At 44.6% G+C, this 111,632-nt stretch carries 119 protein-coding genes and 4 tRNA genes (2 of these 123 running past the window's edge); 85 read left to right on the top strand and 38 right to left on the bottom strand.

Features of this window, described 5'->3' with window-relative positions:
• Window positions 1-1,000, bottom strand: the 5' portion of a protein-coding gene (gene moaA, locus ICE88_RS01680; RefSeq protein ID WP_216248738.1) for a GTP 3',8-cyclase MoaA. It extends 116 nt beyond the left edge of the window; 1,000 of the gene's 1,116 nt are visible here — the first part of the coding sequence; it begins with the start codon at window positions 998-1,000; its stop codon lies off the left edge, out of view.
• 22 nt (window positions 1,001-1,022) lie between these two features.
• Window positions 1,023-3,614 (bottom strand): Rne/Rng family ribonuclease, encoded by a 2,592-nt coding sequence (locus ICE88_RS01675; RefSeq protein WP_216248736.1) that lies wholly within the window; start codon window positions 3,612-3,614, stop codon window positions 1,023-1,025.
• A gap of 314 nt (window positions 3,615-3,928) precedes the next feature.
• Between ICE88_RS01675 and ICE88_RS01670 the strand changes: the two genes are divergently transcribed.
• From ICE88_RS01670 to ICE88_RS01655, 4 genes are all read left to right on the top strand, one after another.
• Window positions 3,929-4,864: an RluA family pseudouridine synthase gene (locus tag ICE88_RS01670; protein WP_216248734.1), complete on the top strand. Its 936-nt coding sequence runs from the start codon at window positions 3,929-3,931 to the stop codon at window positions 4,862-4,864.
• The gene (locus tag ICE88_RS01665) at window positions 4,861-5,736 is read left to right on the top strand and encodes a fumarylacetoacetate hydrolase family protein (RefSeq protein ID WP_216248732.1); all 876 of its coding nucleotides are present in this window, start codon (window positions 4,861-4,863) and stop codon (window positions 5,734-5,736) included. The genes ICE88_RS01670 and ICE88_RS01665 overlap by 4 nt, the downstream gene beginning before the upstream one ends.
• A gap of 8 nt (window positions 5,737-5,744) precedes the next feature.
• Window positions 5,745-6,401 carry an HAD-IA family hydrolase gene (locus ICE88_RS01660; protein ID WP_216248729.1) on the top strand — a complete coding sequence of 219 codons (657 nt, stop codon included), beginning with the start codon at window positions 5,745-5,747 and terminating at the stop codon, window positions 6,399-6,401.
• 76 nt (window positions 6,402-6,477) lie between these two features.
• Window positions 6,478-7,416 carry a S49 family peptidase gene (locus tag ICE88_RS01655; RefSeq protein WP_216248727.1) on the top strand — a complete coding sequence of 313 codons (939 nt, stop codon included), beginning with the start codon at window positions 6,478-6,480 and terminating at the stop codon, window positions 7,414-7,416.
• A 24-nt stretch (window positions 7,417-7,440) separates the two neighbouring features.
• On the opposite strand, the gene ICE88_RS01650 is transcribed toward ICE88_RS01655, so the two are convergent.
• Window positions 7,441-8,205 (bottom strand): SAM-dependent methyltransferase, encoded by a 765-nt coding sequence (locus tag ICE88_RS01650; protein ID WP_216248725.1) that lies wholly within the window; start codon window positions 8,203-8,205, stop codon window positions 7,441-7,443.
• A gap of 3 nt (window positions 8,206-8,208) precedes the next feature.
• Window positions 8,209-8,841, bottom strand: a complete 633-nt coding sequence (locus tag ICE88_RS01645; RefSeq protein ID WP_216248723.1) for a Maf family nucleotide pyrophosphatase — start codon at window positions 8,839-8,841, stop codon at window positions 8,209-8,211.
• 13 nt (window positions 8,842-8,854) lie between these two features.
• Between ICE88_RS01645 and ICE88_RS01640 the strand changes: the two genes are divergently transcribed.
• The 18 genes from ICE88_RS01640 (at window position 8,855) to ICE88_RS01555 (ending at window position 25,311) form a co-directional block, all read left to right on the top strand.
• Entirely contained in the window at window positions 8,855-9,451 is a 597-nt protein-coding gene (locus ICE88_RS01640; protein WP_216248721.1) for a YceD family protein, read from the top strand.
• A gap of 42 nt (window positions 9,452-9,493) precedes the next feature.
• Window positions 9,494-9,673: a 50S ribosomal protein L32 gene (rpmF, locus tag ICE88_RS01635; RefSeq protein WP_089515462.1), complete on the top strand. Its 180-nt coding sequence runs from the start codon at window positions 9,494-9,496 to the stop codon at window positions 9,671-9,673.
• A 66-nt stretch (window positions 9,674-9,739) separates the two neighbouring features.
• Window positions 9,740-10,777, top strand: a complete 1,038-nt coding sequence (gene plsX / locus ICE88_RS01630) for a phosphate acyltransferase PlsX (protein ID WP_216248719.1) — start codon at window positions 9,740-9,742, stop codon at window positions 10,775-10,777.
• A gap of 8 nt (window positions 10,778-10,785) precedes the next feature.
• Window positions 10,786-11,784, top strand: a complete 999-nt coding sequence (locus ICE88_RS01625; protein ID WP_216248717.1) for a beta-ketoacyl-ACP synthase III — start codon at window positions 10,786-10,788, stop codon at window positions 11,782-11,784.
• Window positions 11,785-11,844: 60 nt separating this feature from the next.
• On the top strand, window positions 11,845-12,783 hold the full coding sequence (gene fabD / locus ICE88_RS01620; protein ID WP_216248715.1) for an ACP S-malonyltransferase: 939 nt from the start codon (window positions 11,845-11,847) through the stop codon (window positions 12,781-12,783).
• A 71-nt stretch (window positions 12,784-12,854) separates the two neighbouring features.
• Window positions 12,855-13,595: a 3-oxoacyl-ACP reductase FabG gene (gene fabG, locus ICE88_RS01615; protein WP_370624412.1), complete on the top strand. Its 741-nt coding sequence runs from the start codon at window positions 12,855-12,857 to the stop codon at window positions 13,593-13,595.
• Window positions 13,596-13,658: 63 nt separating this feature from the next.
• Entirely contained in the window at window positions 13,659-13,895 is a 237-nt protein-coding gene (gene acpP / locus ICE88_RS01610) for an acyl carrier protein (protein WP_216248713.1), read from the top strand.
• A 15-nt stretch (window positions 13,896-13,910) separates the two neighbouring features.
• The gene (gene fabF, locus ICE88_RS01605) at window positions 13,911-15,146 is read left to right on the top strand and encodes a beta-ketoacyl-ACP synthase II (protein ID WP_370624446.1); all 1,236 of its coding nucleotides are present in this window, start codon (window positions 13,911-13,913) and stop codon (window positions 15,144-15,146) included.
• A gap of 194 nt (window positions 15,147-15,340) precedes the next feature.
• Window positions 15,341-16,852, top strand: a complete 1,512-nt coding sequence (locus ICE88_RS01600; RefSeq protein ID WP_216248710.1) for a DegQ family serine endoprotease — start codon at window positions 15,341-15,343, stop codon at window positions 16,850-16,852.
• A gap of 157 nt (window positions 16,853-17,009) precedes the next feature.
• Complete coding sequence (gene lepA, locus ICE88_RS01595) at window positions 17,010-18,818, top strand: translation elongation factor 4 (protein WP_216248708.1); 1,809 nt, start codon at window positions 17,010-17,012, stop codon at window positions 18,816-18,818.
• Window positions 18,818-19,624: a signal peptidase I gene (lepB, locus tag ICE88_RS01590; protein WP_216248706.1), complete on the top strand. Its 807-nt coding sequence runs from the start codon at window positions 18,818-18,820 to the stop codon at window positions 19,622-19,624. The genes lepA and lepB overlap by 1 nt, the downstream gene beginning before the upstream one ends.
• Before the next feature lie 20 nt (window positions 19,625-19,644).
• Window positions 19,645-20,448, top strand: coding sequence for a ribonuclease III (rnc, locus tag ICE88_RS01585; RefSeq protein WP_216248704.1), 804 nt, complete (start codon window positions 19,645-19,647; stop codon window positions 20,446-20,448).
• Window positions 20,449-20,470: 22 nt separating this feature from the next.
• Window positions 20,471-21,376 (top strand): GTPase Era, encoded by a 906-nt coding sequence (gene era / locus ICE88_RS01580; RefSeq protein WP_216248700.1) that lies wholly within the window; start codon window positions 20,471-20,473, stop codon window positions 21,374-21,376.
• 6 nt (window positions 21,377-21,382) lie between these two features.
• A complete protein-coding gene (gene recO, locus ICE88_RS01575) occupies window positions 21,383-22,108 on the top strand; it encodes a DNA repair protein RecO (protein ID WP_216251706.1) in 726 nt (241 codons plus the stop codon).
• A 37-nt stretch (window positions 22,109-22,145) separates the two neighbouring features.
• The gene (gene pdxJ / locus ICE88_RS01570; protein ID WP_216248699.1) at window positions 22,146-22,910 is read left to right on the top strand and encodes a pyridoxine 5'-phosphate synthase; all 765 of its coding nucleotides are present in this window, start codon (window positions 22,146-22,148) and stop codon (window positions 22,908-22,910) included.
• Between the two features lie 28 nt (window positions 22,911-22,938).
• Window positions 22,939-23,379 (top strand): holo-ACP synthase, encoded by a 441-nt coding sequence (gene acpS, locus ICE88_RS01565; protein ID WP_216248696.1) that lies wholly within the window; start codon window positions 22,939-22,941, stop codon window positions 23,377-23,379.
• A gap of 71 nt (window positions 23,380-23,450) precedes the next feature.
• The gene (gene nagZ, locus ICE88_RS01560) at window positions 23,451-24,533 is read left to right on the top strand and encodes a beta-N-acetylhexosaminidase (RefSeq protein WP_216248693.1); all 1,083 of its coding nucleotides are present in this window, start codon (window positions 23,451-23,453) and stop codon (window positions 24,531-24,533) included.
• Between the two features lie 37 nt (window positions 24,534-24,570).
• The gene (locus tag ICE88_RS01555) at window positions 24,571-25,311 is read left to right on the top strand and encodes a transporter (protein ID WP_216248691.1); all 741 of its coding nucleotides are present in this window, start codon (window positions 24,571-24,573) and stop codon (window positions 25,309-25,311) included.
• Window positions 25,312-25,346: 35 nt separating this feature from the next.
• On the opposite strand, the gene ICE88_RS01550 is transcribed toward ICE88_RS01555, so the two are convergent.
• Window positions 25,347-25,532 (bottom strand): hypothetical protein, encoded by a 186-nt coding sequence (locus ICE88_RS01550; protein WP_216248689.1) that lies wholly within the window; start codon window positions 25,530-25,532, stop codon window positions 25,347-25,349.
• Window positions 25,533-25,668: 136 nt separating this feature from the next.
• On the opposite strand from ICE88_RS01550, the gene ICE88_RS01545 reads away from it, so the two are divergent.
• Window positions 25,669-26,280, top strand: coding sequence for a YeeE/YedE thiosulfate transporter family protein (locus tag ICE88_RS01545; protein WP_370624445.1), 612 nt, complete (start codon window positions 25,669-25,671; stop codon window positions 26,278-26,280).
• Window position 26,281: 1 nt separating this feature from the next.
• On the top strand, window positions 26,282-26,812 hold the full coding sequence (locus ICE88_RS01540; RefSeq protein WP_216248687.1) for a YeeE/YedE thiosulfate transporter family protein: 531 nt from the start codon (window positions 26,282-26,284) through the stop codon (window positions 26,810-26,812).
• A gap of 291 nt (window positions 26,813-27,103) precedes the next feature.
• Here the strand turns inward: ICE88_RS01540 and efp are convergent, their stop codons facing one another.
• Window positions 27,104-27,664: an elongation factor P gene (efp, locus tag ICE88_RS01535; protein ID WP_089515479.1), complete on the bottom strand. Its 561-nt coding sequence runs from the start codon at window positions 27,662-27,664 to the stop codon at window positions 27,104-27,106.
• Window positions 27,661-28,812: an elongation factor P maturation arginine rhamnosyltransferase EarP gene (gene earP, locus ICE88_RS01530; RefSeq protein ID WP_216248685.1), complete on the bottom strand. Its 1,152-nt coding sequence runs from the start codon at window positions 28,810-28,812 to the stop codon at window positions 27,661-27,663. Before earP ends, efp begins: the two co-directional genes overlap by 4 nt.
• On the opposite strand from earP, the gene uvrC reads away from it, so the two are divergent.
• The 5 genes from uvrC to ICE88_RS01505 all read left to right on the top strand — a co-directional run bounded on the left by uvrC (window position 28,811) and on the right by ICE88_RS01505 (window position 32,145).
• Window positions 28,811-30,685: an excinuclease ABC subunit UvrC gene (gene uvrC / locus ICE88_RS01525; RefSeq protein ID WP_216248683.1), complete on the top strand. Its 1,875-nt coding sequence runs from the start codon at window positions 28,811-28,813 to the stop codon at window positions 30,683-30,685. The two genes, earP and uvrC, sit on opposite strands and share 2 nt — an antisense overlap.
• Window positions 30,686-30,751: 66 nt before the next feature.
• On the top strand, window positions 30,752-31,330 hold the full coding sequence (pgsA, locus tag ICE88_RS01520) for a CDP-diacylglycerol--glycerol-3-phosphate 3-phosphatidyltransferase (protein ID WP_216248681.1): 579 nt from the start codon (window positions 30,752-30,754) through the stop codon (window positions 31,328-31,330).
• 130 nt (window positions 31,331-31,460) lie between these two features.
• Window positions 31,461-31,536: transfer RNA gene (locus ICE88_RS01515), tRNA-Gly, on the top strand.
• A 53-nt stretch (window positions 31,537-31,589) separates the two neighbouring features.
• Window positions 31,590-31,663: transfer RNA gene (locus tag ICE88_RS01510), tRNA-Cys, on the top strand.
• Between the two features lie 98 nt (window positions 31,664-31,761).
• A complete protein-coding gene (locus ICE88_RS01505; protein ID WP_216248679.1) occupies window positions 31,762-32,145 on the top strand; it encodes a hypothetical protein in 384 nt (127 codons plus the stop codon).
• A gap of 7 nt (window positions 32,146-32,152) precedes the next feature.
• On the opposite strand, the gene ICE88_RS01500 is transcribed toward ICE88_RS01505, so the two are convergent.
• Both ICE88_RS01500 and ICE88_RS01495 read right to left on the bottom strand, forming a co-directional pair.
• On the bottom strand, window positions 32,153-32,803 hold the full coding sequence (locus ICE88_RS01500; protein WP_216248677.1) for a DsbA family oxidoreductase: 651 nt from the start codon (window positions 32,801-32,803) through the stop codon (window positions 32,153-32,155).
• Between the two features lie 45 nt (window positions 32,804-32,848).
• Window positions 32,849-33,874 carry a dienelactone hydrolase family protein gene (locus ICE88_RS01495; protein WP_216248675.1) on the bottom strand — a complete coding sequence of 342 codons (1,026 nt, stop codon included), beginning with the start codon at window positions 33,872-33,874 and terminating at the stop codon, window positions 32,849-32,851.
• 132 nt (window positions 33,875-34,006) lie between these two features.
• Between ICE88_RS01495 and ICE88_RS01490 the strand changes: the two genes are divergently transcribed.
• The 5 genes from ICE88_RS01490 (at window position 34,007) to ICE88_RS01470 (ending at window position 37,124) form a co-directional block, all read left to right on the top strand.
• Complete coding sequence (locus tag ICE88_RS01490; RefSeq protein ID WP_216248673.1) at window positions 34,007-34,405, top strand: DUF1924 domain-containing protein; 399 nt, start codon at window positions 34,007-34,009, stop codon at window positions 34,403-34,405.
• A gap of 12 nt (window positions 34,406-34,417) precedes the next feature.
• Window positions 34,418-34,882 (top strand): diheme cytochrome c, encoded by a 465-nt coding sequence (locus tag ICE88_RS01485; protein ID WP_216248671.1) that lies wholly within the window; start codon window positions 34,418-34,420, stop codon window positions 34,880-34,882.
• Window positions 34,879-35,487, top strand: coding sequence for a cytochrome b/b6 domain-containing protein (locus ICE88_RS01480; RefSeq protein ID WP_216248668.1), 609 nt, complete (start codon window positions 34,879-34,881; stop codon window positions 35,485-35,487). The genes ICE88_RS01485 and ICE88_RS01480 overlap by 4 nt, the downstream gene beginning before the upstream one ends.
• Before the next feature lie 90 nt (window positions 35,488-35,577).
• A complete protein-coding gene (locus tag ICE88_RS01475) occupies window positions 35,578-36,762 on the top strand; it encodes a GNAT family N-acetyltransferase (RefSeq protein ID WP_216248667.1) in 1,185 nt (394 codons plus the stop codon).
• Between the two features lie 20 nt (window positions 36,763-36,782).
• A complete protein-coding gene (locus ICE88_RS01470; protein WP_216248666.1) occupies window positions 36,783-37,124 on the top strand; it encodes a hypothetical protein in 342 nt (113 codons plus the stop codon).
• On the opposite strand, the gene ICE88_RS01465 is transcribed toward ICE88_RS01470, so the two are convergent.
• On the bottom strand, window positions 37,099-37,458 hold the full coding sequence (locus tag ICE88_RS01465) for an HNH endonuclease signature motif containing protein (RefSeq protein ID WP_216248665.1): 360 nt from the start codon (window positions 37,456-37,458) through the stop codon (window positions 37,099-37,101). The genes ICE88_RS01470 and ICE88_RS01465 overlap by 26 nt on opposite strands.
• Before the next feature lie 84 nt (window positions 37,459-37,542).
• On the opposite strand from ICE88_RS01465, the gene ICE88_RS01460 reads away from it, so the two are divergent.
• The 3 genes from ICE88_RS01460 to ICE88_RS01450 all read left to right on the top strand — a co-directional run bounded on the left by ICE88_RS01460 (window position 37,543) and on the right by ICE88_RS01450 (window position 39,948).
• Window positions 37,543-38,028: a LexA family transcriptional regulator gene (locus ICE88_RS01460; RefSeq protein ID WP_089515496.1), complete on the top strand. Its 486-nt coding sequence runs from the start codon at window positions 37,543-37,545 to the stop codon at window positions 38,026-38,028.
• A gap of 2 nt (window positions 38,029-38,030) precedes the next feature.
• Window positions 38,031-39,341, top strand: coding sequence for a translesion error-prone DNA polymerase V subunit UmuC (gene umuC, locus ICE88_RS01455; RefSeq protein WP_216248664.1), 1,311 nt, complete (start codon window positions 38,031-38,033; stop codon window positions 39,339-39,341).
• Between the two features lie 70 nt (window positions 39,342-39,411).
• A complete protein-coding gene (locus tag ICE88_RS01450; protein ID WP_216248663.1) occupies window positions 39,412-39,948 on the top strand; it encodes a hypothetical protein in 537 nt (178 codons plus the stop codon).
• Between the two features lie 50 nt (window positions 39,949-39,998).
• On the opposite strand, the gene ICE88_RS01445 is transcribed toward ICE88_RS01450, so the two are convergent.
• From ICE88_RS01445 to ICE88_RS01435, 3 genes are all read right to left on the bottom strand, one after another.
• Entirely contained in the window at window positions 39,999-40,379 is a 381-nt protein-coding gene (locus ICE88_RS01445; protein ID WP_216248662.1) for a hypothetical protein, read from the bottom strand.
• The gene (locus ICE88_RS01440) at window positions 40,376-41,644 is read right to left on the bottom strand and encodes an MFS transporter (protein WP_216248661.1); all 1,269 of its coding nucleotides are present in this window, start codon (window positions 41,642-41,644) and stop codon (window positions 40,376-40,378) included. Before ICE88_RS01440 ends, ICE88_RS01445 begins: the two co-directional genes overlap by 4 nt.
• A 74-nt stretch (window positions 41,645-41,718) precedes the next feature.
• A complete protein-coding gene (locus ICE88_RS01435) occupies window positions 41,719-42,354 on the bottom strand; it encodes an LON peptidase substrate-binding domain-containing protein (RefSeq protein ID WP_216248660.1) in 636 nt (211 codons plus the stop codon).
• Between the two features lie 63 nt (window positions 42,355-42,417).
• Between ICE88_RS01435 and ICE88_RS01430 the strand changes: the two genes are divergently transcribed.
• The 3 genes from ICE88_RS01430 (at window position 42,418) to ICE88_RS01420 (ending at window position 43,138) form a co-directional block, all read left to right on the top strand.
• A complete protein-coding gene (locus ICE88_RS01430) occupies window positions 42,418-42,627 on the top strand; it encodes a DUF3820 family protein (RefSeq protein ID WP_216248659.1) in 210 nt (69 codons plus the stop codon).
• A 115-nt stretch (window positions 42,628-42,742) separates the two neighbouring features.
• Window positions 42,743-42,910: a hypothetical protein gene (locus ICE88_RS01425; protein ID WP_216248658.1), complete on the top strand. Its 168-nt coding sequence runs from the start codon at window positions 42,743-42,745 to the stop codon at window positions 42,908-42,910.
• 9 nt (window positions 42,911-42,919) lie between these two features.
• Window positions 42,920-43,138, top strand: a complete 219-nt coding sequence (locus ICE88_RS01420; RefSeq protein WP_216248657.1) for a hypothetical protein — start codon at window positions 42,920-42,922, stop codon at window positions 43,136-43,138.
• Between the two features lie 17 nt (window positions 43,139-43,155).
• Here the strand turns inward: ICE88_RS01420 and ICE88_RS01415 are convergent, their stop codons facing one another.
• From ICE88_RS01415 to ICE88_RS01405, 3 genes are all read right to left on the bottom strand, one after another.
• Complete coding sequence (locus tag ICE88_RS01415) at window positions 43,156-43,587, bottom strand: hypothetical protein (RefSeq protein WP_216248654.1); 432 nt, start codon at window positions 43,585-43,587, stop codon at window positions 43,156-43,158.
• A 106-nt stretch (window positions 43,588-43,693) separates the two neighbouring features.
• The gene (locus tag ICE88_RS01410) at window positions 43,694-44,176 is read right to left on the bottom strand and encodes a low molecular weight protein-tyrosine-phosphatase (RefSeq protein ID WP_216248651.1); all 483 of its coding nucleotides are present in this window, start codon (window positions 44,174-44,176) and stop codon (window positions 43,694-43,696) included.
• On the bottom strand, window positions 44,177-44,785 hold the full coding sequence (locus ICE88_RS01405; protein WP_216248649.1) for an MOSC domain-containing protein: 609 nt from the start codon (window positions 44,783-44,785) through the stop codon (window positions 44,177-44,179).
• A 38-nt stretch (window positions 44,786-44,823) separates the two neighbouring features.
• Between ICE88_RS01405 and ICE88_RS01400 the strand changes: the two genes are divergently transcribed.
• Both ICE88_RS01400 and ICE88_RS01395 read left to right on the top strand, forming a co-directional pair.
• The gene (locus tag ICE88_RS01400; RefSeq protein WP_216248647.1) at window positions 44,824-45,591 is read left to right on the top strand and encodes a hydroxypyruvate isomerase family protein; all 768 of its coding nucleotides are present in this window, start codon (window positions 44,824-44,826) and stop codon (window positions 45,589-45,591) included.
• Between the two features lie 95 nt (window positions 45,592-45,686).
• The gene (locus tag ICE88_RS01395) at window positions 45,687-46,457 is read left to right on the top strand and encodes a 2OG-Fe dioxygenase family protein (protein WP_370624444.1); all 771 of its coding nucleotides are present in this window, start codon (window positions 45,687-45,689) and stop codon (window positions 46,455-46,457) included.
• Between the two features lie 17 nt (window positions 46,458-46,474).
• On the opposite strand, the gene ICE88_RS01390 is transcribed toward ICE88_RS01395, so the two are convergent.
• Complete coding sequence (locus ICE88_RS01390) at window positions 46,475-47,080, bottom strand: histidine phosphatase family protein (RefSeq protein ID WP_216248643.1); 606 nt, start codon at window positions 47,078-47,080, stop codon at window positions 46,475-46,477.
• A gap of 5 nt (window positions 47,081-47,085) precedes the next feature.
• Window positions 47,086-49,554, bottom strand: coding sequence for a penicillin acylase family protein (locus ICE88_RS01385; protein ID WP_370624443.1), 2,469 nt, complete (start codon window positions 49,552-49,554; stop codon window positions 47,086-47,088).
• Window positions 49,555-49,789: 235 nt separating this feature from the next.
• On the opposite strand from ICE88_RS01385, the gene ICE88_RS01380 reads away from it, so the two are divergent.
• The 4 genes from ICE88_RS01380 (at window position 49,790) to ICE88_RS01365 (ending at window position 53,792) form a co-directional block, all read left to right on the top strand.
• Complete coding sequence (locus ICE88_RS01380) at window positions 49,790-50,923, top strand: TRAP transporter substrate-binding protein (protein WP_216248640.1); 1,134 nt, start codon at window positions 49,790-49,792, stop codon at window positions 50,921-50,923.
• Between the two features lie 103 nt (window positions 50,924-51,026).
• The gene (locus tag ICE88_RS01375) at window positions 51,027-51,614 is read left to right on the top strand and encodes a TRAP transporter small permease subunit (RefSeq protein WP_216248638.1); all 588 of its coding nucleotides are present in this window, start codon (window positions 51,027-51,029) and stop codon (window positions 51,612-51,614) included.
• A gap of 2 nt (window positions 51,615-51,616) precedes the next feature.
• On the top strand, window positions 51,617-53,539 hold the full coding sequence (locus ICE88_RS01370) for a TRAP transporter large permease subunit (RefSeq protein ID WP_216248635.1): 1,923 nt from the start codon (window positions 51,617-51,619) through the stop codon (window positions 53,537-53,539).
• Window positions 53,540-53,704: 165 nt separating this feature from the next.
• Window positions 53,705-53,792: transfer RNA gene (locus tag ICE88_RS01365), tRNA-Leu, on the top strand.
• A gap of 114 nt (window positions 53,793-53,906) precedes the next feature.
• Here ICE88_RS01365 and ICE88_RS01360 read toward each other — a convergent pair.
• The gene (locus tag ICE88_RS01360) at window positions 53,907-54,092 is read right to left on the bottom strand and encodes a hypothetical protein (protein ID WP_216248634.1); all 186 of its coding nucleotides are present in this window, start codon (window positions 54,090-54,092) and stop codon (window positions 53,907-53,909) included.
• A 41-nt stretch (window positions 54,093-54,133) separates the two neighbouring features.
• The gene (locus ICE88_RS01355) at window positions 54,134-54,487 is read right to left on the bottom strand and encodes a hypothetical protein (protein WP_216248632.1); all 354 of its coding nucleotides are present in this window, start codon (window positions 54,485-54,487) and stop codon (window positions 54,134-54,136) included.
• Window positions 54,488-54,957: 470 nt separating this feature from the next.
• On the opposite strand from ICE88_RS01355, the gene ICE88_RS01350 reads away from it, so the two are divergent.
• From ICE88_RS01350 to ICE88_RS01335, 4 genes are all read left to right on the top strand, one after another.
• Window positions 54,958-56,625: an MFS transporter gene (locus tag ICE88_RS01350; protein WP_216248630.1), complete on the top strand. Its 1,668-nt coding sequence runs from the start codon at window positions 54,958-54,960 to the stop codon at window positions 56,623-56,625.
• A 198-nt stretch (window positions 56,626-56,823) separates the two neighbouring features.
• The gene (locus tag ICE88_RS01345; protein ID WP_216248627.1) at window positions 56,824-57,432 is read left to right on the top strand and encodes a phospholipase D family protein; all 609 of its coding nucleotides are present in this window, start codon (window positions 56,824-56,826) and stop codon (window positions 57,430-57,432) included.
• A gap of 12 nt (window positions 57,433-57,444) precedes the next feature.
• Complete coding sequence (locus ICE88_RS01340; RefSeq protein WP_216248625.1) at window positions 57,445-57,582, top strand: DUF2256 domain-containing protein; 138 nt, start codon at window positions 57,445-57,447, stop codon at window positions 57,580-57,582.
• 22 nt (window positions 57,583-57,604) lie between these two features.
• A complete protein-coding gene (locus tag ICE88_RS01335) occupies window positions 57,605-57,865 on the top strand; it encodes a TIGR03643 family protein (protein ID WP_089515519.1) in 261 nt (86 codons plus the stop codon).
• Window positions 57,866-57,893: 28 nt separating this feature from the next.
• Here ICE88_RS01335 and ICE88_RS01330 read toward each other — a convergent pair whose 3' ends face one another.
• From ICE88_RS01330 to ICE88_RS01310, 5 genes are read right to left on the bottom strand one after another with little or no spacing between them, the layout of a single operon-like run.
• Entirely contained in the window at window positions 57,894-58,310 is a 417-nt protein-coding gene (locus tag ICE88_RS01330; RefSeq protein ID WP_216248624.1) for a biopolymer transporter ExbD, read from the bottom strand.
• 2 nt (window positions 58,311-58,312) lie between these two features.
• Window positions 58,313-59,026, bottom strand: a complete 714-nt coding sequence (locus ICE88_RS01325) for a MotA/TolQ/ExbB proton channel family protein (protein WP_216248623.1) — start codon at window positions 59,024-59,026, stop codon at window positions 58,313-58,315.
• Window positions 59,027-59,030: 4 nt separating this feature from the next.
• Window positions 59,031-59,645 (bottom strand): energy transducer TonB, encoded by a 615-nt coding sequence (locus ICE88_RS01320; RefSeq protein ID WP_216248620.1) that lies wholly within the window; start codon window positions 59,643-59,645, stop codon window positions 59,031-59,033.
• 17 nt (window positions 59,646-59,662) lie between these two features.
• Window positions 59,663-60,475 carry a glutamate racemase gene (murI, locus tag ICE88_RS01315; protein WP_216248618.1) on the bottom strand — a complete coding sequence of 271 codons (813 nt, stop codon included), beginning with the start codon at window positions 60,473-60,475 and terminating at the stop codon, window positions 59,663-59,665.
• A 26-nt stretch (window positions 60,476-60,501) separates the two neighbouring features.
• Window positions 60,502-62,022, bottom strand: coding sequence for a fumarate hydratase (locus ICE88_RS01310; protein ID WP_216248616.1), 1,521 nt, complete (start codon window positions 62,020-62,022; stop codon window positions 60,502-60,504).
• A 234-nt stretch (window positions 62,023-62,256) separates the two neighbouring features.
• Here ICE88_RS01310 and acs point away from each other — a divergent pair, with 234 nt between their 5' ends.
• Window positions 62,257-64,239, top strand: coding sequence for an acetate--CoA ligase (gene acs / locus ICE88_RS01305; RefSeq protein WP_216248614.1), 1,983 nt, complete (start codon window positions 62,257-62,259; stop codon window positions 64,237-64,239).
• Window positions 64,240-64,329: 90 nt separating this feature from the next.
• Window positions 64,330-66,387 carry a sodium:solute symporter family protein gene (locus ICE88_RS01300; protein ID WP_216248611.1) on the top strand — a complete coding sequence of 686 codons (2,058 nt, stop codon included), beginning with the start codon at window positions 64,330-64,332 and terminating at the stop codon, window positions 66,385-66,387.
• Between the two features lie 66 nt (window positions 66,388-66,453).
• On the opposite strand, the gene ICE88_RS01295 is transcribed toward ICE88_RS01300, so the two are convergent.
• Entirely contained in the window at window positions 66,454-67,002 is a 549-nt protein-coding gene (locus ICE88_RS01295) for a DUF1415 domain-containing protein (RefSeq protein ID WP_216248609.1), read from the bottom strand.
• Between the two features lie 41 nt (window positions 67,003-67,043).
• On the opposite strand from ICE88_RS01295, the gene ICE88_RS01290 reads away from it, so the two are divergent.
• Window positions 67,044-68,675: an NAD(P)/FAD-dependent oxidoreductase gene (locus ICE88_RS01290; RefSeq protein WP_216248608.1), complete on the top strand. Its 1,632-nt coding sequence runs from the start codon at window positions 67,044-67,046 to the stop codon at window positions 68,673-68,675.
• 45 nt (window positions 68,676-68,720) lie between these two features.
• Here the strand turns inward: ICE88_RS01290 and ICE88_RS01285 are convergent, their stop codons facing one another.
• Window positions 68,721-70,064: a DUF3422 family protein gene (locus ICE88_RS01285; protein WP_216248607.1), complete on the bottom strand. Its 1,344-nt coding sequence runs from the start codon at window positions 70,062-70,064 to the stop codon at window positions 68,721-68,723.
• 169 nt (window positions 70,065-70,233) lie between these two features.
• Window positions 70,234-70,542, bottom strand: coding sequence for a c-type cytochrome (locus ICE88_RS01280; protein ID WP_216248606.1), 309 nt, complete (start codon window positions 70,540-70,542; stop codon window positions 70,234-70,236).
• Between the two features lie 296 nt (window positions 70,543-70,838).
• On the opposite strand from ICE88_RS01280, the gene ICE88_RS01275 reads away from it, so the two are divergent.
• Complete coding sequence (locus tag ICE88_RS01275) at window positions 70,839-71,231, top strand: DUF423 domain-containing protein (protein ID WP_255535154.1); 393 nt, start codon at window positions 70,839-70,841, stop codon at window positions 71,229-71,231.
• Window positions 71,232-71,352: 121 nt separating this feature from the next.
• Window positions 71,353-71,928 (top strand): Rrf2 family transcriptional regulator, encoded by a 576-nt coding sequence (locus tag ICE88_RS01270; protein WP_216248605.1) that lies wholly within the window; start codon window positions 71,353-71,355, stop codon window positions 71,926-71,928.
• A gap of 6 nt (window positions 71,929-71,934) precedes the next feature.
• Here ICE88_RS01270 and ICE88_RS01265 read toward each other — a convergent pair whose 3' ends face one another.
• The 5 genes from ICE88_RS01265 to ICE88_RS01245 all read right to left on the bottom strand — a co-directional run bounded on the left by ICE88_RS01265 (window position 71,935) and on the right by ICE88_RS01245 (window position 78,786).
• Window positions 71,935-72,738, bottom strand: a complete 804-nt coding sequence (locus ICE88_RS01265) for an enoyl-CoA hydratase (protein WP_216248599.1) — start codon at window positions 72,736-72,738, stop codon at window positions 71,935-71,937.
• 3 nt (window positions 72,739-72,741) lie between these two features.
• Window positions 72,742-73,974: a CaiB/BaiF CoA-transferase family protein gene (locus ICE88_RS01260; RefSeq protein ID WP_216248597.1), complete on the bottom strand. Its 1,233-nt coding sequence runs from the start codon at window positions 73,972-73,974 to the stop codon at window positions 72,742-72,744.
• Complete coding sequence (locus ICE88_RS01255; protein ID WP_216248595.1) at window positions 73,974-74,960, bottom strand: tripartite tricarboxylate transporter substrate binding protein; 987 nt, start codon at window positions 74,958-74,960, stop codon at window positions 73,974-73,976. Before ICE88_RS01255 ends, ICE88_RS01260 begins: the two co-directional genes overlap by 1 nt.
• Before the next feature lie 137 nt (window positions 74,961-75,097).
• Window positions 75,098-78,103: an FAD-binding and (Fe-S)-binding domain-containing protein gene (locus ICE88_RS01250; protein ID WP_216248593.1), complete on the bottom strand. Its 3,006-nt coding sequence runs from the start codon at window positions 78,101-78,103 to the stop codon at window positions 75,098-75,100.
• Window positions 78,100-78,786: a GntR family transcriptional regulator gene (locus ICE88_RS01245; protein WP_215291448.1), complete on the bottom strand. Its 687-nt coding sequence runs from the start codon at window positions 78,784-78,786 to the stop codon at window positions 78,100-78,102. Before ICE88_RS01245 ends, ICE88_RS01250 begins: the two co-directional genes overlap by 4 nt.
• 200 nt (window positions 78,787-78,986) lie before the next feature.
• Here ICE88_RS01245 and ICE88_RS01240 point away from each other — a divergent pair, with 200 nt between their 5' ends.
• The 11 genes from ICE88_RS01240 to cobA all read left to right on the top strand — a co-directional run bounded on the left by ICE88_RS01240 (window position 78,987) and on the right by cobA (window position 89,444).
• The gene (locus ICE88_RS01240) at window positions 78,987-80,171 is read left to right on the top strand and encodes an alanine--glyoxylate aminotransferase family protein (RefSeq protein WP_216248591.1); all 1,185 of its coding nucleotides are present in this window, start codon (window positions 78,987-78,989) and stop codon (window positions 80,169-80,171) included.
• A 21-nt stretch (window positions 80,172-80,192) separates the two neighbouring features.
• The gene (locus ICE88_RS01235) at window positions 80,193-80,606 is read left to right on the top strand and encodes a heme-binding protein (protein ID WP_216248589.1); all 414 of its coding nucleotides are present in this window, start codon (window positions 80,193-80,195) and stop codon (window positions 80,604-80,606) included.
• 117 nt (window positions 80,607-80,723) lie between these two features.
• The gene (locus tag ICE88_RS01230) at window positions 80,724-81,500 is read left to right on the top strand and encodes a ferredoxin--NADP reductase (protein ID WP_215291451.1); all 777 of its coding nucleotides are present in this window, start codon (window positions 80,724-80,726) and stop codon (window positions 81,498-81,500) included.
• A gap of 178 nt (window positions 81,501-81,678) precedes the next feature.
• Window positions 81,679-82,647, top strand: a complete 969-nt coding sequence (locus tag ICE88_RS01225) for a sulfite exporter TauE/SafE family protein (protein WP_216248587.1) — start codon at window positions 81,679-81,681, stop codon at window positions 82,645-82,647.
• 8 nt (window positions 82,648-82,655) lie between these two features.
• The gene (locus ICE88_RS01220; protein ID WP_216248585.1) at window positions 82,656-83,432 is read left to right on the top strand and encodes a ferredoxin--NADP reductase; all 777 of its coding nucleotides are present in this window, start codon (window positions 82,656-82,658) and stop codon (window positions 83,430-83,432) included.
• Between the two features lie 18 nt (window positions 83,433-83,450).
• Entirely contained in the window at window positions 83,451-85,163 is a 1,713-nt protein-coding gene (locus ICE88_RS01215; protein WP_216248583.1) for a nitrite/sulfite reductase, read from the top strand.
• Window positions 85,156-85,695, top strand: a complete 540-nt coding sequence (locus tag ICE88_RS01210) for a DUF934 domain-containing protein (RefSeq protein WP_216248581.1) — start codon at window positions 85,156-85,158, stop codon at window positions 85,693-85,695. Before ICE88_RS01215 ends, ICE88_RS01210 begins: the two co-directional genes overlap by 8 nt.
• Window positions 85,685-86,413, top strand: a complete 729-nt coding sequence (locus ICE88_RS01205) for a phosphoadenylyl-sulfate reductase (protein WP_216248579.1) — start codon at window positions 85,685-85,687, stop codon at window positions 86,411-86,413. Before ICE88_RS01210 ends, ICE88_RS01205 begins: the two co-directional genes overlap by 11 nt.
• A 5-nt stretch (window positions 86,414-86,418) precedes the next feature.
• On the top strand, window positions 86,419-87,348 hold the full coding sequence (cysD, locus tag ICE88_RS01200; RefSeq protein WP_216248576.1) for a sulfate adenylyltransferase subunit CysD: 930 nt from the start codon (window positions 86,419-86,421) through the stop codon (window positions 87,346-87,348).
• On the top strand, window positions 87,348-88,685 hold the full coding sequence (locus ICE88_RS01195) for a sulfate adenylyltransferase subunit 1 (RefSeq protein ID WP_216248574.1): 1,338 nt from the start codon (window positions 87,348-87,350) through the stop codon (window positions 88,683-88,685). The genes cysD and ICE88_RS01195 overlap by 1 nt, the downstream gene beginning before the upstream one ends.
• 12 nt (window positions 88,686-88,697) lie before the next feature.
• On the top strand, window positions 88,698-89,444 hold the full coding sequence (gene cobA / locus ICE88_RS01190) for a uroporphyrinogen-III C-methyltransferase (RefSeq protein WP_216251698.1): 747 nt from the start codon (window positions 88,698-88,700) through the stop codon (window positions 89,442-89,444).
• On the opposite strand, the gene ICE88_RS01185 is transcribed toward cobA, so the two are convergent.
• Window positions 89,370-89,735, bottom strand: a complete 366-nt coding sequence (locus tag ICE88_RS01185) for a sirohydrochlorin chelatase (protein ID WP_216248572.1) — start codon at window positions 89,733-89,735, stop codon at window positions 89,370-89,372. The genes cobA and ICE88_RS01185 overlap by 75 nt on opposite strands.
• A gap of 27 nt (window positions 89,736-89,762) precedes the next feature.
• Between ICE88_RS01185 and ICE88_RS01180 the strand changes: the two genes are divergently transcribed.
• Window positions 89,763-90,107: a hypothetical protein gene (locus ICE88_RS01180; RefSeq protein WP_216248570.1), complete on the top strand. Its 345-nt coding sequence runs from the start codon at window positions 89,763-89,765 to the stop codon at window positions 90,105-90,107.
• A gap of 118 nt (window positions 90,108-90,225) precedes the next feature.
• Here the strand turns inward: ICE88_RS01180 and ICE88_RS01175 are convergent.
• Window positions 90,226-90,316, bottom strand: a tRNA-Ser gene (locus ICE88_RS01175).
• A gap of 44 nt (window positions 90,317-90,360) precedes the next feature.
• A complete protein-coding gene (fabI, locus tag ICE88_RS01170; protein WP_216248568.1) occupies window positions 90,361-91,149 on the bottom strand; it encodes an enoyl-ACP reductase FabI in 789 nt (262 codons plus the stop codon).
• Between the two features lie 58 nt (window positions 91,150-91,207).
• Between fabI and ICE88_RS01165 the strand changes: the two genes are divergently transcribed.
• The 5 genes from ICE88_RS01165 to ICE88_RS01145 are packed head-to-tail and all read left to right on the top strand — an operon-like array spanning window position 91,208 to window position 97,505.
• Window positions 91,208-93,091: an extracellular solute-binding protein gene (locus ICE88_RS01165; RefSeq protein ID WP_216248566.1), complete on the top strand. Its 1,884-nt coding sequence runs from the start codon at window positions 91,208-91,210 to the stop codon at window positions 93,089-93,091.
• Window positions 93,088-94,170 carry a microcin C ABC transporter permease YejB gene (locus ICE88_RS01160; RefSeq protein ID WP_089516478.1) on the top strand — a complete coding sequence of 361 codons (1,083 nt, stop codon included), beginning with the start codon at window positions 93,088-93,090 and terminating at the stop codon, window positions 94,168-94,170. The genes ICE88_RS01165 and ICE88_RS01160 overlap by 4 nt, the downstream gene beginning before the upstream one ends.
• Entirely contained in the window at window positions 94,167-95,222 is a 1,056-nt protein-coding gene (locus ICE88_RS01155; RefSeq protein WP_216248564.1) for an ABC transporter permease, read from the top strand. Before ICE88_RS01160 ends, ICE88_RS01155 begins: the two co-directional genes overlap by 4 nt.
• Complete coding sequence (locus tag ICE88_RS01150) at window positions 95,219-96,844, top strand: ABC transporter ATP-binding protein (protein ID WP_216248559.1); 1,626 nt, start codon at window positions 95,219-95,221, stop codon at window positions 96,842-96,844. The genes ICE88_RS01155 and ICE88_RS01150 overlap by 4 nt, the downstream gene beginning before the upstream one ends.
• Window positions 96,845-96,890: 46 nt before the next feature.
• Entirely contained in the window at window positions 96,891-97,505 is a 615-nt protein-coding gene (locus ICE88_RS01145; protein WP_216248557.1) for a C40 family peptidase, read from the top strand.
• A gap of 25 nt (window positions 97,506-97,530) precedes the next feature.
• Here ICE88_RS01145 and ICE88_RS01140 read toward each other — a convergent pair whose 3' ends face one another.
• Complete coding sequence (locus ICE88_RS01140) at window positions 97,531-98,367, bottom strand: patatin-like phospholipase family protein (RefSeq protein ID WP_370624442.1); 837 nt, start codon at window positions 98,365-98,367, stop codon at window positions 97,531-97,533.
• 96 nt (window positions 98,368-98,463) lie between these two features.
• Here ICE88_RS01140 and ICE88_RS01135 point away from each other — a divergent pair, with 96 nt between their 5' ends.
• The 10 genes from ICE88_RS01135 (at window position 98,464) to ICE88_RS01090 (ending at window position 107,564) form a co-directional block, all read left to right on the top strand.
• A complete protein-coding gene (locus tag ICE88_RS01135) occupies window positions 98,464-99,525 on the top strand; it encodes an extracellular solute-binding protein (RefSeq protein ID WP_216248553.1) in 1,062 nt (353 codons plus the stop codon).
• A gap of 27 nt (window positions 99,526-99,552) precedes the next feature.
• Window positions 99,553-102,024 (top strand): heavy metal translocating P-type ATPase, encoded by a 2,472-nt coding sequence (locus ICE88_RS01130; RefSeq protein WP_216248551.1) that lies wholly within the window; start codon window positions 99,553-99,555, stop codon window positions 102,022-102,024.
• Between the two features lie 34 nt (window positions 102,025-102,058).
• Window positions 102,059-102,259 carry a cbb3-type cytochrome oxidase assembly protein CcoS gene (ccoS, locus tag ICE88_RS01125; RefSeq protein ID WP_216248548.1) on the top strand — a complete coding sequence of 67 codons (201 nt, stop codon included), beginning with the start codon at window positions 102,059-102,061 and terminating at the stop codon, window positions 102,257-102,259.
• A 102-nt stretch (window positions 102,260-102,361) separates the two neighbouring features.
• Complete coding sequence (gene ccoN, locus ICE88_RS01120; protein WP_216248547.1) at window positions 102,362-103,807, top strand: cytochrome-c oxidase, cbb3-type subunit I; 1,446 nt, start codon at window positions 102,362-102,364, stop codon at window positions 103,805-103,807.
• 17 nt (window positions 103,808-103,824) lie between these two features.
• Window positions 103,825-104,481, top strand: a complete 657-nt coding sequence (gene ccoO / locus ICE88_RS01115) for a cytochrome-c oxidase, cbb3-type subunit II (protein WP_216248545.1) — start codon at window positions 103,825-103,827, stop codon at window positions 104,479-104,481.
• A 19-nt stretch (window positions 104,482-104,500) separates the two neighbouring features.
• Window positions 104,501-104,680: a CcoQ/FixQ family Cbb3-type cytochrome c oxidase assembly chaperone gene (locus ICE88_RS01110; RefSeq protein WP_216248543.1), complete on the top strand. Its 180-nt coding sequence runs from the start codon at window positions 104,501-104,503 to the stop codon at window positions 104,678-104,680.
• Entirely contained in the window at window positions 104,677-105,600 is a 924-nt protein-coding gene (gene ccoP, locus ICE88_RS01105; RefSeq protein WP_216248542.1) for a cytochrome-c oxidase, cbb3-type subunit III, read from the top strand. Before ICE88_RS01110 ends, ccoP begins: the two co-directional genes overlap by 4 nt.
• Window positions 105,600-107,060 (top strand): cytochrome c oxidase accessory protein CcoG, encoded by a 1,461-nt coding sequence (ccoG, locus tag ICE88_RS01100; RefSeq protein WP_216248540.1) that lies wholly within the window; start codon window positions 105,600-105,602, stop codon window positions 107,058-107,060. The genes ccoP and ccoG overlap by 1 nt, the downstream gene beginning before the upstream one ends.
• A gap of 58 nt (window positions 107,061-107,118) precedes the next feature.
• Window positions 107,119-107,307: a hypothetical protein gene (locus ICE88_RS01095; protein ID WP_216248538.1), complete on the top strand. Its 189-nt coding sequence runs from the start codon at window positions 107,119-107,121 to the stop codon at window positions 107,305-107,307.
• Window positions 107,304-107,564 (top strand): hypothetical protein, encoded by a 261-nt coding sequence (locus ICE88_RS01090; RefSeq protein WP_216248536.1) that lies wholly within the window; start codon window positions 107,304-107,306, stop codon window positions 107,562-107,564. The genes ICE88_RS01095 and ICE88_RS01090 overlap by 4 nt, the downstream gene beginning before the upstream one ends.
• Window positions 107,565-107,654: 90 nt before the next feature.
• Here ICE88_RS01090 and fnr read toward each other — a convergent pair whose 3' ends face one another.
• Complete coding sequence (fnr, locus tag ICE88_RS01085) at window positions 107,655-108,404, bottom strand: fumarate/nitrate reduction transcriptional regulator Fnr (RefSeq protein WP_370624441.1); 750 nt, start codon at window positions 108,402-108,404, stop codon at window positions 107,655-107,657.
• A 93-nt stretch (window positions 108,405-108,497) separates the two neighbouring features.
• Between fnr and ICE88_RS01080 the strand changes: the two genes are divergently transcribed.
• From ICE88_RS01080 to ICE88_RS01070, 3 genes are all read left to right on the top strand, one after another.
• Window positions 108,498-109,247 (top strand): sulfite exporter TauE/SafE family protein, encoded by a 750-nt coding sequence (locus ICE88_RS01080; protein WP_216248531.1) that lies wholly within the window; start codon window positions 108,498-108,500, stop codon window positions 109,245-109,247.
• 111 nt (window positions 109,248-109,358) lie between these two features.
• The gene (gene scpB, locus ICE88_RS01075) at window positions 109,359-110,015 is read left to right on the top strand and encodes an SMC-Scp complex subunit ScpB (protein WP_216248529.1); all 657 of its coding nucleotides are present in this window, start codon (window positions 109,359-109,361) and stop codon (window positions 110,013-110,015) included.
• Window positions 110,008-111,632 carry the 5' portion of a pseudouridine synthase gene (locus tag ICE88_RS01070; protein ID WP_255535151.1) on the top strand. It continues 265 nt past the right edge of the window, so the window shows 1,625 of its 1,890 coding nt (coding positions 1-1,625); it begins with the start codon at window positions 110,008-110,010; its stop codon lies beyond the right edge, outside the window. The genes scpB and ICE88_RS01070 overlap by 8 nt, the downstream gene beginning before the upstream one ends.

The following is a 111,632-nucleotide window of genomic DNA, read 5'->3' as shown; positions in this document are numbered from 1 at the left end:
TCTCTAAATCTGATTTGCCGGCACGCAGCAAAGCTTTTAAATCGTGGCCTTCTGTGGCAAACAAACACAAATACATTTTTCCTTCAGTCGACAAACGAGCTCTTGAGCAATCTTTGCAAAAGGCCTGCGTCACACTGGAAATCACGCCAACTTCACCAGATCCATCAACATAGCGCCAGCGTTCAGCAACTTCACCCGGGTAATTAGGATCAATATTGGTCAATGGGAACGTTTCATGAATCTTGGCAATCACAGCAGCAGAAGGTAGAACTTCTGTCATATTCCAACCATTTGATGCACCCACGTCCATGAACTCAATGAAACGCAGAATCACATCACTGCCTTTGAAGTACTTGGCCATTGGAATGATCTCGTGATCATTTGTTCCCTTCTTAACAACCATGTTGACTTTGATATTTTTAAAGCCAACTTCACGGGCTGCTTCAATGCCATCTAAAACATCGCCAACCGGAAAGCCAACATCATTCATCTGCTGAAAGGTCGCATCGTCCAAACCATCCAAGCTGATGGTCATTCTGGTCAAGCCAGCATCTTTCAAAGCCTGAGCTTTTTTACGCAGTAAGCTGCCGTTGGTGGTCAGTGTTAAATCCAATGGTTGGCCACTCAAAGTTTTCAAAGAGGCCAACATCTCAATCAGTTTTTCAATGTGTTTGCGAAGCAGGGGTTCGCCACCAGTTAAGCGGATTTTTTCTACGCCGTGCTCGATGTAGATTTTTGCCAAACGAACGATCTCTTCAAAACTTAAAAGATCCCCATGAGATAAATAGGGGTAATCTTTATCGAAGACCTCTTTGGGCATGCAATAAGTACACCGAAAGTTACAGCGATCGGTGACTGAAATTCTTAAATCATGAAGACGTCGACCGCGCGTGTCGGCGAGCAGGCCATTCGGCGTCAACAGTTGTTCCGGGATGACCGGAACATGACTGTCGATTTTTCTTTGGCGCTCATCAATGAGGGGTATGACTCTTTCTGACATAACCCTCATTGTAGAACTAAGTTCATTTTTCGATGGTTTGTTCTTTTCCGCCAGTTTCTACTAGAACCATAGGGCCAGTTGAAACTTCAACAGGTGGCTTTGGCTCACGTGGCGGGTGAGAAATCACTGGCTCAGCAGCAATTTGCACACGAACTTCTTCTAATTTCTGGTGATCTGTGTTCACCCATACCATTCCAGCAGACTCAATCACTGAAGTAAGTTCAGACGTTTTTAATGGCTGAAACTCAACTTTTGGCATTGGCGCAGGCGCTGGAGTTGGAGTGGCTACTGGAGCTTCAACAGAAACAGCTGCTGGGGCAACATATGTCGGTGCAACAACTTCTGGTGCTGCAGTTGGGGTCGGAGTACTTGCAACGTTAACTGAAGACTCAACATTCGCTGAATCATTCACAACAGATGCAGCTACTGCTACAACCGCTGGTGCTGAAATTGCCGCTGGTGCTGAAACATCTGAGCCATCAAGATTGGTGTCTTGAGTGTTTTCCGGACGGTCTGCACGATCACGACCACGGTTGCGACCGCGACGATTACGACCACGACGGCGCTCATCTGCTTCACCAGCCTCACCATTTGGCGGAACATCAGCATGAGTCAACAAATCTTTTGCTTGATCTGCTTTCGCCTCTTGATTGGCTTCAGGTTTATTTTGACGCTGTTGATTGCGACCATTGCGTTGGTTTGGTTGACGCGCTTCTTTGTTGTCAGCCTTCTCTTCACCATCGCGTGGAGTTTGATTGCGCTCGCCCGCTTCATTCTTGTTGCGGTTGTTGCGATTACGGTTATTGCGGTTGCGGTTATTGCGATCACCATTTCTATCACTGGCTTCACCACGACCGCGACCGTTGTTTGGACGCTTCTCAGCAGACTTAACTTCTTCTTTGGCGCCGAAAAGTTTCTTAATGAAACTGATCAAACCACCAGATGATTGCTTTTCACCCGCCGCTTTGCGCTCTGTGCGTGGAACGCTGGCAGGAGCAGGTTGGCTTGGTCTCACACCTTTAACAGCTGCTTCTTGACGTGGCTTGGCTTCTTCAGCTTTGCGATTCAAGATGGTGTCAGACTCAAGTTCTTTGCTGGCTTCATCGGCCATGGCGTAACTTGCTTTTGGATCATCTAAACGAGGATCATCATGGCGCAAACGCTCAAGCTTGTAATGAGGTGTTTCTAAGTGCTTGTTTGGCAATAGCAAGACGTTCACTTTGAAACGACTTTCGATCTTGATCACTTCAGCACGTTTCTCATTGAGCAAGAATGCTGCAACATCCACAGGTACCTGACAGTGAATCGCAGCAGTGTTTTCTTTCATCGCTTCTTCTTGAATGATGCGAAGAACTTGCAATGCTGAAGATTCAGTGTCACGGATATGGCCTGTGCCATTACAGCGAGGGCAAGTAACGTTGCTGCTTTCTGATAGTGCAGGGCGCAAGCGCTGACGCGATAGTTCTAAAAGACCAAAGCGTGAGATTTTGCCCATTTGAACGCGAGCGCGGTCGTGACGCAAAGCGTCTTTCAAGCGTTGCTCAACATCCTTTTGATTCTTTGAAGACTCCATGTCGATGAAGTCGATCACAATCAAGCCACCCAAGTCGCGCAAGCGCATTTGGCGAGCCAATTCGTCCGCAGCTTCTAAGTTGGTTCTAGCAGCTGTTTCTTCAATGTCTGAACCACGGGTTGAGCGAGCAGAGTTCACGTCCACAGAAACCAAAGCTTCGGTGTGGTCGATCACGATCGCGCCACCAGATGGCAGGGTCACTGTACGAGAGTAAGCGGTTTCAATTTGGTGCTCAATTTGAAAGCGTGAGAACAAAGGCACATCGTCTTGGTAACGTTTGACGCGTGACATGTTGTCAGGCATCACCACAGACATGAAAGAGCTGGCTTGTTCGTAAATTTCATCGGTATCGATGAGGATTTCACCGATATCTGGCTGGAAGTAGTCTCTGATGGCTCGGATCACCAAGCTAGACTCTAAGTAAATCAATAGAGGAGCTTGATTGCCGTTGGCAGCTTCATCGATCGCTGTCCAAAGCTGCATCAAGTAGCTCAAGTCCCACTGCAATTCTTCGGCACTTCTGCCAATTCCAGCAGTTCTGGCAATGATGCTCATGCCATCTGGAACCGTTAATTGGCTCATGGCTTCGCGCAACTCGTTGCGATCTTCGCCTTCAATACGACGAGATACGCCACCGCCTCTAGGATTATTCGGCATTAGAACCAAATAACGACCTGCCAAAGAGATGAAGCTGGTTAAAGCAGCGCCTTTATTGCCGCGCTCTTCTTTTTCCACCTGAACGATGATCTCTTGTCCTTCGCGCAAAGCATCTTTGATGCCTGCTGAGCGAACGTCAATACCGTCCTTGAAATAAGCTCTTGAAACCTCTTTGAACGGTAAAAAGCCATGACGCTCTTCACCGTAGTTCACAAAGCAAGCTTCTAGTGAGGGTTCAATGCGTGTGATCACGCCTTTGTAGATATTGCCTTTACGTTGTTCACGTCCAGCTGTTTCAATATCAATGTCGATCAGTTTTTGACCATCAACAATGGCTACGCGCAGCTCTTCTTGCTGGGTAGCGTTAAATAACATTCGTTTCATTTAAATCTCCGTCCTGCAGCCAGGCAGCCATCGCGGTGAGCGAAACGGAATTGAAGGGATTGCGCAAGGCAATCTCTGTGATGTCAAACTTCACTACACTCGCTGACTTATTATTCTTTGCGGGTCAGCGTGCGCTTAAATTCTTTTATCTGTTTCGCAGTTCGCGGCACTATGCCAGCCAACTTTGCGTCTCATTACATCAGGGGAGAGGCGAACCCTGGAAATATTTTTGGCTATTTCAAACCCAGCTTGGGGCGCTACCATGCAAACAATAAATTTGATGTTGCGCAGCAAGATAGGTCATTATATGTCATATGAACAGTAATTCGGTAACCCAACACATTGTTTTATTTGAGGAAGCTGGCCAAAGGCTAGATAATTTCCTGTTTCGCATGGCAAAAGGGGTGCCAAAGACCCATATTTACCGAATTATTCGCTCTGGCGAGGTCAGAGTGAACAAAAAAAGGGCCGATGCCAGCCAAAAAATCCAAGAAGGGGATGTTTTACGCCTGCCGCCATTGCGCGTTTCCGAGGTAAAAGCCCCCACGAATGACTTCATTTCGAAGAAGATAAATGCAGAAATAACAATTTTGCATGAAGATGACAGCATTTTAGTGGTAGATAAGCCCTCTGGGATCGCTGTGCATGGTGGTTCGGGGGTCTCTTTGGGCTTGATTGAGGCCATGAGGGCCCAAAGACCAGACGCTAAATTCCTGGAATTGGTCCACAGACTCGATCGAGATACCTCGGGCATTTTGATGTTGGCCAAGAAACGCAGTGCTTTGGTCCACCTTCACGAACAAATACGTGAGGGCAAGATGGAAAAGCGCTACTTATTAATAGTGCATGGTCAATTACCCGTCAGTGGTAAATCAATTCCACTCAAATACCCATTGCTCAAATACTTACTGCCCAATGGGGAGCGTCGGGTCAGAGTTGCCACGGATGGTGGTCAGCCAAGCCACACCAATATCCGGGTCAAGGCCAATTATCGTGATGGCTTATGCAGTTTGGTCGAGGCTCAGCTTAAAACGGGCCGTACCCATCAAATCCGGGTGCATTTACAAACCTACGGCCATCCTATTTTGGGTGACGACAAGTACGGTGACCAAGAATTAGATAAAGTGTTGAAACCGAAAAGACTTTTACTGCACGCAAGACATTTATCATTCATTCATCCTAAAACAGAAGAAAAGATGACTTTCGAGGCTGATATCCCCGAAGCATTTGAAAAAATGGAGACAACATGAAACTAGCCGCTTACCAATATCAATCAGAACAATACGTGGGTGTTATTTCTCAAGATTTGCAAACAGTCACGCCTTACCAGTTGAGTAAAGAAGAAGCTGCGCGTGGTGCATTGGCCATCATTGAATTGATGGCTGAAGAAAAATCTTTGCCTGCTTTGGGTTCTGCTGTTGCGCTAAAGGATGTTTGTTTATTGGCCCCAATCCCTAAGCCAAAGAGAAATATTTTTTGTGTGGGCAAAAACTATTTAGATCACGTCAAAGAAATCAAAGACAGTAAATTAGGTGAGGCGCAGGGCGCCATGGCTAACTTGCCGAAGCACCCAGTGGTGTTCAGTAAGGTGCCTGAGTCTGTGATCGGCCCACGTGTTGGTATTGATAGTCATCCTCACGCAACCCAAGAGATGGATTACGAAGCTGAGTTGGCGGTAGTGATTGCTAAAAAAGGCAAAACCATCAGTCAAGCTGATGCGATGAAATATATCTGGGGATACACCATCATCAATGACATCAGTGCTCGCGACGTTCAAGCCAAGCATGTGCAATTTCATTTGGGTAAGAGTTTTGATACTTTCTGTCCGATGGGTCCATGGTTGGTTTCTGCGGACGAACTCGATTCTTCCAAAGCATCCATCAAGTGTTGGGTGAATGGTGAGTTAAGACAGGATGCTACGACTGAATTATTGATTTTCAATATCCCAACCATCATCGAGGCAATTTCAAAAGGCATGACCTTGTATCCGGGTGATGTGATTGCCACAGGCACACCTAGTGGCGTGGGTATGGGTTTTAAGCCTCCTCGATTCTTAAAGAAAGGCGATACCGTCAAGATTGAAATTGATGGCATTGGCACTTTAGAAAACCCAGTGATTTAAGGGTATCGATGTCACTTCGTTATGAATTAATTGTGTGGGATTGGGATGGAACCTTGATGGATTCAACTCCCACGATTGTTAGATGTATTCAAGATGCATGCCGCGATTTAGCTTTGCCCGTGCCTGAAGATTCTGTTGCTAGTCATGTGATTGGTTTAGGTATTCAAGAGTCATTGCGCAAAGCATGCCCCACTGTTTCAGTGGACGACCACTACAAATTAATTGATCGCTTCAGATTTCATTACTTGAGTAAAGATCATGAATTAAGTTTGTTTGAGGGCGCCAAGGATTTGCTGTATCAACTAAAAGACAGAGGACATCTTTTGGCAGTGGCGACCGGTAAAAGTCGCAAGGGCTTGGATCGTTCTTTGGGCTTTCATCAGCTCGAAGATATTTTTGTGGATAGTCGCACACCGGACGAATCAAAATCGAAGCCTCATCCTGGCATGCTCTTAGATTTATCTGATGCGTTGTTGGTGCCGATGGAAAAAATCTTGATGATTGGCGACACAACGCATGACTTGGGTATGGCCAATGCTGCAGGAGCTGATGCCGTGGGCGTGACTTATGGCGCGCACCCAGAGCACGTATTGAAAACTGAAAATCCTTTGGCTTGTGTCAAGAATGTTCAAGAGTTATCTGATTGGTTAGCGGCTAACGCATAAAAAGATTAAGCTCTTGTTTCAAGCGTTAAATTTATTGCATTACTTAAATTGGTTAGATTAATTAAGAAAGTTATTCATGTCTGATGAAAAAGTCTGGGAAAAACAGGCCTTAGAACACTTGTTGTTAGAAAACCTTAAAGAGCAGCGTCGCGGTCGTCGCTGGAGAACTGCCGTGCGCATGATGACATTGCTGGTGTTCGTAGGTATTGCTATCAATTTATTTGACATTGATATCGGTGGTAAATCAAATTTAGGTAAGCACACTGCTTTGGTTGATTTGCAAGGTGAAATTGCGCCTGATACCAAAGCCAGTGCAGATGCAATTAACGCCTCGCTGCAAGCGGCATTTGAAAATTCTGAAAGTGTGGGCGTGATTTTGCGCATCAACAGCCCTGGTGGTTCACCAGTTCAGTCCGGCATCATTCACGATGAAATGTTGCGCTTGCGTGCCAAGTACCCTGAAAAATCATTGCATGTGGTGGTCGAAGAGATTTGCGCATCAGGTGGTTACTACGTCGCATCTGCTGCGGAAAATATTTATGTTGATAAAGCCAGTTTGGTTGGTTCTATTGGTGTGATCATGAGCGGCTTTGGTGTCACTGGTTTGATGGAGAAGCTCGGTATTGAGCGTCGCGCCATCACTGCTGGAAAAAATAAGGCTCTCTTAGATCCATTCAGTAAGCAAGACCCAAAGCAAAAAGAATTTGTTCAAGGAATGATCAGTGAAGTGCATGAGCAATTCATCAAGGTGGTGCGCGATGGGCGTGGAAGTCGGTTGAAAGAAACTCCAGACATGTTCACTGGTTTGGTGTGGAATGGCGCTAAAAGTGTTGAGTTAGGCTTGAGTGATGGCTTGGGCAGTGTTGATGGAGTTGCGCGCGATGTGTTCAAAGCATCGACGATTGTTGACTACACCATGAAAGATAATTTAGCTGAGCGAGTGGCCAAACGTTTTGGTGCTGCGATGGGCGAGGGCGCTACCAGGGTATTGATGTACGGCGGTCAGTTACGCTGATCTAAAGCTGAGCCAAGATCAAGGCTAAGCTAAGATCAAAAACACAGCTGGTCGTTGATGAAGAGCTTGGAGTAATCCAGGCTCTTTTTTTATCTGCGCTTGCCATGCACTCACAGTTTTAGAAATCACCAAAGCGTTGGGCAAACTCAAATCTGCTGCCACACACATTTGGGTATTGCCTTGCAATGACTGCAGCATTGCTTCAATCATGGCTGCGTTGCGATAAGGAGTTTCAATCCACAATTGAGTTTGATGTTTTCTCTTCGACTCTTGCTCTAATTGTTTGAGTGCAGCTGTTCTTTCTGGTTCTTTCACGGCAATGTAGCCGTGAAAAGCAAAGCTTTGACCATTCATGCCCGATGACATCAATGCCAATAACAAAGAGTTAGGGCCAATCAATGCTCGCACTGGAATGCCCATTTGATGAGCAGTGTTCACAACATCTGATCCTGGGTCCGCAATTGCTGGAAGGCCCGCTTCAGACATCAAGCCCATGTCGTGGCCATCGAGTAATGGCTGAAGCATTGCTTTTAAATTTGTAGAGCCATGGGATGAATCTTTTCCGGGGCCACGCCATTCGGTCATCTGCATTTCTTGGATGGGGCAGATCAATGGTGATTGTGAACCAACAGCCTTTAATAAAGCTCTGGCAGTTTTTGCGTTTTCAACAATCCAATAGCGCAGCTGAGAAGCTCGCTCAATCGTGTCGCGAGGCAAGACATGGTTGAGTTGAGATTCGCGATCATCATCTCCCAGAGTATTCGGAATTAAATAAAGAGTACCTGGCATTTTTTATTGATTCAGAGGAATAGAAAAGCCTGCGTCACGCAAGAGAGTGCAAACCGTTATCAAGGGTAAACCTATCAAGGCGGTTGGATCATCGCTGCGAACATGTTCTAGAAGACAAATACCCAAACCCTCAGATTTAGCACTACCCGCGCAATCGTAGGGGGTCTCTGCCAAAAGGTAAGCTTCCAAAACAGCATCGTCGAGTTCTCTGAATTTAACTTCGGTGATGGCGTTCACTGTTTTTGCTGATCCGGCATGGGCCACGCAAACAGCTGTATGAAATTTCACAGTTTGACCGCGTAATTTTTGCAATTGCGCCATTGCATTTGCATGGTCACCTGGCTTGCCCATGGACACACCATTTAAATCAACCACTTGATCTGAGCCAATCACGTAGGCGGATGGATTAGAAAGTGACACTGCCAAAGCTTTGGCTTGAGCCAAACGAATAGCCATCAATTCTGGAGTTTCATTGGGTAAGGGTGCCTCATCCACTTCTGGAGAGATGGTTTCAAATGACAAGCCTAAGCGACCCAACAATTCTTTTCTGTACTTAGAAGTAGATGCCAAGATCAATCTTTTGCTTTGGCTAGCAGAATTCTTGGATAAATTACTTGGGTTCGGGGCGGCACTCATTTATGCTTTCGGTATGAATTCAAAAAATACGACACCCCACATTTTGCCGAATAATGCCAAGGACCTTCAATCCATCGATATGCGGTCTGGGCAGGCTTACATCGGCCAGGGAGTGCTCGAACTATCTCACTTTCCAAGATTGTTACAGGAAATGACGGTTGAGGCTAATTTTCAGCCTTCAGGGCTTCATTGGGAGATGAGCACCTGGTTTGAGGAGCGTTTAGGAACAATTCCTATGCAATACATGCACTTACGTCTAGCGCTTGATTTGCCGCTGACCTGCCAAGCTTGTTTGCAGCCTTACATCGAATCTTTGGACTCAGACCGTGATTACATCCTTTTTGAGACCGAAGAAGAGGCTGAAGCTTGGGATTTTGATGAGGAAAATCAAGACGCTGAGGATGCTTTGGTGTCCTCGGAGACCTTTAATCTATTGGAAACCATAGAAGAAGAGCTGCTTTTGAACCTGCCTTTGATTGCCAAACACCCTTTGGGCGAGTGCAAGCCAGAAGACCTGCAAAAAGTGAGCAAAACCCTTAAATCGGGGTCAGAAGAGATCATCATCAAGAAGCCCAATCCGTTTGCAATCCTAGAAAAGCTCAAGAAATAATGACTTTATGCTAGAATCTCGGATTCGTTTAGGAGTAAAAACATGGCTGTTCAACAGAATAAAAAATCACCGTCAAAGCGTGGCATGCACCGTGCTCACGACTTCTTGTCTGCACCTTCATTGGCAGTTGAGCCAACGACTGGTGAAGCTCACTTACGTCACCACATTAGCCCAAATGGCTACTACCGTGGTCGTAAAGTTGTTAAGACTAAGAACGACTAATTTCCTCACTGGAAAAGATCAAGCGGCACTTCCAGTGGCCGCTTTTTTCTTAAATAACAATTTTTCATGAGCGTCACGCTAGCAGTTGATGCGATGGGTGGAGACCACGGTCTAGTGGTCACAATACCCGCCAGCACAGGCCTTCTGGCAGAGTTGCCAGATTTACATATAAGACTCGTCGGTAACGCTGATTTAATCAATCAAGCGTTAGTTCAAGTTCCCTCTGAAATAAAGAGCCGGATCACGGTCGTCCATGCTTCTGAAGTTGTCACGATGGATGACTCCATTGAAGTGGCTTTGCGCAAGAAAAAAGACTCATCGATGCGCGTGACTGCTGAGCAAGTCAAAGAAGGCCTCGCGCAAGCCGCTATTTCAGCTGGCAATACGGGCGCCTTGATGGCGATTTCTCGTTATGTTTTAAAAACCTTGGATGGTATTGATCGCCCTGCGATTGCCGCAGTGATGCCTAACCAGTTGGGCCGAGGCACGATTGTTTTAGATTTGGGCGCCAACGCTGACTGTGAAGCGATTCACTTATTGCAATTTGCACAGATGGCTGATGTGATGGCCAGAGCCGTGGATGGCATTGCCAATCCCACGATTGGTCTATTGAACATTGGCGAAGAAGTGATCAAAGGTAATCAAGTGGTTAAAGAGGCTGGTGAGTTATTGCGCCAAAGCAGTTTGAACTTCTATGGCAACGTAGAGGGCAATGACATCTTCAAAGGCACCACCAATATTGTGGTGTGTGATGGTTTTGTTGGAAACGTTGCGCTGAAGACCAGTGAAGGTTTGGCTTACATGATTTCTGGGTTGATCAAAGAAGAATTCAGTCGAAATTGGATCAGTCGTTTGATGGCTTTGGCAGCGATGCCAGTTTTGCTTCGTTTTAAAAAGCGTGTGGATCACCGCAATTACAATGGTGCTGTGCTCTTAGGTTTACGAGGTTTGGTTTTGAAAAGTCATGGCTCTGCCGATAAAAAAGCATTCACAACTGCTTTGCGCAGAGCGTATGAAGGTGCTAAAAATAATATGGTCGGAAAAGTGGCTGATGCATTCATGGTGACGCATGCAACCAACTCTGGCGATGAGACAGTGGCATAAGGATTCAAATGACTCAACTGACGCAGCGATACGCAAAGATACTGGGCACAGGCAGCTATTTGCCGGCCAACAAAGTGACCAATGCTCAAATCACTGAAAGACTTGCCAAAGATGGCATTGAAACCAGTGATGAATGGATTTTCTCTAGAAGCGGTATCAGTGCACGTCATTTCGCTGCTGCTGATCAACTCACGAGCGACCTTGCTCTAGAAGCATCTAAAAAAGCGATTGAAGCAGCTGGCATCACTGCCAATGACATCGATTTAATTATTTTGGCGACTTCAACACCGGATAACCTTGGTGGATTTCCAAGCACTGCGTGTGTGCTTCAAGATAAATTAGGCATCACCAATCAATGCGCAGCATTTGATGTTCAAGCTGTTTGTTCAGGCTTTGCATACTCTTTGGCAGTGGCTGATAGTTTTATTCGCAGCGGTATGCATAAAAAAGTATTGATCGTTGGTGCAGAAACATTCTCAAGAATTTTAGATTTCAAAGATCGCGGTACATGCGTGCTCTTCGGCGATGGAGCTGGAGCAGTGGTGGTGGGTGCGAGTGATGAGCCAGGTATTTTGGCTGCAGCTATGCATGCGGACGGAAGTCATCGTGACATCTTGTGCGTGCCAGGAAGAACTGAGCACGGTGCCTTAGAAGGCTCTGCCTTTTTGAAGATGGATGGTCAAGCAGTGTTTAAATTGGCCGTAAAAGTTTTAGAGCAAGTGGCTCAAGAAGTTCTAACTGCTGCAAAACTAACACCTGCAGATATTGATTGGTTGATTCCTCACCAAGCCAATATCCGCATCATGGAAGGCACCGCCAAAAAATTAGGCATAGCCTTGGATCATGTGGTCGTGACTGTTCAAGATCACGGCAACACATCTGCGGCATCGATTCCATTGGCACTTGATACAGCGATTCGTGCGGGCCAAATCAAGCGTGGACAACATCTGTTGATGGAAGGCGTGGGTGGTGGTTTCACCTGGGCTGCTGCAGTCGTTAAATACTGATCGTGATCATCTCAATTAATTAAATAAGCTCAATCACTTAAAAAAATCACAGGAATTTTCATGAAATTTGCATTTGTATTTCCCGGTCAAGGTTCTCAAGCAGTAGGCATGCTAAATGCTTGGGGCGACAACGCTGAAATCAAAAGAACTTTGGCTGAGGCTTCAGAAGCTTTGGGCGAAGACATTGCAAAATTAATTGCAGAAGGTCCTGCTGAAGCACTTTCATTGACGACCAATACACAGCCAGTGATGTTGACTGCGGGCGTTGCTTGTTATCGCGCTTGGATTGCAGCAGGTGGTCCTGCTGCATCAGTGATGGCTGGTCATAGCTTGGGTGAGTATGGTGCTTTGGTTGCTTCAGGTGTGATTGAATTCAAAGACGCTGTACCGATGGTGAGATTCCGTGCGCAAGCGATGCAAGATGCTGTGCCAGTTGGAACAGGCGGCATGGCCGCTATTTTGGGTTTGGATGATGATGCCGTTCGCAAAGCATGTGCTGATGCGCAATCAGCCACTGGTGAGGTGGTTGAAGCTGTTAACTACAACGCTCCAGCGCAGGTTGTGATCGCTGGTTCAAAAGCAGGTGTAGAAAAAGCTTGTGAGCTTGCCAAAGAAGCTGGCGCAAAACGTGCTTTACCTTTGCCAGTGTCTGCACCGTTTCATTCATCATTACTTAAGCCGGCATCTCAAAAATTAGAGACTTATTTAGCTGATAAAACATTCAAGACGCCAAGCATTGATGTGATCAATAACGTGGATGTGAGCGTCTTACAAGAGCCGGCAGCCATTAAAAATGCTTTGGTTAGACAAGCGGCAGCGCCAGTTCGTTGGGTTGAGACTGTTCAGGCGATTGCAGCTCTTGGTATCACTCATGTGGTTGAGTGTGGTCCTGGAAAAGTATTAACAGGCATGACCAAGCGCATCAATGGCGATTTAAATGGTTTGGCTGTTTATGACCCTGCCACGATGGCTGAAGTCATGGCCGTCATCAAAGCGTAAAGATTCAAGATTAAAAATTAACTATCAGAGTATTTATCTGATTAAGCAGTGAACTTAGTTTGGGAGAAATTGTGAGCACATTAACTGGACAAATTGCCTTGGTCACCGGCGCATCTCGCGGTATTGGTCGTGCTATTGCCATGGAATTGGCAAAGCAGGGCGCTGTGGTGATTGGCACTGCAACAAGTGAATCGGGCGCTAAAGACATTGATGCGGCATTAAAGCCAACTGGCGGTGCTGGAGCAGTTTTGAATGTGAATGATGCCGCTGCCTGTGAAGCACTCATTGATAGCATTGTTAAAGAACGTGGCGCTTTGAATATTTTGGTGAATAACGCTGGTATTACCCAAGATAACTTGGCGATGCGCATGAAAGACGAAGAATGGTCATCAGTCATTGATACCAATTTAAGCGCTGTTTTCCGCTTGGCCAGAGGTGTTTTACGCCCAATGATGAAGGCCAAAGGCGGTCGAATCATCAACATCACCTCTGTGGTGGGTAGCAGCGGTAATCCAGGTCAAGCCAATTATGCTGCTGCAAAAGCAGGTGTGGCTGGCATGAGCCGTGCTTTGGCCCGAGAAATCGGTAGCCGAAACATCACAGTTAACTGCGTGGCGCCAGGTTTTATTGACACAGATATGACCAAGGCCCTCTCAGAAGACCAACAAAATTCACTAAAAGCGAATATTCCCCTCCAACGTCTTGGAACACCCGAAGATATTGCCCATGCGGTAGCATTTTTGGCGTCTCCAGGGGCCGGATACATCACGGGAACGACACTTCATGTGAATGGCGGACTTTATTTGAGCTAATTTGGTCAAATAAGCTGATAAAATCTTTTTTCAATATTTTTACAACAACCCTTGGGGGATTAAATGGATAACATCGAACAACGCGTTAAGAAAATCGTAGCCGAGCAATTAGGCAAAGACGAAGCAGAAATCAAGAATGAATCTTCTTTCGTTAATGACTTGGGCGCAGATTCTCTCGACACAGTTGAATTGGTAATGGCATTGGAAGATGAGTTCGGCATCGAAATTCCTGATGAAGAAGCTGAAAAAATCACGACTGTGCAATTGGCAATCGATTTCGCCAAGTCCAAGCAGAGCTAATTAGCTGTGAGCCAGATCAAAGGGCAACGCCGGGTAGTTGTTACCGGTTTAGGCTTGGTTTCACCGGTGGGTAATACCGTTGGTGATGCCTGGGAAAATTTATTGGCGGGGCGATCTGGTATTGCCACGATCACTAAGTTTGATCACTCTGGCTTAAGCGTGCATTTTGGCGGCGAAGTAAAGGGCTTCAATATTGAAGACTATATTTCTGCTAAAGAAGCTCGCCATATGGATACATTCATCCATTATGGAATTGCTGCTGGAACGCAAGCCTTTAAAGACTCTGGTTTAGAAGTTACAGAAGCCAATTCTGAAAGAATTGGTGTTTTGGTGGGTTCAGGCATTGGTGGTTTGCCAATGATTGAAGAAACCCACACCGAGTACACCACCCGTGGTGCTCGCCGTATTTCACCGTTTTTTGTGCCAGGCTCAATCATCAATATGATTTCAGGCCACTTGAGCATTAATTTGAATCTCAAAGGCCCTAACGTTGCTGCTGTGACTGCCTGTACAACAGGTTTACACAGCATTGGCTTAGCGGCTCGTTTGATTCAGTATGGTGATGCGGATGTCATGATTGCCGGTGGCGCCGAATCCACGATTTCTCCTTTGGGGGTCGGTGGTTTTGCTGCAGCCAGAGCACTATCAACAAGAAATGATGATCCAGCGACTGCATCTCGTCCTTGGGACAAAGACCGTGACGGTTTTGTTCTAGGTGAGGGATCTGGCGTGATGATCCTCGAAGAATATGAACATGCCAAAGCTCGCGGCGCAAAGATTTATGCCGAGTTAGCTGGTTTTGGTATGAGTGGTGACGCTTATCACATGACTGCTCCAAACATGGACGGTCCTCGTCGTTGCATGGTCAATGCATTGAAAGATGCTGGAGTGAATCCTGATCAAGTGAACTATGTGAACGCCCACGGTACTTCAACACCATTAGGTGACAAGAACGAAACAGATGCCCTCAAAGCAGCTTTGGGTGATGCTTCGAAGAAGGTAGTTGTGAACTCAACCAAATCAATGACTGGTCACTTATTGGGTGGCGCAGGTGGTTTGGAGTCAGTGTTCACTGTTTTGGCTTTGCATCATCAAAAATCTCCGCCAACCATCAACATCTTCAATCAAGATCCAGAGTGCGATTTGGACTACTGTGCCAACACTGCTAGAGATATGAAGATCGATGTGGCTGTTAAAAATAACTTTGGTTTTGGTGGCACAAACGGCACTATTGTGTTCCGCCGCATTTAAATCATTCGATCAATATCAGCGTAGCCGGGTTGTGGATCAAATAAAGCCTCTGGATGATTTCGGAGGCTTTTTGTATTAAGACCGTTGAAAATAAACTAAAAATACTCATATAGAAGCTCATTAATAACCATGCTCAGATAGTATTTAAAGGCTTTCCAGCAAATACTTCCTGAATGCTCTAAAGTAACAACACCATGAAAAAAATCATTTCTGCTTTAACTCTGACTGTAGCAACAAGTTCTTTGCTTGTTTTGCCTACTTATGCTCAAAATAACTCTGGGAAAGTTGCTCCGGTGGCGAGTACAACAAGCGCACCAGCGGCTGCAAATGCGGTGCGTTCTTATCCAGACTTTGTGGATTTGGTTGAAAAAGCCAATCCTGCTGTAGTGAATATCCGGACGACTGAAAAAGTGAATGTTCGTCAGGCTTCAGGTATTCCTGGTATGCCGGGTTTAGATGAAGAGCAGGCTGAGTTTTTCCGCCGTTTCTTTGGTATTCCTTTGCCAACACCCAAGCAACAAGGTCCCAATAATCGTAAACCTCAGCAAGAAGAGCAAAACCGTGGCGTTGGTTCAGGTTTCATCATTGAAAGCAATGGTTTCATTTTGACCAATGCGCACGTGGTTGAAGGTGCAACAACGATTTATGTCACTTTGACCGATAAGCGCGAATTCAAAGCCAAATTGATTGGTGCTGATAAGCGCACCGATGTGGCTTTGGTAAAAATTGAAGCTTCTGGTTTGCCACGTTTAACCATTGGCGACTCTTCAAAAGTGCGCGTTGGTGAATGGGTGCTTGCGATTGGTTCACCGTTTGGTTTAGAAAATACAGTGACTGCGGGCATTGTGTCTGCCAAGAGTCGTGACACGGGTGATTACTTACCATTCATTCAAACTGATGTGGCTGTGAACCCAGGTAACTCTGGTGGTCCGCTATTGAACACTCGTGGTGAAGTGGTGGGTATTAACTCACAAATATTTTCACGCTCTGGTGGATACATGGGCATTTCTTTCGCGATTCCGATGGATGAGGCGATGCGCGTTTCTAACCAGTTAAAGGCCAGCGGCAAAGTCAGTCGTGGTCGTATTGGTGTTGCAATTGCAGAAGTGAGCAAAGAGGTTGCAGAGAGCTTGGGCTTGCCAAGAGCACGTGGCGCCTTGATTCGTAACATCGAGGTGGGTGCGCCAGCAGATAAAGCAGGACTTGAGCCTGGCGATGTTATTTTGAGTTTTGGTGATAAGCCAATTGAAAAATCATCAGACTTGCCAAGAATTGTTGGAGATACAAAACCAGGCACGACTTCACCGATCATGGTGTGGCGCAAGGGTGCTCAAAAAGAATTCAATATCACCGTCGCTGATTTAGAGCCAACTCCAAAGGCAGCGGCTAAAAAAGCTGAACCAGAGGAGGCAAGCTCCACTAAGAATGCATTTGGAGTGGCTGTGATTGATTTGTCTGAAGCCAAGAAAAAAGAGTTGTCACTCAAAGCCGGTGTTGAAATCACTGCGATGGCTGAAGATGGTGTTTTATCAAAAGCGGGCGCAAGAGTGGGTGATGTGATTGTGCGTTTAAGTGATGTGGACATCGTTGCTGCCAAGCAATTTGAGATTGCCATGAAGGCAGTGGCCAAAAATAACAAATCAGTGGCTGTATTTATTCGCAGAGGCGATAGCACCTTGGTGATTCCTGTCAAACCAGGAAAATAAACCTAAAACGATTGTTTTAGACCAGATAACCCTTTAGTTTTAATCACCTTTATTGGAAATCGGGGGGAAACCCCCGTTCCGACTACAATAGAGGTCAGAGGCGTCTTATTGCAGTGCAATATGGTGTTGCATTGCGGCAAGCCGTTTTAAGGAATCCATGGACCATATACGTAACTTTTCTATCATTGCCCATATCGACCACGGAAAGTCGACCCTAGCAGACCGAATTATTCAGCTATGTGGTGGTCTTTCAGATCGCGAAATGGAAGCTCAAGTCCTTGATTCTATGGACATTGAGAAAGAGCGCGGCATCACAATCAAAGCCCAAACGGCGGCTTTGAGCTACAAGGCCCGCGATGGCAAGATTTATAACCTCAACTTGATTGATACCCCAGGACACGTCGACTTCTCTTATGAGGTCAGTCGCTCATTGTCTGCTTGTGAAGGTGCTTTGTTGGTAGTAGACGCCAGCCAAGGAGTTGAGGCTCAAACAGTGGCCAACTGTTACACAGCCATTGAGTTGGGTGTGGAAGTTGTGCCCGTTTTAAACAAAATTGACTTGCCTCAGGCCGATCCTGATCGCGCTAAGCAAGAAATCGAAGATGTGATTGGTATCGATGCCACCGACGCTGTGTCCTGTTCAGCAAAAACCGGTTTAGGCGTTCAAGATGTTCTTGAAGATTTAATTAAAAAAGTACCACCACCAAAGGGTGATGCAAGTGCACCTTTGCAAGCATTGATCGTTGATTCGTGGTTTGATAACTACGTGGGTGTGGTGATGTTGGTGCGTGTGATCAACGGCACACTCAAACCAAAAGACAAAGTTTTATTGATGGCATCAGGTACTCAACATTTGGTTGAGCACGTTGGAGTCTTCACACCAAAGTCAGTGGATCGTCCTGACTTATCTGCTGGGCAAGTGGGTTTCATCATTGCTGGTATCAAAGAGCTCAAAGCTGCGAAGGTGGGTGACACGGTCACGCATGCACCAGGTCAACAGAATAGAACTCCAGCATCTGCACCTTTACCAGGTTTCAAAGAAGTTCAACCTCAAGTGTTCGCAGGCTTGTATCCGGTTGAATCAAATCAATACGATGCCTTGCGCGAATCTTTAGAAAAATTAAAGTTAAACGATGCTGCTTTGATGTATGAACCAGAGGTGTCTCAAGCCCTTGGCTTTGGATTCCGTTGTGGCTTCTTGGGTTTATTGCACATGGAGATTGTGCAAGAGCGTTTAGAGCGCGAGTTCAATATGGAACTCATCACCACTGCTCCAACTGTGGTGTACGAAGTAGACCTCAAAGATGGCTCAAAGATTGTGGTGGATAACCCATCAAAAATGCCAGACCCAAGTCGCATTGAAGTAATCATGGAACCAATCGTGGTCGTGAACTTGTTCATGCCACAGGAGTATGTTGGTGCAGTGATCACCTTGTGTACAGGTAAGCGCGGCATCCAGATGGACATGCAGTATGTGGGTCGTCAAGTGAAGTTAACTTATGAAATGCCGATGGCTGAAATCGTGCTCGATTTCTTCGATCGCTTGAAGTCAATTTCGCGTGGTTACGCATCAATGGACTATGAGTTCAAAGAATACCGTGCATCTGATGTGGTCAAGGTTGATATCTTGATTAACAGTGAAAAAGTCGATGCTCTATCGATCATCGTTCACAGAAGTAACAGCCAATACCGTGGCCGTGAAGTTGTGGCCAAGATGCGCGAGATTATTCCTCGTCAGATGTTTGACGTGGCGATTCAGGCGGCGATTGGTAGCGGCATCATTGCCCGTGAAAACGTGAAGGCCTTGCGTAAAAACGTATTGGCTAAGTGTTACGGTGGTGACATCACCCGTAAGAAGAAATTATTAGAGAAGCAAAAAGAAGGTAAGCGCCGCATGAAGCAGGTGGGCAGCGTGGAAATTCCACAAGAAGCCTTCTTGGCTATCTTGCAAGTGGAGGACAAATAATGAACTTCGCTTTGATACTTTTGATTTTGTCACTCCTGACAGGTATTGCTTGGGTAGCGGATAAGTTGGTGTTTGCGCCTCAAAGAAAAGCGGCGGGTATTGATCGCATGCCTTTGTGGCTGGAGTACACAGCCAGCTTTTTCCCTGTCATTTTTGCTGTTTTCTTTTTGCGCTCATTCTTGTTTGAGCCTTTCAAGATTCCATCAGGTTCGATGATTCCTACCTTGATGATTGGTGATTTTATTTTGGTCAATAAATTCACTTATGGCGTTCGTTTGCCAGTCATCAATAAAAAAGTGATTGAAATGAATTCGCCAGAGCGCGGTGATGTGGCAGTTTTTCGCTTTCCCAAAGATGAATCAGTTGATTACATCAAGCGTGTGATCGGTTTACCAGGAGATGTGATTTCTTATCAAGGTAAGCGCTTGACCATCAATGGCCAAGAGTTTCTGTCTGAATCTAAGCCAGATTACCTCGATCCTGAGGGCATGACCTATGCCAAATTCTTCACAGAAACATTCCCTAAAGAATTTGGTGGCCATTCCTACAATGTTTTGAACCACCCTGAGCGTCCTTCAGGTATTTTTGTACAAGATCGTTTCCCTTATGCAGAGAACTGCACTTACACCATGACTGGTGTGACTTGCACGGTACCAAAAGGCCATTACTTTGTGATGGGGGATAACCGAGATAATTCAGCGGACTCGCGTTTTTGGGGTTTTGTGCCTGAAAATAATTTGGTTGGTAAAGCCTTCTTTGTTTGGATGAACTTGGGCGACCTTAAACGCATTGGGCGTTTTGAGTGAGCAAGGTGGCTAAGAGCGATATGACACCTCGCGCACCTCTTGATATCAAACTCTTGCAGGAGCGTTTGGGCTATACATTTCAAAAGCCTGATTTATTGATGCAGGCTTTGACGCATCGCAGTCACAGCAAAAAGAACAATGAACGTTTGGAATTTTTAGGCGACTCGGTCTTGAACTGTACAGTCGCTGAAATGCTGTATGAGCGTTACAGTGATTTGGATGAGGGTGACTTATCCAGAGTTCGCGCTAATTTGGTCAAGCAACAAGCTTTGTATGAAATCGCTCAAGCCTTGCAACTCTCTGACTGTTTGCGTTTGGGTGAGGGGGAGCTCAAGAGTGGTGGCTTTAAGCGACCATCGATTCTGGCGGATAGCTTTGAGGCGATTGTCGGCGCTATCTTTTTAGATTCTGGCTTTGAGGCTTCTAAAAAAGTATTGAGAAAATGGTATTCGCAAATTTTGGAGCATGTGGACCCAAGAACCTTGGGTAAAGATGACAAGACTCTCTTGCAAGAATACCTTCAAGGCCATCAATTGCCTTTGCCAATTTATACGGTCGTTGCAACCACGGGCGTTGCCCACAATCAACAGTTTGAAGTTGAGTGCTCAATCCCCAGCTTAAAGGTGACGCTCAACGGTAAGGGGGCATCTCGAAGAGCTGCTGAGCAAGCAGCTGCCAAACTATCTTTAGACGCTGCACAAAAGATTGTTTCTCAATCTGGTAGAAAGCCTAAGAAAACTAAAGCAACAAAAAAGAAAGCATCTTTAGTCACGGCTAAAGATCCTACTGATGATCAACTGAATTTGAAGTTGAAGTCAGAGTAAAGTAAAAATCAAGGAATAGTCGATGTCATTTCGATGTGGAACCGTAGCACTCGTAGGTCGCCCCAACGTAGGCAAGTCAACTTTGCTTAATGCATTGGTCGGCCAAAAAGTAAGTATCACCTCCCGCAAAGCTCAAACAACTCGCCATCGCATTTTGGGCGTCAATACCACTGAGACAGCTCAATTTGTTTTGGTTGATACACCAGGGTTCCAGACAAAATATAACAACGCCATGAACAAGGTCATGAACCGCACGGTGAAAACTACCATGGCGGATGTTGATGTGATTCTTTTTGTGGTTGAGTCTGGCTACTGGAGTAAAGCGGACGAGCAAGTGCTGGAGATATTGCCAAAAAATATCCCAGTGGTTTTATTGGCTAATAAGCTCGATATATTTGCTTCAAGAGCAGATGCTCCAGAAGATCGTGATCAAAAGTTATTTACTTTCATGCGTGAGATGAGTGAGAAATTTGAGTTCTCAGAAATCATCCCCATGACAGCCAAAAATACCGATGATGTGAAGCGCTTGTTAGGATTCTTAGAGCCCTACTTGCCTGAGCAAGAGGCGATTTACGAGCCAGACATGCTGACGGATCGCAGTGAGAAATTCTTGGCTGCTGAGATTTTGAGAGAAAAAGTATTTCGTCACACAGGCGATGAGTTGCCCTATGCCAGCGCTGTGATCATTGACCAATTCAAGATGGATGGCACGATGCGTCGCATTGCTGCCACAATCTTGGTAGACCGCGATAGCCACAAAGCCATGGTGATTGGTGAAAAAGGCGCAAAGCTCAAGCGTATATCCACCGAAGCTCGCCAAGACATGGAAAAGCTATTTGACGGCAAGGTTTTTTTAGAGACTTGGGTCAAGGTCAAGAGTGGTTGGGCAGATGATCGTGTGATTCTGCGCGAACAGGGCATAGAGTAATTCACGATCATGTCGACTCGCGTCAACGATGAACCTGCCTTTGTACTTCACAGTATTCCGTACAAAGAAACCAGCTTAATTCTTGATGTTTTCACGCGCTCTTATGGGCGCATGGCTTTGATTGCCAAGGGCGCTAAGCGCCCACATTCTGTCTTGCGACCAGTCTTGCAGCGCTTTCAACCCTTAGCAGTCTCCTGGAGCGGTAAAAGTGAACTGCGCACCATGACCAAAGCAGAGTGGTTAGGTGGTGTGCCTCCATTGGTGGGCGATGCTTTGTTGTGTGGCTTTTATCTCAATGAACTATTGGTTAAATTCATTGCCAGAGAAGACTCTTATGAAGATTTGTACGAAGAGTACGCCAAAACGGTTCATTTACTTGGACGAGATCCCAAAGAGCTTGAACCTATTTTGCGCCCCTTTGAATTAAGTTTATTAAAAGAAGCAGGCTTTGCTGCGGCTTTGAATTTTTGCATCGATACTCAAACCACTCCTGAAGAAGATGAGCACTACGTTTATCAGCCAGAGAGAGGTATTCGCAAGCTTCAAGCGGATGATCCAGGGCATTGGCCCGTGATGACAGGCAAACATCTGCTCTGTATGAACGAAAAAAATTATCAAGATCCTGAAACCCTGATTCAAAGTAAGGCGCTCACACGTTTCTTGTTGGGGCTTCATTTACCTGATCAAGCCATGATGACACGGCAGATCTTGATTGATTTGAAAAAAATCTAAATAACACCATGGTCATTAAATAGGCATAATTCAAAACATGTCACAAAAACCTAAAAACATCATCGATCTAGGTATCAACATTGACCACGTTGCCACGCTCAGAAATGCGCGGGGCACGCACTATCCAGACCCTCTCAAGGCTGCTCAGTTGGCAGAAGAGTATGGCGCTGATTTGATCACTTTGCACTTAAGAGAAGATCGTCGCCATATCAAGGATGCTGATTTGATTGCTATGCGTCCCTTGATCAAGACTCGCATGAACTTAGAGTGCGCTGTCACCCCTGAGATGATTGAGATTGCTTGTCAGGTGAAGCCTCATGATGTTTGTTTGGTTCCTGAAAAGCGACAAGAAGTCACAACCGAAGGTGGCTTAGACGTCATTGGTAACTTTGACAATATTAAAAAATCTACGCAACGTTTATTGCAGGCTGGCATCACTGTTTCAATCTTCATTGATCCTGATGAGCAGCAAATCACTAAGGCCAAAGAAGCTGGCGCTACTGTGATTGAATTGCACACAGGCAAATATGCTGACACGGTAGGATCCGAGCAGACCAAAGAACTTGAGCGCATCAAAGTTGCTGCTAAGTTTGGTCATTCAATTGGTTTAAAAGTTAATGCAGGCCATGGTTTGCACGAAGGCAATGTTGAAGCAGTTGCCGAAATATTAGAAATTGCAGAACTGAACATTGGACATGCGATTGTTGCTGAGGCTGTTTTTAAAGGTTGGAAGGCTGCGATCCAAGACATGAGAACTCTCATGCAAGGTGCCCGCCAGCGTGCAATGAATCAGAAGCATTGATCTTAGATAATAAATAACGATAACCATCATGATCGCAGGCATTGGTACTGACCTATTAAAGATTGATCGCCTCAAGGCAGCTTACCAGCGCACCAATGGTCGCTTGGCAGAGCGCATTCTTGGTCCTGATGAAATGCAGGTCTTCAAAGGACGTTTGGCTCGCAATGAATCCAGAGGCATGGCTTACTTAGCGACGCGTTTTGCTGCCAAAGAAGCTTTCTCTAAAGCCATTGGTTTGGGCATGCGCAGTCCGATGTCTTGGCGAGCGATGCAAACCTTGAATGACCCGAGTGGCAAGCCCATCATCAAGTGTTCTGGTCGCTTGCAAGCTTTCATGGAAGAGAAGTTTTTCACCGCTCAAGTCAGCATCACCGATGAGGTTGATATGGCCATGGCCTTTGTGATCGTGGTTTATGGCACACCAGTGGTCACGGGTGTCACCGATCCAAAAGACCTGATGGGATCATGAGCGGAAAATAAGAAATTTAAATAAATAACCAATCGAATAACCAAGCAAATAAATCATTCATCTAAAACAATATGAGCAAAATAAATTCATTCAAAGCAGGCCCCATCGTTCTTGATGTTATTGGTAAAACTCTTAGCAAAGAAGATATTCGTCGCATCGCTCATCCTAAAACTGGTGGTGTGATTTTATTTGGACGTAATTATCAAGACAGAGCCCAGTTAACTGCTTTAACCAAAGCCATCAAGGCGATTCGCAGTGATGTGATGATCAGCATTGATCATGAGGGCGGTCGTGTGCAGCGTTGTAGAACGGATGGCTTTACACATTTGCCAGCCATGAAAAAGTTGGGTGATATTTGGGTGAACTTCGGTAAGAAAGCCACTGCAGAGCATGCATTAAAAGCCATGGAAGCCGCAACAGCTGCTGGTTATGTACTGGCATCTGAGTTAAGGGCTTGTGGCGTGGATTTTAGTTTCACACCTGTGTTGGATTTGGACTTTGGTCGCAGTGGTGTGATTGGTGATCGAGCTTTTCACCGTGACCCACAAATTGCAGCCACACTCGCTAAGAGCTTGAATCATGGTTTGCAGTTGGCCGGCATGGCCAATTGCGGTAAACATTTCCCAGGGCATGGTTTTGCTGAAGCAGATTCTCATGTGGCCATTCCTGTGGATGAACGCTCTTTGAAGCAAATTCTGAGTGATGATGCAAAACCTTATGAGTACTTAGGTCTTGGTCTGGCATCAGTGATGCCAGCTCATGTCATTTATCCAAAGGTGGATAAAAATCCAGCGGGCTTTTCTAAGATTTGGTTACAAGACATCTTAAGAAAGCAGCTGAAGTTCACAGGCGTTATTTTTAGTGATGACCTATCGATGGAAGGTGCTTCAGTGGCTGGAAGCGTGGTCAAAGGCGCGAAGCTAGCACTTCAAGCAGGGTGTGATCAAGTCTTGATTTGTAATCGCCCAGATTTGGCAGATCAGTTGCTCAATGAACTCACCTATGATGAAAAAGCATACCAAGTATCACGAGCCAGGGTTCAGAAATTGATGCCGACCTCTGTTGCGATGACATGGGCAGAGTTACAAGCCAGCCCCGATTACCAGCGTGCAAAACAACTACTCAAGCAATTGGGTTTGATTACAGCAAGCTAACGTAACAACTTAATAAAACAAGGTACTAAAAATGCTAATGCAAGCTAAATTGCTTGGAGTTTTAACAGGCTTCTTTCTGGTGTTTGCTTCAACTGCTCATGCAGCTCACCCCTTGGTATCTGACGATACAGGTACGCAAGGTGTTGGTGGCTATCAAGTGGAGGTCAATACTGATTGGTTGAGGGATGCTGGGGTTAAAACACGCACAGCAACTGCTACTTTGACGCGTGGCATGACAGAAACAATCGATCTTTATTTGGATACGCCGTATGCCTTATCTCAACCAACAGGTTTCAATGATATTGGCCTGGGTTTGAAGTGGCGTTTATTTGAGAGTGATGGATTGTCTGTTGGTTTAAAACCTGAGTTAAGTCTTTCAACTGGCAATCAAGAAAAACAATTGAGTGATGGTCGCTCTGGTGGGGCACTCACTGTATTGACTCAATATGAGTTGGGTGCTTGGACCTGGCTTTTTAATTTAGGCACTGAATTGCATCGCTATTCATCTGCAAGCAGCCAGGATGAGTACCGTCGCTACATTAATAAAGCTTCTGTGGGGTTCACTTACCAGTTGGATGACCAATGGCTTTTTGTCATGGATTCTGGCGTTCAATCACATGCCAGTAAGACTGAGAAAAAAGACCCGCGCTTTGCCCTTGTAGGTCTTATTTATAGCTTGAGTGAAGATGCTGAACTAGATGTGGGATACAAAAAATCTCTTAACTCCACAGAAATAGATCGTCAGTGGGGTCTAGGGCTGACCTACAGATTCAAGTAATCTGCTCAGAGTTAACCTGAGAACTAAGCTAACAACTAAGCGGGCCGGACTCTGGCCGTTAATGATTCGGCACCACCACGATCTTCTAATTCAGATAGACGCAAGGCTTCATGCTCGAACTCAACAATGCCTGAGGTGAGGCGGTTGCGATCTAAAGAGATCACATAAGTCCAAACCAAGCTACGGTCTTTTCTTTTAAATACGTCGACTATTTTTTTCATAGTTAGGCTTAATAAAGCTCCTTTTAAACTACCGATAAGTTAACACGAACCACTAGATATAGTTATAAGTGTTTGCCATAACCCTAGCTATTGTGAAACTTACATATTCACTGGACATTTAAGACCTTATTAATATATAATAATATATATTATTGTTCAACAAATTAATAAGTACTTAAAAAGGAGGGCAAAAATGTCAGAACAAGTCCAAAACAAGGGTGGGGAGTCCTCTGGTTGGAGTCCTTATCTTGCTGGAGCATTGGTGGGGCTCTTAGCGATCATTTCGGTATATCTCACCACCACCTTGATGGGTAAGTCGAACTATCTAGGGGCTTCAACAACTTTTGTGAGAGCAGCTGGTTTGTTATTCCAAAGTGTGGATCCAGCTCACGTTGCTGAAAATGCTTACTACCTCAAAGAAAAAGTGAAGGTGGATTGGCAGTTCATGATGATCATCGGTATTTTCTTTGGTGCCTTGATCTCTTCATTGATGGATAAAAGCTTCAAGTTAGAAGCAGTTCCGCCAACATGGGAAAAACGCTTTGGTTCATCGATTGGCAAGCGCGCCATCTTTTCATTCTTGGGTGGGGTTGTTGCAATGATCGGTGCACGCATGGCCGATGGCTGCCCAAGCGGTCATGGATTGAGCGGCATGATGCAGCTATCCATGAGTTCATTCATTGCCTTGGCCTTTTTCTTCGGAGTCGGTGCTTTGGTTGCCAACATGATGTACAGAAAGGGGCAATAACATGTCAACAGAACAAATTTTAGGTCTAGTGACTGGTATCTTTTTTGGCTTCTTATTACAAAAAGGGCGTGTACTTCGTTACGACAAGCAAGTTGGTGCGATGTTGTTCAAAGACATGACGATTTTCAAATTCATGTTGTCAGCAATCATCGTTGGTATGTTTGGTATTTTGGCCATGCATGACATGGGCCTCATCAAACTCAGTCATAAAGCCATGAACGTCGGCGCTATTTTGGTGGGTGGTTCATTGTTTGGTATTGGTTGGGCAGTGATGGGCTTTTGCCCAGGTACATCGGTTGGTGCAATTGGTGAAGGCCGTTGGCACGCTGTATTTGGTGCGATTGGCATGATTGTGGGTGCTGGTATTTATGCTGAGTTATTCCCATTCTTTAAATCCACCGTTTTATCTTGGGCTGATTTTGGCAAGATTGGTTTACCTGAAGTGCTGGGCATCAATCATTGGGTGATTGCGGTGATTTTCACAATCATCACATTGATGATGTTCAGATGGTTTGAGAAAAAAGGCATCTAAGCTCATCAGCTTTAAAAAATAAAAGCCACTGCACGGATGACAATCTATGCGGTGGCATTTTCATTTTCTTGCACTCTTTTGGCACATGAAAATAAATCTTATCGATGAGTTATCCACAGAAAATGTTGATAACTACTGTTGAATTCAACTTAAACCTTCTCGATTCAAGATGCTAGGTTGTTTGCTTAAAAATTAATCAATGTGCACCAAAGAAAAAACCACTCCGCAGAGTGGTTTTGTTCTGATTTTCTGCACATTCAATCAGTTGGATTGAATGCCTAACAACATCAATTAGTTAGCGCGGCTGCGGTATTCGCCAGTGCGTGTATCGATCTCGATCTTGTCACCTTCGCTGCAGAACAATGGAACTTGTAGTTCGTAGCCTGTAGCAATTTTTGCGTTCTTCAATACACGGCCTGAGCTTGTGTCGCCCTTAACAGCTGGCTCTGTGTAAGTGATTTCACGAACAACAATGGTTGGCAATTCAACAGACAATGCTTTACCTTCGTAAAAAACCACTTCAACTGGCATCGCATCTTCTAAGTAATTCAAAGCGTCACCCATGTTGTCTTTTTCAACTTCATACTGGTTGAATTCTGTGTCCATGAATGCATACATTGGATCAGCGAAGTAAGAGTATGTGCACTCTTTGCGCTCCAAGATCACAACTTCAAATTTGTCATCAGCTTTAAAAATGCCTTCGTTAGGTGCTTCGGTGATCAAGTTCTTGAACTTCATCTTCACCACTGCAGCATTACGACCTGAACGGCTGTATTCTGATTTCTGAATCACCAAAGGTTGGCCATTCAACATTACAACGTTACCTACGCGGAGTTCTTGAGCAATTTTCATCGCGATATTTCCTGAGATTTCACAAAGTCTAAGATTTTACCCTCTAAATGCCCAAGACCCATTAAGTTATCTCGCCAAGCCTCAGAATGCTTGGTCAAGGCTCCTAAATGTGGCCACCAATCGGAAGCGGGGCCCCATTTCATGGCTGCCACCCCTGTGGATCTTAATTCAGCAATAGAAGACTCAAAATAACGGTCTAAAAAGGCATTTAATTTAACTTCGTGAGCCAAATCCGACTGCGGATAGATATCCCAAATGAATGGTTTACCTGCCCACTGAGCCCTCACAAAAGAATCTTCGCCGCGGACCAAATTCATGTCGCAAACGGAGAGTAAATAATCGTAATCCTCCTGAGGGATGAAGGGCAGTTGAATTAACTTCACTGCTGAATCCTCTAAAGAAAATGCTTTTTGCGTTGCAGTCGACACGTTTTGATCTGCGCACAAAAACACATCAACCTGATCACCATGAGCCAAGGCAGCTTGGTTTACTGAGTTGAGCCATGCATCTAAGGGAGCTTGTTTGTAATTGAAAACAGATATTTTTTTAGAAGCAGGGCGACATGACTGAAGCACCAAAGATAAAGAGTTGGGCGGTGATGTCACTCGACCAGAAGTCAGCAGATTAGAAGTAACCTCGTACCAATCACCTAGTAGCACGCCACCGGTTTTAGGCGTGAAGCCAGGGAAATAAAAATACTTGTTCAGGCCATTGTTTTGAGGCGATGGCATCAAGTGCATGTCATCTGCCCAAGCCTCTGCAGTGAGGTATTCGAGATTGATCCAAATCGGCGCCTGATCGGATGCCTTTTGAACCATGGCGTCAATATACGGTTTCGGTAAATGACAGGCAAAGGCCTCAATCACCACATCACCCACGGAAGCCAAAACACTTGGAGACTCAGCAGCCGACCAAGGTAAGACCTCAATACCTAAACTTGCCCCATGGGCCACGGCATCTCCATGGGCGATCACATTTAAAACATTTAAATCATCGCAAAATAAACGAATACGACTATCATCACATTCAGCAGAACTAACAGTATTAATAGATGAGGACGATAATCGTGACAAGGCCCTGGCCAGACGCCAGCAAACACCAGCATCACCATAGTTATCGACGATTTGACAAAAGATATCCCAACGCATGTCGAATGAGACCCCTGAATCCCTCTTAAATGATGTTAAAAAATTACCTGGTTTGCCAGGTGTTTATCGCTTTTTCGATGAAGCAGGACAAATCTTATACGTTGGTAAGGCCAAAGACTTAAAAAAGCGCGTCAACAGTTATTTTCAGCGCAATTTATCATCGCCGCGCATTGAGCGCATGGTCACCAGAATTCGTTCTTTAGAAACCACAGTCACTCGCACAGAAACCGAGGCTTTGATTCTAGAGAACAACCTCATCAAAGAACTATCACCGCCATTCAACATCTTATTCAGAGATGATAAGTCTTACCCCTATGTGATGCTCTCTGGTCATCAGTATCCACGTTTGGCTTATTACCGTGGTCGGGTGGATAAACGCCATCAGTATTACGGACCGTTCCCGAATTCATGGGCTGTTAGAAACAGTATTCAAATATTGCAAAAAGTGTTTCAGATACGAACCTGTGAAGACACTATTTTTAAAAATAGAAGCAGGCCTTGTTTATTGCATCAGATCCATCGATGCAGTGCACCCTGTGTGGGCAGAATCACAGAGCAAAACTATGCTCAAGATATCCACAAGGCAGTTCAATTTTTAGAGGGTGATCATGCCAGCGTCATGGCTGAGTTCGAGCAAGCGATGCAGTCCTACAGTGACAACATGCAGTTTGAACAAGCTGCCATGATGCGAGACCGAATCGCTGATTTATCACAAGTACTGCAGCAACAATCCATGGACACTGTGGCCGATGGCGAGGGCGATGTTGATATCTTGGCCATTGCGATGAAGGGTGGCTTGGCTTGTATTAACTTGGCCATGGTGCGAGGTGGTCGTCATTTGGGTGATAGAGCTTACTTTCCAAAAATGGGGCGCTTCAAAGAAGATGCCATGCCCAATAGTGACGAAGTCATGCAAGCATTCATCACTCAACACTATTTGAGTGATGACGCTGAATCTCTCAAACTCATTCCTAGAGTCATGGTCATTCAAGACTTCAGTGACTCTCCAGAAAATGATGAGTTACAAGAGCTTTTAAATACCAAAGCCAATAAAAAGGTACAGATCCTCAAGCAGCCACAAGGTCAGCGCAAGCACTGGTTGATCATGGCGCAGAACAATGCTGAATTGGCTCTGACGAAACGACTCACAGAAGCTGGTGGCCAAGAAGCTAGAACAAGATCATTGATTGAGGTGCTCAACCTTGATCTTGAAAATGCTGAAGATTTGCGCATTGAATGTTTTGATATCAGCCACACCTCAGGCGAGGCCACTCAAGCCAGTTGTGTGGTTTATCAAAAGCACGACATGCAAAGTGGCGAGTACCGCCGCTTTAATATCAATGACATCATTCCTGGCGATGACTATGCGGCCATGCGCCAAGTGCTTCACAGGCGTTATGCCAACTTTCAAGAAATCCCGCCTGAGAAACAACCTCACATTGTTTTGGTGGATGGCGGTAAAGGGCAGGTCAGTATGGCCAAGGAAGTTTTTGATGAGTTGGGTTTAGACATTCACATGATTGTCGGTATTGCCAAAGGTGAGGGTAGAAAAGTTGGTTTAGAAACTCTCATCTTTGCTGATCAGCGTGAACCCATGACCCTCGGCTTAGAAAGCCCTGCGCTTTTACTCACTGCTCAAATCAGGGATGAGGCTCATCGTTTTGCCATCACTGGTATGAGAGCCAAGAGACAGAAAACCAGAAACGTCTCGCGCCTCGAAGAAATTGAAGGCATAGGGGCTAAGAGACGTCAAAAACTCTTGGCTCGATTCGGTGGATTAAAAGGCGTCACCAGTGCCACCATTGAAGAGCTTCAGCAAGTGGAAGGTATTTCAAAAGCCTTAGCTGAGATCATTTACAAGCAATTGCATTGAAAAATAAGACTCAAAAACAAGTTTTTAGAACTTCTATTATTCAGTAATACCCTTTATCCTTGCGTCATGCCCTTTAATTTACCGATCTTCCTCACTTGGTTACGCGTTGCGACCATACCTTTGGTGGTTGGTATTTTCTACTTGCCTGAATCTTGGTTGGATATTGATGAAAAAAACCTTTGGGCAACGATTTTCTTTGTTGGTGCAGCCCTTACAGATTGGTTGGATGGTTACTTGGCTCGCAAGTGGGGTCAGGTATCTGCCTTTGGCGCATTCTTAGATCCGGTGGCCGACAAACTCATGGTGGCAGCAGCACTTTTGGTTCTTCTCAACTTTGACCGTGTGGAAGTTTGGGTGGCATTGGTCATCATCGGTCGTGAGATCACCATCTCAGCTTTAAGAGAGTGGATGGCTCAAATTGGCGCATCGAAGAGCGTGGCCGTGCACTTTGTGGGTAAGCTCAAAACAGCGGCCCAACTGATAGCAATTCCATTCTTGCTTTTTAACGACACATTGTTCAATCTCTTCCACACCAAAACGATTGGTAAACCCCTGATTTGGATTGCGGCTGTTCTGACAGTTTGGTCGATGTTCTATTACCTTCAAAAAGCCTGGCCGATGATCAAGGCCAAAGCAGATCTTTGATCACTTATTGATTAAAAGTCTGTAAAAACAAAGACTTTACCCACAGTAATCCCCATCTACAAAGTCACCAAAAAAGCCCATTTATTTGACATAGGCTGAAATTATGGTAAAGTAACGGTCTTGTTGTTATGCGGGATTAGCTCAGTTGGTAGAGCGATACCTTGCCAAGGTATAGGTCGAGAGTTCGAGCCTCTTATCCCGCTCCAAATTACGAGGGAAGCTTAACCAGCTTCCCTTTTTAATTTAACAACTCATCCCCGGCGGGATGGCAGAGTGGTTATGCAGCGGCCTGCAAAGCCGTGTACCCCAGTTCGATTCTGGGTTCCGCCTCCAGTTTTCTCAAGCACCCCCTTCAGAGCAGACTCAAGCTAAACTACGAACCTCTAAAGGTTGTATTAGATCTGTTCATCCACCATTTGATAGTCCAAAAAATGAAACTAAAACTAACTGGCCAATTACTCCTGATTGATTTGGTATTGCAGCTATTGCCGGTTGCTTACTTTGCTTTTAGTTCCCCGTCATTTGCGGAAAATAGTTTGAACGGCCCCTTAGTCCAGGCAGCCTTTTACTTATTCATCATCTGGAAAGTTTCTGGTGGAAGTAACCTGGCCAGATATCTATTTTTGGCTTACGCGCTTGTGATTTTCTTGCCATTGAGCTTACTGTTCTTGATGCAGAGCAGCAGTATTGGTATGGCTCTGCTTGTATTGATTCAGTTGGGTATCAAAGCTTATTGCCTGTACCAACTATTTTTCACGCCAACAAAGTTGGCTTTCAACAAAGTTGAAGAAGAAAGTGAATTTCCTAAATTCTGACAGTCAGTTACTTGATCAGTTGCTCAAAGGCACTGATCAGTGACTCAGGTTCTTGGGCGCCTTGCAGTAAATACTCTTCATTAAGAATCAGTGACGGCACTGACTGAATCCCCAAGTTCTTATAAAACTCTTCTTCAGCTTTTACTTCTGCAGTGAACTCATCACTGGCTAATATTTCAGCAGCTCTGGCCTTATCCAGTCCTGCTCGAACCACAGCATCTAAAACATTCTTTTCATCATCAAGACTGACGGCCAGAACAAAATAGGTATTGAGAAGCTCTTTTTTCAGAGTCGCTTGTTTCTCAAGATCACATTCGTTGGCAGCCCAATATAGCAAGCGATGACTATTAAATGTGTTGTAAACACGTTTGCGACCATCTGGATGGAACTTGAAACCAGCCTCAAGAGCTCTGGCTCTGATTTGAGCTTGATTGGTTTTTACCTGTTCAAGACTCAAGCCATACTTTTGAGTTAAATGCTCCATGGCATCTTGGCCACCAGGAGGCATGTGAGGATTTAACTGAAAGGCACGGAAGTGAACTTTAAAATCCACCACAATCTCTAACTGAGCCATGGCCTGGGATAAGTTGCCAAAACCAACAGCGCACCAAGGGCAGGCGATGTCGGAAACAAAGTCGATAGTGATAATTGGTTTCATAGAAGTAGTTTACATTCTCCCAAATCCTATTTCATTCATTGCAGTCTATTTATAGCTAGCCACGATCACTTTCATTAAATCTGTCACAAATTGATTAGCAGCATCTGGACTTGCCCCAATCCAACCATAGCGAACAGCAGCACTTGGACCTGATCCATAGGTGCGCATGCCTCGATCAATAAAACCTGCCAATAAACCATGGGCCGCGTTGTCATAAAACCAAAAATCAATCGCTTGGCCTGTTGCTTTTAATTCTTCAGCCCAAGCTTGTGGTGAGATGGTCATCTTTTCGGGATTTGTTCTTGAGTTACAGCGATGAGCAGTGCCAATGGCAGCCAGAGGTGATATTTGATTAAAGGCGCAGGGGTCTGTGCGGGTATACATCCAATCATCTTCACGCTTACCACCATAATTATCAATTTTGCCAAACACCATATACAAAGGCACCTTGATTTTGTCGGGCATACCAATGCCCGTCGGTGTTGCGCCTTCAGCAAAAACTGCTCTCACATGTTCGGGTTCTACAAGTGCTGCCATATTGAGCGCGACGCTGCCACCGTTCGATAGACCATGAATAAATATTCTGGAAGTGTCTACTTGACTTAATGTCTTGGCCCACTGATAAGCACCTACTGTTGCTTTGAGAATCATGCGTTGACGTGATTCATTGCTGGTACCAGTTAAAAATAGATTAGTGCCACGGTACTCAAAACCATTCATGTTGTAGGCGTCATAGAGTAGGGTAGCTACGCCTTTTGAGTTCATGCGACGAACCATTTCTTTTTCTGCGCTGCCTGGGCCATTGCCACCATGAGCAATGATCATCAGAGGTGGTTTCTCAGCCAACTTATCTGAAAAGAATCCGGGCATTGAAAGATCAACTGATGAATGGCATGGGTTGAATTCAGCCAAAGGTCCTGTCACCCGATGAAAGCCTGGGCGTGTTTCAACAAGATTTGCCACATTGGGGGGATTTTTTACGCAATCTTTTTGAGCCCATGACCATTGAGACGTGGCTGTCAGTCCAACAAATATCATTAATGCCAAAGATTGGATTTTGATCTGCATCATATTTGCCCTAAAAAATTGATTGCTATGACTCATGTTATCCCAATTAATGGCAATTCCTCACTGAATAAGGGTTTTGTTAATACTCTCTTAATCTTAATTTTTTAGATTATTAACATTGAAGTGAGGCGCATTATGAAAAATAGCTTAATTAAGAAAACTTTATGGATTTTATTGGGTGCTTGTTGCACAAGTGCTTGGGCATTGGATGCAACTTTGCTAGAAAAGCAATATGCGGCCCAAGCCAATCAGGCACCATCTGTTTCGAGAGGTGAGCAGTTCTTTCAGGCCAAACATGGCAAGGAATGGAGTTGCGCGTCTTGTCACAAATCTCCACCCACCAGCGATGGGCTTCATGCTTCTACAAATAAATCAATTGCTCCTTTAGCCCCGGCTTTCAATGCCAAAAGATTCACGGATGAAGCCAAAGTCAATAAATGGTTCAAGAGAAACTGTAATGATGTCTTGGGAAGAGAGTGCACAGTTGTAGAAAAAGCAGACGTCATGGCTTATCTAAATTCCTTGAAGAAATAATCAGAGCCCACCATGAAAAAAACTTATCAACAATTAGTCACATTCATTTTGATTACTTTCTCTTCAACTCTTTGGGCAGATGGAAACATGCTGCCATTAAAAATCCCAGAAAAAGTGACCACGGAGTGTGCCAGTTGCCACATGCTGTACGCCCCAGGTTTTTTACCCAAAGAATCTTGGCTCAGAATCATGGGGGGTCTTGATAAACACTATGGTACGGATGCTTCATTAGACCCTCAGTCCGTAAAAGAAGTCACTCAATGGTTGGTGCAATACTCAGGAACGTACAAGCGTGTCAATGGTGCGCCTCCCAATGATCGTGTCACTGAAGCTGCTTGGTTTGTTAAAAAGCACAGAAAGATATCGGAGCAAACCTGGAAAAGAGCCAGTATCAAAAGTAAGGCTAACTGTATGGCTTGTCACACAACTGCCGACAAAGGGCAGTATGACGATGAGTTTGTAAAGGTGCCTCAATGATTCATCAGTTATCAAAAAGAATGATGTCTTGGGATGCCGCAGTCATGGTGTCTCATTGGCTCTTAGCCATATGTTTTCTGGGGGCCGTTATCACTCAAGACAGTGAAAAGTTTCGCCTAGCTCATGTCACCATGGGATACACCATGTTTGGCTTGGTTGTTTTTCGTCTTATCTGGGGAATTATTGGCGGGAAGTACGCCAGATTTAGCACTATTTTTCCAAGACTTAAAAAAGTCATGACTTATCTTCGCTCTTTATTCACTTCTCAGCCAGAAAAGTTCATTGGGTTTCATGCCGTTGGTTTTTTAACTGCTTATATCCTATTGGCGGTCATATTGATGGTGACCATCAGTGGCTACTTGGTCTATGAAGAGATTGGGCCTGATTTATTTGAAGATCTGCATGAAACCTTGGGTAATTTACTCATGGCCATTGTTGCGATTCATGTGGGCGGTGTATTGATTCATGCCATATTAGAGAAAATCAAAGCCAAAGTCTCACTTCAATCAAACGTCTTACCTTCTCGAGTAAGGCCCTACAAATGGATGGCTGGAATCATTTTGATGGCTGTGACATATTTCTGGATGACGCAAATCAGACTTTAAATTGGGGGTGGCTAAGACCATGTGCTAATTTGCATGGTCTTAAATTACAATCAAATGCTGTTTTAACTCCTTTAGAAAAACGGCAAAAAAGTGTCTGCAAACAATAGCTTTGAATGTCGTATCCTCGATAGCATTCATCTGGTCTCAAAAGAGAGTTGGAATCATCTTTTGGGTAAAGACGCGACGCCTTTTTTGCGCCATGAATTTTTAAGTGCCTTAGAAGATTGCGCTTGTGTTGGTAGCAACACTGGTTGGCAAATAGCGCATCTGGCCATTTACGATTCTAGTGATAAAAATCCCATCGGTTTAATGCCTCTGTATTTAAAAAGTCATTCTTATGGCGAATATGTTTTTGATTGGTCGTGGGCGGAAGCCTACCAACAACATGGCCTGTCGTATTACCCCAAAGCACTTTGTGCCATACCATTCACGCCAGTCAGGGGTGCGCGCCTACTGGTGGGTGAGGGCAAGCACTCTGATGAAATTCGGATTCTGTTGATTCGGCAATTAAAACAATTATTGGTGCAAAACGACATCTCATCAGCGCATGTTTTATTTGCTGATCAAGACACTCAAGAGATTCTATTGAAGCAAGGATTTATGGCCAGAGATGCCGTCCAGTTTCATTGGAAAAACCATGCTTATCAAAGCATGGATGACTTCTTAAGTCAGCTCAATATGAAACGCCGTAAAAATATTCGCAGCGAACGATCTCAGGTACAAAATGCAGGAATATCTTTTCGTCACATTGATGGCTCGGATGCGACCCAAGAGGATTGGTCATTGTTCTATCGTTGCTACGCAAATACCTATTACGAACACCGCTCATCACCTTATTTGAGTGAATCATTTTTTCAAATGCTGGCCCAAACCATGCCTGAAAATCTTCATTTGATTGTGGCGCATAAAAATGAGCAAGCAATTGCCGCCTCTTTGCTCTTCATTGATCAGTCGGGAAGTGCTAAAACGGCTTATGGTCGATATTGGGGTACATTGGAGTATGTGCCTTGCCTGCATTTTGAAACAGCCTATTACCAAGCCATTGAATATTGCATCACTCATGGCATTGATGTTTTCGAAGGAGGCGCTCAAGGTCAGCACAAAATGGCCAGAGGCTTCATGCCGGTCAAGATGCAATCTGCGCACTGGATCAAAGACCCTGAGTTCTCAAAAGCTGTTGAGCGATTCTTGATTCGAGAGAGCAGTGGTATTGAAAACTATATCGATGAACTGGCAGAGCACTCCCCACTCAAAGCAAGTGGCGTGACTCTATAAATATTTGCTAAAGTATGACCATGTTCAAACAATATTCCATGCATCGATTGAGTAAGCAAATTGCTTGTCTGGCATTGGTCTTGCTTGGTGGTTGTGCCTCTTTGACGCCACAGCAGATCACGCAACGGATTGACACCATGAGTGACTTCCAACTTTGTTTGGGAGCTCAAACAGGTTTGGATAGCAGGGCCTTTGATTTGAACGAGGTGATTGTTGCTGCTGCCAAAGAGCGCATTGCACAACGAAAGTTAGATTGCTCTACCAAGCATGATGAAATCGTGCGCTTCTTGGTGACATCTCTTAAGCAGGAGCAGAAATACCGAGAAATTTATTTCCCTAGATCAGGTTTTTGGCGTTTTTAAACTGCTGGCTCTTTGAGCTGCGTTGGTAAAAATCATTGGGCTTGGATTGCACCCAAGCAATGAACTTTTGCATCTCAGCTTTCTCTTTGATGGCTTCGGCTGTATTCAATTCTCTGGCCAATTGTGTTTCTGTGAACAAAGCATGTATTTGCCTGTGACAAATACGATGCAAATACTCGGTGGCCTTTCCACCCTTTGATTTTGGAACAAAGTGATGCGCATCTTTTTGCGAGCTTGGAATCGGGCGGTCGCAAATAGGGCAGATCAGTTCTGCTGCCGAAACTTCTTTCGGAAACGTATTGGCCAGTAGTTTTTGACGGATTTTCCCCAACATGATGGGGTCTATCTTAATGTTGGAATAACAAATTTGCTGAATCCGACTTAATTCATATATACTGTATAAATATACAGTATTATTATGACTCAATCGATCAATCAACTTCTTCATCAAACCAGCTTGAGCCAAGTGCCTCAAGGCTTGTCCGGTGATTTATCGGTGAATGAGACGCCACTCATCATGCACCCATTATCAGCAGGATTTCCGAGTCCTGCGGCTGATTATGCGGCTGATGGATTGGATCTGAATAGCTATCTGATACAGAATAAGCCAGCCACTTTCATGTTTACTGTGAGAGGTGAATCAATGATTGTGGCTGGCATCCATCATGGCGATAAGGTGGTCGTTGATCGAGCCTTAAAGCCAAAACACAAAGACATTGTGGTGGCGGTGGTCAATGGTGAGTACACGATCAAGCGTTTGTACAAATACAAAGGACTCATTGAATTGCGTCCAGAAAACCCTGACTATCCCAACATCACATTCAGTGAAGGCCATGAGCTACAAATATGGGGCGTGGTCATTGGTGTTGTCAGACGTTATTCCAGTAGTTCATCTCGAGTTTGATCATGAGCTCCCCCAGTCAACATTCCACCCATGCACCACTGTTTGCTTTGGTGGATGTGAATAATTTCTATGTGTCTTGTGAACGAGTCTTTGCCCCTCAGTTAGAAAAAACACCCATGGTGGTGTTGTCCAATAATGATGGTTGTGCTGTGGCACGCAGTGCTGAAGTCAAAGCCTTGGGTGTCAAAATGGGCACGCCTTGGTTTCAGATGAAAGACTTGGCCAAGCAGCATGGCATCCTGGCTTGTTCATCTAATTACACCCTGTATCACGACATGAGTCAGCGCGTGGTGGAGATACTGCGACAGTTCACGCCCAAGCTAGAGGTCTACAGTGTGGATGAAAGCTTCCTGCAAATTGAATCTGTTTTAAATGCTCACGAATCTCCCACGCATTTAGGCGCTGAGATCAAACAGCGCATCAAGCAGTGGACTGGTTTGCCTGTTTGCGTGGGCATTGCACCCAGCAAAACTTTGGCCAAGTTTGCCAATCACTTGGCCAAAAAGAATCCATCATTCAATGGTGTGTGTGATTTAAGCAATATGCCCAAACAAGAACTCTATCAATGGATGAGTGAGGTATCTGCAGCTGAAGTTTGGGGTGTTGGTCGAAAAATTGCCAAACGTTTAGAGGGCATGGGCATACACACCGTACTTGATCTAGTACAAGTATCTCCGCAAATGATGAGATTGCAATTTGGGGTAGTGATTGAAAGACTTTGTTATGAATTACGTGGACTCTCTTGCTTGGCTCTGGAGGAGGTGGCCCCACCCAAGCAACAAATCATCGCTTCTAGAAGTTTTGGCAAATTAGTTCTCAGTTTGGAAGAATTGGCTGAATCAGTTGCGACACACACAGCCAGAGCCGCCGAAAAATTAAGAGAGCAAGAGTCATTGACCAGTTCAATCAGCGTCTTTGTTCAGACCAATGTATTCATGAGAAATGAACCTCAGTACAGTCAAAGTATTCAAATACCTTTAGTGCATCCAACGGATGACACCTTGGTCTTGACTGAAATGGCCATCAAAGGACTGAAAGAGATTTATAAAAAAGGCTTCAGATATAAAAAGGCTGGCGTGATGTTGGGTTTGATGACTGATAAGCCACTGGTTCAGTCTTCATTGTTTGAAGATCATCAGGTCAAAGGAAAATCAGTGCGCCTCATGAAAACTCTAGATTCAATTAATACACGTTATGGAGCCCAGGCCTTGCGAGTAGCTGCGACAGGCACTGACCAAGCTTGGAAAATGAAGTCAGAGAATGTTTCGCCTAAGTACACCAGTCATTGGGATCAATTACCCTTTGTCAATTAGGGGGATATGGGCCCTCAGCTAAATATCACCACTTCTGCTAAATTAAATTTTTAAATTTAAAGCGAACATCATGAAATTCTCTCTGGGCCACATTGCTACTTTATGTAAATACACTGGCATTAGTTTTATTGCTGGAGCGGTGACTCACGGTGCATTCAGTGAACAACGATCAATGATCACTGCTGCGATTGGTGTGGGTATTTATTTGATTGCCGGTATTTTAGAGAAAATATCAAATCCTCAAACAAGTAATACATGGACCAATTTATTGGCCATTGGTGTGATTGCATCTGTAGGCCTAGGCTTTTTTACGGGCGGTCTTCAGCACTTTCCAGATTCTCCAGACAGAAGCTTATGGGTTGTACCCGTTGGATTCTTAATGAGTTTGATTGCTGTGTATTGGATGGAGGGAAGGCCTCATGCCAAAATCAAAGGGGTTCTTATCTATGGTGGCATCAGTGTCTTCATCGTGACAATGGGCTCTATCTACGCAGCGAATTACTTCAAAGCTCATCCGTCCGCTGGCGGACATGCTCATGGTGCGGCTGAAATGTCTTCAGAAACAGATAAAAGCAAAGGACACGATCATTCAACTCACAAGCATTGATACAGCATCAACACAGCTTCAATGCTTGCATAACTCATTGGCTTCTTAAATCAAGGAGACTGAATGATTAATTCAGGTTTGACCACCCGAATTCTTTCGTCGACGTAATAACCACCATATTCGGTGTAACGCAAATAAACAGTTGAGCATTCCGGGCATTGATCAACTGTGCAGCGATTGTATGGATGGAAGTTCACCGCAATCGGCGCATTCTCTGACCAAATGGTTGTGCCATTCGGATGGTATTCATCCCAAATTTCTTCTGCATCAGGATGCTGGAGTGTGCCGACTGTCTTCAAGCCATCGCGATCAAAGGTGCTGAGAATTGTTTCCCAGCAAGAAAAATCATGTGAGGCGCAATTTGAGCACTGCTGTTCATGTTGTTGTGAAGCTAGAGCTAATAACTCTTGAGCATTTAAAACTGGAATCATTGATTTTCATTTCTTAATGAGCGAAGTGCATAAATGGCTGGGATTGCATAAGTGAAACAATATGCAGCAGGGCCCCAAGTCCATGCATTGATTTCAAGTAGCCAAGCTGTGACCATCGGTGCAGTGCCAGCAAATATCGCAACGGCCAGACTATAACCAATAGCAAACACTGAGCAACGTTGCTCAGGTTTGACCAAACGACTGATCAAAATACCTTGAGCACCAAACAGCAACATCACTGGCGCCACAATCAAAGATTGACCAATCGCAAGACCTACCACGCCGCCGAATTGAGACGCTAAGATTGCAGGAACACACAAAATAGCGCCAGCCCATGTGGCGTACCAAGTGATCTTGATTCTGCCAATCTTATCGGCTAACCAGCCACCTAAAACAACCAAGGGAATGCCGACAAATTGAATCGCAGTGGCCACGGTGTTGGCTGATTGCATCGAGCCACCATGTTTGGCAGCGTAATCAACAAAATAAACAAACTGAACATAAAACAGCACATTCGAAAAAGAAATCAAAGCTGCAATTTGAACCAGTACTCGCCAACCATGAGCCACTTCTTTTAAGCGCAGGGTAATCAAAGCCAATAATTCTTTAAAGCTAAGCTTGTGTTGGATGGCGGTTTCCAGGGTCTCAGGCATATGAGCCCTTAGCTTCCAGCCAGCAATCGCTACCAAGGCGCCTAAAAGAAAAGGTAGGCGCCAAGCCCAATCGTTCACAGCATTTTCGCCAAACACAAAAGCGGTGAGGGCTGCGACTAAAGAACCCAAGAAAAATCCCAGCAATGCTCCTGCGTGAGCAATACCAGACATCAGACCTTCTTTGCCTTGCGGAGATGCTTCAGCGGCATACACCATGCTGCCTGTGTATTCACCACCAATTGAAAAACCTTGGGTCATGCGTAGGAAAAGCAGTGCATATGCAGCGATAGCACCTACCTGAGCGTAACTGGGCAGCAACGCCACCATGAAACTGGCCACGCCCATGATCATGATGCTCCAGATCATCATTTTTCTTCTACCGAGTAGGTCACCCACTGGGCCCAAAATCAAACTGCCAATTGGTCTTGCTAAATAACCAATGGCAAAAATACCAAATGAAGCAACTGTTTGAAGAGTGGGGTCGCTGGCTGGGAAGAAGACCTTGCCAAGGGCGGTTGCGAAATAACCATAAATGGCAAAGTCAAACCATTCCAGCATATTGCCAGTGGCACCAGCAAAAGCAGCGGAATAACGTTTAGGAATAATGGTCATGATTACCCATCAATGTAAGTGATGTATTCATTCTATTTGAAAGATCACAGATGGAAGAAAAACCAAAATAAAAACTAAGACTGGCTTTGGCCAGTCATTTCTTCAATCAACTCTTTGACTAAATCAAGACGAATTTGAGCATTATCAATACTCAAGAGATGATGCTTTTGTGCTGGTGTCAAAGGTAGGATTTCGCACCAGCGATTGGCCACCCAACCACATTGCTCTAAATCATAAGGTTGGCTAAAAGGCATTTGATCTTCACGCACACCTTTTTTCTGCAAAGACGCGATGATGGCGCCTAAATTATCGGCAAGTGTTTGGTGTTCAGTTTGGATTGGATAGTTGGCATCTTCAGATAAAAATTCAACTTCACCCATCCATAAGCCATTTTTCTCTTGTTGACTCTGATGAACTTTAAATCGTCTTGTGCCGCGACATTTGATGAAAAATAAACTAGGCTGTGGTGCATCAAAATAAGTGATGTCTACCAAAGTACCTGTCGGAAAAAACACTGTGGGTTTGTTGGTGGGATCTACAACCTCTTTACCCTCGTCCAAAGTCACGATGCCAAAGTTAGTTGAATTGGCCACACAGTCTTTGACCATGTCCAAATAACGAATTTCAAAAATTTTCAAGTCCAATGCGCCAGAGGGGTAAAGCGTCTGGCCAAGAGGAAATAAAGGAATGGTGGTGAGTTTGGTTAACATGAATCCATTGTATTCAAGACTGAAACAAATTGCTGATCGCAATCCTGTTTTAATATCAGGGTCATGACTCCTGAATCCCTGGAAAAATTGGTCAGTATGAAAATGCCTTTTGGTAAGCATGCCGGACAATTGCTGTGTGAATTACCGGCCAATTATTTGTCATGGTTTGCTCGCGAGGGATTTCCGCGAGGTGAAATAGGGGAGTTACTGCATTTGATGCACGAGATTGATCACAATAACTTACGGCATTTACTCGCCCAGCTAAAAAAGTAAGGTGTTCACTGCTGGGTAAGAATTCTCTTTATATCAATCAGCAATTTCTGACGAATCACTTCCCGCACATTCAGATTAACTGGATTCATCATGATTTCTTTAAGGAGAAAACTTGATGGAGATGATCATCAGAAACTTTGCCAGAAAAGCACCGCCCAAACGAAGCAAAAAGACCTCAAGCAGAAGAAGCCCCAGTGTTTTATCTAAAAGCATCAAGCTGGCAAAAAGTACGAGCTATGGCTTGGCTAAGTTGGCGACCTTGGTTTTCATTGGTAGGCTATAAGGTCATGTCATGAGCCAGGCGATGTGCGAGTTATTGGTTGATAAATTGATTAATTCTGATGAGTTGGGTGAAATCACAGAAACGATTCAGGTGGGTGTTGAATCAGGGCAAGGTATTTGGCAATTGTTGATGGATAACCCGATAGTCTTTGGAATGGTGATGGGAGGTGGCGTTGCCACCTACATCAGGAAATGGTTCTTTAAGCGTTACAGAAATGTTTCACGCTGATGTTCACTTGCAAGCTCTCAGCGCTCCAAGCAGACCTCGCCGGGTATATAAGCCACGGTTGGCCTCATACAAACATGAATGTCATAGCCAAACTGTGCGATTGCGTGAAGCAATCTAAAGGTATTGATCTTTTTAAGATCTCCTTTGTAAAGAGCCAGAGTATCTTTGATGGGGAACTGAATCTTCTCGGCTAACACTTTGGGATTGGTTAATTTATCGAAGGTGATTTTTCTATAAAGATCTTCGAATAATAAAGCTTTGAAGTCATCCTCCTTTTTGATCAGTTCAATCATCCGAATGTCGACAATCTTCACATTCTCTTTGGGTGTCTCATTTGGCTTGATGCCGGGATCTTTAACACTGCGTTGACTATCATGATGGCAGGTGAGGGTGAAGATGTGGGACTGTGCCGATTCGGGTGATTTTTGATCCTGTAGATAAATAGACATATGAGCTCTCAAGAAAATTGAGTAAAGAGCTTGCCAGACAATCTAAATTTTTAAAATCGGAAAAGGGAGATTTGTTTGTAAGGAATTTCCTACAAATCATTCGCTCTCAACGTAAGAGTCTTTGTCTCACGTGATCAAGTAAACCGTCACAGGCATCCTCGACCAAATCAAGCACTTCCTCAAAACCTTCACTGCCTTTGTAATAAGGGTCAGGAACAACGCTGGCCTGATTAACTTTGCAAAACTCAGTTAAGCGTCGGATCTTATGCTTTTTATTTGGAGGACAGCGCTGCTCTGTCAGCGCAAAGTTTTCCCAATCCATCACCAGCAATAAATCATAGTGATCAAAATCTCGATCATCGAGTTGTCTGGCTGCCAAATCTGATAAATCATAGCCACGCTTGAGTGCATGTGTTTGAGAGCGAGCATCTGGCGCTTCGCCCACATGGTAAGCATGCGTTCCTGCAGAATCGACTCTCACTTGATGAGATAAGCCAGACTCTTCAATGTATTGACGAAACACACCATGGGCGGTTGGACTTCTGCAAATATTGCCCATGCACACAAAGAGAATATTCATGGAGCTCATTTAAAACAAATCTTTTTGCGACTCTTTGCGCAATAAAAAATGATTCTGTTGCTGAATGCTCATTTCTCTGCGACCAGGTGTGACGACGATGGCATCACCAGCTTTGATGTTGCCACCTTTGTGAACTTTCAGATACCAACCTGAGCGAGTGGATTGAATCATTGCTTTGGATGCACCTTTATAGCCCATCCGCGCATTGAATTTGAAGCAGGGTTCTCTTAATTTGACAACTTCTAGTTCAACATCGCCAATCTGCCAGTTATCACCAACCCAAACAGATTCTTCAGAGAATCCTTCAACACTGAGATTTTCGCCAACAAAACCAAAACCAATTGGGTTGGTTCTTTTAGCTTCTCTGCTAAGTAGTTCATTCCAGAAAGGGTAGTGTTCACTTGGGTAGGCATAGATCGCTTTCTCTAATCCACCATGCACACTGAAGTCAGCTTGTTCATCGCCATCCAAGCCAATGGCTCTGACTTGGATGCTGATCGGGTGATCTAAAGAACTGACAATGTCTTTTTTGATGCCTGAATTGACCACGCGGTGATCGGGGTGGTCTATGCCAAACAATGGAGCAATCTTGCCTGTGGAAATTGAAATGATGCGCATGCCATAATTAAATCACTGAATTGATAATTAGGTCATTTATGCCTCGTTTTGCCGCCAACCTCTCCTTGCTCTATGCGCATCTGCCTTTCTTAGAGCGAATCAAGGCTGCAAAAGACGATGGCTTTGAAGCCATTGAATGCCAATTTCCATATCAAGAGAATTCAGGCGCAGCCCTAAAAGAAATAGCAGAATCAATGACGCAGCTTGAATTACCGATGGTGCTGCATAACTTACGCGGTGGTGATTGGTCCAAAGGAGATCGAGGTTTGGCTTGTCATCCAGCCAGGGTAGATGAATTCAAACGCGGCATTCCTGATGCTATTGCTCATGCCCAACATTTGGGAGTCAAACAATTAAATTGTTTGGCAGGAATATTGCCTGAGGGTGTGAGTTTTGGTGAGGCTCAAAAAACTTTTGTAGAAAATTTAACTTATGCGGCAGAAGAGTTAAAAAAATCAAACATCAAGCTCTTGATTGAACCCATCAACACATTTGATATGCCGGGATTTTTCTTGTCCAGCAGTCAACATGCTCTAGAAACCATCATGGCGGTTCCATCGAACAATTTGCATCTTCAATTCGATGCCTATCATGCCCATCGCATGGGTGAAGATATTTTGGATATAGAAGAGCTGATGCCTTTCATCGAGCATATTCAAATTGCAGATCATCCTGGTCGCCATGAACCTGGCACAGGAGAAATCAATTACCTTGATTTCTTCATGCTTTTGGATGATTTAGGGTACGAGGGTTGGGTTGGTTGCGAATACAAAGAACTGCACCAAGCGAATTTTCTAAAAGCTTGATGGTGCCGCTTCATATGGACAAATAAGGCTTTGCCCATAAGTGAGTCATTCAGAGGATAATCAATCCTCAAGACATTCATGAGCCATTTTTATCAATTTTTGACATGCTATTAGATCCACCACAAACATCGCTGGCCTCTGTGCCAACAGCTATTCAAGATAATGGCTATGTCGTTTTATCGCCTGAGCATTTTTTTGAGCTTTCTCAACATCATTTGACTGAGTGGCAAGACTTATCTGCCACTTGGAAAAACTTGCCAGCCGATGCTTATTTAAAAGATGGTGGTCGTTATCGTCAAAGAAGGCATGCCAGTTTTGTGATTCAAAACAATACGGTCACATTGGCTCCTCATCGTGCCCACTGGCAACCAGTTTCATATAACGCATTGCATGGCGGTATTGATCGTTGGTTTGAGCCATGTGAAGAAACGTTTGCCCACTCAGCAGCACTCAAAGATTTTTTATTGAACTTGGCTCTACAGTTTGATCAAACACAAAATAATCTTGATGAATCCAAGCCTTGGTTTGTAGAGGTGCATCAATTCAGGATTGATACAACCGATGGTATTGGTCGACCAACACCAGAGGGTGCTCATCGTGATGGTGTTGAGTACGTGGCTGTTTTGATGCTTCAGCGTCACGGTATCAAAGGTGGAGAAACCAGGGTATTTGAATCGAATGGCCCGCAAGGTCAGCGCTTCACTTTGCAAAAGCCTTTTAGCTTGTTATTGCTCGACGATGCTCGTGTGGTTCATGAAACCACACCGATTCAACCAATCGATCCTAAAGCCTTAGAGCAAGGATGGCGAGATACCTTGGTAGTCACCTACAGACGTGGTGGCTTTCAAGACAGCCACAGTTCTTAATCTGGATAATCCTTGCCTCAAGGGTGAGGATGATTGATCAGTTGATGAGACACGTACTGACCTAATTGATTGACTTTCACCAACACCATACTGCCTGAGCTCAATGATTGTCCTGCAAAGGCTTGGATATTCACTTGATGCGTGACCATGATCACCGGTTTGCGCGGTGATACTTTTAAGAGTTGTGCAATTTTGTTTTGAGTCAAACGAGTTTGCTCTTGACGACTGCCACGATTTTCAAAAAATGATCCAAGGCCAACCTCAACTTGCACAGTACCTTTGTTCAATAGGGCGGCAGTGTCTTTGCAGCGACACCAAGGACTGCTAAAAACTTGCGCACTTTCAATGCCTTGAGTGGTCAACCATTGCCCAATCATCTTGGCTTGAGTCTTACCAGTGGCGCCTAGATTTCTTTGGGTACTGCAATCATTCAAGTTATATCCGTCAGGGTCGCTATAGCCTGGCGCATCAGCATGACGCATCATCAAAACATAAGAACCAGTTTCTAGATCTTCTTTCAAGCCTGCATGAGTGAACTGACTAGCTGCCAAGAGAAAGCAGCTGAGTAATAAACGACTTAGTCGAATTTGCCAACTTTGCGAACTTTGAGAAATACTTTTCATAGAAATCACTTCCTTTTTATTTCTTTGGCTTCTTTTTCTAAGCGTTTTTTGTTTTCAGCGGCAATGCTCAAGTCAGGTTTTAAAACTGAGGTATGAACAATTTTGCTCGGGTTCATGGTCAAGGGCACATATTCTTGTTTGGCCCAAGCGTTTGCATAACTGGAGTAATGACGACTATTGATCCAGCCCGATTGTCCCGTTTGGTAAATGAATTGAGACTGATCTAAATTGGATAAGTCATAGATTACACGCATACTCGCCCCTTTGTTCACAGTGAACGGGTTGCTAGCATTGCCTGAGTCCATGAAGCCCAAATTCACAGTGAAAGCATCGCCAGGAGTAGGGCGGGTGATCTCAAATTTATTTTTCAATAAAGACACTTTGCTGAATGGGCGATGCTCTGAAACAGCCACGTGTACCTCACCCCACTTCCAAGATTGAGGTGATCCACCCATGCGCTTGCTCAAATCTTCTAAAGCCAAAGTAAAAGCCTCGTCCATGAGGTTCTCACAAGTTTCAACTTCTGGGGTACTTGGTTTGTCACACCAAAATGCTACTTGAGTATTGCCGGCCTGGTGCAGCTTCATGATGTGATGAAGACCCGAGCGAAAATCTCTTTTGCCATACTCAATCGCAAAGCTTTTTCCCAGTTTGTCAGCGAACATCAAGCGCGTTAACTGATGAGCCCATGCGTTATAAATGGTCGCGCCTGCACTATCAACACTCATCTTGCCATCGAAGTTTGCAATGATGGTTTTTGCTTCACTGGCATATTTATGGGTTGAGTTCGCAGCCTGTAACAACGGAATCAAATCCACCGCTGATAATGACAGAGCATCAGCTTGAATGGCTTTCATACTGGTCACATCATGTTGATCGGTGGCATTGATCAATTGTTCAATGCGTTGATAACGATAGGGCATGTGCCAATCAGTGGTCAAAGGATGTGGATCGTTGGCACTGTGCACGCGTTGATTGGCTGTAGCGATGAATGAGCTTGATGGATTGGTTTCTTTGGGTAAATCATCTTTACCAAAGTAAGGGCCCCAATCGTATTGAGCATCCCAACCAAGACCGGGCGCCGTTCCAAATAAACCTTTACCTTTGCTTCTTTTAGGAGCCACGCCTGCAGCACGGTAAGCAATCTGACCATCCTTATCAGCCATCACCACGTTTTGCATAGGAGAGTGATAATTTTTCAGCGCGCTCTTGAACTCTTCTAAGTTTTGCGCATCATTCATTTGGAAGCCAGCTTTTAACGTTTGATTAGAAGCTTCCAATGCGGTCCAACGCAAAGAAATGGCAAATCGATCTGTGTTGATCAAATCTTGCGCACGTTGATAAGCATCAGAGATAACAGGGCCGTGCCTGGTTTCTCGGCTCAGAAACTTGAAAGGCTCTTGGCCTTTGATGGCAATCGTCTCTTCTCGAAGCACAAAGTTTTCATAACCCTGAGGTGTTTTATACCGACCAGGATTATTTGGATCCAAGGCCTCTATGAATAAATCTTGTACATCAGGATCAGTATTAGTGAAGCTCCAGGCCACATGGGTGTTGTGACCTAAAACCACACCAGGTATGCCTGGCAAAGTAGCGCCGATGACATTTAACTTCGGTGCTTGGATATGAGCAAAGTACCAAATAGCGGGAGTGGTTAAGCCCAAATGAGGATCATTGGCCAATAAGGGTTTGCCGCTGACGGTTTTATTGCCTGCGACTGCCCAGTTATTAGACCCAATGCCTTCTGAGCCACCTGGTAGAAAGTTTAAAAATTCTTTTTCTTTCTCGGTTGTTGCTAGGCTTTGCTCAATACCTTTTGATGAGGACTTGGTCTTCGTTGCCAGCTTTTCTTTGAACAATCCCAAATCGCGATACATCTTGGCGAAATCAACCGAAGTGGCTGGTGCTTCGCCTGGATAGGGCGGTAAGGCCTGCCAAATATGTTCAGTGCTCATGGTGGCTGACATCTCAAGGCGCAAAAACTCCTTGTGCCAATTGCCCCCAAGATCCAAGGCCATCATCAATGACCAGGCCACAGAATCGGCCGGCCCCCAATTGCCAGGCTTAACTCCTAGGATCATGAACTCAGGTGGAAGTGCCCAGCCTAAACGAGCAAATCCCTCATTCACGCCATCGACATAAGCTTGGATGTGACGTTTGTATTCAATGGGGTAGTTTTCATATTGCTTTTCAGCGGCGCGACGTATTCCCAAGGTGCGTATGAATTTATCAATCGCCACCGTGTCTTTGCCAAGAATTTCAGATAGTTTTCCAGATGCCAAGCGGCGGTTGAATTCCATCTGCCAAGGTCTCTCAGTGGCATGCAGAAAGCCCAGGGTGTGCCATGCATCTTCTTGGCTTGCCGCTAAGACATGGGGAAGGGCATGTTCATCAAATTTGATGGTGACTGGGGCGCTGATGCCAGGGGTGATTAGCTCTGCATCTAACTGGTCTTTGGTAGACAAAAAGTACACCACCAATGCACCAAGAGCCGTAATCAGCAAAAGTACCAAAATTAGCAGTAGGCGTCGCCAAAAAACTCCTCGGCTGGGTCTTTGATTTGAAGCTCCAAGATACATATTAGGTAAAACCCCTAGCAAAAATAACGTTTATATAGGTGCGTATTTTTTCACAGAGTGCTAAATTAATCTCATCTTGCGAAATATATTCTCAAGGTTGGTAGATCTGTTCATACAAGAGGAGACTTAAATGTCAGAAAAGAAAGTTCAATCACGTCGTAAATTTATTGCCACGTCAACAGCTGCAGCTGCTGGCGCAGGTACGCTTGGCTTCCCAATGATTGCAAAAGCGCAAACAGTTAACTTGCGCTTCCAGTCAACATGGCCAACAAAAGATATTTTCCATGAGTACGCACAAGATTTCTGCGACAAGATCAACAAAATGTCTTCAGGTCGCTTGAAGATTGATCTTTTGCCAGCAGGTTCAGTTGTTCCAGCTTTTGGTCTATTGGATGCGGTTAGCAAAGGTACATTGGACGGTGGTCACGGTGTGGTTGCTTACTGGTATGGTAAGAGCCCAGCTTTGGCGCTATGGGGATCAGGTCCAGCGTTTGGTATGGACCCTAACATGGTGCTTGCATGGCACGAATACGGCGGTGGTAAAGCCATGTTGGAAAGCATCTACAAATCATTGAACATTGACGTTGTGTCATACCTATATGGCCCAATGCCAACACAGCCACTCGGCTGGTTCAAGAAGCCAGTTGCTAAGGTTGCAGACATGAAGGGTCTAAAGTACCGTACAGTTGGTCTTTCAATTGACATCTTCAAAGACATGGAAGTTTCAGTGAACGCTTTGCCAGGTGCTGAGATTGTTCCAGCGATGGACCGTGGTCTATTAGACGCTGCTGAATTCAACAATGCATCTTCTGACCGTCTATTGGGCTTCCCAGACGTATCTAAAGTATGTATGTTGCAATCATTCCACCAGTGTTCAGAGCAGTTTGAGATTCTTTTCAACAAGAAGAAACTAGACTCTATGCCTGCAGAATTGCGCGCCATGATCAACGTAGCTGTTCAAGCTTCTTCAGCAGAAATGAGCTGGAAAGCCATCGATCGTTACTCAAAAGACTATATTGAAATGCAACAGAAGCAAGGCGTTAAGTTCTACAAGACGCCTGACCCAATCTTGCGTGCTCAATTGGCTGCTTGGGACAAGATCATTGCTGCTAAATCAACAGAAAATGCTGATTTCAAGCGTGTTCTTGAATCTATGCGTACATTTGCTCAGCGTGCTTGCCGCTGGCAGAACGATACCAACGTGGATTACAAGATGGCTTACAACCATTACTTTGGACCTAAGAAGGCTCCAGCTAAGTCTTAATCCGTAGTTTTGTTGTAACTCAAACACCCACTCAGTTATACTGCGTGGGTGTTTGTAGTTTGTGGTTATGTAATTATTACTATAAAAATAATACGAGAGACTTATGCAAAAAATCCTTTTAGCAGTGGATAAGCTATCCACCAGAGCTGGTCAGTTCTCAGCCATTTCAGTGGTTCTTTTAACTGTTCTGATTTGTTGGGAAGTTTTCAATCGCTATGCATTTAATAACCCGCATGACTGGGTGTTTGATTTCACCTATATGCTCTACGGTGTGATGTTCATGATGGCAGGCGCCTACACCCTGTCAAAAAATGGGCATGTGAGGGGCGATGTTCTTTATGGTTTTTTCCAACCAAGAACACAGGCTCTATTTGACCTAATTCTTTACTTTATTTTCTTCATTCCAGGCATCATCGCCTTGGTCTACGCTGGTATTAATTTTGCAGCGGAGTCTATCGCAATCAATGAGCACACGACTCAAACTGCCAATGGCCCTCCAATTTGGCCATTCAAATTGATCATTCCAATTGCTGGCGGCTTATTGTTGCTACAAGGTTTCGTTGAAATTATTCGCTGCGTTATTTGTCTTCAAACAGGCGAATGGCCTAAGCGTGAACATGACGTAGAAGAAGTCGACGTAGATAAATTAAAAGCCATGGTAAGCCATGAAGATGAAAAGAAGGGTGCTTAATCATGCGTAAGGAACTATATTTCGGTTTTATTATCATGGCCGCGATCGTGGTCGGCACATTGATTGCAATGCCATCATTCTCAGAAATGACCAATGGTCATTTAGGATTATTGATGCTCAGCTTGGTGGTGGTTGCCATCATGTTGGGTTTCCCTACCGCCTTTACTTTGATGGGTATGGGCATGATTTTCGCCTTGTTTGCTTTCTTGAGCCAAGGTGAAGGAACCACTCAAGCGGTCGATCGTACTTTGGCACTCATGGTGCAAAGAGCGTTCTCGGTGATGACCAATGATGTCTTGATCTCTATTCCATTGTTTGTGTTCATGGGGTATTTGGTTGAACGTGCCAACTTGATTGAAAAGCTTTTCAAAAGCTTGCATTTGGCTTTGGCTAGATTGCCAGGTGCTCTAGCAGTAGCTACTTTGGTGACGTGCGCTATTTTTGCAACCGCAACCGGTATTGTGGGCGCCGTGGTCACTTTGATGGGTTTATTGGCTTTGCCATCGATGTTGAAGGCTGGTTATAGCGTCAAACTCTCAGCAGGTGCTATCACTGCTGGTGGTTGCTTGGGTATTTTGATTCCACCATCTGTGATGTTGATTGTGTATGGTGCGACTGCTGGTGTGTCAGTGGTTAAGTTGTATGCAGGTGCATTCTTCCCGGGCATCATGTTGGCGACTTTGTACATTGGTTATGTGATCATTGTTGCTAAGCTTAAGCCTGAACTTGCGCCACCAATGGCTGATGAAGATCGCTTGGTGAAGTTAACACCTCCCTCAGAAATTTTGGCTAAATACAGTCAGCGCGCTTTGCCTGGTTTGTTAGGGGTGATGAAGGGTCGTGCAGCTAGCAATATGAGCTTGGGTGAGTTGTTCAAGCAATTCATGATCATCATCGGCCCATTGATTTTCTTCGCGGTTGTGATGACATCGATGTACGGTGTGGCAACCAAGCCGGTTGAAGTTTCTTCAGCAGTGGTTGAGATGGTCAGTGATGGCGGCATGATGAGCTTGGAGTCTGCAGAAGATGCAGCACAGCCTCAAGCAGATGGCGTTGCTTTGCCTCCAGGTGCTGAGGATGATGCTAAGCCAGTAAAACCAGCTGGTGCAAGTATGGCTTCAACTGGTGTGTCAGAAATTCCAGCGAGTGATGCTGCTCCCGCAGAGCGCGCCCCTGTACCACTATGGTATTGGATCACCCTTGGCATTGGTTTGTTGATAGGTGCGCTGTTTTATTACACACTGACCATGCACCGTTTAGAGATTTTCAAAATGTTACTGGGGTCTTTCTTCCCACTAGCAGCTCTGATCTTGGTTGTATTGGGTGCGATTGTGTTTGGTTTGGCAACACCAACTGAAGCGGCCGCTCTTGGCTCATTCGGTGGTTTTGCACTCGCTTGGGCCTACAAACAGCTCAACATGGATGTTGTCAAAGAGTCTGTCTTCTTGACGGCTAAAACAAGCGCCATGGTTTGCTGGTTATTTGTCGGATCATCTATTTTCTCAGCAGCATTTGCCTTGCTAGGTGGACAAGAGTTGATTGAAAAGTGGGTCTTGGGTCTTGGTCTAAGCAAGATTGAATTCTTGATCCTTTCGCAGGTCATCATCTTCTTGTTAGGTTGGCCATTAGAGTGGACAGAGATCATCGTGATTTTCATGCCGATCTTTATTCCTTTGTTGGTGCACTTCCAAGTTGACCCATTGTTCTTTGGTCTATTGGTTGCCTTGAACTTGCAAACAGCATTCTTATCACCACCTGTGGCAATGGCGGCTTTCTACCTCAAAGGTGTGGCCCCACCGCATGTGACACTCAACCAGATTTTCGCAGGCATGATGCCATTCATGGCGATCCAAGTTCTGGCCTTGATCTTGTTATACATGTTCCCAGCGATTGGTTTGTGGTTGCCAAGCGTGTTGTACAGTTAAAAAGCTGGTTCGCCCAGTTAATAAACCCCGCTTTTGCGGGGTTTATTTTTAATGTATGTAAAATACTGACTTCATTAAATAATAATGAAATCAAAGTATTTAATAAGAAGTAAATCAGTCACTAAGCAAGGCGACTATTTACCTCTAACTTTATGCAGTATGTTTGCCCGAGTGACGAAATAGGTAGACGTAAGGGATTTAAAATCCCTCGGCTTAAACAGCCGTGCCGGTTCGATTCCGGCCTCGGGCACCACTCACTGAGTCATGACTAAATGATTCAAGTAAAAACAAAAAGCCCCTGATAGATACACTATCAGGGGCTTTGTCTTTCTTGCTGCTGAATAGTTCAGTAGCTTAGTCTAGCTAATTACTTCTTTGCTGGTTCAGCTGCAGGAGCGGCTGGTGCAGTAGCTGGCTTTTTGTCTTCAACGTGAACTGCGTCAGCGCCATGCTTTTCACCACCCATGTCGATGTCGCCATCACCGGTTACCAATAAATACCCAGTTGCTGCTACCAAAACTAAAACCATGATTGCGATTGCGCGATTACTCATTTCTTCTTACTCCCTTATTAAACATTTGTTATAAATAAAAATTACTCAATGCCTCTGTAGTTGGCATAAATATTTGAAATGGCTGAAAAGCCCAAGCAAACCAATCCGCAAGCTAAAACATAATCAACACTTAGATTAAGTGCGGTGTTGAGTGCGGGGACCATGACCACCAGAGCCATGGCTGCAACCAGGCCTACAAGTACATAAAGGTATTGCGCCACAAAAAGTCCCAAGGTGATGGCCACAATCACCAAAATTAAATTGGTTGCCAGGTCATCAATCAATCGAAAGATTTCTTGTATTTCTTGATTGTTACTTGTTTGTGAAACGATGAACATCATCAGAATGCTTGATAGGACAAGTAGGTTGGGGAGAATCTTTTTGATAAAAATCATGCTTGACCGCTGAAAATGAAGAGTAACTGGAAACAAACAAACAGTAAAAATCCTGTTGTTAAAGAAACTGCAGCGAGTTTCTTCAAATAAATTGGAAGACTGTCATTGCTATCAACTTGCGCGGTCTTTAAGAAGATTTGATCAAATCTTTTCCACACAAAAATGCCGGCGGCTACAGGTAGAAGTATTGCAAAAATTCCAAAGAGGATAACCATGATTCAGGCTTTGTATGATTGTGTAAGTTCCGAATTTTACTCTGAAGCGCTTACGCCAAAATTATTGTTTTTTTCATTACAAAGCGCTTACAACATTTTGAAGAGATTTGTTTAAAACTTAATTTCCTAGAAGAAAAAGTGGTTATTTTGTAGGTGTTTTCCCTGAATAATTCTGTTTTGTAAGAAAAGTCCATCCATTGGAAAAACATAATCGCGCCTGCAGTTACATTTTAATAATCTTATAAGGGAATCATCATGGCAACAACAAAAGCCGCACCGATGACGGCTGAAGAGCGCAAGGTTATCTTTGCTTCTTCACTTGGCACGGTATTCGAATGGTATGACTTTTATTTATATGGCTCATTGGCAGCCATTATTGCTAAGCAGTTCTTCTCTGGCCTAGATGCTGGTTCTGCTTTCATTTTCGCCTTGTTAGCTTTTGCGGCCGGTTTCATCGTACGTCCGTTTGGCGCTTTGGTGTTTGGTCGCTTAGGTGACTTGATTGGTCGTAAATACACCTTCCTCGTTACCATCTTGTTGATGGGTGGCGCGACTTTCATCGTAGGTATCTTGCCAACGTATGAAACGATTGGTGTAGCTGCTCCAGTGATCCTAATCATCTTGCGTATGTTGCAAGGTTTGGCTCTTGGTGGCGAATACGGTGGTGCTGCAACTTATGTTGCTGAGCACGCTCCTCACGGTCGTCGTGGTGCTTACACAGCATGGATTCAAACAACAGCAACTTTAGGTCTTTTCTTGTCTTTGCTAGTGATTTTGTTCACTCGTGAATTCACAGGCGCAAACTTTGAAGTTTGGGGCTGGCGTATTCCGTTCCTTGTTTCAATCTTATTATTGGCTGTTTCTGTTTACATTCGTTTGTCTATGAACGAATCTCCAGCTTTCAAGAAGATGAAAGAAGAGAACAAGCTTTCAAAAGCTCCTTTGACAGAATCTTTCGGTCAATGGAAAAACTTAAAGATCGTTATCTTGGCTCTTTTTGGTCTTGTGGCTGGTCAAGCGGTTGTTTGGTACACAGGTCAGTTCTATGCTTTGTTCTATTTGACACAAGTGTTAAAAGTAGATCCTAAGACAGCTAACTTGTTGATCGCCGCTTCATTGGTGATTGGTACACCGTTCTTCATCGTATTTGGTGCACTATCAGACAGAATCGGTAGAAAAATGATCATCATGGCTGGTTTGTTATTGGCGATCATCACTTATATCCCTAATACACCAGTGTCAATCTTCAATGCAATGACACACTTTGCAAACCCAGCTTTGGAAAAGGCAATGAAAGAAGCTCCAGCAACTATCACAGTTGATGAAGCTGAATGTACTTTCCAATTCAACCCAACAGGTACTGCTAAGTTCACAAGCTCATGCGATATTGCTAAGCAAGTGATGGCATCTAACTCAGCCAGCTATTCAACAGTTCCAGGGCCAGCTGGCACTGTGGCGACTGTGAAAATTGGTGAGACAGTGATTGAAGGTTACTCATCAAAAGGTCTTCCAGCTGATGAAGCTAAAGCCAAAGATGCAGCCTTTAAGAAAGCTGTTCGTGAAGGATTGAATGCAGCCGGTTACCCAGCTAAAGCAAATCCTGCTGATGTAAATATTCCTGCAATTCTAGGATTATTGGTGATCTTGGTGATTTATGTAACGATGGTTTATGGTCCTATCGCAGCAATGCTTGTTGAGATGTTCCCAACACGTATTCGTTACACATCTATGTCATTGCCATACCACATCGGTAATGGTTGGTTTGGAGGCTTGCTACCAACGATTTCATTCGCTTTGGTTGCCCAGAACGGTAACATTTACTACGGTTTATGGTACCCAATCGCTATCGCAGCAATGACTTTCGTGATCGGTATGTTGTTTGTCCGTGAAACTAAAGACGTTGATATTTATGCGAATGACTAATTAATCATTAGTTTGAACCATTAAAACCCAGCTCCTTGAGCTGGGTTTTTTTATGGGGCGTCGCATTCTCTTAAATCTGTACAAAATGCACGCTGAAAACTTTCCTTCTAAAATCCCATTTATTACTAATTTAGTGTTTTACTTTTAAAACCCGTATTTGCAATATTTTTTGATTTTCCTTAATTTCTGGTGCTTCTAATGACAACTGTAAAAACAAGGTGGGCTTTTCGAGGTATTGGCGGTAAAACAAGTCAAAGAGTTGCGATTTTTCTATGCTTGAGCCTTTTGGCAACTGTGTCATGGTGGCAGAGCGTTCAAGCGCAACCTCAGCCTGCAGAAATCTTGGCCATTTATTTCACGCCACCTGCTGGAGCAGCCTCAGGCTTGATCAAGCAAATCGATGGCGCCAAACAATCAATCAAAGTCATGGCGTACGGCTTCACAGCCACAAACCTTGCAGAGGCCCTTGTGAGAGCGAAACGCAGAGGGGTTGATGTTGGGCTCATCCAGGATGAAAAAAGCGCCCAAAACAATCGTGAGACCTTGCCAATCTTGTTGGCGGCTGGCATTGACGTGCGCAGTGATGGCAAACATGCGATACAGCACAATAAGGTGATGTTGATCGACGATGACATCGTGATCACAGGCAGTTATAACTTCACCAATTCAGCGGAAAAGCGTAACGCTGAGAACATCATGATCGTGCGCTCAAGTTACGCGGCCAAAAGATACGCTGACAATTGGAAGGCTCACTGGGAACACTCTGAAAAAGTCACTGACTTGCCTTCTCAAAAACCAAAGCGCTAATTCAGACTCATTATGAAGATGCGCAAAAAATCAGACTTGCCCACCAAGGTCTGTTTAACTTGTGGCCGACCCTTTGCTTGGCGTAAAAAGTGGGAAAAAGTTTGGGAAGAAGTGAAATATTGCTCAGACCGCTGCCGAGCAAAGAAGTGATTCTGTTAATACAATCACTGACATGAAGAAACCTATCATTGCACCAGCAGATGTATCACGCATCATTGAAATGGCTTGGGAGGATCGCACACCATTCGATGCCATCATGCAAACCTACGGTTTGAATGAATCTCGGGTGATTGATTTGATGCGCCAAGAAATGAAGCCAAGCTCATTTCGGATGTGGCGTAAACGTGTCACAGGGCGGGGCACCAAGCACGCTGCCTTGCGAAGCGGGGATGTAAAACGCGCTTACTGCCCAACTCAGTACAAACCTAAATAAACATTTGAATCAAACTTCAAATCAAAATTTAATTAGGCTCTGTCACAAATCCTATTTTTGTTAATCCTGAACGTTTGGCCGTTGATAAAACCTGCGCCACAGATTCATAACGAACATTTTTATCGGCTTTAAGTTGCACTTCAGGTTGTGGCGACTTCTTCGCCGCTGTTTGAGCGTAAATCGATAAAGTATTTAGATCGATGGGAGAGCTATTCCAAAACACTTGGCCGTTGGCTCCAATACTCAAATTGATTGATTCAGGTTTAACATCATTGCGTTGACTGCTGGCTTGCGGCAAGTCTACTTTGACCGCATGTTGCATCACCGGAATCGTGATCATGAAAACAATCAATAAGACCAACATCACATCCACCAAAGGTGTCATATTGATTTCAGCCATCGGTGGGCTGTCATCATCTCCGATTGGTTCGTTACCAAAGGCCATGATTAATCCTGAGAGCTGATGCGAGTATTGCTGGAACCGCCGACTGTGGCACCAGTGATGAAGTAGGCATACAAGTCATTGCCAAAGCGATTGAGTTCAGCAATTAACACTTTATTGATACGGCTGATGGCGTTGTAGCCCAAAACAGCTGGAATCGCCACTGCCAAGCCCAAGGCCGTCATGATCAAGGCTTCACCAATTGGGCCAGCCACTTGGTCAATCGTGGCGGTGCCTGAAGTGCCAATACCCACCAAGGCATGGTAAATGCCCCACACGGTGCCAAACAAACCAATGAAGGGTGCTGTGGCGCCTGTTGACGCTAAGAATGTCAAACCTTGTTGTAGGCCGCCCACTGATTTATCAATGCTGATTTTTAAGCAACGTGTGAGCCAATCAGAAGCGTTGATGGTTTGATTCAGTTCGCTGCGTGCACCTGATTGTTGATTGTGGTGTTGCATGGCCTCTTGGGCACTGTTAGCAAGATCGCCATAGGGATTTTGGTCTGTGCTCATTTGACCAAGAGCCACATCAAAGGATGGTGCATGCCAAAAACATTCCACTTCTTTGGCCATTTTTTTAACTTTATAAAGCGCCAAGACTTTGGTCAAAATAATGACCCAAGAAACAATCGACATCACCAATAAAATGATGGCAACTGTTCTGGTGACGGCATCGCCTTGTGCCCACATATTGGCAAGGCCAAAAGTTTGATTCATTCAATTACTCCAAACGGAAAATATAAGGTTGTATGGCCGTTACTTTAATCACTTTACCAAATTCTATAAAGGGTTTACATCTGACCCTCATGCCTGCATCGAGTGCGGCTTGATCTAAGCGATGAATACCACTGCTTTGTGCAAGGGCTACTTTTTCAACTGCGCCAGACTCGTTGATGAACAAACGCACCATGGTTTTACCTTCCTCACCCATGCGTCTCGATAAGTTTGGATAAAAAGGTTCAGGTACGCTGCATTGAGCTTGGCTGATGGAAATTGTTTTGGGGTCACCAGTGCTGCTGCCACCTAAGCTAGAGGCTGGCAGTGAGGATTCTTGGTTTGGTGGTGTGAAGCTGCCCGTGGTTGTGGTGATGGGGGTAGGAGTGGCTTCCACTTTCTTTTTTTCAACTGGTTTGACTGGGGTTGGTCGAGACACCGTCGATTTTTCTTTTTGAGGATTTGCATCCAATAAATTAGCAACAACTGTGTCGCCCATGTTTGACGCAGACTTGGTTCGATCCATCCCTGACTGAAACCCAATGATCAGCAATAAATGCATGAACACCACAAATGCAGCAATCTTATTTGCAAGGATCCAAGTTCTTAGGCTTTGCATCATGATCTATGAAGTGAGCGTTAAGAAATAAAGACTGTGGATGTTTGAACGCTGTGTTGTTCAAATGCTGCAGGAATTAATTGTTTGGCATGAGCCAACAATCCCTCAGCATCCAATGTGGAATACAAGTGAATGATTCTTGGTGGGGCTGATTGTAGTAAATGATGTTCTTCTAATTTGCGACAAAGTTGTTTAACCACTGCCTCACTGGTATCAATGATCTCAACTTCAGTACCAATGATTTTTTTAATCAAGGGCGCTAAAAAAGGGTAATGGGTGCAACCCAAAACCAAGGTATCAATTTCAGCTGCTTGCATGGGTGCCAAGTGCTCGCGCAACAAGGCTTCTGTTTCTGGAGCATTCAAGGCTCCTGATTCAATCAATGGCACAAGGCCTGAGCCTGCTTGAGTGATCAATTTGCAATCGTGACCAAGACCCTCTAAGCCGTCTAAGAGTGCTTTGAACTTATCACTTTTTAAAGTGTTTTGAGTCGCGAGAACGCCGATCTTGTGATTTTGACTTTTATGAACCGCTGGCTTCACGCCTGGCTCGATGCCAATGATAGGGATCGCAGGCATTTCATGTCTGATGTGTGCAATGGCTTCAGCAGTGGCTGTATTGCAAGCGATGATGAGTGCTTGGCATCCTTCGCGCACTAACCAGTGACACAAGTCCAAACTTCTGGCTGCAACCCAATCACTTGATTTTTCACCGTAAGGGGCGTTGGCTGAATCAGCCAAGTAAACATAATGATGAGAGGGCGCTTGGCGCAGGGCTTCATTCAGGACGGTGAGACCACCGATACCTGAATCAAAAACCCCGATTGTTGCCAATTGTTCTCTGACCTAAATGAGTTAGATCAAGCTTGAGAGACTGGAATTTTTCCAATCTTGGCTTGCCACTCTTTAGGACCTGTGTTGTGTACAGAGGTACCAGTTGAATCAACCGCCACTGTCACAGGCATGTCTTGGATCGTGAATTCGTAAATGGCTTCCATGCCTAAATCAGCAAAGCCAACCACTTTCGATTCTTTGATTGCTTTTGATACCAAGTAAGCAGCACCACCAACAGCCATTAAATAAGCAGACTTGTGTTTCTTGATCGCTTCAATCGCTACTGGGCCACGTTCTGCTTTACCCACCATTGAGATCAAGCCAGTTTCTGCCAGCATCATCTCGGTGAACTTGTCCATGCGGGTAGCAGTCGTTGGACCTGCAGGGCCAACCACTTCATTGCGCACTGGATCCACAGGACCCACGTAATAAATCACGCGATTCTTGAAGTCGACTGGTAGCTTTTCACCTTTGGCCAACATGTCGGCAATGCGCTTGTGAGCAGCGTCACGACCCGTCAACATCTTGCCGTTCAACAATAAAGTTTGACCTGGTTTCCAGCTAGCCACTTCCTCTGGTGTGAGTGTGTCTAGGTTCACGCGAGTTGATTTTTCTGTGTTCGGTGTCCAAGCAACATCAGGCCATTCTGAAATTGATGGAGGTGTTAATACAGCTGGGCCATCACCGTGTAAATGGAAGTGCACGTGGCGTGTGGCCGCGCAGTTAGGAATCATTGCTACTGGCAATGAGGCTGCATGGGTTGGGTAATCCATGATCTTGACATCCAACACTGTCGTTAAACCACCCAAGCCTTGTGCGCCAATGCCAAGAGCATTGACCTTGTCCATGATCTCTAAACGTAATTCTTCAATACGGGTTTTTGGACCGCGGGCAATCAGCTCATGAATATCCACCGGAGCCATCAAAGATTCTTTGGCTAACAGCATGGCTTTTTCTGGAGTGCCACCAATGCCGATGCCTAGAATGCCAGGAGGACACCAGCCAGCGCCCATGGTTGGGACAGTTTTGACCACCCAATCAACGATTGAGTCAGACGGGTTCAACATGACCATCTTGCTCTTGTTTTCTGAGCCACCACCTTTGGCCGCACAAATCACCTCAACGCCATCACCTTCAACGATTTCATAATGAATCACGGCTGGGGTGTTGTCTTTAGAGTTGGTGCGCTTACCTGCTGGATCCAATAGGACTGATGCTCGTAATTTGTTATCTGGGTGGTTGTATGCGCGACGCACACCTTCATTGACCATTTCAGAAACGCTCATCTTGGCGTCCCATTTCACATTCATGCCAACCTTCAAAAACACCACTGCGATACCGGTGTCTTGGCACATCGGGCGCTTACCTTCAGCGCACATACGGCTATTGGTCAAAATTTGGGCAATCGCGTCCTTGGCGGCCGGGCTTTCCTCGCGCTCATAGGCTTTGCCTAGGGCGGTGATGTAATCCAAAGGGTGGTAGTAAGAAATGTACTGAAAACCATCAGCAATGCTCTGAATAAAGTCGTCTTGGCGAATTGCACTCATAATTTTTATATAAAGGTTTGAAAGATATCTATTTTACCTAGGGAAAGTTGCCATTTACAGATATCGCTTACATGTTTATCTTAAGTGTTTGAGGAAATAAGGTTGTTATCCCTGCGGCACTTAGGGGTAACCCTGATGGGGGCTGAACTTTATTGATGTTGTCAGTCAATTGTCAGTCCGCGAGCCTAATCTCGAAAATTGTCTAAAACACTGCCTAGAAAGTAGGAGAAAAGTATGTCCGGTATGGAACAAATGTTGGTAGAAAATCGTGTGTTTAACCCGCCAAAAGCATTTGCTAAGCAAGCAGCCATCACAAGCATGGATCAGTACAAGGCAATGTGCAAAGCTTTTGATAAAGATTTCAATGGTACTTGGGCACGTTTAGCAAAAGAAAACTTATTTTGGAAGAAGCCATTCACCAAAGTTTTAGATGAATCAAAGGCTCCTTTTTACAAATGGTTCGAAGATGGTTTAACGAATGCTTCATATAACTGTATCGATCGCAATATCAAAAATGGCATGGCTAAGAAAACTGCCATCATTTTTGAAGCGGATGGCGGTGAAGTTTCAAAAGTAACTTATCAAGAATTGCATGACCGTGTAGCAACATTTGCTAACGGCTTGAAAAAACTAGGCATCAAAAAAGGTGACCGCGTAGTTATCTATATGTCGATGTCAATCGAAGGTGTTGTGGCGATGCAAGCGTGTGCACGTATCGGCGCTACACACTCAGTGGTGTTCGGCGGATTCTCAGCCAAATCATTGCAAGAGCGTATTGTGGACGTGGGCGCCGTGGCTTTGATCACTGCAGACCAACAATTGCGCGGCGGTAAAGCATTGCCATTGAAGACCATTGCTGATGAAGCTTTGGATTTGGGTGGTTGCGAGAAGCTCAAGCACGTGATTGTTTACAAGCGTACTGGTGGCGATGTGCCAATGAAGGCCGGTCGCGATAAGTGGATGCATGACGTTTCTGCTGGCCAGCCTAAAGTATGTGAGCCAGAGTGGGTGAGCGCAGAGCATCCTTTGTTCGTTCTTTACACATCTGGTTCAACAGGTAAGCCTAAGGGCGTTCAGCACTCAACAGGTGGGTACTTGTTGTGGGCGATGTTGACAATGAAGTGGACCTTCGACTTGCGTGATAGCGATGTGTTCTGGTGTACAGCTGATATCGGTTGGGTTACAGGACATAGCTACATTGCTTATGGTCCTTTGGCATGCGGTGGTACGCAAATCGTTTTCGAAGGCGTGCCTACTTATCCAAACGCCGGTCGTTTCTGGGAAATGATTCAGCGTCACAAAGTATCTATTTTCTACACAGCACCAACAGCGATTCGTTCATTGATCAAGGCTTCTGATACAGATCCTGCAGTTCATCCGAAGAAGTACAACTTGAAGAGCTTGCGTATCTTGGGTTCTGTGGGTGAGCCAATCAATCCTGAAGCATGGATGTGGTACTACAAGAATATTGGTGGTGAGAAGTGTCCGATTGTGGATACCTTCTGGCAAACAGAAACTGGTGGTCACATGATCACGCCATTGCCAGGAGCAACACCATTGGTTCCAGGTTCTTGCACATTGCCATTGCCAGGCATCATGGCAGCGATTGTGGATGAGGCTGGTGGTGATATGCCTAATGGCCAAGGTGGTATTTTGGTTGTGAAGCGCCCATGGCCTTCAATGATTCGTAACATTTGGGGTGACCCAGAGCGCTTCAAGAAGAGCTACTTCCCAGAAGAGTTGGGTGGTACTTTGTACTTGGCTGGTGACGGCGCGATTCGTAACAAAGACACTGGTTACTTCACCATCACAGGTCGTATCGATGACGTGTTGAACGTTTCAGGTCACCGCATGGGCACGATGGAGATTGAGTCATGCTTGGTTGCTAATCCATTGGTGGCTGAAGCCGCGGTGGTTGGTCGTCCTGACGACATGACTGGCGAAGCGATTGTGGCCTTCGTGGTGCTGAAAGGTAAGCGCCCAACAGGTGACGATGCGAAGAAGATTGCAACAGACTTGCGTAACTGGGTAGGTAAAGAGATTGGTCCAATCGCCAAGCCAAAAGAAATTCGTTTTGGTGACAACTTACCTAAGACACGTTCAGGCAAGATCATGCGTCGTTTGTTGCGTGTTTTGGCAAAAGGTGAAGAAATCACTCAAGACACATCAACACTTGAAAATCCAGCGATTTTGGAGCAACTCAAGCACGCGATTTAAGTTTCCTTGACTAGTATCATCTTGTAGTAATTAAGGCCGGTTACCTAACAGTACCGGCCTATTTTCTTAGGTCTGAGTCATAATCTGCATATGGAGATTCGGTCTGAATCAAAAAAGATAGGTTTTTACTACTTGCTGTTCACGGCAGGTTTTTTGCTGTTCGTTTACTTTTTAGGTTTGCTTGAAGTTGCTACAGGTTCAGGCATCTGGCTTGGTTATGTTTTCTTATTTGTAACCATTGCGATTTATGCCAGCATTGGACTCATTTCCCGCACCTCTGATATCACTGATTACTACGTGGCCGGTCGTAAGATCCCCGCCATTTTTAATGGCATGGCAACAGCCGCTGATTGGATGAGTGCGGCTACCTTCATTGGCCTGGTGGGTATTCTGTTCAGTTCTGGTTATAAAGGTCTTGCATTCATTGTTGGTTGGACTGGTGGATTTTGTTTGGTGGCGATGCTGATCGCACCATACATCCGTAAATTTGGCTCCTATACCATCCCAGATTTCTTAGCCATACGTTATAGCCAAGGTAAAGAGGGCGGCAGTAAATCCGTCAGAGTTGTAGCGGTTGCCACCACCATCATATGTTCATTCGTTTATTTGGTGGCTCAAATTCAAGGCGTGGGTTTGATTGTGAATCGCTTCATTGGGGTTGAGTTTGGGGTGGGCGTCTTCTTTGGTTTGGCAGGCATCTTGGTTTGCTCTTTCTTGGGTGGAATGCGTGCAGTGACCTGGACTCAGGTAGCTCAGTACATCATTTTCATGATTGCCTTGCTCTTGCCATTGAGCATGATTTCATACAAAAAGCACAATTCTATTTTTCCGCAAGCAATGTATGGCCAAGTTCTTCAAGAAATTGAGTTTCATGAAAAAGATTTTGAAGTTACCGCTGAGGAAAACAAGGTTCGTGAGTACTACCTAAAGCAAGCAATGCTTTTAGATAAAAAAATAAATACATTGCCTAATTCATATTTTGAAGGAAAAAAAGAAGCTGAGAAAAAGCTACAAGAAGCACGTACCAGCCAAATCCCTCTGAAAGAATTGAAGGCCCTTGAAAAGAGATTCAATGAGTTCCCCAAAGATCCTGGCAGTGCTTATGAACTTTGGCAGACACAGAAAAAAGATGCTCAACTGAAAAGTCAAACAGCCATTCCATCGATGGATCCAGGGTCTAGCAAAGGTGTGGGGGATTCAAGCCTCGACCAGTTGAATTTTGTTCTTCTTATTTTTTGCTTGATGTTTGGTACAGCTAGCTTGCCTCATATCTTGACGCGTTACTACACCACCACGAGCGTATCGGCCACGCGTTACTCGGTCTTTTGGACTTTGCTCTTTGTTGCTATTTTCTACCTCAGTGTGCCTGCTTTAGCGGCCATGGTGAAGTTGGAGTTATTTAAAAATCTGGTGGGTATTTCTTATGCAGAATTGCCTAATTGGGTTTTGAACTGGCGAAAATTAGATCCACCAGTTTTATCAATCATTGATATCAATGGTGATGGTTTTGTGCAGTGGGCGGAGCTCTCAATTTCTCCTGACATGATCATTCTGGCTGCCCCAGAAATTGCTGGCTTGCCTTATGTGATCTCTGGACTGGTGGCTGCAGGGGCTTTGGCGGCAGCCTTATCCACAGCTGATGGCTTGTTGCTGACGATTGCGAATGCCATTTCACATGACGTCTACTATCACTTGGTCAACAAGAGTGCTTCTCACCAGCGACGAGTCACGGTTGCAAAAATCGTTCTATTGGGTGTTGCCTTATTCGCGGCTTATGTCACATCACTGCGACCTGGCGATATTTTGTTCTTAGTGGGTGCTGCTTTCTCATTGGCAGCGTCTAGCTTTTTTGCAGTGTTGATTTTGGCGGTATTCTCAAAACGAATCAATCAGTGGGGAGCCATCGCTGGCATGCTCACAGGATTCTTTGTGAGTGGTACATACATTGCCTTGAACTACCCCTTTGTTTCTCGACTAACAGGTGTATTTGGAGAGCGCTGGTTTGGGATTGACCCGATTGCCTCAGGTGCATTCGGCATTCCTGCCAGCTTCATTGCTGCATTCTTGGTTTCATACATCACCAAGGAAAATCCACCTGTGATCAATCGTTTGGTGGACTACCTCCGCGAAGCTCGGTCTTCGGTTTAAGCGCGAACTTAAATAATCCGCTAAACAATCACCTAAATAGTCACCTGAATAGTCACTGAGGCAAGCTTATTTTTTAGGAAATAGTTTTTCCCAGCCATCCGTTCCAAGCTTTTCCATGGTTTGCATATTGGTTTCAAAAATAGCTTCTGCTTCTGGGAATGCTTTGACTGCTTCGTCAATGCTATCTTCACGGATCAAATGCAAGGTTGGGTAGGGGGAGCGATTGGTGAAATTTGTCACATCATCAATGTCAGTTCCAGCAAATTGGTATTGCGGATGAAAACTCGCAATCTGTAATTCACCATCCAAATCCAAGTCTTCTAGTAATTGATCTGCTAACTCTAAAAAATCGTTGTAATCAAGGAAGTCACCCAACACTTCTGGATGAATCAATAAAGTGGTGTCTGTTTTTTCACGAGATACTTCTGCTAAAAACTCTAACTCTTGAGCCAGATCTTCAAGCAATTGTTCTACCGTTGTCGCTTCACTCACCACATACTTGATTTGCTCTTTGACATGCACTGCTTTGGCAAAAGGGCACAGGTTCAAACCTATGACTGCCTTGATCAGCCAATCCTGTGTTTCTTGAATAATATTGCTGGCATTTGAGGACATAGTTTCCAATTTCTTTGACAGATTGTGTATCGTATAGCCTTATGATTCGTATTACAGAACTGCGTTTGCCCATTGAGCATGCTCCAGAGGAGCTTGAAGCCGCTATCTTAAAGCGTTTGGGCATTTCTTCTAAAGATTTAGTTAATTTTATAGTTTTCAAGCGCAGTTATGACGCTCGTAAAAATATTGCCTTGGCATTTATTTACACCATTGATGTGTCAGTCAAAAATGAAGAAACCATTCTGGCTAAATTCGGACACGATCAACATGTGCGACCATCGCCTGATACCAGTTACCACTTTGTGGCTCAGGCACGGGATCAGTCGGGCAAGCCATTATCAGAGAGACCGGTTGTCATTGGTTTCGGACCATGCGGAATTTTTGCAGCTCTTGTGCTGGCACAAATGGGTTTTAAACCCATTGTTTTAGAGCGTGGCAAACAAGTGCGAGAGCGCACCCAAGACACCTGGGGTTTATGGCGCAAGAATGTCCTTAATCCGGAATCCAATGTGCAGTTTGGTGAAGGCGGCGCAGGCACATTCTCGGATGGAAAGCTCTATAGTCAAATCAAAGACCCTAAATTTTATGGTCGCAAAGTCATTCAAGAATTCATCAAAGCAGGAGCACCTGAAGAGATTGCTTATGTGGCAAAGCCACACATTGGTACTTTCCGTTTGGTGGGTGTTGTTGAAAAGATGCGCCAAGAAATCATCAGCCTTGGTGGTGAAGTGCGTTTTCAGCAAAAAGTCACTGGCTTTGAAATCAAGGATGGCGCGATCGCAGGCTTACAGCTAGAGAGTGGTGAAAAATTAGCTGCCCGTCATGTCATCATGGCGCTCGGTCACAGTGCCAGAGATACTTTCAAGGCATTGCATGAGGCCGGTGTTTACATTGAACCTAAACCCTTCTCAGTTGGCTTTAGGATTGAGCACCCGCAATCATTGATCGATCGTGCCAGACTTGGCCCGCATGCTGGCAATCCTTTGATTGGCGCAGCCGATTACAAGTTGGTACACCATGCCAAAAATGGCCGAGCTGTTTATAGCTTTTGTATGTGCCCTGGCGGCACCGTGGTTGCCGCAACTTCGGAAGAGAACCGGGTGGTCACCAATGGCATGAGTCAATACTCTCGCAATGAGCGCAATGCCAATGCAGGCATTGTTGTGAACGTTGATCCTGAGGATTATGGCGGTAGTGCTGAGAACCCTTTAGCAGGCATTGATTTTCAAAGAGCTCTTGAGTCCAAGGCATTTGAGTTGGGTGGTAGAAACTACGAAGCACCTGGGCAATTGGTGGGCGACTTTATTGCTGGACAAACCTCCACAGAATTTGGCAAAGTCATTCCATCTTATAAGCCAGGCGTCCACCTGACAGATTTGGCGCAAGCACTGCCTGACTTTGTGATTGAAGCCATGAGAGAGGCCTTGCCGGCATTTGAGAAAAAGATCAAAGGCTTTGCCATGCATGATGCTGTTTTAACCGGGGTAGAAACCAGAACATCATCGCCTTTAAGAATCACCAGAGGTAATAATTGTCAAAGCTTGAACATCAAGGGCTTGTACCCAGCTGGGGAAGGCGCGGGTTACGCTGGCGGCATTCTATCCGCTGGTGTTGATGGCATCAAAGTTGCTGAAGCCTTAGCGCTCAGCATGATTCAAGACCAGTCAAGCTGACTCAAATAAAACTGAGTTAAACCAAACTAAGCCAAGGCAAGCAACTTAATTAGGTTTGAACTTTTTCTTGCGAAGTTTGTTCAGTGTGTAAATGCCGTAGGCGATGATGGGCGCTGACGCACCACCGATGAGTTCTGCTGGAACCATCAAGCCTAATTCTTTGGCACCTTTGGCCATATAGATGATCAAACTCACGGCGTAATAAGTTAATACTAAAACTGATAAACCTTCCACAGTTTCTTGAAGGCGCAGCTGGATTTTTGCGCGACGATCCATGCTCGCCAATAACTCTTGAGTTTGGCTCTCGTTCACAAACTCAATACGCGTTCTCAAAATTTGCGTGGTGCGTGAGATTCGATCGGATAACTCGCGCAAGCGACGCTGAGTCCATGAGCAAGTGCTCATTGCTGGAGTAAAACGACGTTCCATGAACTCCGATAAGGTCTGTACCCCTGGCAAAGGCATCTCATTCAATTCTTCAAGATTCTTTGCTGCTAATTGACTATAAGCTTCAGCGGCAGTGAAGCGAAGACCATGCTCAGAAATCCATTCTTCAATCTTGGATGCTAAGGTAGAGATGCGCTCTAAGAACTCCCCATCTTGGTGAGGTGTAACAAGCTCTTGGCCTTGTGCCATTGAAATTTCTTTTGATAATTCTGATAATTCTGCTTCAGCATTGCGCAAAGGACCCGATAAACTTTTTGCTACCGGAAATGCCAGCATGGAGGCCATGCGATAAATTTCAATTTCAGTGATGCGGCGGGCGACTCGTCCAGCTTGTCGAGAGCCCATGCCAGTATGAGGCACCAAATAAGAAATATAGCCATCTTGATCAATTTGTAAATCTGTCCACAGTTGAGCTTTTTTGTTGTTCAAGATGGTGCTGCCAATCAAAGTGTTTCCTGAGAACAAATGAGCCACCTCATCTGCAGCTGAAAAAAGACTGCGATCCTCAAAAGCAATGTCAATTGCGGAAATCCGTAGACCTCCCGCCTCATGCATTGGCTTGATACTTAACTTACTCAATAACTCATTCACTTCCTGCTCAATAGCAGGGCGCGTCTTGATGGGAGCTTCAACAATCAAATCTTTTTGTTGAACTATTGCTGAGATAGATGAGAACTCTCCATGCAATTCCCATTTGATGATGATGCGCTGTGGGGCTGGCCTTAATTCAATGATGCGAAACGTTTGTCCATGATTTGGATCAATGGACTGCTTTGTTTGTTCGCTGATGGCATTGATCCAGTCAAGCTGTTGTTGACGATCAGAACCTTTGAGTAAGAAGGCTTGATTGAGGATGCGATCTTTTGGCCACAGAGCAACAGGTGGTCTTGCGTGAACCTCTTCATGCAGAACGGTTCTTAGTGGGTGATCGTATGGGCGCATACCTGAGCTCTTTGAGATTAATTGGATTGAGTAATACTATCACTCAGCTATTAGTTATATTCTTTTAATAACTGATGATTAACAATCAATCACGACCCATTAAGGTTATTTTTTCCAAAAAAAATGGCTGGTTAAAAACCAGCCATTCTCAGTGGATGATGCTAAGAAATTACTTAGCGCCGTCCAAAATCCATTTAACAACTGTCTTAGCATCAGCTTCACTGATTGTAGCGTTTGCTGGCATTGGGATTGGACCCCAAACACCTGAACCACCGGCTTTAACTTTCTTAGCCAATTTGTCAACAGCGTCAGCTTGACCTTTGTATTTAGCAGCGATATCTTTGTAAGCAGGGCCAACTACTTTTTTGTCTACAGCGTGGCAACCCATACAAGCATTTTTGCTGGCGATTTCTTTTGAAGCAAATGCTGGTGCAGATACCATCAATGCTGATGCAACTAATGCGCTAATCAATTTCATGTGTTCTCTCCAATTGGTTACAAAACAACCTCACCCATGAGAAGTATAGAAAGCCTGCTTCAAATAGTTAAGGGGGCATTCATACTTGGTAGTTAGATAAAACCACTAAGTAATTAGCGCCTTGAGCGTTATTTTAGCTAAAGATTTTACTTTTCGCATGATTAATTAAATTGAGATTTATCGAGATTATTCAGAGCAATTTTGGGACATTGATGAACAAATGATCTAAGTCATTCCAGAGCAGAATAAGACCAGTATGATGGCAACAATTAACCCATGATTTTCAGGAAAGCAGAATGAATATGAGCCGTGCACCAAGAGTCTTTTTAGTTTTTGTGGGTATTTTTGGGGCAACCGGGGTCGCTGCGGGTGCTTATGGCGCACATGCTTTATCCCAACAATTGAGCCCTTATTTATTGAATGTATTCCAAACCGCTGTTTTATATCAATTAATTCATGCATTAGCGCTTTTGGGCATTGTGGCTTTATTGAGCCAGTCGATTGCCTCAAAAGCTTTATTGATATCAGCCAGCTTGATGGTCGTGGGAACCGTTTTGTTTTCTGGTAGCTTATATTTGCTAACACTCAGCGCCTGGAGGGTGGGGGTGGTCACGCCTTTAGGGGGTTTCATGCTGATTTCAGCTTGGGTCAGCTTGCTGATTGCTGCAGTCACATATAAAAAAGCTTGAGCTATTAATGGCGCTTCTGGAGCGCAGAACTGATTTATTGAAAATAACCTAAAAATTGAAGGGAAATTTATGTTTTTTTGGGGAATTTATTTAAATCAATAATTTATGCTAGATTAGAACTATGAGAGTTGCTACCAAAGGTCGTTACGCCGTTATTGCCATGGTTGATTTAGCGAATCATTTCGCGAGTGATCAGCCCAGCCAAACTTTGGCTTCGATTAGTTCAAGACAAAATGTTTCTTTGAGCTATTTGGAGCAATTGTTTGCCAAGTTGCGTCAAGCAGGTTTGGTCGACAGCATGAGAGGTCCAGGCGGCGGATACACACTTGCCAGAAATCCTGATGAGATTTCTGTGGGTCAAATTATCATGGCTGTGGATGGCATCATGCCAGAGCAACAAGATCAGCAATTGGCTTGCCATGCTCTGTGGGATACCTTGCATCAAGAAATGTTGGGTTACATGAACTCCGTGACTCTGTTGTCATTGCTTGATCCAGAGACTGCCAAGAAAATTGCTGCTGGTGTTAGATCTGGCAAAAAGCAGTTTGAGCAGTCAGTACAAGTTCAAAGCAAGAAAAAAATCACCAAGTCAGCCGAGGTCAAAGCCAGTCCACGTGCAAAAGTGAAGAAACAACCAATCGTGAGCTCAGTGTTTAACTGGGGATCTTATTTACTCAAGAAAAAGAAAACGGCTTAATTAAGCTCAAGACCCTTGCCAACGAGGCGGTCTTTTTTCACCAAACGCTTGAACACCTTCCTTGAAATCAGAGCTGCCATAGCAGGCTTTGATCAAATCATCGCAGTCAGGTAATTGATGTTGATGGATTCGACTGATTGTCAACTTGGATGAGCGGATGGTCAAAGGTGCTAAATGCACGACTTTTTCAGCCATTGCTTTAGCGATTGATTCAAGTTCTGTGCTGTCTGCCACAGTATGAATATAGCCAGAAGCGAGCAACTCATCTGCATTGATCAGTTCAGCCAACAGCAACATTCTTTTGAGCGTTGGGATGCCTAAGTGGGCCATCAGCCTGGCAATATTGGTTGGCGATAAACAATTACCCACTGTCTTTGCAATGGGTGCACCAAAGCGGGCACTTTGATTGGAAATCCTAAAATCACAAGCAGTTGCAATCGCTAGACCGCCACCAACGGCCAAGCCATCAATGATCGCAATGGTTGGCATGGGCAGTTGTTCTAAAGCATCAATGTGAAGATCAATCAAGGCTTCGTAGTCAATGCCATCCTGACCATCTTGGAATGATTTGAATTGTTCAATATCAGTGCCTGATACAAATGATTGGCCACCAACACCGCGCAAGATGACAGCTTTAATGGTTTTGTCTGTATGAAGTTTTTCGCAAATTGCTTTGAGGTCACTGTACATCGACCAGGTCATGGCATTTCTGGCGGCAGGGCGATCAAAAGACACCCACGCAATCGCATCATCAATCTTTAGATGAACTTTTCCTGATGCATCCGGGTTAACTGTCTTTGTATCGCTCACGAATCATTGCTCCACTGAAAATGCACCATCTTGTTCAAAAGCTTTGATTTGATCAGCAGTAAATCCTGCTTCTTGCAAAACTTCATGGGTGTGCTCGCCGAGCAAAGGAGGGTGGCGGCGAACTTGCTGTGGGGTGCCTTGCATCTTCACAGCAAAACCAATATTTGGAACTTTGCCTTCTAATGGGTGGTCTATTTCAATCTTCATTTTTCGATGTTGACCATGCTCACTGGCAAAAGCTCTTGGGTAATCCAAGATAGGACCTGCTGGAATACCTTTGGCCAGTAATTCATCAATCCAAACATCGGCATCTTTAGCCGCAAATGACTTTTCTAGTTCATCGATGATGTATTCGCGATTGGCCAAACGATCGGAGATTGTTTTGCAACGTGCGTCATTGAATAAATCATCGCGTCCCAAGATCTCACATAGCTTTTGCCAAAGTTTGTTATTGGTTGCGCCCATCACAAAATATTCATTCTTCGCTTTGACGGCTTGGTACGGTGCGCTCATGCGATTGGCCGTGCCCAAAGCAACAGGGGGTTTGCCTGTGCCCCAATACTCAGCGGTATCCCAAATCGAGAAAGCCAAAGCTGAGTCAAACAATGAGGCATCGATGTATTGACCTTGCCCTGTATTTTTAGAACCAATATAAGCAGACAAAATGCCATAAGTGGCAAATAGTGCGCACCCGATATCTGCCACTGGTACGCCTGCTTTAACAGGTCGGCCATCACCATGGCCTGTCATGGCCATCACGCCTGACATTGCTTGGGCCATCAAGTCAAAGCCTGGACGATCTGCCCAAGGCCCACTTTGGCCAAAGCCAGAGATGCTGGCATAAACCAAGCGAGGATTAATTTTGCTTAAAACTTCGTAAGAAACGCCTAACTTTTTCATGACTCCTGGTCGATAGTTTTCTACCAAGATATCGGCATCTTTGACTAATTCAAAAAGAATTTTTTTGCCCGCATCAGATTTCAAATTGATCGTGATGCTGCGTTTATTGCGATTCATGTTTAAAAAGCCCATGCTATCTGGGCCTTTCATTTTGAATCCCATCGCGCCCCGTGTTTGATCCCCAGAACCTGGAGGTTCTATTTTGATCACATCAGCCCCCATGTCTGCCAATAGCATGCAGGTGTATGGGCCAGCCATTACTTGGCTGATGTCTAGAACTTTCACGCCCACCAGGGGCAGTGGGCGTGAAGTTACTCCAGTTTGGGGAGACGTCATTACTCAGCCTTTACGTTCAACTCTTTAACAAGCTTTGAGTACTTGGTGAGTTCAGCTTTCAAGAACACTGAGAACTCATCTGGTGTTTGAGGACCAGCTGTTTGCAAACCTTGCGCATCCAAAGTTGTTTTGTTCTTTGGATCGTTCATGGCAGCACGAACCGCAGCATCAATTTTTGCAACCATGTCTTTAGGCATGTTTTTTGGACCCATCACTGAGTACCAGTTAGTCACTTCAAAACCTTTGATGCCTACTTCTTCAAATGTTGGAACATCTGGAAGAATTGACAAACGCTTCGGTGTTGAAATAGCCAAAGGCTTTAACTTGCCAGCGCGAATGTGTGGCAATACTGGTGGCAAGGTATCAAAGTTCATATTGATCTGGCCAGCCATTAAGTCAACAATCGCTTGACCACTGCCTTTGTATGGCACGTGATTCATTTGAACTTTAGCGATCTTTGAGAACAAAGCGCCAGCCAAGTGCTGTGTGCTACCAATACCAGAAGAACCATAAGTCATCTGAGCTGGATTGTTTTTAGCCAAGCTGATCAATTCAGGAACTGTTTTTGCTGGAATTGAAGGGTGTAAAACTAGTACGTTAGGTACATAGCCGACATAAGTGATTGGTGTGAAATCTGTGCCAGCGTTAAAAGGCACTTTTGGTAAAACAAATGGGGCGATCGCATTTGAATTTGAGTGACCCATCAACAATGTGTAACCATCTGCTGGTGACTTGGCAACTATGTCCGCACCAATCGTGCCAGCAGCACCTGATCTGTTTTCAATGATGATGTTTTGACCCAAGATCTCACTCATTTTTGGAGCCAATGCGCGTGCCACAATGTCTGTGCCGCCACCTGGAGCAAAGCCTACGACCAAGCGAATTGGTTTTGTTGGCCAAGCTGCTTGAGCTAAAACTGGGGATGCCAGTACTGAACTTGTTAGTGCTGCCACAGCTGTGGCAATGATTTTACGTCTTGTGTTCATGATCTCTCCTCGTTGAACAATGATGACTACAGTTCTAAAAACTTACCCTTACTTCTGGTTAAATCAAACTACAAATACATAAGTACAAAAAATTAAAACTCTTACAGCAATACAAAATCAAACAAACAAACTAAAACTTATTTCAAATGCATTTCCAAAATACGGGCCACGTGCAAAGCTTCTCTGTCGGCACCATCTTTGATTTGATGGCGGCAGCTCGAGCCATCTGCCAAGACGATGGCATCAGGTGCTTGGCGAATGGCAGGAAGTAATTGCATCTCTGCCATTTGCAATGACACTTGGTGGTGCTCACTCTCATAGCCAAAGCTTCCCGCCATACCGCAGCATGAAGACTCAATCAATTGTGGTTGAGCCTGTGGAATCATTTTGAGTAATGAAATGATTGGTTTAACGGCATCGAATGACTTTTGGTGGCAGTGACCGTGCAACAAGATTTGTTGCTCACAAGCTTTTAGTTCTGGAGCAAAGCGACCGGCTGTTGCTTCTGAAACTAAAAACTCTTCAAAGGTCTGACTGCCTTTGGCCAAGGTCTTGGCTGAATCACCAAAGCCCATCACCAAAAACTCATCGCGCAAAGTCAAAATGCAAGAAGGCTCTAAACCAATGATTGGAATATTTTTATCTGTGTAGCGCGTGAAAGCATCTAATAATTCTTGTGCGCTGGCACGAGCTTCATCCACCATCCCGCTGGCCAAATAAGTTCTGCCGCAGCAATAGTGACCTTGTTTTTTCTGAGGAATGTGAACGGTGTAGCCGCTGGCCTCAAGCACATTGACGGCCGCTTTGATATTTTCTGTTTCAAAGCAACCGTTGAATGTGTCTGCCCACAAAACCACAGGTTTGGCGCTGGCAAACAAAGCATCTTCCGTGCTGCCGATCATTGAGCGCCAAGCTGTGTCACGACGCCATGTTGGCAAACTGCGTTTGGCAGATATCTGTGTGAGCTTTTCGCCTAAAAAGGCCAGGCCAGGAATCGTATTCCTTAAGTTCAACATAAATGCCAAACCAGGGATCGCTGCAATGTGATGAGAGTAGCGTGGTAAATGAGCAATCAAACGATCTCTGAGAGTCCAGCCATGCGATTTTTTGTAATGGCTCAAATACTCAATCTTCATTTTTGCCATATCAACGCCAGTAGGGCACTCTCGCTTGCATCCTTTGCAACTGACACATAAATCAAAAGCTTCTTTGACATCTTCTGATAAGAAGGCATCTTTACCTAATTGATTCGATAGGGCTAAGCGCAATGTATTGGCGCGACCTCTGGTCAAGTGTTTCTCATCACGGGTCACGCGATAGCTAGGGCACATGGTGCCAGCATCAAATTTGCGGCAATGACCATTGTTGTTACACATCTCTACAGCTTTTGCAAAACCACCGCTGGGGTCGCCACCTGTTCCAGGCGCTGTTGTTTTTTCAGTCACTGGATCATTTTGCACATCCCAGCTTGACCAGTCCAAGGAGGTCTTGAGTGGAATTACACGGTATGTTTGAGGGAATCTGAACAAAGACTCATCATCCATTTTTGGAGGATTGATGATCTTGCCTGGATTGAATAAATTATTTGGGTCAAAAGCGTGTTTGATTTCGCCCAGTGCTTCTGTTAACTTCGGACCAAATTGCCACTGGATCCACTCACCTCGGCAGATACCATCACCGTGTTCGCCACTGAAGGCGCCTTTGTAGCGCTTCACCAATGCTGCGGCTTCTTCAGCGATGGCACGCATCTTCTGCGCGCCACCGCGACGCATGTCTAGTATCGGGCGAACGTGCAAGGTGCCCACTGATGCATGGGCATACCATGTGCCGCGCGAGCCATACTTTGAGAACACTTCAGTGAGATCTTGCGTGTACTCAGCCAAGCTCTCCAAAGGAACAGCGCAGTCTTCAATGAAGCTCACTGGCTTACCATCACCTTTTAAGCTCATCATGATGTTCAAGCCTGCTTTGCGAACTTCCCATAAATTTTTTTGAGACTCTGCGTTAATCATTTCTACCACGCAGCCAGGGTGACCTAGGTCAGCCATCAAGCTGACCAAGTCTTTGACTTTTTTCTCTAGAGGGGCAAGCTCTTCACCAGAGAACTCCACCAACAAAATAGCTTCAGGAGTTTTGCCTGCCACATCAATCAAAGCAGTTTCAATCACTGATTTAAATGCAGGGTTGCTGCGTGATAAATCAATCATGGTGCGATCGACCAATTCAACGGCAGAAGGCATTAACTTAACAATGTGTTGTGCGCTGTCCATCGCTTCATAGAAGCTGGTGAAGTTAACCACGCCCAAGGTTTTATGTTTTGGTAGTGGAGATAGTGCAAGGCGCAATTGTTTGTAATAAGCCAAGCTGCCTTCGCTACCCACCAAGAGGTGCGCTAAATTTACCTGACCGTCTTGCGTGTAAGGGCGCTCACTTTGATTATTGAATATGTCTAAGTTGTAACCTGCCACTCGGCGCATCACTTTTGGCCACTTTGCTTCAATCTCTGCTTGATGCTGATGAGCTAATGATTGAACAAATTGACCAAGCTCTAAAGCTTTACCCGTAGCGTTTTTCATCAAGCCAAATGAAGCTGCTTGACCATCGGCTAACCAAGCATCAACGCCCAAGACGTTGTGAACCATGTTGCCATAGGCAATTGAGCGGCTGCCGCAAGAGTTGTTGCCGGCCATACCACCAATCGTAGCTTGTGCTGCGGTTGAGACATCAACCGGATACCAAACTTGGTGTTTTTTGAGGGCTGCGTTCAGATGATCCAGCACAATGCCTGGCTGAACATCCACATACCCTTGCTCAAGATTGATATCTAAAATATTTCTGAAATATTTGGTGTTATCAATCACCAAAGCAGGGCCTGTTGTTTGACCACATTGACTGGTGCCACCACCGCGCGGTAAAACAGGAACACCAAGATCTGCAGCGATTTGAATTGCTGCAACAATGTCTTCTGCAGTTTTTGGTACAAAGACTGCCACTGGCATGGTTTGGTAAATGGATGCATCGGTGGCATAGCGCCCACGACTGGCCACATCAGTCATCACCTCGCCAGACGTTTCAGATTCAAGCCGCTTGGCTAGAAACTTGGTGTCAATCATGACTTCTTGGAGTGCGAGTGGTTTGTTCATGCTTTTACTGAGTGAGATAAGTTTTCTGAATCCATCAACTGAATCACCACATCACGTTTATTCATCACGTGATTCATCATGACTCGCTTCATGCGCGCACCGTCTCGCGCTTTGAGTGCATCAATCATTTCTTGGTGTTCACCCACAGCTTTTTCCCATTTCACTTCATCTTGGTTTGAGCGAAAGCGCAAAGCCTCAATGCGCGCATTGACTTGAACAAACAATTGACTCAAGACAGGGTTGGCTGCTGCTGTGTTGATAGCGTTATGTATTTTTAAATTTAATCTGTAGTAGCTCGATAAATCACGGCGAGCATAAGAGGCCATCATTTCATAATGCATGGCTTCAAGTTCTGACAGGGCAGCATCTGTGATGTTTTGAGCTGCCAACTCTCCAGAGAAACCCTCAAGATTGGCAATCACATCAAATGTATTGATCACATCCTCTTTGCTCAATTGAACAGCAATGGCGCCACGGTTGGCGATCAATTCAACCAAGCCATCAGCTGCTAAACGCCTGATTGCTTCACGAATTGGAGTGCGAGACACATTGAGTTGCTCGGCCAGTTCACGCTCATTTAATTTGCTGCCAGGGGCAATCGCACCTTCAACCAATAAGCTGCGCAGTTTCTGGAAGGTGATTTCGTGCAAATTTTGCGAATTTAGTTGAATTACGGATGCCATCAATAAAACCTATTTTTGTATACACATTTAATATAACCGATAGGGATTTTAAAAAGAAGGGTAAAAAACCCATTATTTACCTAGTATTTACCACTATAGGGAAAGTCATGAGCAATATTTTTTGCATACAAAAATGCAATTTCTCAAAAAATGACTTACACTTTCATCACGACTAACAAAAAAACCGAGTGAGACCAAACATGCTAAAACTTGATAATCATTCCTCTGGACGCCACTTTTTGCACATCCCAGGCCCAAGTCCTGCGCCGGCACGTGTATTAAGAGCAATCAGCTTTCAAACCATCGACCACCGTGGTCCTGAGTTTGGTCAGTTGGGTCTGAAGTTATTGGCGGACATGCAGAAGATTTTCAAGACTAAGCATCCTGTGATCATTTACCCATCATCTGGAACAGGTGCATGGGAAGCAGCTTTGGTCAATACTTTGTCAGCCGGTGACCACGTGTTGATGTATGAAACTGGTCAATTCGCTACTTTGTGGCAAAAGTTGGCTGATCGTTTGGGCATCAAAACAGAATTCTTAGGTAAGCCAGGTGCAGAGGGTTGGCGCTATGGTGTTGATGCAGCCATGATCGAAGAGCGTTTAAAGGCTGACACTTCACACCAAATCAAAGCAGTGTGCGTGGTTCATAACGAAACATCCACTGGTGTGACTTCAAACATTGCAGCGGTTAGAAAAGCCATCGATGCTGCCAAGCATCCTGCTTTATTGATGGTTGATACGATTTCAGGTTTGGCATCAGCTGATTACCGCCATGATGAGTGGGGTGTTGATGTGACAGTGAGTGGTTCACAAAAAGGTTTGATGTTGCCACCAGGTTTGGGTTTCAATGCTTTGTCACCAAAAGCATTAGAAGCTAATAAAACAGCAAAACTACCAAAAGCATTTTGGGCATGGGACGAGATTCTAGAGTCCAATAAAACTGGCTACTGGCCAACCACACCGTCTACTAATTTGTTGTACGGTTTGCATGAAGCCTTGGATATGATTTTGACTGAAGGTCTAGACAATGTGTTTGCGCGTCATCAACGTTTGGCCAAAGCATGTCGTGCAGCCGTTGAAGTATGGGGCTTAGAGGTTCAATGTAAAGACCCAGCCGTTTACTCACCTGTATTGACTGGTGTGGTCACACCTGAAGGTGTTGATGCTGACAAGTTAAGAAAATTGATTCACGAAAGATACAACCTTTCATTGGGCACAGGTCTTGGCAAAGTCAAAGGCAAGATGTTCCGCATTGGCCACTTGGGCGACTGTAATGAGTTGGCCTTGTTGGGCGCATTGAGTGGTTGCGAAATGGGTATGAAAGCATTTGGCATCAAGTTAAAAGGTAGTGGAGTTGTGGCAGCACAAGACTTATTGCTTTAAAAGATTGGGGATGGAGGAGACATGAAACAAAAACCATACCTCACCAAAGCAGACGTTGATGTGTTGTTGCAAGCAGCGAATGATTTTGCAGAAAAAAATCAATTCGCTGTTTCCATTGCGGTTGTGGATGATGGCGGTCATCTATTAGGTTTCACCAGAAGAGATGACTGTCCGGCTGTCTCAGCTTCGATTGCTCAAGAAAAAGCCCGATCTTCAGCTTTGGGCAGAAAAGAAAGCAAAGCCTACGAAGACATGATCAATGGTGGGCGCATTGCTTATTTATCAGTACCTGTTTTGCAGGGCATGTTAGAAGGTGGCGTGAACATTGTTCATGAAGGTCAGACGATTGGGGCGATTGGGGTTTCTGGTGTTAAATCAAGCCAAGATGCTGAAGTGGCCAAAGCAGGCATTGCTGCGTGGCAAGCCCAGCACTGATCCAAATCAAATAAAGCCTTATCTTTCGGTCAATCTGCGACGTAACTCAGATGAGACGTGCCGAAGCGTTTAAAATACTAGGTTACAAGAATCCCAAGAAACCTAGAGCATAAAACCATGGCCAGTTACAACACCGAAACAGTTCTGAGCGTTAAGCATTGGAACGACACATTATTTAGCTTCACCACCACCAGAAATAAAAGTCTGCGCTTTCGCAATGGTCATTTCTTGATGATTGGTTTGGAAGTTGAAGGCAAGCCTTTGGTGAGAGCCTACAGTGTGGCGAGCGCCAACTACGAAGAACATCTCGAGTTCTTAAGTATCAAAGTTGAAAACGGCCCATTAACTTCACGTCTTCAAAATATCAAAGTAGGCGATCCTATTTTGGTCAGTGAAAAGTCTGTGGGTACTTTGGTGATTGATGATTTGAATCCTGGTAAGAATCTTTACTTGTTCAGCACAGGCACAGGCCTAGCTCCATTCATGAGCATCATCCGCGACCCTGACACTTATGAACGCTTTGAAAAAGTGGTGTTGATTCATGGAGTGCGTTTGGTCAGCGAGTTGGCTTATGAAGATTACATCAAGAACGAATTACCGAATGACGAATTCTTGGGTGAGATGGTTCGCGAAAAACTAATCTACTACCCAACAGTCACAAGAGAGGCATTCAAGCACACAGGTCGTTTAACTACTGCGATTGAAAATGGTCAGTTGTTCAAAGACATTGGTTTACCACCATTGGATCCGGCGAATGATCGCGGCATGATTTGCGGCAGCCCATCAATGCTCAAAGAGATTTCAGAAATGCTTGATGCCAAAGGTTTCAAGGTTTCACCTAGCCTTGGCCAATTAGGCGACTACGTTTACGAAAGAGCGTTTGTGGAAAAGTAAAAATTATCTTTTCTAGCTAGAGAAAATGCCCTCATTTGATTCAAATTGAGGGCATTTTGCATTAATACCATAACTTTATTTATATTACTAAAAGTAATTGAATAACAATTAATTATTATTTTACGTAATAACTTAAGTTCCATATAGTTCTAACCATTCAAGTTAAAGGGTTAGGGCTATGCGAACAAATAGACATACAGATATTTCAGATACGCCAGAAAATCAAGAGCATCTGGCCATTGGACTTCCCCCGATTGAAAAGGGTGGGGCCTTATTCAGTATTGATCGCCGTATTGTCCTGTTTAGCTTTTTAGTTGCAATGTCTCTCTTAGGCTACTGGTTCAGTCAGGCGGATCATCATGTCAGACATTCTCTTGCTACTTCATTGGCAGCTTTATTGACATCGGAATATTTTTGGCTTGCTGTTGGTGTGGGTTTGGCGGCACAAATTGTTGATGGCGCGCTAGGAATGGCCTATGGAATAACTTCTAACTCATTTCTTTTGGGAATTGGAGCGTCACCTGTTGCAGCATCTGGGGCTGTTCATGTCGCAGAAATATTTACCACAGCATTTTCAGGTGTATCACACATTAGATTCGGGAATGTAGACAAAAATTTATTTAAAAAAATCGTTATTCCTGGCGTTCTTGGTGGCGTAATCGGAGTTGTTTTTCTAACATCGATTGATGGGAAATTATTAAAGCCTTTTATTACTGCATATCTTTTAGTAATGGGCATCATCATTTTAAGAAAAGCATTTAAGACAAGACAAGAAAAAGCATCTCACGAGCTTAAGCATGTAAGAAAGCTTGCGGTGAGTGGCGGTTTTCTTGATGCGGTAGGCGGTGGTGGATGGGGACCAGTTGTCACATCATCTCTCATTGGTCAGGGTAACAATCCTCGCAAAACAATCGGAACTGTCAATACAGCTGAATTTTTTGTGGCGTTAGCAACTGGAACTAGTTTTCTATTATTGGGTGGCGTTGATCATTGGGTTTTAGTAGCCGGCTTGGTCTTCGGTGGATTATTTGCTGCACCTTTTGCAGCTTATTTAACCAGCCGCTTATCCGTTAGATTTTTGTTGCTTTCAGTAGGTTTACTGATTTCAACTTTAAGTGCGTTTAATTTATACAAAATTTTGGTGTGACTTAAAAGATGGCTAAGTATTCAAATGAAACAGTCCTGAGCGTTAAGCATTGGAACGACACACTATTTAGTTTCACTACCACCAGAAATAAAGGCTTGCGCTTTCGCAATGGCCATTTCTTGATGATTGGCTTGGAGGTTGATGGAAAGCCTTTGACAAGAGCTTACAGTGTGGCGAGTGCCAATTACGAGGAGCACCTCGAATTCTTAAGTATCAAAGTTGAAAACGGCCCACTGACATCACGTCTTCAAAATATCAAAGTAGGGGATCCTATTTTGGTCAGTGAAAAGTCTGTGGGTACTTTGGTGATTGATGATTTGAATCCTGGTAAGAATCTGTACTTGTTCAGCACAGGCACAGGTTTAGCGCCATTCATGAGCATCATCCGCGATCCTGACACTTATGAACGCTTTGAAAAAGTGGTGTTGATTCATGGTGTGCGTTTGGTCAGCGAGTTGGCTTATGAAGATTACATCAAGAACGAATTACCCAATGATGAGTTCTTGGGTGAGATGGTTCGTGAGAAATTGATCTACTACCCAACAGTCACAAGAGAAGCATTCAAGCACACGGGTCGCTTAACCACTGCGATTGAAAATGGTCAGTTGTTCAAAGACATTGGTTTGCCACCATTGGATCCGGCGAATGATCGCGGCATGATTTGCGGCAGCCCATCGATGCTCAAAGAGATCTCAGAAATGCTCGATGCCAAAGGCTTCAAGGTTTCACCAAGTCTTGGTCGCTTAGGTGACTACGTGTATGAACGAGCATTCGTTGAATCTTGATTGAATGGAAAAATAATCATGTACCAATACAACCCCATTGATCAAAGCATTGTTGATGATCGCGTCAAGCAGTTCAGAGGTCAAGTTGAAAGACGTTTGCAAGGCACGCTTCCTGAAGAAGAGTTTCGTCCTTTGCGCCTGCAAAATGGACTTTATTTACAGCGTCATGCCTACATGTTGCGGATTGCGATCCCGTATGGTCTGTTCAATAGTCAACAAATGCGCATGTTTGCCAAGATTGCTGATAAATATGATCGTGGCTATGGGCATTTCACAACCCGTCAAAACATCCAATTTAACTGGCTTAAGCTAGAAGAAACCCCAGAAATACTGGCAGATTTGGCCAGTGTGCAAATGCATGCCATCCAGACATCTGGTAACTGTGTTCGCAATATCACCAGTGATCCATTCGCTGGTGTTGCAGCCGATGAAATTGTTGATCCTCGACCGATTTGTGAGTTATTGCGTCAATGGTCAACGCTTCATCCAGAGTTTGCCTTTCTCCCAAGAAAATTCAAGATTGCAGTCAGCTCTTCCAAAGAGGATCGTGCGATTGTTGCGGCTCATGATTTAGGCCTTTTCTTGAGAAATAATGAAAAGGGTGAGTTGGTTGCTGATGTTTTGGTCGGCGGTGGAATGGGTCGTACACCCATTATTGGAACCATTATTCAATATGGTTTACCTTGGCAAGAGTTACCAAACTATATATCTGCAGTCCTGCGTGTTTATAACCTGCATGGACGTCGTGATAATTTATATAAAGCCAGAATTAAGATTCTCCTGAAAGCTCTTGGGGTTGAGGAATTCACTCGTCAAGTGAATGAAGAGTATCAATTTTGGCAGGGTGGCCACCAAGCTTTCACCCAAGAAGAGTGGAATCAAGTTGCTCAGTATTTTGTTAAGCCCGCTTATAAAACTCTTCCATCTTTGAATGAGGGCGCGATTGTTTTACAAGCTCCTGAATCAGAGAGAACATCGTTCACTCGTTGGCTTGAGAGAAACGTTAAAAAACATCAAATCTCAGGCTATGCCAGTGTTTTGTTGTCTTTAAAACCCCATGGAACTGTTGCGCCTGGAGATATTGATTCATCTCAGATGATCAAAATTTCTAATTTGGCAGATCAATACAGTTTTGGTTTGATACGCTCAACCCACGAGCAAAATTTGGTCTTGGCAGATGTTGAGGAAACGCGTTTATATGAGTTGTGGAAAGAAGCCAAATCGTTAGGCTTGGCTTTACCTAATATTGGCTTACTAACGGACATCATTGCCTGCCCTGGTGGAGATTTCTGTTCGTTGGCAAATGCCAAATCTATTCCAATTGCGAATGACATTCAAAAGAGATTTGATGACTTAGATTATCTATTTGATATTGGTGACATTACACTCAATATTTCAGGGTGCATTAATTCTTGCGGTCATCACCACGTTGGCAATATTGGCATTTTGGGTGTCGATAAAGATGGTCAGGAATGGTATCAAGTTACTTTGGGTGGTGAGCAAGGACTGCAAGCCGCCATCGGCAAAGTGATTGGCCCCTCATTCTTTGCCAGTGATATGCCTGATGTCATCAGTGACTTGATTCAGGTCTACATTGAATTGCGTGAGCCCGAAGAATCATTCATCCAGACCTATCGTCGCGTGGGAGTAGAGCCATTTAAAACCAGGGTCTACGCCAATAAAGAGAAAAAAGATAAAAACAACAAAATTGGAGAAGATGCAAATGGCTAAGCTCATACATTATCAGAAGGGTGGGGTTGCCCAGCTTGCAGAAAACCAATGGCAAATTCTTCCTGTGGATACGCAAGAACCTTTGGGTACGGGCCCCTATTTGGTGCCATTTCAGTATTGGCTTGATCATTCAGGGTCTGCAGATATTCAGGCCAAGTATTTGGCGGGTGAATTAGGTGTCTGGTTTGCCAGTGATGCTGATTTGACTGCTCATCGAGATGTGATTCTGGCGGGATTGAAATTTTGGTCGATCATCGCTGTCGATTTCCCTATTTTTAGAGATGGCCGAGGTTTCAGTCACGCAGCCATACTCAGAGAAAGATTGGGTTGGCAGGGTGAGTTACGAGCGATTGGTGATGTACTAATTGATCAACTGTTACAAATGGCAAAAGTAGGTTTTGATAGCTTCTTATTGAGAGCAGATCAAAGTGAAGCAGTTGCCCTAGAGCAATTTGAAATCATTCATCATCGACTACAAAACGACTGGCGCGCAAGCCGTGACCAATTGGGCAGAGGTAGTCATGTTAAGTAATAGTGATTTGTGGCAGATTCCAAAAGTAGAGTTGCCTGAAAGTCATCTTTCAAAGTTACAAAACAATTTGGAAGAGCGTCTGACAAACATCAGCGGTCAATATGGTGATGTTCGCTTTGCAACCAGTTTGGCTGCTGAGGACATGGCAGTGACTGATGGAATTGCAAAAAGTGCTAAGTCGATTCATATTTTCACTCTCTTGACGGGTCGTCTTCACGCTGAAACCATTGCGATGAAAAAGACCGTTGAAAACCACTATGGTCTCTCAATTGATGCGGTAGAGCCTCAAGCTCAAGATGTTCAAGCATTCATAGCTCAGCATGGCTTGAATGGCTTTTATGACAGCGAAGAAGCCAAGAAGAACTGTTGTTATGTCAGAAAAGTGAAGCCACTTGAGTTGAGCTTGAATGGCGCCGATGCTTGGATCACAGGTTTAAGGCGCTCGCAATCAGTGACCAGGAATGAATTGGCGTTTCAGGAGCTAGATGAAGTTAGAGGTATCCCAAAATTCAATCCGATTTTTGATTGGACTGATGATGAATTGTGGGCTTATTTGGCTTGGCAAAAGGTCCCATTGCATCCATTGCATCAAAAGGGCTATCCCAGCATAGGTTGTGAGCCTTGTACGAGAGCTATTCGTGCCGATGAAGATTTGAGGGCAGGGCGTTGGTGGTGGTTAAACAAAGAAAGTAAAGAGTGCGGTTTGCATCTGAAATAAAAATCATGACACAAGAACAAACACAATTACACAATGAGCATTTGGATTGGCTAGAGGCTGAGTCCATTTATATTATTCGTGAGCTGATTGCTCAAGCCAGTCGTCCTGCTATGTTGTTTTCTGGCGGAAAAGATTCAATTGTGATGTTTCATTTGGCTAGAAAAGCATTCCGCTTTGGCGCTCGCCCTATTCGTTTGCCGTTTCCTTTGTTGCACATTGATACTGGCCATAACTACTCAGAAGTCATTCAATTTAGAGATGAAATTGTTCAGCAAACAGGAGCAGATCTGATTGTTGAGTATGTTGAGGAATCCATTAAAAAAGGCAGTGTTAAATTAAGAAAAAGTACTGATTCTCGAAATGCGGCGCAGGCAACCACTCTTTTAGAGGCAATTGAAAAACACGAGTTTGATGCCTTGATGGGTGGTGCAAGACGTGACGAAGAGAAGGCCAGGGCTAAAGAGAGAATCTTTTCATTCCGCGATGAATTCGGTCAATGGGATCCAAAAGCACAAAGACCGGAGCTTTGGAATTTATACAATGCGCGAATCTCAAAAGGCGAAAACATGCGAGTTTTTCCAATTTCAAATTGGACAGAACTGGATGTTTGGCAGTACATCGCACGAGAAAATTTGGCGCTCCCAAGCATTTACTACGCACATCAACGTGAAGTTGTTAAGAAAAATGGATTACTGGTACCAGTTACGCCAATAACGCCAAAGGGATCAGATGAGACTAGCGAATTACTGAGTGTTCGTTTCCGTACAGTAGGTGACATCAGTTGCACATGCCCAGTATTAAGTGAGGCCAATACGCCTGAAAAAATCATTGCTGAAACAGTGCTTTCAGAAATCACTGAACGTGGTGCCACTCGCATGGATGATCAAACCAGTGAGGCTTCGATGGAGCGCCGTAAAAAGGAGGGATATTTCTAATGAATCATACTCAAGATAAAAACATTCATGGTGTGGTTAGATTCATCACTTGTGGCAGTGTGGATGACGGCAAGAGTACTTTAATTGGTCGTCTGCTCTATGACACCAAAGCGGTTTTGACTGATCAGATTCAGGCGCTCTCTAAAACAAAGCATTCTCGAGTGACAGCGTCTGATGCTGCCATCGATTTAGCTCTATTAACTGATGGTCTTGAGGCTGAGCGTGAGCAGGGCATCACCATTGATGTTGCATACCGTTATTTTTCAACAATTAAAAGGAAATTCATCGTCGCTGATGCTCCAGGTCATGAGCAATACACTCGCAATATGGTCACGGGCGCTTCACAAGCCGATGTGGCTATTTTATTAGTAGATGCCACCCGTCTAGATACCAGTACAGCCAATATCAGTTTGTTGGCACAAACCAAGCGTCATGCTGCGATTGTGAAAATGTTGGGGTTAAAGCATATTGCCGTTGCTGTGAACAAAATTGACTTGTTGAATTTTGATGAAGAAGTTTTCATAAAAATTAAAGAAGAAATTCTAAATTTAGCAAAGACCTTGAAATTACCAACACCTCAAGTTTTTCCAGTATCGGCTTTGCTTGGAGACAATATTGTCAATCCTTCAAAGCATTTCAATTGGTATCAAGGGCCAACCTTGCTTGCTTGGTTAGAGGGCCTTGATATTTCATCTGAGATATTAGAAAAGAATTTGAGATTTCCGGTGCAATATGTGGCTAGACAAGATGGCAGTGCTGCAGAGGATTTCAGAGGTTATCTTGGCAGGATTGAGTCAGGTGAAATTCGTCAAGGTCAATCGGTGACGATTCTTCCGGCGGGCTCATCAGCCACCGTTGCAGAGATTTATATTTCCAATGGCATTGATAGCTTTAAGCAAAACCAAAGCGTTGATGTGGCAACAGCCGGGGATGTAATTGCTATGACTTTTGTCGAAGATGTGGATGTGTCGCGCGGTGACATGATTGTTGCGCAAGACAATGCTTCAGATCTTTTGAGCAGGCAACTAATTGCTGATATTTGTTGGTTAGATCAAGATGCCTTATCTACATCAAGAAAGTACATATTAAGGCATACGACTAATACAGTATTTGCAAAAGTAAAAAATATTATTCAGATTTTAGATATTGAAACTTTGTCACAAGGTGTTGAGGGAAATTCATTGGGTGTCAACATGATTGGCCAAGTAGAGCTTGCCTTGCAAAAACCGATTGCTGCTGATTTATTTGATGAGTCCTTGGCTACGGGATCATTCGTTTTGATCGATGAGGCAACCAATCATACTGTGGCTGCTGGAATGATTCGGGAGGCACTGTAAATGAACCAATCAATAGGGAAGGTTTATTTGGTCGGTGCAGGCCCTGGCGCCGCTGATTTAATCACTGTTCGTGGAATGAAGTTATTGCAAGCGGCTGAAATTGTTTTTCATGATGCTTTGGTTGACCCTGCAATGCTTGATTATTGCAGCCAAGCCATCTTGGTTCCTGTTGGTAAACGTTGTGGCAGACATTCAGCCGCTCAATCCTTTATCAATAAGCGCTTGATTGATGCAAGTAGAAAGTACAAGCACATTATTCGACTCAAAGGCGGAGATCCGATGATTTTCGGGCGCGCTGATGAAGAAATTACTGCTTTAGAAAGCTCCGGGGTTGATGTAGAAGTAGTCCCAGGCATTACAGCTGCTTTGGCAGCTTCAGCATCACTAAAACAATCTTTGACTCTAAGAGGTGTTTCAAGGAGTGTGGCGTTTTATACGCAAGTCAAAGCAGAAAATGAACAAGAGGCGTCATTGCCGAATGCTGATACTTTAGTGATTTACATGGGGCGTTCTAATTCAGTTCAATTAGCCGAGCAATTGCTAAAGCAAGGCAGACCAAAATCAACGCCTGTACAAATCATTGAATCAATCAGTACTCTGAAAGAGCGTTCCTTGGCTTTGACTCTCGATGAGATGTCTCAAGGGCAAGCCATAAATTGGTTTAATTCAGAGTCGCCTGCCTTATTACTGGTCGGCGCAGTATTTGGCAATCGCTTGCAAAACTCCGATGTCCTCACCAACAGCAGGCTTTACGGTTAAATCCATTTGGGGGTATTTCTGGCTGCAAGCTGCAAGAAGTTTAGGTAAATCTTCTCTGATGTGACCGCCTTGCCCAAAAAATATTGGCACAAGAGTCATTTGATAAATTTCTTTTGAGATGATTTCTTCAATACATTCGCTCAATGTTGGGGACATTAGCTCCAAGAAGGCGAGCTCAACAATCACCTCAGGATTTTGAGCTTGAATTAATTTCTGAACATTGATGATGGGTTCTTTCCACCTTGGGTCGCGGGCACCATGACTGAACAGAATGATTGCATTTTTAACCATGAATAATTGTAAATTAAAAGCCAAGTCATGACGTGCCCAGTCAAATCAGAGGAATCTGGAGCTATTAAGATACTTGTTGTTTGTGCTGATTGGTGCAGTGTATGTAGAAGCTATAAAGTTACTTTAAATGATCTCTCAGGATTTGATATCAATTGGATAGATATCAATGATTTTGAATCCTTAACCGATGAAATAGAAATTGAAACATTCCCAACGGTGATCATTTTTGATGAGACGGATGTACTTTTCTTTGGTCCAATAGAGCCAAATAAGAACTCATTAACGAGCCTGCTTTCAGCAGTAAAAACGACACCCTCTAAGACCACTCATCCTGAACTTGCCCTTGCTATTAAAACTTGGTTGAGGGAGTAATTTGCAAAAACTATCCCTAACGTTCTAAGGCGGGTGTCCGCAGCTTTATTTATCCTGGGATTGAATGAATCTCGGTAACAGGGGCTGAACGGGTCAGCCCCTTGGTTCACCTAATAACTGGCGGAGAAAGCGGGATTCGAACCCGCGGTAGGCTATGAACCTACGCACGCTTTCCAGGCGTGTGACTTAAACCACTCATCCATCTCTCCGTGCAAGAGCGTCATTATACGCCCCTGTGTTTTTAATGGATGGCTTACTCAGCCTCTGCCATACCGCCTACAACGTGGCTAAAGCCTCCGTCCACGTAGGTGATTTCGCCAGTGATGCCGCTTGCTAGATCAGACATTAAGAATGCAGCAGCATTACCAACATCTTCTACAGTCACGTTGCGACGCAAAGGGGCATTTGCCTCTACGAAATCCAAAATCTTGCCAAAACCTTTGATGCCTGAAGCAGCCAAAGTTTTGATCGGTCCTGCAGAGATGCCGTTACAACGAACACCTTTAGGGCCTACTGAATTAGCCAAGTAACGCACGCTGGCTTCAAGTGATGCTTTTGCCAAGCCCATGGTGTTGTAGTTAGGCACCACCATTTGTGAGCCAAGGTAAGTCAAAGTCAATAAAGCTGACTTGTCGTTCAACATCGGTAGCGCAGCTTTGGCCATTGCAGGGAAGCTATAGGCTGAGATGTCATGAGCAATCTTGAAAGACTCTCTTGAAAGACCGTCTAAGAAGTCACCGGCGATGGCTTCGCGTGGGGCAAAGCCAATGGAGTGGATCAAACCGTCGAATTTAGGCCATGTGGCTGATAAATCGGCAAAAAGCTTGTCAATTTGCTCATCACTGCCCACATCACAGTCAAAAATCAGAGTGCTATTGAATTCAGCGGCAAATTCGGTGATTCGGTCTTTAAAACGATCGCCCACGTAGGTGAAGGCTAATTCTGCGCCTTCGCGGTGGCAAGCCTTGGCAATGCCATAAGCGATTGAACGGTTAGAAAGTAGACCTGTTAGGACGATTTTTTTACCGGTTAAGAAACCCATTTTTGCTTCCTTTTTTCTTTTTGCTGAATTTGTGAATGTCTAATTACAATTGTCACACATGCAGATGATTAGACCCTTACTTTTACCCCTCATTTTAAGCTTGTCAGTTTTGGCGGGGTGGAGTGTCTCAACAGGTGCATTGGCCGCCCACGGCTTTGCCCAGTATGGCGACTTGCAATATCCCCCTGGCTTTAAGCATTTTTCATATGTGAATCCAAATGCTCCCCAGGGCGGAACTTTGTATCTGCCTAATCCTGACCGCAGGACCAGTTTCGACAAATTTAACCCTTTTTCAATGAAGGGTGTTGCTGCACCAGGCGTTGCTCAATTGATGTTTGAAAGCTTGTTGATTGGCAGCGCTGATGAAGTGGCATCTTCTTATGGACTTTTGGCAGAAGATGTTAATTTGGCCAAAGATGAATTAAGTGTGACCTTTCGCTTAAACCCATTGGCCCGCTTTAATGACAATTCTCCGGTATTGGCCAAAGACGTTAAATACTCCTTTGACACTCTGATGAGTAAATTGGCCAGTCCGCAATTTAGAACGGTTTATGCGGATGTCAAACAAGCTGTGATCCTGTCTGAGCGAGTGATTCGTTTTGACTTTCATCGTAAAAATACCGAGTTGCCACTTTTGGTTGGATCAATGCCCATCTTCTCAGAAAAATGGGGCAAGGATGCGCAGGGCGCCGGAAAGCCATTCAATCAATTCACTTTTGAAAAACCAATTGCCAGTGGCCCATACTTGATTGAGAGCTATGACATTGGTAAAAACATCGTATTCAAGAAAAACCCAGAGTATTGGGGCGCCAAACTGAATGTACGTGTTGGCTTTTTTAACTTTGAAAAAGTTTCTTACCGTTTATACAAAGATGACACAGCAAGAATAGAAGCTTTTAAAGCAGGTGAGTTCGACACATTGGTTGAGTACCGCGCCAAGAACTGGGCCAAGAGTTATGTTGGACCTAAATTCAGAGATGGCACTTTAAAGAAACAACATTTCCAGCATCGCAATGGAGCAGGGATGCAAGGCTTTGTGATGAACACGCGTCATCCTATATTCAAAGACCAGCGTGTTCGCCAAGCTTTGACCTTGGCCTTAGATTTTGAGTGGATGAACCGCCAACTCTTTTATGGCCAATACCATCGCATTGATAGCTACTTCTCGAACAGTGAGTTGGGCGCCTCTTTTGAAGCTGGTAGTTTGCCAAGTGCCCAAGAACGAAAATTATTAGAGCCTTTGCAAAAAGCCTATCCTCAGCATTTCCCAAAGAATGCATTGGGCCCAATGCTCTTGCCTGTAACCACTGAAGAACCTTCAAGCTTGCGCCAAAACCTCAGAAAAGCCAGAGAGTTACTGGCACAAGCTGGCTGGGTTTACAAAGATGGCGCTTTAAGAAATGCCCAAGGACAAGCATTCCGTTTTGAGTTCATGGACGATGGTGGCGCCATGTCTCGTTTGGTATCTGCGTATGTGCGTAATCTTGAAAAGCTTGGCATGAAAGTGGATATCAGAACCACTGATTACGCTTTGTATCAAAAACGATTAGAAGAATTTGATTTTCAAATGACCAGCATGAAGTTCCCTGACTCGCAAAGTCCTGGCAATGAATTATGGGATCGCTATGGCAGTCAATCTGCCACAACCAAAGGCTCAGACAATATTCTTGGGGTGCAATCTCCAGTGGTTGATGCTTTGATCTCATCGATTGTGAAGGCGCAGACCAGAAAAGATCTCATCACAGCCACCAGAGCCTTGGACAGAGTATTGACTCACAGCTATTACATCGTGCCGCATTGGTACAGTGCCACGCATCGCGTGGCATATAAATCAGATATGGGGTTTTCAATACCGCCTAATTATTTCGCAGCTGAATCATGGATTCTTTCCACTTGGTGGCGCAATCCTCCATCAAATTCTCAAGCAGGAGCTGGGCGATGAACAGTGCTTTGTGGAGATACATTGCTCGAAGAATCTTATTGATGATTCCAACACTGTTGGGCGTCATCACTTTGACATTTGCGGTGATTCAATTTGTACCAGGCGGTCCTGTTGAACAGATGATGCTCGAGCTCAAAGGTCGGGGTGATGCCAGTGTGGCTGCAGTTGAATCGTCAGGTGGTGGTAACTTTTATCGCGGTCGCCAAGGCATTGATGAAGAGCGTCTGAAAGAAATTAAAGCCTTGTATGGATTTGATCAACCTCTTTGGGAGCGTTACATCAATATGCTGGGCCGCTTTGCCATGTTTGATTTAGGCCAAAGTTATTACCAACACAAAAGTGTGGGAGATCTTGTTCTATCAAAAATGCCTGTCTCGATCAGTTTGGGACTGTGGACATTTTTGATCACTTATTTGATATCAATCCCACTCGGCATTAAAAAAGCGGTGCGTGCTGGTACTCGTTTTGATACAGCAACGAGTGTGGTGATTTTGATTGGTTACGCGATTCCAGGATTTGTATTGGGTGTTCTATTGCTGGTGCTGTTCGGTGGTGGTAGTTTCTTCCAGTTATTCCCCTTGAGAGGCTTGACCTCAGATAACTGGGCAGAGCTCAGTTTGATTGGCAAAGTCATGGATTACTTTTGGCATTTGGTTTTACCGATCACGGCATCTGTGTTGGGTAACTTTGCCGTCATCACCATGCTCACCAAGAATTCTTTTATAGAAGAGATACGTAAACAATATGTGATCACTGCCAGAGCCAAAGGTTTGAGTGAAGACAAAGTGCTTTGGAAGCATGTGTTCCGTAATGCAATGATTCCTTTGGTCACAGGTTTCCCATCCGCGTTCATTGGAGCCTTCTTCACGGGTTCACTGTTAATTGAAACTTTATTCTCTCTGGATGGCTTGGGACTCTTATCTTATGAAGCCGTCATGAAAAGAGACTATCCAGTGGTGTTAGGTACTTTGTATTTATTTACCTTGATTGGTTTATTCACCAAATTAATTTCTGACATTGCTTATGTCTTGGTAGATCCTCGTATTCAGTTTGACAGCCAGTCAGGAGGTCGATCATGAAAAAGGGATGGCTTAAGCAATTGCGAGAAAGTGATCAATGGGCTAGATTCAAGGCCAATCGTTTGGGCTACTGGAGTTTGTGGATTTTCACCGGTTTGTTCGTACTGAGTTTATTTGCAGAACTGATTGCCAATGATCGACCCATCTTGGTCAGCTACCAAGGGAGTTTGTATGCGCCGATTGTGAAGGACTATCCGGAAACCACTTTTGGTGGAGACTTCCCAACGCCGACGGATTACCTAGACCCTGACATTAAAAACACATTCAGTCAAAAAGGTAACTGGGCGATTTATCCATTGATCACCTATCGTTACGACACACTCAATTACTTTGCCAAGGAACCAAACCCAGCCTCTCCATCGCGAGACAATTTACTGGGTACTGATGATCGAGGCAGGGATGTGGTGGCGAGGCTGATTTACGGTTTTCGCTTATCAGTCTTGTTTGGTTTGTGTCTCACCATCATCGGTGTGGCCATTGGTGTGCTGACTGGCGCAGTGATGGGTTACTTTGGTGGCAAAGTGGATTTGGTTTCTCAGAGAATCATTGAAGTTTGGAGTTCCATGCCTGAGCTCTATTTGTTGATCATTTTTGCATCGATCTTTGCCCCCAGTGTTGGTCTTTTAATCATCTTGTTGTCTCTTTTCGGCTGGATGGGTTTATCGGACTATGTCCGTGCAGAGTTCTTGAAAAACAGATCTTTGGAATATGTCAGAGCAGCTCAAGCACTGGGTTTATCCAGTCAACAAATCATGTGGCGCCACATTCTGCCAAACAGCTTAACGCCCGTGATCACATTTTTACCATTCCGCATGAGTGGCGCCATTTTGGCTTTGACGAGTTTGGACTTTTTAGGTTTGGGTGTTCCTGCAGATCAGGCCAGCTTGGGTGAGTTATTGGCTCAGGGCAAAGCCAACTTAGATGCTTGGTGGATTTCTTTATCGACCTTTTTGGTGTTGGCCGGAACTTTGATGTTGTTGACATTCATGGGTGATGCCATGCGTGATGCTTTTGACACGCGCCGTGCGAAAGCAGTGAAGGTGACGCCATGAGCCAACAGGATTTCAACTTGATTGATATCAAGCAGCTGAATCTGAGTTTTGGTCGAAAAACTGTCATCAGCGACTTCAGTTTAAAAATCAATGCTGGTGAAAGAATTGCGATTGTTGGAGAGTCTGGTTCCGGTAAAACCTTGACCGGTTTATCCATCATGGGACTCTTGCCTGAAGGCGCGAACATCACAGGTGAAATCAATTGTCAAATTAATCAGAAGTCGCAAAACTTATTGGCATTGAGTGAAGCTGAAATGCGCAGTATTCGTGGCAAAGACATTGCCATGATTTTTCAAGAACCCATGACTGCTTTGAACCCACTTTACACAGTGGGCAACCAAATCATAGAAGCGGTCCAGTGTCACGAACCCACTTTGAGCAATTCTGTTTGCCAACAGCGTGCGATAGAGCTTCTTGAAAGAACAGGGATTCCTCAGGCCGCAGAACGTTTTTCATATTACCCACACCAACTCTCTGGCGGACAACGTCAACGCGCCATGATTGCGATGGCCTTGGCTTGTAAACCAAGACTATTGATTGCGGATGAACCAACCACTGCATTGGATCCTAGCTTGCGGATTCAAATCTTGGATTTATTAAAAGATTTGCAAGAGGACGCTAAGTCACATGGCGGTATGGCTGTGATTTTGATCACTCATGATTTGAATATGGTGCGTCATTTTGCCGACCGTGTGGCAGTGATGTACCAAGGCAAGTTATTAGAATGCAAATCTACCGAAGAAGTTTTTAGCCATCCGGATCATCCTTACACCAACAGCTTGGTCAACAGTAAGCCAGTGCGCAACGTCTTACCTTTGGTGCCAATCGCTCCAGTGTTGCTAAAAGCAGAGCAGGTCAGTGTTGCTTATCCTCAAGCAGGCAAGGGCACGTTTGGTGGAAACTTCGGCCGAGGTATTGCTCAATTCATCAGAGGTTTTCATTTTTCTGATTTATGGAAACGTGAATACCAACAAGTTGTTAAAGATGTGAGCCTTGAATTGCGCCAAGGTGAAACCTTGGGTTTGATTGGCGAATCAGGTTCGGGCAAATCAACTTTGGCCATGGCCCTTTTAGATTTGTTGGGCCAAACAGGCGCCAAAGTATCTGGTCAGGTTGAAGTCTTGGGTCATGATTGGCTCAAGTTAAATACAACTGAACGCAGTCGTCTAAGAGCTTCGTTTCAGGTGATCTTCCAAGATCCTTTTGGCTCATTGTCACCGCGCATGACCGTGGGTCAAATCGTGGGTGAAGGTTTGTCTTTGCATCAGCCAGATTTATCGGGGGATGCCAGAAAAGCAAAAGTTATCGATGTTTTAAAAGAAGTTGGCTTGGATCGGACGGCTTACAGCAGATATCCCCATGAATTCTCTGGCGGCCAAAGACAGCGCATTGCGATTGCCCGAGCATTGATCTTAAAACCTCAAATACTGGTTTTAGATGAGCCAACATCCGCCTTGGATGTCACGATTCAGAAGCAAATATTGGCCTTGCTGGCTGATTTACAGCACAAATACAACATGGCTTATCTCTTGATCAGCCATGACCTTGAGGTGGTGGAAGCCATGTCTCACCGAGTCATTACATTGAAAAAAGGTAAACAAATCAAGCATCAAGAGCTGTAACCCCAGATTTGTTTGTAAGCTAAGGTTCAGGTTATAATTGACCTCCATGTCAAAAATACACCGCAAACTCCTTGCCGTCGTGGTTTTACTCGGTTCCCTTCAAGTGGGACCGGTATTTGCTCAGTCTTTGACTGAGGCAGAGCCATTGCCTAAGACGTTTGCCTCATCAGTCTCATCAGTTTCAACAGCTGTTGTTGATAAAACAGAGTCATTGATCAACAACGCCATGCAGTTAATTGGTGTGCGTTATCGCTGGGGCGGTAATACGCCTCAAAGCGGTTTGGATTGCAGTGGTTTTGTGCGTTATGTATTCAACGACACCTTCGGTTTTTTATTGCCACGCAAATCAGCGCAAATGAGCAAAGTTGGTTTGGAGATTGGTAAAGAAGAGTTACGCCCTGGCGATTTGGTTTTCTTTAATACCATGCGTCATGCTTTTTCTCATGTGGGTATCTACGTTGGTGACAATAAATTCATTCATGCACCATCGAGAGGTAAATCCATTCGCGTGGATGACATGACCAAGGTTTATTGGGAAAAGCGCTACAACGGTGCACGTCGTGTTGAGAACACCAATGGCTTTGATGTGATGTCAGAAGAGCAGCGTCAACAACTGTTGCTCGACTTCCAAGAGCGCTTGGATAAGACCGGTCGTCTTTAATTAAAGCTGGTCATCGCTGAGCTTGTTACATTCTCAGCGTATTCTTAATTTGTGAAATTTGTTTCATCACAGCTTCCTCACCCGCCAAGATTGCCGCATTTCTAGATTTAAAGTCAGTGCTTCTCATGCTTTTCAATTCCGGCTGAATAACCACTTGAGCAAGGTCTAATTCAAAAGTATTGATACTTTTACCCATGATCGAAGTTGTGTGTAAAAGGATGCCCAAACTGCCAGAGCTATCTTGAGAGCTTGGTTCGGTTGAGATATTGACTGCAATCACAATGTCAGCACCCATTTGTTTGGCATATCTCACTGGCACTGGTGATACCAAGCCGCCATCCACGTACTCGCGACCTTGAATGATGGTTGGTTGGAAAACTCCTGGAATACTGCAAGATGCTCGAACAGCTTGGCCTGTATCTCCTCGCTGGAAAAGAACGCCATTGCCAGTTTGTAAATCAGTGCCAACAATCCCTAGTGGCATGGGCATGTTCTCGATCGTTTGATTTTTAATCAAGCGATTCACCATGGCTTGAAGTGCATCACCTTTGATCATTCCGCCAAATCGACCAGAGAAGGGCAGTGCCCAATCAGTGATGGCTGCTTCGTCTAGTGATAAAGCAATTTTTTGTAATTCAGTGCCTCGGTATCCTGATGCGTACAAGGCAGCAATCACACTACCAGCACTTGTGCCAACCACCAAGTTGGGGAAAATGCCTTGAGATTCGAGTGCTTTAATGACACCGATATGAGCAAAGCCTCGCGCAGCACCGCCACCCAGGGCTAAACCAATCACTGGTTTTTTGCGTGAAATACTTGAGCAAGACGTCAATCCTCCGATACTAAGAGCACCTAAAGTGATCAGGGTCAAAAAGTCTCTTCGAGAATTGTGGTAATCTAGATGATAATTATTCTCAATTGTATTTAAATCACTGTCTTGATCGGAGTTCTTATTCATATGTTGTTAACTAAAAAATACCTATTGGCGATTGTCTCTGCTTTTGGCCTAACTGTTGGGTTAACTGCTGCCTCACCGGCATTATCTCAGTCTTCTCAGGTATTGAACTTATATTCTGCACGTCATTATCAAACGGATGAGGCTTTGTATGCTGAATTCACCAAACAAACAGGCATCAAGATCAATCGCATTGAGGCTGATGACAATGCTCTTTTAGAGCGTTTGCGCAGTGAGGGTAAAAATAGTCCAGCGGATGTGATTTTGTTGGTTGATGCAGCAAGACTCTGGCGCGCTGAAATTGAAGGCTTCTTTCAGCCAATTCAATCAAAAGTATTGAATACAAAAATTCCTAAAAACTTCCGCTCCAATGACATTGGTCAAGGCAGTCAATGGTTTGGCTTTTCAAGTAGAGCACGCGTGATTGTTTATAACAAAGCCAGTATGAACCCAAACAATGTTGACACTTATGAAAAATTGGCTGACCCAGTGAATAAAGGCAAGGTTTGTACTCGTTCAGGTTCACACCCTTATATGTTGTCATTGATAGGTGCAATGTATGAGCGTCAGGGTGAGGCAAAAACGGAAGCTTGGGCCAAAGGCATGGTGGCGAATATGGCTCGTGCGCCTAAAGGTGGAGACACAGATCAAATCAAAGCTGTTGCTTCAGGTGAATGTGGAGTGGCGTTGACCAACTCCTACTATTTGGCGCGCTTGATGCGTTCAACCAAGCCTGCAGACATGCAAATGGTGGCTAAGGTTGGCTTGATTTGGCCAAATCAGGCAACTTCAGGTGTTCACATGAATATTGCAGGCGGTGCTGTGGCCAGTTATGCCCCCAATAAAGCTGCCGCCATTAAATTCCTTGAATACTTGGCCAGTGATTCTGCTCAACAATACTTTGCTGATGGCAACAATGAGTGGCCGGTTGTGAAGTCTGTGAAAACAAGCAATGAAGCATTAAATAAGTTGGGAACCTTCAAGCCAGAGATTATTTCAATTGCATCTATTGGTAAAAATCAAATTTATGCACAAAAAATATTGGATAGAGTGTCCTATAAGTAAAAAGAAAGCCTAGAATCTCAGGCTGAGATGAATACCAAGCCTGAGAACCCACTTTCAATCGAAGACTGCTATCACTGCGGCGGCGATTTAACCAGCGACAATCTTTATGAGGCAACGCTTGGTGGATCGCCTCGTTACTTTTGTTGTGCTGGTTGTTTAGCGATTGCGCAAACAATCCATGGTCAGGGTTTAGAAGCCTTTTATGCGCGACGCTTACCACTGGGTCAAAAACCAGATGATGTTGGTCAACTGACTGATCAAGTACCTGATGCTCTTTTGGCATACGATGATCCAGTCTTGATGGATCGATTCACGCGAGTCTCATCAGAATATCCTGGCGAACTTGAAACCACTCTTCGTCTAGAAAAGATTCGTTGTGCTGCCTGTGTCTGGCTGAATGAGCAACACTTAAAAAGACTGTTTGGTGTTAAAGATGTACAAATCAATTATGTGACTCAGCGAGCTACGGTCAGATTCAATCCCAAAGAAGTTCATCTATCAAAACTACTTCATTCTGTTGAGCAGATTGGATATGAAGCATGGCCCTTTGAGCCATCGATGAGTGCTGATCTTGCTAAAAAAGAGCGCCGTCATTTGTTGATGCGCTTGGGTGTGGCAGTGCTAGGAATGATGCAAGTGATGATGTACGCCTGGCCGACATACACAGGCGCCGATGATCTTCTTGTTGAGCAAGAGTTGTTATTGGGTTGGACCAGTTGGGCTTTGACTGTTCCTGTGGTTCTGTACTCTGCGGGTCCGATGTTCGTGGTGGCTTGGCACAGCATTCGAAACTTTCCAAAGACAGGCATGCTGGGCATGGATGTGCCTGTATCGCTTGCAGTCGCATTAGCCTTCATAGCAGGAACCATCAGTTTGGTCTTTGGTGTTGGCGAAAGTTATTTTGATTCCATCACCATGTTCATTGCATTTTTACTGGGCGCAAGATATTTAGAGTTATTAGCCAGACAAGATGCTCAAGGTGGTGCAGAAGCTTTGGCAAAGCAATTGCCTGCTACTTGTGATCGATTTGAAGATTATGCAAATTCTGAAGTGATTAAATCAGTGCCAGTGGTCAGATGCGTGGTTGGTGATGTATTGCGTATTGCGCCTGGTGATGTGATTCCAGTGGATGGCGTTTTACTTTCAGGCGAAGCAAGTTTGAACGAAGCGATTCTTTCTGGAGAATCTCGACCAGTGTCTAAAAATATTGGCGATGTTCTATATGCAGGAAGTCACAATATTGTGAGTCCAATCGTGATGCGCGTCACAGCTTTGGGTCAGGGCACCAGAATCGCCGGCATTGCTTCATTACTTGATAAAGCTCTATTGGCAAAGCCCCAAGTGGTTGGCTTGGCAGAAAAATGGGCTGGTTATTTTGTGGTGTTCTTGATGACAGCAGCAGGGCTTACTGCGATCGCTTGGTATTTCTTAGATCCTCTCAAGGCTTGGGAAACAGCGGTTGCAGTGTTGGTGGCAAGTTGCCCATGCGCTTTATCTTTGGCCACGCCTGCAGCAATGGCTGCGGCTCAAGGGGCCATTACAAAATTAGGTTTACTGGTGGTCAGAGGTCATGTCATGGAGACTTTGGCCAAGGCAACAGATTTGGTGATTGATAAAACTGGCACTCTCACCACTGGTCATCCTGAGTTAAAAGCCATTTTGTCTTTGCGCCCGGGCTATACAGAGCAACAAGTGTTGGCAATTGCTGCAGCCATGGAGTCTGGGCAAAAGCATCCTTTGGGTTTAGCAATTTTAGAAGCTGCACAAAAACGAGACATTCAACCAATCATCTTGAGTGAAGCGCCAGTCAGTGAATTGGGCAAAGGTTTGCGTTCAGGCATTTATCAATTGGGTGCTCGTCAGTGGTTAAATCTTGAGCCTGTTTCAGTGAACCATGAAAACGAACAAACCAGCTTAGTGTATTTAAAAGATGACCAAGGATTGTTGGCAGTATTTGCTTTGCTGGATACGCCAAGACCAGGAGCCATGGAATTCATCAAGCAAGTTCAAGCAAGAGGTATTCAGGTTCATCTATTGTCAGGTGATGATGAACAAACGGTGACATGGTGGGCTCGTTACTTTGGCATTCAATATCATCGGGGTGGGGCATTGCCTGAAGATAAGTTTTCATTCAGTGATGCTTTGCAAAAAGAGGGGAAAGTGGTTTGGGCTGTTGGTGATGGTGTGAACGATGCACCATTTTTAGCAAAGGCCAATGTCTCTATTGCAGTAGGCAGTGGTGCGCCATTGGCGCAAGCTGGTGCTGATGCTGTGTTGACCACCGAATCATTAAAACCTTTATCGCAAGCTTTAGAGCTTGCAGATAAAACCAAAATCATCATGCGCCAAAATCTAATCTGGGCTTTTGTTTATAACGTGATTGCCATACCTGTTGCGATGATGGGCTTGGTCAATCCTTGGCTTGCTGGTATAGGCATGAGCCTCTCCTCTTTAGCCGTCACATTGAATGCTTGGCGTTTAAGAAAAATTAGTGAATAAGCTTTCTGAATGATGAATGAGCTAGACTAGTTGTATGGAAAGTCTTTATTTACTAATCCCAATGTCACTCGTCGTCATCGCAGTGATCATCCTGATTTTGTATTGGGCGGTAAAAAGTGGCCAATTTGAAGATTTGGAAGGTCCAGGCCATTCAATTTTGATGGATGACGATGTTTCATCTAATCGTGTCATGGACAAACCATCATCAAGTACTTCAGTTAAGCAAAAAGAATAATCTTTAGTCCCAAAACTTGACCTACATCAAGGTCTTCTCCCCCCTTCAATTTTTATAATTGCAACAGGATAAATCGGCCTTTAGGCTAGTAAGGGAGAAACCATGGGGTTAACCGTGGGTAATACGCAAGACAACTTTAACTACAAAGTTGTTCGCCAATTTGCCTTGGTAACAGTGCTTTGGGGCATTGTTGGTATGTTGGTTGGGGTGATTTTGGCTGCACAGCTGATCTGGCCCGACATCACAATGAACATTCCTTGGTTGAGCTATGGTCGTTTGCGCCCATTGCACACCAATGCTGTGATTTTTGCCTTCGGTGGTAGCGCCTTGTTCGCAACTTCTTATTACATCGTGCAGCGCACCTGTCAGGTTCGTTTGTTCTCAGATAAGTTGGCCGCCTTCACATTTTGGGGTTGGCAAGCAGTGATTGTTGCTGCGGCGATTTCATTGCCATTGGGTATGTCAACGTCAAAAGAATATGCTGAACTTGAGTGGCCGATTGATATTTTGATCACTTTGGTTTGGGTTGCTTACGCTGTGGTTTTCTTTGGCACAGTGATCAAGCGCAAAACAAAGCACATTTATGTATCTAACTGGTTCTTTGGCGCGTATATCTTGACGATTGCGATGTTGCACATTTTCAATAACTTGGAAATGCCAGCCAGTCTATTCAAGTCTTACTCTGCATATTCAGGTGCACAAGATGCAATGATTCAGTGGTGGTATGGTCACAATGCAGTTGGTTTCTTTTTAACAACCAGTTTCTTGGGCATGATGTATTACTTCATTCCTAAGCAGGCAGAGCGTCCAATCTATTCATATCGTTTATCAATTGTTCACTTCTGGGCATTGAATTTCACTTATATGTGGGCAGGTCCTCACCACTTACAACACACAGCTTTGCCTGACTGGACTCAGTCTTTGGGCATGGTGTTCTCTTTGATTTTGTTGGCACCATCATGGGGTGGCATGATCAACGGCATCATGACTCTGTCAGGTGCATGGCATAAATTGCGCAGCGATCCAATCTTGAAGTTTTTGATCACCGCTTTGTCTTTCTACGGTATGTCGACCTTCGAAGGTTCAATGATGTCCATCAAGACTGTGAACAGTTTGTCGCACTACACAGACTGGACCATTGGTCACGTGCACTCTGGTGCATTGGGTTGGGTGGCGATGATTACGATTGGTTCTATGTACTATTTGATTCCACGTTTGGTGGGTCAAAAAGAAATGCACAGCACCAAGTTAATTGAATTGCACTTCTGGATTTCTACGATTGGTGTGGTTCTTTATATCGCCGCTATGTGGATTGCTGGCGTGATGCAAGGTTTGATGTGGAGAGCTTTCCAAGTAGATGGTACTTTGACTTACAGCTTTGTTGAATCTGTAAAAGCAACTTATCCGTTCTATGCGATTCGTTTATTGGGCGGCGTATGTTTCTTGTTTGGCATGTTTGTGATGGCCTACAACGTTTTGAAAACTATTCAAAACAAGAAATTTGTAGATGCGCCAATCCCAACCAGTAACTTGGCAACCGCCCACTAAGCTAAAGGAGAGATACCATGTCTGATAATAAAAAATTCTTCTCTCACAACACGCTAGAAACCAATGTGGGTTGGCTGATTGTGATGACAGTATTTGTTGTGGCCATTGCTGGTTTGGTACAGATCGTGCCATTGTTTTTCCAGCACTCAACCACCAAGCCTGCTGAAGGCGTGACACCATACTCAGCACTTCGCCTAGCAGGTCGCGATGTGTATCAAAGAGAAGGTTGTGTCGGATGTCATTCACAACATATTCGTACTTTGCGTTCAGAAACTGAGCGTTATGGTCCTTACTCCGTGGCCGGTGAATCTGTGTTTGATCGTCCATTCTTATGGGGTTCAAAAAGAACAGGTCCTGATTTGGCTCGTGTGGGTGGTCGTTATTCTGATGATTGGCACCGCATTCATTTGCGCAATCCTCGTGACGTGGTGCCTGAATCCAATATGCCTGCTTATCCATGGTTGGCAAAAGCACCCGCCAGCAATGTGGGTGATATTTCTGCGCACATGAGGGCCATGAGCCGTTTGGGCGTTCCTTACACGGAAGAAGAAATTGCTAACGGACCGAAAGAGCTAGAAGGCAAGACTGAAGAAGATGCCTTAATTGCTTATTTGCAGGGTTTAGGGACCAATCGCCGTGCGGTTGATCCTGTGAAAACAACGGTAACTCAGTAATTTCAAATAAGAGATAGCAATGGAAAATATCGTGCCTTACTTATCAGCTACATCAACCATCTTAGGTTTGGTGTTTTTTGTGGGCATCGTTTGGTGGGCATGGTCTGCCAATCGACGTGTTGCAAATGATGAATCGGCACAGTTACCGTTTGATCTCCCAGATGAATATAAGAAAGATGATAAGAAGGATCAATCATGAGTGATTTTTTCAGTAGTGGGTGGGGCATTTATATTGCTGTTGTGACAGGTGTTGGCATCATTTGGTGTCTGTATCTTTTATTCTCACAACGCAAAACCAATGTGACCTATGAAGCTGATGGTTCAGTAGCAGATACTGGCCACGTTTGGGATGGTGATTTGCGTGAGCTGAATAACCCGCTACCACGTTGGTGGATGTGGATGTTTGTGCTTTCATGCGTTTTTGCCATCGTTTATTTGGTTTTATACCCTGGCATGGGAACTTATGAAGGCTCTTTGGGCTACACCACGCGTAACGCACATGAAGCATCTGTGGTTCAAGCCAATCAACAGTTAAAGCCTGTTTATGCAAAGTACATGAGCATGGATGCAAAGCAAGTGGCAGCTGATCCTGCTGCGCGCGAGATGGGCCAACGTCTTTTCTTGAACCATTGTGCGCAATGCCATGGCTCTGATGCTGGTGGCTCTAAAGGCTTCCCTAATTTGGCAGACACTGATTGGTTATATGGTGGTGATACGCAAGATATCAAACAAACATTGATTGGTGGTCGTGCCGGTGTGATGCCTGCCTTTGCGCATCTTGAAAGTGCTCAAGTTTCAGATGTGGCTAACTATGTTCGCAGCTTATCTGGTTTGGCAGCTGATCAAATCAAAGTGGGTCGCGGTGCTGAGGTTTACAAAGCCAATTGCGCAGCATGTCATGGTGCTGAAGGTAAGGGTATGGCAGCCATGGGTGCTCCTAACTTGACCGATAAAGTTTGGTTGTATGGTGGCTCAGAAGCAACCATCATTGAAACAGTATTAAAAGGTCGTAATGGCATGATGCCAGCCCATGAAACAATTTTGACGCCTGAAAAGATTCATTTGTTAACAGCCTACGTTTGGGGTTTATCCAACGTTAAAGATAAAACAAGTAAATAATGTCCAATGACTTTCTAGCAGATGAGGGTGGCTCACAAAATACAGTTGAGCTATCTCTCTACGAAGTAAGACGCAAAATTTACCCCCGCTCAGTGAGTGGGGTTTTTGCCAAGTGGCGTTTGATATTAGTACTAGCGACACAAGTATTGTTTTATGGCTTGCCATGGCTTCAATGGAATGACCGTCAAGCCGTTCTCTTTGATTTGGTGTCTCGTAAGTTTTATATCTTTGGTTTGGTTCTTTGGCCGCAAGACATTATTTATCTGACTCTTTTGCTGATTCTTTCAGCTTTAGCACTATTTTTATTCACAGCTGTGGCTGGTCGTTTGTTCTGTGGATACGCCTGTCCACAAACTGTCTACACAGAAATATTCATGTGGATAGAGCGCAAGGTTGAAGGAGATCGTTTTGCGCGGATTCGTTTAGATGGGGAAGAGTGGCCTTGGGGTTTCCGCAAGTGGCGCATCAAAATCACCAAACATGCTTTGTGGATTTTGATTGCACTGTGGACTGGATTTACTTTTGTTGGTTACTTCACACCTATCAAGGTATTGAGTGCTGAGCTGATAGCTTTCACCTTAGGGCCTTGGCAAGCATTCTGGTTGTTGTTCTATAGCTTTGCTACTTGGGGCAATGCTGGCTTTATGCGTGAACAAGTATGTAAATACATGTGTCCTTACGCACGCTTCCAAAGTGTGATGGTGGATAAAGACACTTTTGTTGTTACTTATGACAAAACTCGCGGTGATCCACGGGGTAGTCGTTCGAAAGCGGCTAATCATAAAGAGCTTGGTTTAGGTGATTGTGTCGATTGCAGTATCTGTGTCCAGGTATGTCCAACAGGCATTGATATTCGTGATGGCTTGCAATACATGTGCATTGGTTGCGGCGCTTGTATAGATGCCTGTGATCAAGTGATGGACAAGGTTGGTTACGACAAAGGTTTGATTCGTTACACATCTGAACGAGCCATGCTGGAACACATGGATAACAAGAAGGCACGACATTACATTTTTAGACCGCGTGTACTGATTTATATCGGGATCATGTCAGTGTTGTTAATCGCATTTTCCAGCTCAGTGTTCTTGCGCAATCCTCTGCGAGTGGATGTGATGCGTGATCGAGGTGCTTTGGCTCGTGAAGTTGAAGGTACCAAGATAGAAAACGTTTACCGCTTACAAATCATGAACTCTTCTGAAAACCCAATGAAGGTCAGCATTGTTGCCACTGGTTTACCGGGCATGCATATTTTGAGTTCTCAGGGCAAAGAAATCAGTGAGCTCATTGTTAATCCATCAAGCAATCTATTGATACCAGTGAAAGTCAGAGTGGCAATTGATGACGTTAAAACGGGTACACACCCCATTCATTTTGATATTGAAGCAACTGAAAGTGGACCAAACGCCTCTAAAACTCTGAGAGTTCGTGATGAGAAATCTAGTTTTATTGTGCCTAGATAAGAGTAAGTGACAAGAGTAAGATTTAAAGCTAAAAGCTGGAGCAGGTAAAGGAGACTTTATGTCAAAAGAATTAGATACAAAACCATGGTGGAAACAATTATGGCCATGGTTGATCATCAGTGGCCCAGCCATTGGTGCGATTGGTGCTGCCATTACTATTTGGTTTGCGTTCACGCAAGACGTTGATCAAACGATCCGCGAAGGTGTTGTTAAACAAGGTTTAAAAATAGAGCAGGTGACCAAATGAAGTGTCGTTTATGGATGTGGATTTTGTGGCCATCTTTCTTAGTAGCCGGCATTGCTGAGGGAATATTTTTTACCTTGGTGCATCCAGAGGATTTGGTATTTTTAGATCATCCAATTCATGCATCTAAAGAAGCAATCTACACAGTTGGATTCTTCGCTTTTTGGTTGTTATGTGCTCTATCAAGTGCGCTCACCATTTACATCTTGCCAGGATCAGTGTGTGATCTCAATGAAAAAGCAGATGGTGGTTTGCTTTAATCAACAAAGCAATTAAATGAGATTAAATAAAAAAGCAGCTTAAAGCTGCTTTTTTATTTGGTTAAAGATGTTGGGGTATTTGTTGATTTATTAAGCATGAGATGCGCAATGAATGGCACTTGATTTGCCAGCCAATTCTAGTAAACCTTCCATGTCAATTAACTTGATGTGGCGTTGCTTGATTTGAATCAGGCCTGATTCGGTGAAGCGTGAAAATAATCTACTCACTGTTTCTAGCTGAATACCTAAATAGCTACCAATCTCTTCACGACTCATGCGCAAATGATATTCACTGGGCGAGTAACCTCTGGCTGCAAGACGGTCTGAAAAATTCAATAAGAAGCTAGCTAAGCGTTCTTCAGCTCGCAGGCTTCCTAGAGAAAGTAAGTGGCGTTGATCTTGAGTTAATTCTTTACTCAAGATGCGGTGAAATTGATGTTGTAAAGATGGAATTTGTCTTGCTAAGATTTCAAATTCATTAAATTTAACAACGCAAGCTTCACTGTCTTCTAGAGCGATGGCATTTGATTGGTATTGATTGTTACCAATACCATCTAAGCCCAGCATTTCGCCTGGAAGATGAAATCCGGTGATTTGTTCGCGACCATCTGGAAGGGCGTACTCAGTTTTAAGGGTGCCAAACTTGATGCCATACACTGCCGTCAAAGGATCACCTTGACGGTACAAGGCATCACCTTTTTTTAAGCGGACCCGTTCAGTGACCAGAGAGTCAATTTTGCTGATATCTTCCGAATTAAGGCCAACGGGCAGGCAGAACTGTCCTAAAACACAAGTTGAGCATTTGTTGGCTGATTCAGAGGTGGCAATACGATTCATGATTGTTTGCTTTATATCAATGCAGTTGCAGAGAACACATTGGTACTATTCTAGTACTTCGCACTTAACAATACCACTTAGGAATATTCAGTAAGTATGGTCACATCCACATTATTTTTGACGATATTTATAGGAGCTTTGGTCAGTGGATGGCATTGTGCTTTGATGTGCGGGGGCATTGCTGCTGGTTTAGAGCGTGCCAAGCAAAATCCTTCTGCTGAGCAAAATACAGCGACTTTTCGCTTCATTTCTAGAAAAAAACTGGTTTTTGAGCAGTTTTTGACCCATTTGGGCAGAATTTCAACATACATATTATTGGGTGTTTTGGCTGGAACCTTGGGTTTCCCACTTTGGCAACAAGGGTGGTTACCAGTACAAAGAGCCTTGTTTGCTCTTGCGGCACTGATCTTTTTGTTTCAGGGCTATCTGGTCTTAACTAAAAATAAGACGAAAACCTCTGCATGGGAGGTTTGGCTCAATACCAAAACGGCTGCCTTGTGGTCAAAACTATCCAAATCACTTCATCAGCCAGGTCGTAAGCCACACTTTTTAGTTGGTTTGGTGTGGGGTTTGGTTCCCTGCGGTTTGATCTACAGCATCTTGCCTTTGGCTTTTTTGTCAGGGGATGGGGTGTCCGGGGGATTATTGATGCTGGCTTTTGGATTGGGCACATTGCCCAACCTTTTATTAATCTCTGGGTTTTCTGCGCGTTTAGCTTCTTGGGGCCATCAAGCTTGGACACGCTATATGGCGGCGGCTTTGATGATTTTCACAGGACTGTTTGGTCTTTACAGGGCTTTCACCTTACCTGATGCACTTCTCAAAGGCGGTTTTTGCATTGGCTGAAGTTTGAATTACAATACGAAACTAGATGGTTAAATAATAAAGATGTGATTTCTGGTATCTATTAGCCAGACATCCTTAACCCAAATATAAACAGATTCCCTTTTTAAATTTATGACTCCTGAACAGCTCAAGCTTGTGCTTGAAACTGCACTCTTATGTGCAGACCAACCAATGACAATGAACGATTTGCGTCGTTTGTTCTTAGAAGAACTTTCTGCTGAGGAGTTGAATGAGGCTTTGGCTCAAATTCAGGCAGACTGGTCAGAGAAGGGCATGGAGCTTTTAGAGCTTGCAACTGGCTGGCGCTTTCAAAGTCGTTTATCAATGCGCGAGTATCTAGATCGCTTGACACCTGAGAAGCCACCAAAGTACTCAAGAGCTGTGATGGAAACCTTGGCGATCATCGCTTATCGTCAACCTGTGACCAGAGGTGAGATTGAAGAGATTCGTGGCGTGACGGTCAGCTCTAATGTGGTGAAACAATTAGAAGATCGCGGTTGGATTGAAGTGGTAGGCCATAAAGAGACTGTGGGCCGTCCTGGTTTGTACGCCACAACGCGCCAATTTTTAAATGATTTAAGTTTGACCACTTTGCAAGAATTGCCAATGCTGGATGATGCTTCAGCTCAAGCTGAATCAGTGGCTCAGCGAGTGATGGAATTTGAAGGTGAAGTAGTAGCTTCTCCTGAAGCCACATCTGATGTGACCGATGTGGTTGATACATCTGCTGCCGACGAGCAAACAAATAACGAAAAAACTAATGACTAGTCCTGAATTTGAATCTGAACAGCCTGCCAAGATGGATGGGCAAGAGGCTGGTGAAAATAGCGAGACTCGACCAAAAAGAACCAGTCGCAGCCCCTACAACAAGGGCCGTGGCAGACGTCCACGCGATGAAAATGCACCTACTGGTGATCAGCCTGCAGGAGAAAATCAAGGGACTCAAGCAAGTTCGGGTGAAGAACCTGCAGGTGAGGGTGAGTCAGCAGCAAGACCTCCTCGTGGACCGCGCCCTCCAAGAGGTGATCGTGGTGATAAATTTGCCAGAGGTCCTAGAAACAAAGGTAATAACGGTGAGCGAGGTGAAAGAACAAATCACCCATCACGACATCAAGAACCCAAAGCCAGTCCAGTCAGCGAAGAAAGCCAAGCGTTGTTCGCATCTGTGGTTTCTGGAGAGTTTGATGCAAGCTTGGATACGCCAGAAGTCGAGACTGAGGTAACCCATGACATGGTTGCTCAGACATTGGCTGAGTTAGAGACTGAGTCTCACTCATCTGAATCAGAAACAAAAGAAGCGCAAGCTGAAGAAGATGCAATGCCAGGTTTGCAGTTCTCTAGTGTTGATGAACTGCCATTAAGTTTGCGTGATGAAGTTTGGTCTGATCTTGATGATGTTGATGAAGAAGGTTTCGACGAAGACACTGTTAAGTTGCACAAGGTTTTAGCTGATGCTGGTATGGGCTCTCGCCGTGACATGGAAGACCTGATCATTCAGGGTCGTGTTTCTGTGAACAGTATGCCGGCGCACATTGGTCAACGTGTTGGACCAACGGATCAAGTCAAAATCAATGGCAAGATGGTTCATCGCAAGATTCAAACAAAACCACCGCGCGTGATTCTTTATCACAAGCCAGCCGGCGAGATTGTTAGTCAGTCTGATCCTGAAGGTCGTCCAACTGTGTTTGATCGCTTGCCAAAAGCCAAACAAGGTCGTTGGATCGCAGTGGGTCGTTTGGACTTTAATACTGAAGGCTTGTTGTTATTCACCACCTCTGGTGAGTTAGCGAACCGTTTGATGCACCCTCGTTATGGTGTTGAGCGTGAATACGCGGCACGTATTTTGGGTGATTTAGAGCCCGAGCAAGAAAAGCTCTTAAAAACAGGTATTAATTTAGATGACGGTGTCGCTAAGTTCTTGCGCTTGGTCAGTGGCGGCGGAGAAGGTGCTAATCGTTGGTATCACGTGGCTTTAACAGAAGGTCGTAACCGTGAGGTTCGCCGTATGTTTGAAGCCGTTGGACACATTGTGTCTCGTTTGATTCGAACACGTTATGGCTTATTTGTTTTGCCTCCAAGATTGCGTCGTGGTCGCTGGGAAGAAGTTCCATCTGATCAAATTGTGCAACTCATGAAGATGGCTGGCTTGAAAGTTCCTCAGGGCATGGGTGAGAAATCACGCCGTGACCCACGTGAAGGCGGTAACCGTGCTCCACGTGAACACAGTGGCGGTCAACCTGATCCAATGCAAACCTCCGTTTCTTATTGGGGTTCTAAGGATGCATTAAGACAAGCATCCAACACCAACCGTTTTGCTCAAGGTCATGCAGATGATCGTGGCGGCAGATATAAGGGCAGTAATAATGGTGGTGGAAGAGGTAAACC

This window comes from Polynucleobacter sp. AM-26B4 (assembly GCF_018882285.1).
GTDB lineage: Bacteria > Pseudomonadota > Gammaproteobacteria > Burkholderiales > Burkholderiaceae > Polynucleobacter.
This window is presented reverse-complemented; position numbering and strand designations above follow the sequence as displayed.

What these genes read in the sequence shown, in the direction of transcription:
- ICE88_RS01675 (WP_216248736.1), bottom strand. Translation starts at nt 3,614, where the DNA reads ATGAAACGAATGTTATTTAACGCTACCCAGCAAGAAGAGCTGCGCGTA.
- ICE88_RS01670 (WP_216248734.1), top strand. Translation starts at nt 3,929, where the DNA reads ATGAACAGTAATTCGGTAACCCAACACATTGTTTTATTTGAGGAAGCT.
- ICE88_RS01665 (WP_216248732.1), top strand. Translation starts at nt 4,861, where the DNA reads ATGAAACTAGCCGCTTACCAATATCAATCAGAACAATACGTGGGTGTT.
- ICE88_RS01660 (WP_216248729.1), top strand. Translation starts at nt 5,745, where the DNA reads ATGTCACTTCGTTATGAATTAATTGTGTGGGATTGGGATGGAACCTTG.
- ICE88_RS01655 (WP_216248727.1), top strand. Translation starts at nt 6,478, where the DNA reads ATGTCTGATGAAAAAGTCTGGGAAAAACAGGCCTTAGAACACTTGTTG.
- ICE88_RS01650 (WP_216248725.1), bottom strand. Translation starts at nt 8,205, where the DNA reads ATGCCAGGTACTCTTTATTTAATTCCGAATACTCTGGGAGATGATGAT.
- ICE88_RS01645 (WP_216248723.1), bottom strand. Translation starts at nt 8,841, where the DNA reads ATGAGTGCCGCCCCGAACCCAAGTAATTTATCCAAGAATTCTGCTAGC.
- ICE88_RS01640 (WP_216248721.1), top strand. Translation starts at nt 8,855, where the DNA reads ATGAATTCAAAAAATACGACACCCCACATTTTGCCGAATAATGCCAAG.
- rpmF (WP_089515462.1), top strand. Translation starts at nt 9,494, where the DNA reads ATGGCTGTTCAACAGAATAAAAAATCACCGTCAAAGCGTGGCATGCAC.
- plsX (WP_216248719.1), top strand. Translation starts at nt 9,740, where the DNA reads ATGAGCGTCACGCTAGCAGTTGATGCGATGGGTGGAGACCACGGTCTA.
- ICE88_RS01625 (WP_216248717.1), top strand. Translation starts at nt 10,786, where the DNA reads ATGACTCAACTGACGCAGCGATACGCAAAGATACTGGGCACAGGCAGC.
- fabD (WP_216248715.1), top strand. Translation starts at nt 11,845, where the DNA reads ATGAAATTTGCATTTGTATTTCCCGGTCAAGGTTCTCAAGCAGTAGGC.
- acpP (WP_216248713.1), top strand. Translation starts at nt 13,659, where the DNA reads ATGGATAACATCGAACAACGCGTTAAGAAAATCGTAGCCGAGCAATTA.
- ICE88_RS01600 (WP_216248710.1), top strand. Translation starts at nt 15,341, where the DNA reads ATGAAAAAAATCATTTCTGCTTTAACTCTGACTGTAGCAACAAGTTCT.
- lepA (WP_216248708.1), top strand. Translation starts at nt 17,010, where the DNA reads ATGGACCATATACGTAACTTTTCTATCATTGCCCATATCGACCACGGA.
- lepB (WP_216248706.1), top strand. Translation starts at nt 18,818, where the DNA reads ATGAACTTCGCTTTGATACTTTTGATTTTGTCACTCCTGACAGGTATT.
- rnc (WP_216248704.1), top strand. Translation starts at nt 19,645, where the DNA reads ATGACACCTCGCGCACCTCTTGATATCAAACTCTTGCAGGAGCGTTTG.
- era (WP_216248700.1), top strand. Translation starts at nt 20,471, where the DNA reads ATGTCATTTCGATGTGGAACCGTAGCACTCGTAGGTCGCCCCAACGTA.
- pdxJ (WP_216248699.1), top strand. Translation starts at nt 22,146, where the DNA reads ATGTCACAAAAACCTAAAAACATCATCGATCTAGGTATCAACATTGAC.
- acpS (WP_216248696.1), top strand. Translation starts at nt 22,939, where the DNA reads ATGATCGCAGGCATTGGTACTGACCTATTAAAGATTGATCGCCTCAAG.
- nagZ (WP_216248693.1), top strand. Translation starts at nt 23,451, where the DNA reads ATGAGCAAAATAAATTCATTCAAAGCAGGCCCCATCGTTCTTGATGTT.
- ICE88_RS01555 (WP_216248691.1), top strand. Translation starts at nt 24,571, where the DNA reads ATGCAAGCTAAATTGCTTGGAGTTTTAACAGGCTTCTTTCTGGTGTTT.
- ICE88_RS01550 (WP_216248689.1), bottom strand. Translation starts at nt 25,532, where the DNA reads ATGAAAAAAATAGTCGACGTATTTAAAAGAAAAGACCGTAGCTTGGTT.
- ICE88_RS01540 (WP_216248687.1), top strand. Translation starts at nt 26,282, where the DNA reads ATGTCAACAGAACAAATTTTAGGTCTAGTGACTGGTATCTTTTTTGGC.
- efp (WP_089515479.1), bottom strand. Translation starts at nt 27,664, where the DNA reads ATGAAAATTGCTCAAGAACTCCGCGTAGGTAACGTTGTAATGTTGAAT.
- uvrC (WP_216248683.1), top strand. Translation starts at nt 28,811, where the DNA reads ATGTCGAATGAGACCCCTGAATCCCTCTTAAATGATGTTAAAAAATTA.
- earP (WP_216248685.1), bottom strand. Translation starts at nt 28,812, where the DNA reads ATGCGTTGGGATATCTTTTGTCAAATCGTCGATAACTATGGTGATGCT.
- pgsA (WP_216248681.1), top strand. Translation starts at nt 30,752, where the DNA reads ATGCCCTTTAATTTACCGATCTTCCTCACTTGGTTACGCGTTGCGACC.
- ICE88_RS01505 (WP_216248679.1), top strand. Translation starts at nt 31,762, where the DNA reads ATGAAACTAAAACTAACTGGCCAATTACTCCTGATTGATTTGGTATTG.
- ICE88_RS01500 (WP_216248677.1), bottom strand. Translation starts at nt 32,803, where the DNA reads ATGAAACCAATTATCACTATCGACTTTGTTTCCGACATCGCCTGCCCT.
- ICE88_RS01495 (WP_216248675.1), bottom strand. Translation starts at nt 33,874, where the DNA reads ATGATGCAGATCAAAATCCAATCTTTGGCATTAATGATATTTGTTGGA.
- ICE88_RS01490 (WP_216248673.1), top strand. Translation starts at nt 34,007, where the DNA reads ATGAAAAATAGCTTAATTAAGAAAACTTTATGGATTTTATTGGGTGCT.
- ICE88_RS01485 (WP_216248671.1), top strand. Translation starts at nt 34,418, where the DNA reads ATGAAAAAAACTTATCAACAATTAGTCACATTCATTTTGATTACTTTC.
- ICE88_RS01480 (WP_216248668.1), top strand. Translation starts at nt 34,879, where the DNA reads ATGATTCATCAGTTATCAAAAAGAATGATGTCTTGGGATGCCGCAGTC.
- ICE88_RS01470 (WP_216248666.1), top strand. Translation starts at nt 36,783, where the DNA reads ATGTTCAAACAATATTCCATGCATCGATTGAGTAAGCAAATTGCTTGT.
- ICE88_RS01465 (WP_216248665.1), bottom strand. Translation starts at nt 37,458, where the DNA reads ATGTTGGGGAAAATCCGTCAAAAACTACTGGCCAATACGTTTCCGAAA.
- ICE88_RS01460 (WP_089515496.1), top strand. Translation starts at nt 37,543, where the DNA reads ATGACTCAATCGATCAATCAACTTCTTCATCAAACCAGCTTGAGCCAA.
- umuC (WP_216248664.1), top strand. Translation starts at nt 38,031, where the DNA reads ATGAGCTCCCCCAGTCAACATTCCACCCATGCACCACTGTTTGCTTTG.
- ICE88_RS01450 (WP_216248663.1), top strand. Translation starts at nt 39,412, where the DNA reads ATGAAATTCTCTCTGGGCCACATTGCTACTTTATGTAAATACACTGGC.
- ICE88_RS01445 (WP_216248662.1), bottom strand. Translation starts at nt 40,379, where the DNA reads ATGATTCCAGTTTTAAATGCTCAAGAGTTATTAGCTCTAGCTTCACAA.
- ICE88_RS01440 (WP_216248661.1), bottom strand. Translation starts at nt 41,644, where the DNA reads ATGACCATTATTCCTAAACGTTATTCCGCTGCTTTTGCTGGTGCCACT.
- ICE88_RS01435 (WP_216248660.1), bottom strand. Translation starts at nt 42,354, where the DNA reads ATGTTAACCAAACTCACCACCATTCCTTTATTTCCTCTTGGCCAGACG.
- ICE88_RS01430 (WP_216248659.1), top strand. Translation starts at nt 42,418, where the DNA reads ATGACTCCTGAATCCCTGGAAAAATTGGTCAGTATGAAAATGCCTTTT.
- ICE88_RS01425 (WP_216248658.1), top strand. Translation starts at nt 42,743, where the DNA reads ATGGAGATGATCATCAGAAACTTTGCCAGAAAAGCACCGCCCAAACGA.
- ICE88_RS01420 (WP_216248657.1), top strand. Translation starts at nt 42,920, where the DNA reads ATGAGCCAGGCGATGTGCGAGTTATTGGTTGATAAATTGATTAATTCT.
- ICE88_RS01415 (WP_216248654.1), bottom strand. Translation starts at nt 43,587, where the DNA reads ATGTCTATTTATCTACAGGATCAAAAATCACCCGAATCGGCACAGTCC.
- ICE88_RS01410 (WP_216248651.1), bottom strand. Translation starts at nt 44,176, where the DNA reads ATGAGCTCCATGAATATTCTCTTTGTGTGCATGGGCAATATTTGCAGA.
- ICE88_RS01405 (WP_216248649.1), bottom strand. Translation starts at nt 44,785, where the DNA reads ATGCGCATCATTTCAATTTCCACAGGCAAGATTGCTCCATTGTTTGGC.
- ICE88_RS01400 (WP_216248647.1), top strand. Translation starts at nt 44,824, where the DNA reads ATGCCTCGTTTTGCCGCCAACCTCTCCTTGCTCTATGCGCATCTGCCT.
- ICE88_RS01390 (WP_216248643.1), bottom strand. Translation starts at nt 47,080, where the DNA reads ATGAAAAGTATTTCTCAAAGTTCGCAAAGTTGGCAAATTCGACTAAGT.
- ICE88_RS01380 (WP_216248640.1), top strand. Translation starts at nt 49,790, where the DNA reads ATGTCAGAAAAGAAAGTTCAATCACGTCGTAAATTTATTGCCACGTCA.
- ICE88_RS01375 (WP_216248638.1), top strand. Translation starts at nt 51,027, where the DNA reads ATGCAAAAAATCCTTTTAGCAGTGGATAAGCTATCCACCAGAGCTGGT.
- ICE88_RS01370 (WP_216248635.1), top strand. Translation starts at nt 51,617, where the DNA reads ATGCGTAAGGAACTATATTTCGGTTTTATTATCATGGCCGCGATCGTG.
- ICE88_RS01360 (WP_216248634.1), bottom strand. Translation starts at nt 54,092, where the DNA reads ATGAGTAATCGCGCAATCGCAATCATGGTTTTAGTTTTGGTAGCAGCA.
- ICE88_RS01355 (WP_216248632.1), bottom strand. Translation starts at nt 54,487, where the DNA reads ATGATTTTTATCAAAAAGATTCTCCCCAACCTACTTGTCCTATCAAGC.
- ICE88_RS01350 (WP_216248630.1), top strand. Translation starts at nt 54,958, where the DNA reads ATGGCAACAACAAAAGCCGCACCGATGACGGCTGAAGAGCGCAAGGTT.
- ICE88_RS01345 (WP_216248627.1), top strand. Translation starts at nt 56,824, where the DNA reads ATGACAACTGTAAAAACAAGGTGGGCTTTTCGAGGTATTGGCGGTAAA.
- ICE88_RS01340 (WP_216248625.1), top strand. Translation starts at nt 57,445, where the DNA reads ATGAAGATGCGCAAAAAATCAGACTTGCCCACCAAGGTCTGTTTAACT.
- ICE88_RS01335 (WP_089515519.1), top strand. Translation starts at nt 57,605, where the DNA reads ATGAAGAAACCTATCATTGCACCAGCAGATGTATCACGCATCATTGAA.
- ICE88_RS01330 (WP_216248624.1), bottom strand. Translation starts at nt 58,310, where the DNA reads ATGGCCTTTGGTAACGAACCAATCGGAGATGATGACAGCCCACCGATG.
- ICE88_RS01325 (WP_216248623.1), bottom strand. Translation starts at nt 59,026, where the DNA reads ATGAATCAAACTTTTGGCCTTGCCAATATGTGGGCACAAGGCGATGCC.
- ICE88_RS01320 (WP_216248620.1), bottom strand. Translation starts at nt 59,645, where the DNA reads ATGATGCAAAGCCTAAGAACTTGGATCCTTGCAAATAAGATTGCTGCA.
- ICE88_RS01310 (WP_216248616.1), bottom strand. Translation starts at nt 62,022, where the DNA reads ATGAGTGCAATTCGCCAAGACGACTTTATTCAGAGCATTGCTGATGGT.
- acs (WP_216248614.1), top strand. Translation starts at nt 62,257, where the DNA reads ATGTCCGGTATGGAACAAATGTTGGTAGAAAATCGTGTGTTTAACCCG.
- ICE88_RS01300 (WP_216248611.1), top strand. Translation starts at nt 64,330, where the DNA reads ATGGAGATTCGGTCTGAATCAAAAAAGATAGGTTTTTACTACTTGCTG.
- ICE88_RS01295 (WP_216248609.1), bottom strand. Translation starts at nt 67,002, where the DNA reads ATGTCCTCAAATGCCAGCAATATTATTCAAGAAACACAGGATTGGCTG.
- ICE88_RS01290 (WP_216248608.1), top strand. Translation starts at nt 67,044, where the DNA reads ATGATTCGTATTACAGAACTGCGTTTGCCCATTGAGCATGCTCCAGAG.
- ICE88_RS01285 (WP_216248607.1), bottom strand. Translation starts at nt 70,064, where the DNA reads ATGCGCCCATACGATCACCCACTAAGAACCGTTCTGCATGAAGAGGTT.
- ICE88_RS01280 (WP_216248606.1), bottom strand. Translation starts at nt 70,542, where the DNA reads ATGAAATTGATTAGCGCATTAGTTGCATCAGCATTGATGGTATCTGCA.
- ICE88_RS01275 (WP_255535154.1), top strand. Translation starts at nt 70,839, where the DNA reads ATGAATATGAGCCGTGCACCAAGAGTCTTTTTAGTTTTTGTGGGTATT.
- ICE88_RS01270 (WP_216248605.1), top strand. Translation starts at nt 71,353, where the DNA reads ATGAGAGTTGCTACCAAAGGTCGTTACGCCGTTATTGCCATGGTTGAT.
- ICE88_RS01260 (WP_216248597.1), bottom strand. Translation starts at nt 73,974, where the DNA reads ATGACGTCTCCCCAAACTGGAGTAACTTCACGCCCACTGCCCCTGGTG.
- ICE88_RS01255 (WP_216248595.1), bottom strand. Translation starts at nt 74,960, where the DNA reads ATGAACACAAGACGTAAAATCATTGCCACAGCTGTGGCAGCACTAACA.
- ICE88_RS01250 (WP_216248593.1), bottom strand. Translation starts at nt 78,103, where the DNA reads ATGAACAAACCACTCGCACTCCAAGAAGTCATGATTGACACCAAGTTT.
- ICE88_RS01245 (WP_215291448.1), bottom strand. Translation starts at nt 78,786, where the DNA reads ATGGCATCCGTAATTCAACTAAATTCGCAAAATTTGCACGAAATCACC.
- ICE88_RS01240 (WP_216248591.1), top strand. Translation starts at nt 78,987, where the DNA reads ATGCTAAAACTTGATAATCATTCCTCTGGACGCCACTTTTTGCACATC.
- ICE88_RS01235 (WP_216248589.1), top strand. Translation starts at nt 80,193, where the DNA reads ATGAAACAAAAACCATACCTCACCAAAGCAGACGTTGATGTGTTGTTG.
- ICE88_RS01230 (WP_215291451.1), top strand. Translation starts at nt 80,724, where the DNA reads ATGGCCAGTTACAACACCGAAACAGTTCTGAGCGTTAAGCATTGGAAC.
- ICE88_RS01225 (WP_216248587.1), top strand. Translation starts at nt 81,679, where the DNA reads ATGCGAACAAATAGACATACAGATATTTCAGATACGCCAGAAAATCAA.
- ICE88_RS01220 (WP_216248585.1), top strand. Translation starts at nt 82,656, where the DNA reads ATGGCTAAGTATTCAAATGAAACAGTCCTGAGCGTTAAGCATTGGAAC.
- ICE88_RS01215 (WP_216248583.1), top strand. Translation starts at nt 83,451, where the DNA reads ATGTACCAATACAACCCCATTGATCAAAGCATTGTTGATGATCGCGTC.
- ICE88_RS01210 (WP_216248581.1), top strand. Translation starts at nt 85,156, where the DNA reads ATGGCTAAGCTCATACATTATCAGAAGGGTGGGGTTGCCCAGCTTGCA.
- ICE88_RS01205 (WP_216248579.1), top strand. Translation starts at nt 85,685, where the DNA reads ATGTTAAGTAATAGTGATTTGTGGCAGATTCCAAAAGTAGAGTTGCCT.
- cysD (WP_216248576.1), top strand. Translation starts at nt 86,419, where the DNA reads ATGACACAAGAACAAACACAATTACACAATGAGCATTTGGATTGGCTA.
- ICE88_RS01195 (WP_216248574.1), top strand. Translation starts at nt 87,348, where the DNA reads ATGAATCATACTCAAGATAAAAACATTCATGGTGTGGTTAGATTCATC.
- ICE88_RS01185 (WP_216248572.1), bottom strand. Translation starts at nt 89,735, where the DNA reads ATGGTTAAAAATGCAATCATTCTGTTCAGTCATGGTGCCCGCGACCCA.
- ICE88_RS01180 (WP_216248570.1), top strand. Translation starts at nt 89,763, where the DNA reads ATGACGTGCCCAGTCAAATCAGAGGAATCTGGAGCTATTAAGATACTT.
- fabI (WP_216248568.1), bottom strand. Translation starts at nt 91,149, where the DNA reads ATGGGTTTCTTAACCGGTAAAAAAATCGTCCTAACAGGTCTACTTTCT.
- ICE88_RS01165 (WP_216248566.1), top strand. Translation starts at nt 91,208, where the DNA reads ATGCAGATGATTAGACCCTTACTTTTACCCCTCATTTTAAGCTTGTCA.
- ICE88_RS01160 (WP_089516478.1), top strand. Translation starts at nt 93,088, where the DNA reads ATGAACAGTGCTTTGTGGAGATACATTGCTCGAAGAATCTTATTGATG.
- ICE88_RS01155 (WP_216248564.1), top strand. Translation starts at nt 94,167, where the DNA reads ATGAAAAAGGGATGGCTTAAGCAATTGCGAGAAAGTGATCAATGGGCT.
- ICE88_RS01150 (WP_216248559.1), top strand. Translation starts at nt 95,219, where the DNA reads ATGAGCCAACAGGATTTCAACTTGATTGATATCAAGCAGCTGAATCTG.
- ICE88_RS01145 (WP_216248557.1), top strand. Translation starts at nt 96,891, where the DNA reads ATGTCAAAAATACACCGCAAACTCCTTGCCGTCGTGGTTTTACTCGGT.
- ICE88_RS01135 (WP_216248553.1), top strand. Translation starts at nt 98,464, where the DNA reads ATGTTGTTAACTAAAAAATACCTATTGGCGATTGTCTCTGCTTTTGGC.
- ICE88_RS01130 (WP_216248551.1), top strand. Translation starts at nt 99,553, where the DNA reads ATGAATACCAAGCCTGAGAACCCACTTTCAATCGAAGACTGCTATCAC.
- ccoS (WP_216248548.1), top strand. Translation starts at nt 102,059, where the DNA reads ATGGAAAGTCTTTATTTACTAATCCCAATGTCACTCGTCGTCATCGCA.
- ccoN (WP_216248547.1), top strand. Translation starts at nt 102,362, where the DNA reads ATGGGGTTAACCGTGGGTAATACGCAAGACAACTTTAACTACAAAGTT.
- ccoO (WP_216248545.1), top strand. Translation starts at nt 103,825, where the DNA reads ATGTCTGATAATAAAAAATTCTTCTCTCACAACACGCTAGAAACCAAT.
- ICE88_RS01110 (WP_216248543.1), top strand. Translation starts at nt 104,501, where the DNA reads ATGGAAAATATCGTGCCTTACTTATCAGCTACATCAACCATCTTAGGT.
- ccoP (WP_216248542.1), top strand. Translation starts at nt 104,677, where the DNA reads ATGAGTGATTTTTTCAGTAGTGGGTGGGGCATTTATATTGCTGTTGTG.
- ccoG (WP_216248540.1), top strand. Translation starts at nt 105,600, where the DNA reads ATGTCCAATGACTTTCTAGCAGATGAGGGTGGCTCACAAAATACAGTT.
- ICE88_RS01095 (WP_216248538.1), top strand. Translation starts at nt 107,119, where the DNA reads ATGTCAAAAGAATTAGATACAAAACCATGGTGGAAACAATTATGGCCA.
- ICE88_RS01090 (WP_216248536.1), top strand. Translation starts at nt 107,304, where the DNA reads ATGAAGTGTCGTTTATGGATGTGGATTTTGTGGCCATCTTTCTTAGTA.
- ICE88_RS01080 (WP_216248531.1), top strand. Translation starts at nt 108,498, where the DNA reads ATGGTCACATCCACATTATTTTTGACGATATTTATAGGAGCTTTGGTC.
- scpB (WP_216248529.1), top strand. Translation starts at nt 109,359, where the DNA reads ATGACTCCTGAACAGCTCAAGCTTGTGCTTGAAACTGCACTCTTATGT.